General features: G+C 64.5%; 99 protein-coding genes and 1 pseudogene (1 of these 100 running past the window's edge). 59 read left to right on the top strand and 41 right to left on the bottom strand.

Features of this window, described 5'->3' with window-relative positions:
• A protein-coding gene (galE, locus tag JQ587_RS18915) for a UDP-glucose 4-epimerase GalE (protein WP_212301224.1) crosses the window boundary here: on the bottom strand, positions 1 to 625 show its 5' portion. Its footprint begins 389 nt before the window's first position; the window shows 625 of its 1,014 coding nt (coding positions 1-625); the start codon lies at positions 623 to 625; its stop codon lies beyond the left edge, outside the window.
• Between the two features lie 126 nt (positions 626 to 751).
• Between galE and JQ587_RS18910 the strand changes: the two genes are divergently transcribed.
• Complete coding sequence (locus JQ587_RS18910) at positions 752 to 1,789, top strand: glycosyltransferase family 4 protein (protein ID WP_212301223.1); 1,038 nt, start codon at positions 752 to 754, stop codon at positions 1,787 to 1,789.
• Positions 1,790 to 1,972: 183 nt separating this feature from the next.
• Here the strand turns inward: JQ587_RS18910 and JQ587_RS18905 are convergent, their stop codons facing one another.
• Entirely contained in the window at positions 1,973 to 2,503 is a 531-nt protein-coding gene (locus JQ587_RS18905; RefSeq protein ID WP_212426234.1) for a D-glycero-alpha-D-manno-heptose-1,7-bisphosphate 7-phosphatase, read from the bottom strand.
• Positions 2,496 to 3,602, bottom strand: coding sequence for a lipopolysaccharide heptosyltransferase II (waaF, locus tag JQ587_RS18900; RefSeq protein ID WP_212426233.1), 1,107 nt, complete (start codon positions 3,600 to 3,602; stop codon positions 2,496 to 2,498). The genes JQ587_RS18905 and waaF overlap by 8 nt, the downstream gene beginning before the upstream one ends.
• 174 nt (positions 3,603 to 3,776) lie before the next feature.
• On the opposite strand from waaF, the gene rfaD reads away from it, so the two are divergent.
• The 4 genes from rfaD (at position 3,777) to JQ587_RS18880 (ending at position 9,538) form a co-directional block, all read left to right on the top strand.
• On the top strand, positions 3,777 to 4,757 hold the full coding sequence (gene rfaD, locus JQ587_RS18895; protein ID WP_212426232.1) for an ADP-glyceromanno-heptose 6-epimerase: 981 nt from the start codon (positions 3,777 to 3,779) through the stop codon (positions 4,755 to 4,757).
• 12 nt (positions 4,758 to 4,769) lie between these two features.
• On the top strand, positions 4,770 to 6,254 hold the full coding sequence (gene rfaE1, locus JQ587_RS18890; RefSeq protein ID WP_212426231.1) for a D-glycero-beta-D-manno-heptose-7-phosphate kinase: 1,485 nt from the start codon (positions 4,770 to 4,772) through the stop codon (positions 6,252 to 6,254).
• Positions 6,251 to 7,537: an O-antigen ligase family protein gene (locus tag JQ587_RS18885; RefSeq protein ID WP_212301218.1), complete on the top strand. Its 1,287-nt coding sequence runs from the start codon at positions 6,251 to 6,253 to the stop codon at positions 7,535 to 7,537. The genes rfaE1 and JQ587_RS18885 overlap by 4 nt, the downstream gene beginning before the upstream one ends.
• 78 nt (positions 7,538 to 7,615) lie before the next feature.
• Positions 7,616 to 9,538, top strand: coding sequence for an SDR family NAD(P)-dependent oxidoreductase (locus JQ587_RS18880; RefSeq protein WP_212301217.1), 1,923 nt, complete (start codon positions 7,616 to 7,618; stop codon positions 9,536 to 9,538).
• On the opposite strand, the gene JQ587_RS18875 is transcribed toward JQ587_RS18880, so the two are convergent.
• Positions 9,516 to 10,289 (bottom strand): glycosyltransferase family 2 protein, encoded by a 774-nt coding sequence (locus JQ587_RS18875; RefSeq protein WP_212426230.1) that lies wholly within the window; start codon positions 10,287 to 10,289, stop codon positions 9,516 to 9,518. The two genes, JQ587_RS18880 and JQ587_RS18875, sit on opposite strands and share 23 nt — an antisense overlap.
• 99 nt (positions 10,290 to 10,388) lie before the next feature.
• Entirely contained in the window at positions 10,389 to 11,348 is a 960-nt protein-coding gene (locus JQ587_RS18870) for a lysylphosphatidylglycerol synthase transmembrane domain-containing protein (RefSeq protein WP_212301215.1), read from the bottom strand.
• Positions 11,349 to 11,527: 179 nt separating this feature from the next.
• Between JQ587_RS18870 and JQ587_RS18865 the strand changes: the two genes are divergently transcribed.
• The 7 genes from JQ587_RS18865 (at position 11,528) to JQ587_RS37190 (ending at position 19,058) form a co-directional block, all read left to right on the top strand.
• Positions 11,528 to 12,517: an NAD-dependent epimerase gene (locus tag JQ587_RS18865; RefSeq protein ID WP_212426229.1), complete on the top strand. Its 990-nt coding sequence runs from the start codon at positions 11,528 to 11,530 to the stop codon at positions 12,515 to 12,517.
• 7 nt (positions 12,518 to 12,524) lie between these two features.
• Complete coding sequence (locus JQ587_RS18860; protein WP_212426228.1) at positions 12,525 to 13,937, top strand: mannose-1-phosphate guanylyltransferase/mannose-6-phosphate isomerase; 1,413 nt, start codon at positions 12,525 to 12,527, stop codon at positions 13,935 to 13,937.
• Between the two features lie 181 nt (positions 13,938 to 14,118).
• A complete protein-coding gene (locus JQ587_RS18855) occupies positions 14,119 to 15,123 on the top strand; it encodes a Gfo/Idh/MocA family protein (protein ID WP_212301212.1) in 1,005 nt (334 codons plus the stop codon).
• 10 nt (positions 15,124 to 15,133) lie between these two features.
• Positions 15,134 to 16,321: a DegT/DnrJ/EryC1/StrS family aminotransferase gene (locus JQ587_RS18850; protein WP_283815641.1), complete on the top strand. Its 1,188-nt coding sequence runs from the start codon at positions 15,134 to 15,136 to the stop codon at positions 16,319 to 16,321.
• Positions 16,322 to 16,418: 97 nt separating this feature from the next.
• Positions 16,419 to 17,945 (top strand): murein biosynthesis integral membrane protein MurJ, encoded by a 1,527-nt coding sequence (gene murJ, locus JQ587_RS18845; protein WP_212426227.1) that lies wholly within the window; start codon positions 16,419 to 16,421, stop codon positions 17,943 to 17,945.
• Between the two features lie 329 nt (positions 17,946 to 18,274).
• Positions 18,275 to 18,829 carry a hypothetical protein gene (locus JQ587_RS18840; RefSeq protein ID WP_212426226.1) on the top strand — a complete coding sequence of 185 codons (555 nt, stop codon included), beginning with the start codon at positions 18,275 to 18,277 and terminating at the stop codon, positions 18,827 to 18,829.
• A gap of 79 nt (positions 18,830 to 18,908) precedes the next feature.
• On the top strand, positions 18,909 to 19,058 hold the full coding sequence (locus JQ587_RS37190; RefSeq protein ID WP_433995298.1) for a PEPxxWA-CTERM sorting domain-containing protein: 150 nt from the start codon (positions 18,909 to 18,911) through the stop codon (positions 19,056 to 19,058).
• A gap of 46 nt (positions 19,059 to 19,104) precedes the next feature.
• Here the strand turns inward: JQ587_RS37190 and JQ587_RS18830 are convergent, their stop codons facing one another.
• Complete coding sequence (locus tag JQ587_RS18830; RefSeq protein WP_212426224.1) at positions 19,105 to 19,506, bottom strand: GFA family protein; 402 nt, start codon at positions 19,504 to 19,506, stop codon at positions 19,105 to 19,107.
• A 509-nt stretch (positions 19,507 to 20,015) separates the two neighbouring features.
• Between JQ587_RS18830 and JQ587_RS18825 the strand changes: the two genes are divergently transcribed.
• Positions 20,016 to 20,405 carry a DUF1127 domain-containing protein gene (locus tag JQ587_RS18825; RefSeq protein ID WP_212301208.1) on the top strand — a complete coding sequence of 130 codons (390 nt, stop codon included), beginning with the start codon at positions 20,016 to 20,018 and terminating at the stop codon, positions 20,403 to 20,405.
• Positions 20,406 to 20,504: 99 nt separating this feature from the next.
• Here JQ587_RS18825 and JQ587_RS18820 read toward each other — a convergent pair whose 3' ends face one another.
• Positions 20,505 to 21,200, bottom strand: coding sequence for a class I SAM-dependent methyltransferase (locus JQ587_RS18820; protein ID WP_212426223.1), 696 nt, complete (start codon positions 21,198 to 21,200; stop codon positions 20,505 to 20,507).
• A gap of 188 nt (positions 21,201 to 21,388) precedes the next feature.
• Between JQ587_RS18820 and JQ587_RS18815 the strand changes: the two genes are divergently transcribed.
• Both JQ587_RS18815 and JQ587_RS18810 read left to right on the top strand, forming a co-directional pair.
• Positions 21,389 to 22,429, top strand: a complete 1,041-nt coding sequence (locus JQ587_RS18815) for a glycosyltransferase family 2 protein (RefSeq protein ID WP_212301456.1) — start codon at positions 21,389 to 21,391, stop codon at positions 22,427 to 22,429.
• Positions 22,429 to 23,028: a class I SAM-dependent methyltransferase gene (locus JQ587_RS18810; RefSeq protein WP_212301206.1), complete on the top strand. Its 600-nt coding sequence runs from the start codon at positions 22,429 to 22,431 to the stop codon at positions 23,026 to 23,028. Before JQ587_RS18815 ends, JQ587_RS18810 begins: the two co-directional genes overlap by 1 nt.
• 15 nt (positions 23,029 to 23,043) lie before the next feature.
• On the opposite strand, the gene JQ587_RS18805 is transcribed toward JQ587_RS18810, so the two are convergent.
• Positions 23,044 to 24,561: a hypothetical protein gene (locus JQ587_RS18805; protein WP_212426222.1), complete on the bottom strand. Its 1,518-nt coding sequence runs from the start codon at positions 24,559 to 24,561 to the stop codon at positions 23,044 to 23,046.
• Between the two features lie 273 nt (positions 24,562 to 24,834).
• Between JQ587_RS18805 and JQ587_RS18800 the strand changes: the two genes are divergently transcribed.
• The 3 genes from JQ587_RS18800 to JQ587_RS18790 all read left to right on the top strand — a co-directional run bounded on the left by JQ587_RS18800 (position 24,835) and on the right by JQ587_RS18790 (position 29,194).
• A complete protein-coding gene (locus JQ587_RS18800; protein ID WP_212426221.1) occupies positions 24,835 to 27,144 on the top strand; it encodes a xanthine dehydrogenase family protein molybdopterin-binding subunit in 2,310 nt (769 codons plus the stop codon).
• A gap of 97 nt (positions 27,145 to 27,241) precedes the next feature.
• The gene (locus JQ587_RS18795; RefSeq protein WP_212426220.1) at positions 27,242 to 27,691 is read left to right on the top strand and encodes a cytochrome c; all 450 of its coding nucleotides are present in this window, start codon (positions 27,242 to 27,244) and stop codon (positions 27,689 to 27,691) included.
• 219 nt (positions 27,692 to 27,910) lie between these two features.
• The gene (locus JQ587_RS18790; RefSeq protein WP_212426219.1) at positions 27,911 to 29,194 is read left to right on the top strand and encodes a cystathionine gamma-synthase family protein; all 1,284 of its coding nucleotides are present in this window, start codon (positions 27,911 to 27,913) and stop codon (positions 29,192 to 29,194) included.
• 7 nt (positions 29,195 to 29,201) lie between these two features.
• Here JQ587_RS18790 and JQ587_RS18785 read toward each other — a convergent pair whose 3' ends face one another.
• Positions 29,202 to 29,591 carry a VF_A0006 family four-cysteine protein gene (locus tag JQ587_RS18785; protein WP_249154376.1) on the bottom strand — a complete coding sequence of 130 codons (390 nt, stop codon included), beginning with the start codon at positions 29,589 to 29,591 and terminating at the stop codon, positions 29,202 to 29,204.
• Positions 29,592 to 29,681: 90 nt separating this feature from the next.
• On the opposite strand from JQ587_RS18785, the gene JQ587_RS18780 reads away from it, so the two are divergent.
• Complete coding sequence (locus tag JQ587_RS18780) at positions 29,682 to 30,296, top strand: class I SAM-dependent methyltransferase (RefSeq protein ID WP_212301201.1); 615 nt, start codon at positions 29,682 to 29,684, stop codon at positions 30,294 to 30,296.
• Between the two features lie 77 nt (positions 30,297 to 30,373).
• Here JQ587_RS18780 and JQ587_RS18775 read toward each other — a convergent pair whose 3' ends face one another.
• Positions 30,374 to 30,793 (bottom strand): CHRD domain-containing protein, encoded by a 420-nt coding sequence (locus tag JQ587_RS18775; RefSeq protein ID WP_212301200.1) that lies wholly within the window; start codon positions 30,791 to 30,793, stop codon positions 30,374 to 30,376.
• A 153-nt stretch (positions 30,794 to 30,946) separates the two neighbouring features.
• On the opposite strand from JQ587_RS18775, the gene JQ587_RS18770 reads away from it, so the two are divergent.
• Together JQ587_RS18770 and JQ587_RS18765 are read left to right on the top strand one after the other, a co-directional pair.
• A complete protein-coding gene (locus JQ587_RS18770) occupies positions 30,947 to 31,873 on the top strand; it encodes a c-type cytochrome (RefSeq protein ID WP_212426218.1) in 927 nt (308 codons plus the stop codon).
• Between the two features lie 150 nt (positions 31,874 to 32,023).
• The gene (locus JQ587_RS18765) at positions 32,024 to 33,640 is read left to right on the top strand and encodes a nucleotidyltransferase family protein (protein WP_249154375.1); all 1,617 of its coding nucleotides are present in this window, start codon (positions 32,024 to 32,026) and stop codon (positions 33,638 to 33,640) included.
• On the opposite strand, the gene JQ587_RS18760 is transcribed toward JQ587_RS18765, so the two are convergent.
• From JQ587_RS18760 to JQ587_RS18740, 5 genes are all read right to left on the bottom strand, one after another.
• The gene (locus JQ587_RS18760; protein WP_212426217.1) at positions 33,615 to 34,295 is read right to left on the bottom strand and encodes a glycosyltransferase family 2 protein; all 681 of its coding nucleotides are present in this window, start codon (positions 34,293 to 34,295) and stop codon (positions 33,615 to 33,617) included. The two genes, JQ587_RS18765 and JQ587_RS18760, sit on opposite strands and share 26 nt — an antisense overlap.
• A gap of 12 nt (positions 34,296 to 34,307) precedes the next feature.
• Entirely contained in the window at positions 34,308 to 35,312 is a 1,005-nt protein-coding gene (locus tag JQ587_RS18755; RefSeq protein ID WP_212426216.1) for a hypothetical protein, read from the bottom strand.
• Positions 35,309 to 35,737 (bottom strand): PqqD family protein, encoded by a 429-nt coding sequence (locus JQ587_RS18750; protein WP_212301195.1) that lies wholly within the window; start codon positions 35,735 to 35,737, stop codon positions 35,309 to 35,311. Before JQ587_RS18750 ends, JQ587_RS18755 begins: the two co-directional genes overlap by 4 nt.
• Positions 35,738 to 35,826: 89 nt before the next feature.
• Positions 35,827 to 36,072 (bottom strand): Lrp/AsnC ligand binding domain-containing protein, encoded by a 246-nt coding sequence (locus tag JQ587_RS18745; protein WP_018317369.1) that lies wholly within the window; start codon positions 36,070 to 36,072, stop codon positions 35,827 to 35,829.
• A gap of 96 nt (positions 36,073 to 36,168) precedes the next feature.
• Entirely contained in the window at positions 36,169 to 38,148 is a 1,980-nt protein-coding gene (locus JQ587_RS18740) for a PAS domain S-box protein (protein ID WP_249154374.1), read from the bottom strand.
• Positions 38,149 to 38,452: 304 nt separating this feature from the next.
• Here JQ587_RS18740 and thiD point away from each other — a divergent pair, with 304 nt between their 5' ends.
• The 4 genes from thiD to JQ587_RS18720 all read left to right on the top strand — a co-directional run bounded on the left by thiD (position 38,453) and on the right by JQ587_RS18720 (position 42,425).
• Positions 38,453 to 39,253: a bifunctional hydroxymethylpyrimidine kinase/phosphomethylpyrimidine kinase gene (gene thiD, locus JQ587_RS18735; protein ID WP_212426215.1), complete on the top strand. Its 801-nt coding sequence runs from the start codon at positions 38,453 to 38,455 to the stop codon at positions 39,251 to 39,253.
• Between the two features lie 224 nt (positions 39,254 to 39,477).
• Entirely contained in the window at positions 39,478 to 40,290 is an 813-nt protein-coding gene (locus JQ587_RS18730; RefSeq protein ID WP_212301193.1) for a UDP-2,3-diacylglucosamine diphosphatase, read from the top strand.
• A 13-nt stretch (positions 40,291 to 40,303) separates the two neighbouring features.
• Entirely contained in the window at positions 40,304 to 41,377 is a 1,074-nt protein-coding gene (locus tag JQ587_RS18725) for a glycosyltransferase family 4 protein (RefSeq protein ID WP_212426214.1), read from the top strand.
• Between the two features lie 64 nt (positions 41,378 to 41,441).
• Entirely contained in the window at positions 41,442 to 42,425 is a 984-nt protein-coding gene (locus tag JQ587_RS18720) for a threonine/serine dehydratase family protein (protein WP_212301191.1), read from the top strand.
• A 77-nt stretch (positions 42,426 to 42,502) separates the two neighbouring features.
• Here the strand turns inward: JQ587_RS18720 and JQ587_RS18715 are convergent, their stop codons facing one another.
• Positions 42,503 to 44,299 (bottom strand): caspase family protein, encoded by a 1,797-nt coding sequence (locus JQ587_RS18715; protein WP_212426213.1) that lies wholly within the window; start codon positions 44,297 to 44,299, stop codon positions 42,503 to 42,505.
• Positions 44,300 to 44,551: 252 nt separating this feature from the next.
• Between JQ587_RS18715 and JQ587_RS18710 the strand changes: the two genes are divergently transcribed.
• The gene (locus JQ587_RS18710) at positions 44,552 to 45,310 is read left to right on the top strand and encodes an outer membrane protein (protein WP_212426212.1); all 759 of its coding nucleotides are present in this window, start codon (positions 44,552 to 44,554) and stop codon (positions 45,308 to 45,310) included.
• Between the two features lie 18 nt (positions 45,311 to 45,328).
• On the opposite strand, the pseudogene JQ587_RS18705 reads toward JQ587_RS18710, so the two are convergent.
• Positions 45,329 to 45,623: pseudogene (locus tag JQ587_RS18705) on the bottom strand (hypothetical protein).
• A gap of 69 nt (positions 45,624 to 45,692) precedes the next feature.
• Positions 45,693 to 47,084 (bottom strand): hypothetical protein, encoded by a 1,392-nt coding sequence (locus JQ587_RS18700; RefSeq protein WP_212426211.1) that lies wholly within the window; start codon positions 47,082 to 47,084, stop codon positions 45,693 to 45,695.
• Between the two features lie 75 nt (positions 47,085 to 47,159).
• Between JQ587_RS18700 and JQ587_RS18695 the strand changes: the two genes are divergently transcribed.
• Entirely contained in the window at positions 47,160 to 48,356 is a 1,197-nt protein-coding gene (locus JQ587_RS18695) for an MFS transporter (protein ID WP_212426210.1), read from the top strand.
• Here the strand turns inward: JQ587_RS18695 and dgcA are convergent.
• Entirely contained in the window at positions 48,326 to 49,321 is a 996-nt protein-coding gene (gene dgcA / locus JQ587_RS18690) for an N-acetyl-D-Glu racemase DgcA (RefSeq protein WP_212426209.1), read from the bottom strand. The two genes, JQ587_RS18695 and dgcA, sit on opposite strands and share 31 nt — an antisense overlap.
• A 134-nt stretch (positions 49,322 to 49,455) precedes the next feature.
• On the opposite strand from dgcA, the gene JQ587_RS18685 reads away from it, so the two are divergent.
• Genes JQ587_RS18685 through JQ587_RS18675 form a run of 3 tightly spaced genes read left to right on the top strand, consistent with a single transcriptional unit; the run spans position 49,456 to position 52,263 of the window.
• Positions 49,456 to 50,589 carry an MlaE family ABC transporter permease gene (locus tag JQ587_RS18685; RefSeq protein WP_212301184.1) on the top strand — a complete coding sequence of 378 codons (1,134 nt, stop codon included), beginning with the start codon at positions 49,456 to 49,458 and terminating at the stop codon, positions 50,587 to 50,589.
• A gap of 2 nt (positions 50,590 to 50,591) precedes the next feature.
• Positions 50,592 to 51,362 carry an ABC transporter ATP-binding protein gene (locus JQ587_RS18680; RefSeq protein WP_212301183.1) on the top strand — a complete coding sequence of 257 codons (771 nt, stop codon included), beginning with the start codon at positions 50,592 to 50,594 and terminating at the stop codon, positions 51,360 to 51,362.
• Positions 51,363 to 51,378: 16 nt separating this feature from the next.
• On the top strand, positions 51,379 to 52,263 hold the full coding sequence (locus JQ587_RS18675; RefSeq protein ID WP_212301182.1) for an MlaD family protein: 885 nt from the start codon (positions 51,379 to 51,381) through the stop codon (positions 52,261 to 52,263).
• 49 nt (positions 52,264 to 52,312) lie between these two features.
• On the opposite strand, the gene JQ587_RS37185 is transcribed toward JQ587_RS18675, so the two are convergent.
• The 3 genes from JQ587_RS37185 to JQ587_RS18660 are packed head-to-tail and all read right to left on the bottom strand — an operon-like array spanning position 52,313 to position 53,498.
• Positions 52,313 to 52,723, bottom strand: coding sequence for a DUF4279 domain-containing protein (locus tag JQ587_RS37185; RefSeq protein WP_212301181.1), 411 nt, complete (start codon positions 52,721 to 52,723; stop codon positions 52,313 to 52,315).
• Between the two features lie 38 nt (positions 52,724 to 52,761).
• Positions 52,762 to 53,199, bottom strand: coding sequence for a type II toxin-antitoxin system VapC family toxin (locus JQ587_RS18665; protein WP_212301180.1), 438 nt, complete (start codon positions 53,197 to 53,199; stop codon positions 52,762 to 52,764).
• The gene (locus JQ587_RS18660; RefSeq protein WP_249149350.1) at positions 53,196 to 53,498 is read right to left on the bottom strand and encodes a hypothetical protein; all 303 of its coding nucleotides are present in this window, start codon (positions 53,496 to 53,498) and stop codon (positions 53,196 to 53,198) included. Before JQ587_RS18660 ends, JQ587_RS18665 begins: the two co-directional genes overlap by 4 nt.
• 204 nt (positions 53,499 to 53,702) lie before the next feature.
• On the opposite strand from JQ587_RS18660, the gene JQ587_RS18655 reads away from it, so the two are divergent.
• From JQ587_RS18655 to JQ587_RS18640, 4 genes are all read left to right on the top strand, one after another.
• The gene (locus JQ587_RS18655) at positions 53,703 to 53,879 is read left to right on the top strand and encodes a DUF3311 domain-containing protein (RefSeq protein WP_212301179.1); all 177 of its coding nucleotides are present in this window, start codon (positions 53,703 to 53,705) and stop codon (positions 53,877 to 53,879) included.
• Positions 53,869 to 55,359: a monocarboxylate uptake permease MctP gene (mctP, locus tag JQ587_RS18650; protein WP_212301178.1), complete on the top strand. Its 1,491-nt coding sequence runs from the start codon at positions 53,869 to 53,871 to the stop codon at positions 55,357 to 55,359. Before JQ587_RS18655 ends, mctP begins: the two co-directional genes overlap by 11 nt.
• A gap of 198 nt (positions 55,360 to 55,557) precedes the next feature.
• Positions 55,558 to 59,109: a hybrid sensor histidine kinase/response regulator gene (locus JQ587_RS18645; protein WP_212301177.1), complete on the top strand. Its 3,552-nt coding sequence runs from the start codon at positions 55,558 to 55,560 to the stop codon at positions 59,107 to 59,109.
• A 2-nt stretch (positions 59,110 to 59,111) separates the two neighbouring features.
• Complete coding sequence (locus JQ587_RS18640) at positions 59,112 to 59,759, top strand: response regulator (protein ID WP_212301176.1); 648 nt, start codon at positions 59,112 to 59,114, stop codon at positions 59,757 to 59,759.
• 76 nt (positions 59,760 to 59,835) lie between these two features.
• Here the strand turns inward: JQ587_RS18640 and JQ587_RS18635 are convergent, their stop codons facing one another.
• A complete protein-coding gene (locus JQ587_RS18635; protein WP_212426208.1) occupies positions 59,836 to 65,583 on the bottom strand; it encodes an apolipoprotein A-IV repeat region-like domain-containing protein in 5,748 nt (1,915 codons plus the stop codon).
• Positions 65,584 to 65,975: 392 nt separating this feature from the next.
• Between JQ587_RS18635 and JQ587_RS18630 the strand changes: the two genes are divergently transcribed.
• Positions 65,976 to 66,350: an Hpt domain-containing protein gene (locus JQ587_RS18630; RefSeq protein ID WP_212301174.1), complete on the top strand. Its 375-nt coding sequence runs from the start codon at positions 65,976 to 65,978 to the stop codon at positions 66,348 to 66,350.
• Positions 66,351 to 66,460: 110 nt separating this feature from the next.
• A complete protein-coding gene (locus tag JQ587_RS18625) occupies positions 66,461 to 66,781 on the top strand; it encodes a 2Fe-2S iron-sulfur cluster-binding protein (protein WP_007602043.1) in 321 nt (106 codons plus the stop codon).
• A gap of 36 nt (positions 66,782 to 66,817) precedes the next feature.
• Here the strand turns inward: JQ587_RS18625 and JQ587_RS18620 are convergent, their stop codons facing one another.
• Complete coding sequence (locus JQ587_RS18620; RefSeq protein ID WP_212301173.1) at positions 66,818 to 67,285, bottom strand: acyl-CoA thioesterase; 468 nt, start codon at positions 67,283 to 67,285, stop codon at positions 66,818 to 66,820.
• Between the two features lie 172 nt (positions 67,286 to 67,457).
• Between JQ587_RS18620 and JQ587_RS18615 the strand changes: the two genes are divergently transcribed.
• The 3 genes from JQ587_RS18615 to JQ587_RS18605 all read left to right on the top strand — a co-directional run bounded on the left by JQ587_RS18615 (position 67,458) and on the right by JQ587_RS18605 (position 69,897).
• Positions 67,458 to 68,486: an NAD(P)/FAD-dependent oxidoreductase gene (locus tag JQ587_RS18615; protein WP_212301172.1), complete on the top strand. Its 1,029-nt coding sequence runs from the start codon at positions 67,458 to 67,460 to the stop codon at positions 68,484 to 68,486.
• A gap of 106 nt (positions 68,487 to 68,592) precedes the next feature.
• A complete protein-coding gene (locus JQ587_RS18610; protein ID WP_212301171.1) occupies positions 68,593 to 69,177 on the top strand; it encodes a DUF2147 domain-containing protein in 585 nt (194 codons plus the stop codon).
• Between the two features lie 363 nt (positions 69,178 to 69,540).
• Complete coding sequence (locus tag JQ587_RS18605; RefSeq protein ID WP_212301170.1) at positions 69,541 to 69,897, top strand: hypothetical protein; 357 nt, start codon at positions 69,541 to 69,543, stop codon at positions 69,895 to 69,897.
• Between the two features lie 9 nt (positions 69,898 to 69,906).
• Here JQ587_RS18605 and JQ587_RS18600 read toward each other — a convergent pair whose 3' ends face one another.
• Positions 69,907 to 71,298 (bottom strand): helix-turn-helix transcriptional regulator, encoded by a 1,392-nt coding sequence (locus JQ587_RS18600; RefSeq protein WP_212426207.1) that lies wholly within the window; start codon positions 71,296 to 71,298, stop codon positions 69,907 to 69,909.
• Between JQ587_RS18600 and JQ587_RS18595 the strand changes: the two genes are divergently transcribed.
• Together JQ587_RS18595 and JQ587_RS18590 are read left to right on the top strand one after the other, a co-directional pair.
• Positions 71,267 to 72,823, top strand: a complete 1,557-nt coding sequence (locus JQ587_RS18595) for a hypothetical protein (protein WP_212426206.1) — start codon at positions 71,267 to 71,269, stop codon at positions 72,821 to 72,823. The two genes, JQ587_RS18600 and JQ587_RS18595, sit on opposite strands and share 32 nt — an antisense overlap.
• 23 nt (positions 72,824 to 72,846) lie before the next feature.
• On the top strand, positions 72,847 to 73,551 hold the full coding sequence (locus JQ587_RS18590) for an outer membrane protein (protein ID WP_212301167.1): 705 nt from the start codon (positions 72,847 to 72,849) through the stop codon (positions 73,549 to 73,551).
• A gap of 70 nt (positions 73,552 to 73,621) precedes the next feature.
• Here JQ587_RS18590 and JQ587_RS18585 read toward each other — a convergent pair whose 3' ends face one another.
• The 9 genes from JQ587_RS18585 to JQ587_RS18545 all read right to left on the bottom strand — a co-directional run bounded on the left by JQ587_RS18585 (position 73,622) and on the right by JQ587_RS18545 (position 85,644).
• Entirely contained in the window at positions 73,622 to 73,882 is a 261-nt protein-coding gene (locus JQ587_RS18585) for a hypothetical protein (RefSeq protein ID WP_212301166.1), read from the bottom strand.
• 314 nt (positions 73,883 to 74,196) lie between these two features.
• Positions 74,197 to 75,738, bottom strand: a complete 1,542-nt coding sequence (gene garD, locus JQ587_RS18580; RefSeq protein WP_212301165.1) for a galactarate dehydratase — start codon at positions 75,736 to 75,738, stop codon at positions 74,197 to 74,199.
• A gap of 127 nt (positions 75,739 to 75,865) precedes the next feature.
• Positions 75,866 to 77,314, bottom strand: a complete 1,449-nt coding sequence (locus JQ587_RS18575; RefSeq protein ID WP_212301164.1) for an aldehyde dehydrogenase family protein — start codon at positions 77,312 to 77,314, stop codon at positions 75,866 to 75,868.
• Between the two features lie 24 nt (positions 77,315 to 77,338).
• The gene (gene gudD / locus JQ587_RS18570) at positions 77,339 to 78,697 is read right to left on the bottom strand and encodes a glucarate dehydratase (RefSeq protein ID WP_212426205.1); all 1,359 of its coding nucleotides are present in this window, start codon (positions 78,695 to 78,697) and stop codon (positions 77,339 to 77,341) included.
• 26 nt (positions 78,698 to 78,723) lie between these two features.
• Positions 78,724 to 79,668, bottom strand: coding sequence for a 5-dehydro-4-deoxyglucarate dehydratase (gene kdgD, locus JQ587_RS18565; protein ID WP_212426204.1), 945 nt, complete (start codon positions 79,666 to 79,668; stop codon positions 78,724 to 78,726).
• Between the two features lie 127 nt (positions 79,669 to 79,795).
• Positions 79,796 to 80,701, bottom strand: coding sequence for a LysR family transcriptional regulator (locus tag JQ587_RS18560; protein WP_212426203.1), 906 nt, complete (start codon positions 80,699 to 80,701; stop codon positions 79,796 to 79,798).
• A 121-nt stretch (positions 80,702 to 80,822) separates the two neighbouring features.
• Positions 80,823 to 82,175: an MFS transporter gene (locus JQ587_RS18555; protein ID WP_212426202.1), complete on the bottom strand. Its 1,353-nt coding sequence runs from the start codon at positions 82,173 to 82,175 to the stop codon at positions 80,823 to 80,825.
• Between the two features lie 322 nt (positions 82,176 to 82,497).
• Complete coding sequence (locus JQ587_RS18550; protein ID WP_212301159.1) at positions 82,498 to 84,450, bottom strand: SGNH/GDSL hydrolase family protein; 1,953 nt, start codon at positions 84,448 to 84,450, stop codon at positions 82,498 to 82,500.
• A gap of 111 nt (positions 84,451 to 84,561) precedes the next feature.
• Positions 84,562 to 85,644, bottom strand: a complete 1,083-nt coding sequence (locus JQ587_RS18545; protein ID WP_212301158.1) for a lysylphosphatidylglycerol synthase transmembrane domain-containing protein — start codon at positions 85,642 to 85,644, stop codon at positions 84,562 to 84,564.
• Between the two features lie 426 nt (positions 85,645 to 86,070).
• On the opposite strand from JQ587_RS18545, the gene JQ587_RS18540 reads away from it, so the two are divergent.
• From JQ587_RS18540 to JQ587_RS18530, 3 genes are all read left to right on the top strand, one after another.
• A complete protein-coding gene (locus JQ587_RS18540) occupies positions 86,071 to 86,577 on the top strand; it encodes a YciE/YciF ferroxidase family protein (protein WP_212301157.1) in 507 nt (168 codons plus the stop codon).
• Positions 86,578 to 86,716: 139 nt separating this feature from the next.
• On the top strand, positions 86,717 to 88,132 hold the full coding sequence (locus JQ587_RS18535; protein ID WP_212426201.1) for an MFS transporter: 1,416 nt from the start codon (positions 86,717 to 86,719) through the stop codon (positions 88,130 to 88,132).
• 104 nt (positions 88,133 to 88,236) lie between these two features.
• Positions 88,237 to 90,636, top strand: coding sequence for a bifunctional diguanylate cyclase/phosphodiesterase (locus JQ587_RS18530; protein WP_212426200.1), 2,400 nt, complete (start codon positions 88,237 to 88,239; stop codon positions 90,634 to 90,636).
• 4 nt (positions 90,637 to 90,640) lie between these two features.
• On the opposite strand, the gene JQ587_RS18525 is transcribed toward JQ587_RS18530, so the two are convergent.
• Entirely contained in the window at positions 90,641 to 91,075 is a 435-nt protein-coding gene (locus tag JQ587_RS18525; RefSeq protein WP_212426199.1) for a hypothetical protein, read from the bottom strand.
• Positions 91,076 to 91,140: 65 nt separating this feature from the next.
• Here JQ587_RS18525 and JQ587_RS18520 point away from each other — a divergent pair, with 65 nt between their 5' ends.
• The gene (locus JQ587_RS18520) at positions 91,141 to 91,728 is read left to right on the top strand and encodes a hypothetical protein (RefSeq protein WP_212426323.1); all 588 of its coding nucleotides are present in this window, start codon (positions 91,141 to 91,143) and stop codon (positions 91,726 to 91,728) included.
• 65 nt (positions 91,729 to 91,793) lie between these two features.
• Entirely contained in the window at positions 91,794 to 92,393 is a 600-nt protein-coding gene (locus JQ587_RS18515) for a YdcF family protein (RefSeq protein ID WP_212426198.1), read from the top strand.
• A gap of 10 nt (positions 92,394 to 92,403) precedes the next feature.
• Here JQ587_RS18515 and JQ587_RS18510 read toward each other — a convergent pair whose 3' ends face one another.
• Complete coding sequence (locus tag JQ587_RS18510) at positions 92,404 to 93,747, bottom strand: aminotransferase-like domain-containing protein (RefSeq protein ID WP_212426197.1); 1,344 nt, start codon at positions 93,745 to 93,747, stop codon at positions 92,404 to 92,406.
• Between the two features lie 186 nt (positions 93,748 to 93,933).
• On the opposite strand from JQ587_RS18510, the gene JQ587_RS18505 reads away from it, so the two are divergent.
• The 3 genes from JQ587_RS18505 to JQ587_RS37180 all read left to right on the top strand — a co-directional run bounded on the left by JQ587_RS18505 (position 93,934) and on the right by JQ587_RS37180 (position 95,639).
• Positions 93,934 to 94,170 (top strand): DUF1127 domain-containing protein, encoded by a 237-nt coding sequence (locus JQ587_RS18505; protein ID WP_212301151.1) that lies wholly within the window; start codon positions 93,934 to 93,936, stop codon positions 94,168 to 94,170.
• Between the two features lie 376 nt (positions 94,171 to 94,546).
• The gene (locus tag JQ587_RS18500) at positions 94,547 to 95,134 is read left to right on the top strand and encodes a site-specific integrase (protein WP_249154373.1); all 588 of its coding nucleotides are present in this window, start codon (positions 94,547 to 94,549) and stop codon (positions 95,132 to 95,134) included.
• A 283-nt stretch (positions 95,135 to 95,417) separates the two neighbouring features.
• Entirely contained in the window at positions 95,418 to 95,639 is a 222-nt protein-coding gene (locus JQ587_RS37180) for a response regulator transcription factor (RefSeq protein WP_212426196.1), read from the top strand.
• A gap of 1,178 nt (positions 95,640 to 96,817) precedes the next feature.
• On the opposite strand, the gene JQ587_RS18490 is transcribed toward JQ587_RS37180, so the two are convergent.
• The 4 genes from JQ587_RS18490 to JQ587_RS18475 form a co-directional block, all read right to left on the bottom strand.
• Positions 96,818 to 98,011, bottom strand: a complete 1,194-nt coding sequence (locus JQ587_RS18490; protein WP_212426195.1) for an OpgC domain-containing protein — start codon at positions 98,009 to 98,011, stop codon at positions 96,818 to 96,820.
• Positions 98,012 to 98,964: 953 nt separating this feature from the next.
• A complete protein-coding gene (locus tag JQ587_RS18485; RefSeq protein ID WP_212426194.1) occupies positions 98,965 to 99,426 on the bottom strand; it encodes a hypothetical protein in 462 nt (153 codons plus the stop codon).
• Positions 99,427 to 99,440: 14 nt separating this feature from the next.
• The gene (locus tag JQ587_RS18480; protein ID WP_212426193.1) at positions 99,441 to 99,866 is read right to left on the bottom strand and encodes a universal stress protein; all 426 of its coding nucleotides are present in this window, start codon (positions 99,864 to 99,866) and stop codon (positions 99,441 to 99,443) included.
• Between the two features lie 55 nt (positions 99,867 to 99,921).
• Complete coding sequence (locus JQ587_RS18475; RefSeq protein ID WP_212426192.1) at positions 99,922 to 100,458, bottom strand: SixA phosphatase family protein; 537 nt, start codon at positions 100,456 to 100,458, stop codon at positions 99,922 to 99,924.
• Positions 100,459 to 100,654: 196 nt separating this feature from the next.
• Between JQ587_RS18475 and JQ587_RS18470 the strand changes: the two genes are divergently transcribed.
• The 9 genes from JQ587_RS18470 (at position 100,655) to JQ587_RS18430 (ending at position 114,273) form a co-directional block, all read left to right on the top strand.
• On the top strand, positions 100,655 to 102,118 hold the full coding sequence (locus tag JQ587_RS18470) for an NAD(P)/FAD-dependent oxidoreductase (protein WP_212426191.1): 1,464 nt from the start codon (positions 100,655 to 100,657) through the stop codon (positions 102,116 to 102,118).
• 86 nt (positions 102,119 to 102,204) lie between these two features.
• A complete protein-coding gene (msrB, locus tag JQ587_RS18465) occupies positions 102,205 to 102,717 on the top strand; it encodes a peptide-methionine (R)-S-oxide reductase MsrB (RefSeq protein WP_212301144.1) in 513 nt (170 codons plus the stop codon).
• A 191-nt stretch (positions 102,718 to 102,908) separates the two neighbouring features.
• The gene (locus JQ587_RS18460; RefSeq protein ID WP_212301143.1) at positions 102,909 to 105,164 is read left to right on the top strand and encodes a flagellar hook-basal body complex protein; all 2,256 of its coding nucleotides are present in this window, start codon (positions 102,909 to 102,911) and stop codon (positions 105,162 to 105,164) included.
• Positions 105,165 to 105,198: 34 nt separating this feature from the next.
• A complete protein-coding gene (flgK, locus tag JQ587_RS18455) occupies positions 105,199 to 107,079 on the top strand; it encodes a flagellar hook-associated protein FlgK (RefSeq protein WP_212301142.1) in 1,881 nt (626 codons plus the stop codon).
• Between the two features lie 20 nt (positions 107,080 to 107,099).
• On the top strand, positions 107,100 to 109,013 hold the full coding sequence (locus tag JQ587_RS18450) for a flagellar protein (RefSeq protein ID WP_212426190.1): 1,914 nt from the start codon (positions 107,100 to 107,102) through the stop codon (positions 109,011 to 109,013).
• Between the two features lie 75 nt (positions 109,014 to 109,088).
• Entirely contained in the window at positions 109,089 to 109,874 is a 786-nt protein-coding gene (locus JQ587_RS18445; RefSeq protein WP_212301140.1) for a hypothetical protein, read from the top strand.
• Between the two features lie 10 nt (positions 109,875 to 109,884).
• Positions 109,885 to 111,489 carry a hypothetical protein gene (locus JQ587_RS18440; protein ID WP_212426189.1) on the top strand — a complete coding sequence of 535 codons (1,605 nt, stop codon included), beginning with the start codon at positions 109,885 to 109,887 and terminating at the stop codon, positions 111,487 to 111,489.
• A gap of 19 nt (positions 111,490 to 111,508) precedes the next feature.
• Positions 111,509 to 112,780: an ATP-grasp domain-containing protein gene (locus JQ587_RS18435; RefSeq protein ID WP_212426188.1), complete on the top strand. Its 1,272-nt coding sequence runs from the start codon at positions 111,509 to 111,511 to the stop codon at positions 112,778 to 112,780.
• Positions 112,777 to 114,273, top strand: a complete 1,497-nt coding sequence (locus tag JQ587_RS18430) for a pyridoxal phosphate-dependent decarboxylase family protein (protein WP_212426187.1) — start codon at positions 112,777 to 112,779, stop codon at positions 114,271 to 114,273. The genes JQ587_RS18435 and JQ587_RS18430 overlap by 4 nt, the downstream gene beginning before the upstream one ends.
• A gap of 73 nt (positions 114,274 to 114,346) precedes the next feature.
• Here JQ587_RS18430 and flbT read toward each other — a convergent pair whose 3' ends face one another.
• Complete coding sequence (gene flbT, locus JQ587_RS18425) at positions 114,347 to 114,799, bottom strand: flagellar biosynthesis repressor FlbT (protein ID WP_212301136.1); 453 nt, start codon at positions 114,797 to 114,799, stop codon at positions 114,347 to 114,349.
• 320 nt (positions 114,800 to 115,119) lie between these two features.
• Between flbT and JQ587_RS18420 the strand changes: the two genes are divergently transcribed.
• Positions 115,120 to 115,343 (top strand): flagellin N-terminal helical domain-containing protein (locus JQ587_RS18420; protein WP_491524940.1); only part of this gene is annotated, 224 nt, incomplete at its 3' end.

Below are 115,343 nucleotides of genomic sequence, written 5' to 3'. Positions count from 1 at the left end.
CGAACACGTCGATCTTGGCGCGCTGACCGGTCGCGGCTTCCACCGCGATCTTGAGCAGATGCGTGGCACCGACGGTGGCAAGTCCGATACGGGCCTGCGGATCGGCACCCGCAACGTTGAAATAACGCAGCGTCACGTATTGCATGCCGTAGGCGGCGGCGACGTCGTGCAGCATGATCTCGGTCATCAGCTTCGACGAGCCATAGGGCGACAGCGGCCGCGTCGGCGCGTGCTCGGGCACCGGCACCTGGTCCGGATTACCGTAGACGGCGGCGGTCGAGGAGAAGATGAAGCGGTGGATGCCGCGCTTCACTGCGACGTTGAGCAGGTTGCGCGCGGTCATGAAATTGTTGCGGTAATAGCCGAGCGGATCGCGCATCGAATCCGGCACGACCACCGAGCCCGCAAAATGGATGATGCTCTCGATGTTGTGCTGGGCGATCACGCCCTCGAGCAGGTTCTCGTCGCCGGCATCGCCAATGAACAGCGGCACGCCTTCCGGCAGGTATGCCGAGAAACCGGTGGAGAGATCGTCGATCACGACGACGTCCTCGCCGGCTTCCGCCAGCGCCAGGACCGTGTGACTTCCGATATAGCCGGCGCCGCCGGTGACTAGCACAGTCATGATCTCACCCGTCTTCGATCAACGCGGGATGCTAGCGTCTGCGTGGTGAAGAGGGGGTATCGGCAGCCCTGAACTGGTCACTATGCTTAATGTTGCGTATAGGGGGCCTGCTGAATGGAGCGTGAAGTGGCCAATCCCCCCGGCGATCTCGACGTGATCGTGCCAAATCTGCACAGGCGCTATTCCGGGGTCACCGCGACCAACCGGATGGTGGCGCCGCGGCTGGCAAAGCTGTACCGCGCGGCGTGGTTCGGCTCGGACGCGCCGGAGGGGATCGCACGGCTGGGCGTCGCCGATGTCCTAAAGCTGTGGCGTCGCAAGACACCGCTGATCTGGCATGCGCGGCGCAACAACGAGATGATCGCAGGCGTGCTGCTCCGCGCACTCGGTTGGCCGCTCAAGCTGGTGTTCACCTCGGCGGCGCAGCGCCATCACAGCTGGATCACACGCTGGCTGATCCGGCAGATGGACGCGATCATCGCGACATCGGACATCTCGGCTTCGTTCCTGAAAGTGAAGGCAACGGTGATCCCGCATGGCGTCGACACCGACGTCTACGCGCCGCCGATTGATCGCGCGGCGGCCTTCGCGGAAAGCGGCTTGCCGGGCCGTTACGCCATCGGCTGCTTCGGTCGCGTGCGGGCGCAGAAGGGCACCGATGTGTTCGTCGATGCGATGTGCCGGCTGCTACCGCGCTATCCGGATTTCACGGCCGTGATCGTCGGCCAGGTCACGGCCGAGCAGACGCCGTTTGCGAATGATCTGAAGAAGCGTATCGAAGCAGCTGGCCTGCAAGCGCGCATCGTCATCACCGGTGAGCTGCCGATCGAGGAGGTGCAGCGCTGGTATCAGCGGCTGACGATCTATGCCTTCACGTCGCGCAACGAAGGTTTTGGCCTCACCCTGATCGAGGCGATGGCGGCCGGCAGCGCGCTCGTCGCTGCGCGCGCCGGTGCGGCCGGGCTCGTGGTCGAGGATGGCGTGTCCGGTGTGCTGATCCCGACCGGCGACGCGGAGGCGCTGGCGGCGGCGCTCGATCCGATGATGCGCGATGTGGCTGTAGCGACGAAGATGGGCGAGCGCGGTCGCGAGCGCGTGCTTGCAAAGTTCAGTCTTGATGCGGAAGCGGCGCGGATCGGCGAGGTCTATCGGCCGCTGCTCTGAGTGAGAGCTGACCAAATCGCGAAAACAACCCCATGCACAGTAGCCGCGGGCAGCAAAATCAATGGCTTGCCGGCCAGGCATCACGTGAATGCGGATTTTACGAAATTCAGTTGATCCGTCGGGCAAAACACCGCTAGATTGCCACCATCGCGAAGCGTCCAGCGGATGCCAGATCGCAGGCCTCTACACCCGCCTGATCTGCGCCAGCACGTCGCTCACGAAGGCGTCGAGGTCGCCGCCCGGGAAGAGGAAGCCCGGCAGTCCGAGCGCATTGCCAGCCTCGATGTCCCTCGGCTGATCTCCGATCACGAAGCTGCCGTCGAGCTGCACGGGCCAGTGCAGGATGAGATCGCGCAACATGCCGGGCGCGGGCTTGCGCCACTCATGCTCCCCGATGTAGCCGGCGACCGTTCCCTGCGGATGATGCGGACAGAAGCGGATGTCATCGATCCGCGCGCCGTCACGGGCGAGTTCGTTGCGCATCCAGCCGTGCAGCGTGTTCACATCGTTCTCGGTGAAGAGGCCGCGCGCGACGCCGGACTGGTTGGTGAAGACGAACACCCAATAGCCGCTCTCGTTGAGGCGGCGAATAGCATTGGCGACGTTGGGCATCCAGCGGATGCGGTCGCGCGTGCCGATATAGGCATCGTCATGATTGATGACACCGTCGCGATCGAGGAAGGCGGCGGGCTTCGGCGCGCGACTGTCAGACATTGGCAAGTCCCTGCGTCCTCGCAAGCACGTCTCTTGCGATATCGACCACGTCCTGCGCGGCGATGTCCCGCATGCAGCGGTGATCGTTCATCTTGCAGATCGTGCTCTGGCAGGGCTGGCAGGCGAGCACGCTCCTGGTCTGGACCACGGTCGCGGCGAGGCCGTTGAGGGGTGCCCAGAGATAGGGGCTGGTCGGGCCGAAGATGCCCATGGTGGGCGTGCCCAAGGCGGCCGCGATATGCATCAGGCCCGAATCGTTGGAGATCGCAACGCCAGCGGCGGCCATGGCGAGGACGCCGTTGCGAAGATCATTGCCGGTGAGGTCCCGCACCCCAGGGCCGCCAGCGGTCCCGGGGCCGCCAGCGGTCCCCTCGCCACCGGCGGCGACGATCTCCTGGGCGAGGCCTTTTTCGGCGGGGCCGCCGACCACCCAGACCTCCAGCCCGCGCTCGACCAGCAGGCGGGCGGCTTCCGGATAGTAGGTCCAGCGCTTCGACACCCCGACCGAGCCGGGGGCGAGCGCCACGGCGGCACCGGCGCTGAGGTCATTGGCCTGGCGCCAGCGGGCGATCTCGTCTGCCGGCACCCGCAATTGCGGCACCGGCCATTCCGGGGGCAGGGGCGCGCCATCGGGCTGGGCCAGGGCGGCGTTCTTGTCGATGAAGCGGGGCAGCTTCTTCTCGCCCCAGCGCCAGCGGTTGAGCAGGCCGAACCGGAACTCGCCGACGAAGCCGACCCTTTCGGGGATGCCGGCCAGCGCGGGCGCAATGGCCGCCTTCCAGGTCCGGGGCAGCACCAGGGCCGTGCCGTAGTTCCGCTCGCGCAGGAGCCGCGCCAGGCCGAACTGGCGGCCCACGGCAAGGCGGCCGCGGGGCAGGTCCCAGACGATGCCCTGACGCACGCCCGGCATATAATCGACCAGTGGGGCGCAAAGGGATGTGGTCAGGAGATCGACCGGCCGATTCGGCCAGCGCTCCTTCAGGACCCGGACGACGGTGTGATTCCGGACGAAGTCGCCAATCCACATGTAGGGGACGATCAGGATCGGGCGTGTGTCGCTCCGATCTGCGCTTCCGCTAAGTTGCGAATCTAGGTTCATTCGTTATTAGGACCGAGGCCAAGCTGATCTGGCGGTTCGGTTAGCCGCTCCGGGGCGGCAGGTAAAGCCGGGAGAGCGCCAGTCCAAAAGCGTCGGTCCCAAAATGCTTACACTTTGGCAGATGATGCGCTACGGCAGGTATCGGGGCCGCAAAACTCGGGCAGGGTAATTGGAATGTTGCTGGTGACCGGCGGGGCCGGTTTTATCGGATCGAATGTCGTGGCTGCGCTGAATGAGGCCGGCCGCAGCGACGTCGTGGTCTGCGACCTACTGGGCAGCGACGGCAAGTGGCGCAATCTCGCCAAGCGACAGCTTGTGGATATCGTTCCCCCGGCCGAGCTGCCTGACTGGCTGAAGGGCCGCAAGCTCGATGCCGTGATCCATCTCGGAGCGATTTCCGAGACCACCGCGACCGACGGTGATCTCGTGATCGAGACCAATTTCCGTTTCTCGATGCGCCTGCTCGACTGGTGCACGGCGGGCGCAGTGCCGCTAATCTACGCGTCCTCGGCGGCGACCTATGGCGACGGCACGGAAGGCTTCGACGACGACGCCTCGCTGCCGGCGCTGAAGAAGCTGCGGCCGATGAATCTCTACGGCTGGAGCAAGCAGCTGTTCGATCTTGCGGTCGCCGGGCGCGTCGCGAACGGCGACAAGCTGCCGCCGCAATGGGCCGGCCTGAAATTCTTCAACGTGTTCGGCCCGAACGAATACCACAAGGGCGCGATGATGAGCGTGCTGGCGCGCCGGTTCGACGACATCAAGGCGGGCCGCGTCGTGCAGCTGTTCAAGTCGCATCGCGACGGCATCGCCGACGGCGACCAGCGCCGCGATTTCATCTATGTCGACGATGTCGTGCGCGTGATCATGTGGCTGCTTGCGACGCCTGCGGTGTCCGGCCTGTTCAATGTCGGCACCGGCAGGGCGCGCAGCTTCAGGGAGCTGATGCTGGCTGCCTATGCCGCGCTCGGCGCCCGACCCAACATCGAATATGTCGACATGCCCGAGCAGATCCGCGGCAGCTACCAGTATTTCACCGAGAGCAAGGTCGATCGTCTCCACCGTGCCGGCTATAACGGCGGCTTCACGACGCTCGAGGACGCAGTGAAGGCCTATGTCGGGGATTATCTCGACCGGCCCGATCGCTTCCGTTAAGGCCCCATCGCCATGCCGACGCCCATTCTTGATTTCGATGCCCTCGCGCAAGCCATCTCCGGCCGCACGGTGCTCTGCATCGGCGACATCATGCTGGACGAGTTCGTCTATGGCGAGGTGTCGCGGATCTCGCCGGAAGCACCGACCCCCGTGATCGCGGCCCAGCGCAGCGAGATCCATATCGGTGGCGCCGGCAACGTCGCACGCAATATCGCTTCGCTCGGCGCGCGCTGTGTCTTCGTCGGCCTCGTCGGCGAGGACGATGCAGGAGCGCGGCTCAAGACCGCGCTGGCGGACCATGCCGGCATCGAGAGCGCGCTGGTGTGCGATCCATCGCGGCCGACCACGCGAAAGGTTCGTTTTGTTTCCGAGCATTTCTCCACGCATATGCTTCGCGCGGATTGGGAGCAGGCGGTAGCGGCTTCCGATGAGGTCGAGACCAGGCTGATCGAGGCGATCCTGCCGCAGATCGCGCGCGCCGATATCGTGCTGTTGTCCGACTACGCCAAGGGCGTGCTGACCGCACGTGTGATCCGCCACACCATCGATGCGGCGCGAAAAGCTGGCAAGCCCGTGATTGTCGATCCCAAGAGCCTGAATTGGGCGATCTATCGCGGCGCCACGCTGCTGACGCCCAACCGCAAGGAATTTGCGGAAGCCACCCGCAGCCGCGCCGATACGCCGCAGAGCATCGTCGATGCCAGTGAGGACGTGATGCGGCTTGCCGATTGCGAGGCGATCCTGGTCACGCAGGGTGAACACGGCATGACGCTGGTGCCGCGCCAGGGCGAGGCCGTCCACGTTCCCGCTTTCCCGGTGAAGGTGCGCGACGTCTCCGGCGCCGGCGACACCGTCGCTGCCGCGCTCGCGGTTTCGATCGCGGCGGGTGCGGATTGGGACACGGCGCTGCGCATGGCGAGTGCCGCCGCCGCCGTCGCCGTCGGCAAGCAGGGCACGGCCAGCGTGAGTGCCGACGAGCTGCGCCGGAAGATCCTGCCGCATGCCACTCTCGCGGCCGAGGAGAAGGTCGTGAGCGCGCCCGGCGCGCTCGAGGCCCGGCTCGCCGAATGGCGCGGCCAAGGGCTGCGCGTCGGCTTCACCAATGGCTGCTTCGACATCCTGCATCCCGGCCACGTCAAGGTGCTGACCGCGGCGCGCGCCGCCTGCGATCGCCTTGTCGTCGGGCTCAACAGCGACGCCTCGGTGCGGCGGCTGAAGGGCGCAGATCGCCCGGTCCAGGACGAGCGGGCGCGTGCCGAGGTGCTGGCCGCGCTCGAAGCCGTTGATCTCGTCGTCATCTTCGAAGAGGACACGCCGATCGACCTGATCACGCGCATCACGCCGAGCGTGCTGGTGAAGGGCGGCGACTATACCCGCGAGCAGGTGGTCGGCCACGAGGTCGTCGAGGCCGCGGGCGGGGTGGTCGTGCTGGTCGACATTCTCAAGGGTTTCAGCACCACCGCGCTGGTTCACCGCGCGCGCGGAGAAACGAAGTGACGGAGCTCGCGCGCGAGTCGGTGTGGGGAACGGTGAACCGGCGGCTACGCAGTCCGGCGGCATGGTCCGAGACGGTCGACCTGTTTGCCATCCTGACCGCGGCCTCGCTGCCCTGGTCGACCTCGCTCGCGGCGATCTTCAATGTCGCGATGCTGATCTGCATGGTGCCGTTTCTCGACCTCAGGGATTTCCTGGAGTCACTGAAGCGACCGATCTGCGCGCTGCCGATCGCACTGTTCGTGCTCGCGCTGGTCGGCACGCTGTGGTCGGGGGCGCCCTGGGGCGCGCGGCTCTACGCCGTGAACCCGACGACGAAGCTGCTCGTGCTCCCGGTCCTGTTCTATCATTTCGAACGCTCGTCGCGCGGGCACCTCGTGTTTATCGCGTTTCTCGTCTCCTGTGCGCTGCTGTCGGTGATGTCCTGGCTGGTGTTTCTCCATCCAACGCTCTCGCTGAAGCCGGATGAACCCAACTCGCGCGGCATCTTCGTCAAGAACTATATCGACCAGAGCCAGGAGTTCACGCTGTGCGCGGTCGCGCTTGCGTTTCCGATCGTGAAGCTGCTGCAGCAGAAGCGGGTCTGGCTGGCCGCGCTGCTGGGGGCGATCGCGCTCAGCTTCTTCGTCAACATGGCCTTCGTGGTGATCTCGCGCACGGCGCTCGTGACGGTGCCGATCATGCTGGCGGTGTTCGGGCTGCTGCATTTGAAATGGCGCAGCGTCTTGATCATCTTCGCGGCTCTCGCGGTCCTCGCCGTGTTGGCCTGGAACACCTCGTCGAAGCTGCACACGACGATTGAAACGTTCTCAACCCAGTACAAGCTCTACAAGGAGCAGGGCATCCCCACCTCGATCGGACTGCGGCTCGAGTTCTGGCGCAAATCGCTGATTTTCTTCGCTGAGGCGCCGGTGGTTGGCCATGGAACCGGCTCGACGCGCGGCCTGTTCGAGCAGGCGGCGACCGGTGGCGCCTACCAGGCCTCGAGCGAGGTGATCGGCAATCCCCATAACCAGACGCTGAACGTGGCCGTGCAATGGGGCGTTATCGGCATCATCATCCTGTATGCGATGTGGGGGCTGCATCTGCTTTTGTTCCGCGGCGATGCGCTGGCCAACTGGATCGGCTTGCTGGTCGTGGTCCAGAACATATTCACCTCACTGTTCAACTCCCACCTTTTCGACTTTCACGAGGGATGGATGTATGTGCTTGGTGTCGGGGTTGCCGGCGGCATGGTGCTCAATTCACGCCGGGCCGGCCGGAGCGCGGGAGAAGCTCGCAGCTGAGCTCCGGAGCGCTGGCAAGTCCCGGCGAGATGCGCTATCAGCGCTCAGATTGCAATCTTGGGGATATTCGGCCGGCCGATGACGCGTTTTTCGCATCTTACCTTGCGTAATTTCCTGATCGCGCTTCACGACGTGGTGGCGACGGCCGCGGCCCTGTTCGTTGCGTTCTATCTGCGCTTCGAGGGTGGTCCGGATTTCTCGGCCCGCTTGCCGTTGCTGCTGCAGATCCTGCCCTATTTTCTCGCCTTCAGCGTGGTCGTCTTCTTCGTCTTCAATCTGACGACCACGAAGTGGCGCTTCATCTCGCTGCCGGATGCGCTGAACATCATCCGCGCCGCGACGGTGCTCACCGTCGCTCTTCTCGTGCTCGACTACATCTTCGTCGCGCCGAACGTGCACGGAACCTTCTTTCTCGGCAAGATCACCATCGTCCTGTACTGGTTCCTGGAAATCTCCGCGCTGAGCGCGCTGCGGCTGACCTATCGCTATTTCCGCTATACCCGCGTGATGCACCACGTCAGGACCGAGAATGCCGCACCCACGCTCCTGATCGGCCGCGCCGCCGACGCCGAGGTCGTGCTGCGCGGCGTCGAGAGCGGCGCCATCAAGCACCTGCGGCCGGTCGGGGTGCTGTCGCCGTCCCGGGCCGATCTCGGCCAGCTCATCCGCAACGTGCCGGTCGTCGGTGCGATCGACGACATCGAAGACATCATCGGCAGCTTCGCCAAGCGCAACAAGTCGATCGCCCGGGTGGTGATGACGCCTTCCGCCTTCGAGCCGGAATCGCGTCCTGAGTCCGTGCTGATGCGGTCGCGACGGCTTGGTGTGATGGTCAGCCGCCTGCCGTCGCTCGAGCAGGGCGACATGCCGCGGCTCACCACGGTGGCCGTCGAGGACCTGCTGCTGCGCCCGAGCGAGACGATCGACTACGCGCGTCTCGAAACCCTGATCAATGGCAAGAGCGTCATCGTCACCGGCGGTGGCGGCTCGATCGGCTCGGAGATCTGCGAGCGCGTGGTTGCCTTCGGTGCGGCGCGCCTCCTGATCGTCGAGAATTCGGAGCCGGCTCTCTATGCGGTCACCGAGGCGCTTGCCGCGCGCGGTTCCGGTGCCGAGATCGAAGGCCGGATCGCCGATATCCGCGACCGCGAGCGCATCGCGCGCCTGATGGCGGAGTTCAAGCCGGACATCGTGTTTCACGCCGCCGCGCTCAAGCACGTTCCGATCCTGGAGCGGGACTGGAGCGAGGGCGTCAAGACCAACATCTTCGGCTCGATCAACGTGGCCGATGCCGCACTCGCGGCAGGCGCTGAGGCCATGGTGATGATCTCGACCGACAAGGCGATCGAGCCGGTCTCGATGCTCGGTCTGACCAAGCGCTTCGCGGAGATGTATTGCCAGGCGCTCGACCACGACCTCGTCGCGCAGGCCGGCGGCAGCAAACCGGCGATGCGTTTCATCTCGGTCCGGTTCGGCAACGTGCTGGCGTCGAACGGATCGGTGGTGCCGAAGTTCAAGGCCCAGATCGAGGCCGGTGGTCCTGTCACCGTGACGCATCCGGACATGGTCCGGTATTTCATGACCATCCGCGAAGCCTGCGACCTCGTCATCACGGCCGCCACCCACGCGCTCGGCGCCAAGCGGTTCGACGTCTCCGTCTACGTGCTGAACATGGGGCAGCCGGTGAAGATCGTCGATCTGGCGGAGCGGATGATCCGGCTTTCTGGTTTGCAGCCCGGCCACGACATCGACATCGTGTTCAGCGGCATGAGGCCGGGCGAACGGCTGAACGAAATCCTGTTCGCCTCCGAGGAGCCGACTGTCGATATCGGGGTTGCCGGCGTCATGGCGGCGAAACCGAACGAGCCGCCGATGCAGATATTGCGCAAATGGATATCCGCGCTCGAGGTTGCCATCGCGCATGACGATCGCGCCACCATCAGGACCATCCTGAAGGATGCCGTTCCGGAGTTCGGCGTCAACGCGAGCGCTGCGTCTTGAGAGGCGCCGTCGAACGGAGCTGAAAGATCCGCCGGGCAAAGCGCAGGAAGAACGCGGCGTCGATGACCGGCGCGTTCAGGTGCTGCTGGCGCGACCGCAGGCACTCCAGATTGGCGCGCAAGGTCACGCGCCAGCCTCTGGTGCTGATGCCGCCCATCTGAAAATCGGCGATGACGCGCGGAAGGTAGGCGACCCTGTAGTCGTTCAGCGCCAGCGCACGCAGCATATAATCGTAATCGGCGGTCGTGACGTAAGTCAGATCGTAGTCGCCGACCTTCTCGGCGACCTGGCGCCGCATGTAGAAGGTCGGATGCGGCGGAACCCAGCCGAGCTGAAACGAGTAGCGACCATACTGGCCGCCACGCCAGGCCCGCACCAGGGCCTTGGATTGATGATCGGTGACCATGTCGAGGTCGCCATAGACGACGTCGGCCCGTTCCAGCGCCGCCGCGATCGCCGCCAGCGCACCCTCATCGTGGAACGTGTCGTCAGAATTGAGGAAGCCGATCGCGTCGCCCTTGAACAGGTGTAGCCCCTTGTTCATGGCGTCGTAGACGCCCTTGTCGGGCTCGGAGATCACCCGGATCTCGCTGGCGCCGAACGACTCCACGATCTTCAGCGTCGCATCCTTCGAGGCGCCGTCGACGACCAGCATCTCCTTGTCAGGATGCGTCTGTTCCAGGAACGATTCAATGGTGGCGCCGATCGTCGCCTGGGAGTTGTAGCTGGCTGTGATGACGCTGATCTTCATTCCGGACCCGTGGTGCTACGCCGGAGACTATAGGGAACAAGCCCGAAGGTTCATAGATGACGGCCGGTCGCGGCGCTCCTGTTCCGATCTTGTGAACCCTTATTCACGCGCTCCGATCGGCGCGGAGCCCTGCGCGGCCTTCTCCGCGCTGAGGATCCAGACCAGGCCGCCGAATGCGCCCACAATGAACGAGACCGCGCCGAACAGCAGCGAGATGTTGACGCCCTCATTGGCAGCCAGCCCGGCGAAGCCGAAGGCCAGCCCCATGGTCGCTTCACGCACGCCCCAGCCGGCGATCGAGATCGGCATCAGTGTGATCAGCATCACCGGCGGCACCAGCAGGAAGACCTGGGCGAAACTGACCGGCGCTGCGATCGACTGCACCACGCACCAGGCGATGACGACGGCAAGCACGTGGACCAGCAGCGACAGGACCGCGATAACAGGTCCGCGCGTGCGGCTGAAGATGACGCGATTGGCGATCACGGCGCAGGCGTGGATGTGGTGGGTGGCCCACCAGGTCTTCAGCCACGGCCATTTCAGCGCGCCGAAGACCAGGAAGCCGATGCCGCCGGCAAGGGCTGCGAAGTCGACGAGCAGCAGCGCCGAGCGGCCGTTCGGATCGGTGATCAGCGCGTAGCTCCAGGGCAGGCTTGCGACGATGAGGATCGCGAGCGCAACGAGGCCGATCGCGCGATCGACGAAGATCGAATAGGTCGCCGCACGCCATCCGGCGCCCGCGCGTGCCACCAGCCATAGCCGGACGGCATCGCCGCCGATCGCGGACGGCAGGGTCTGGTTGAAGAAGGAGCCGATCACGTTGTAGCGCATGGCGCGGCCGAGCTCGAGCGGCGCACCGCATGCGGCGCTGACCTCGCGCCAGCGCAGCACGCCGACGAAGATTTGCAGGAACGTCACCGCGATCGCCATGCCGATCCAGAACAGGCTGGTCGCGGTGAAGCGCGAGAATAGCTCGGTCAGGTCGACCTTGCGCAGCGCCAGATAGAGCAGCGCCGCGGAGATCAGGATTTTGGCCGTCGACAGCAGGATTCGGCGCATCTCGTCCGCAGGGTTTGCGAAGATTGGAGGCAACCCGACGCGAGGCGCCGAATTCGGCCGCTTTGGTATGGTTTTGGCGCCGATCTTGCAATAGCTGTCATGGGGAGGGCTATTGCGAGCCCCTCGATACCGGCTAAAGAGGCGCCGCAGCGAGGCTTCTGGGATCGCTTGGGAACAGGATGACGGATCAGGCGATTTTGGTCACCGGGGCGGCCGGCTTCATCGGCTTCCATGTCGCCCGGCAGCTCCTGGCCGAAGGCCGGTCCGTGGTCGGGCTCGACAATCTCAACAGCTATTACGATCCAGCGTTGAAACAGGCGCGCCTGGCGCAGCTCGGGAACGGACCCCGCTTCTCCTTCGTGCAGGCCGATCTCGCCGATCGCGAGACGATGGCGGCGCTGTTTGCGCGGCATCGCTTTCCGGAGGTCGTGCATCTCGCCGCCCAGGCCGGCGTGCGCCATTCGATCGAGCATCCGCAGAGTTACGTCGAGTCCAATCTCCAGGGCTTCCTCAACGTGCTCGAGGGTTGCCGCAACAACGGTTGTCGTCATCTCGTCTACGCCTCGTCATCCTCCGTTTATGGCGCCAACACTAAGCTGCCGTTTTCCGTGCAGGACCGGACCGACCATCCCGTGAGCTTCTACGCTGCGACCAAGAAGGCGAACGAGGTGATGGCGCAGTCCTACAGCCATCTCTACCGGCTGCCTGTGACCGCCTTGCGCTTCTTCACCATCTACGGCCCGTGGGGACGGCCTGATATGGCCATGTTTCTGTTTGTAAACGCCATCATGACGGGTCAGCCGATCCGGCTCTTTAACCATGGCAAAATGCGCCGCGACTTCACCTATATTGACGACGTCACCCGTGTAGTATCCAAGCTCATCGATCGGGTGCCTGTGGACAATCCGGCTGCCGCAAATGCGCCGTCTCGAGTCTACAATGTCGGAAACCACCGCCCCGAAGACCTGATGCATGTCGTCGGACTTCTGGAGCGGGAGCTGGGTCGGACGGCGGTCAAAGAATTGCTGCCGATGCAGCCGGGAGACGTGGTGGAAACGTTCGCGGATGTCGAGGATTTGATGCGCGACACCGGCTTTGCACCGTCAACGCCGATCGAGCACGGGGTCCACAATTTTGTCACCTGGTATCGCGACCACTACAAGGTTTGAAATGACGATGGACAAACGCATTATCCCCCTGATCATGTGCGGCGGCGCCGGCACACGGCTGTGGCCAGCCTCGCGCGAGGTGCGCCCGAAGCAGTTCCTGCCGCTGTTCGGTGCGCGCTCGACCTTCCAGGATACGCTGCTGCGTGTTTCAGATGCGTCGCTGTTCGATCGTCCGATCGTCATCACCAACGCGTCCTACCGCTTCATGGTGCTGGAGCAGCTCGTCGAGATCGGCATCGAGGCCGACGTGATCCTCGAGCCGATGCGACGCGACTCCGGTCCTGCGATCGCAGCCGGCGCGGCGTTCGCGCAGAACCGCACCAGCGAGGCGATCGTGCTCGCGCTCGCCGCCGACCACGTCGTGCAGGACAAGGCGGCCTTCGTCGCGGCCTGCCGCGAGGGCCTCACCGCCGCGAGCGGCGGGCGCATCGTCACCTTCGGCGTCAAGCCGGAGCGGCCGGCGACCGAATACGGCTATATCAGCCCGGGCGAGGTGATCTCCGGCGAGGTACACGCGGTCGCGCGCTTCGTCGAGAAGCCGGATGCCGTGAAGGCCGCCGACTACGTCAATTCGGGCTATCTGTGGAACAGCGGCAACTTCATGTTTCCGGCGGCCCTGCTGCTCGACGAATATCGGAGGATCGATGCGGCGAGCGTGGAGGCGGTGTCCGGCGCGGTCGCCAATGCCGGCCGCGATCTCGGCTTCGTGACGCTCGAGCCCGAGGCGTTCGGCGCGGCGAAGGCGATCTCGATCGACTATGCGGTGATGGAAAAGACCTCGCGCGCCGCGGTCGTGCCGGTGTCCTGCGGCTGGTCCGATGTCGGCTCCTGGCTCGCGGTGTGGGAGTTGTCGCCGAAGGATGCGCAGGGCAATGCCGCGCACGGCACGGCCGTGTTCGAAGACTCGCGCAATTGCAACGTCACCACCGACCAGGCGCTGGTCGCGCTCGAGGGCGTCGACGACCTCGTCGTGGTCGCAACTGCGGACGCCGTGCTGGTCTCGCGCCAGAAGGATGCCAACGGACTGAAGCGCCTCGTCACCAAGCTGAAGGCGGTCGCGCCGAAGGTCACCGAGGAGCATCTCAAGGTGCATCGCCCCTGGGGCAGCTATCAGTCGGTCGACAATGGCGAGCGCCATCAGGTCAAGCGCATTGTGGTGAAGCCGGGTGGACGATTGTCACTGCAGAAGCATCACCATCGCGCCGAGCACTGGATCGTGGTCCGTGGTGCGGCCCGCGTCACCGTCAACGAGATCGTGAAGACGGTGCACGAAAACGAGTCGATCTACATCCCGATGGGCGCGGTGCACCGGATGGAAAATCCCGGTAAAATCATGCTGGAACTCATCGAGGTCCAGACCGGCTCCTATCTCGGGGAAGACGACATCATCCGGATTGAAGACGACTATCAAAGGTCGTAACCAGCAAACTCCGAATCACGCGATCCGGGCCGAACGGCACCCCAGTTTGGCGCTAAGGCCCGGGGAACGTGTAACTTTTTGAATCAAATCGTGTCCGGGCAATCAGGCCGGCATTCGCCACAAATGTGGCACCCGTGCTAGAAGCGGCCCGGGGATTTGCGGTGAATCGGGGTTCGATCAGATGAGTTCCAAGGGATCACAACCGGCAAAGGCCGGCCTGCGCGTCGGCGTCATCGGCGCGGGCGTGATGGGCAGCAACCACGCGCGGGTGCTCGCCGGTCTGCCCGGCGTCAGCCTGGTCGGCGTCGTCGATCCTTCGCCGGCGCATCGGACGCGCGCGACCGAGCTCGCCAATTGCGCGAGCTTCGAGACGCTCGACCAGCTCTTCGCCGAGGGCGTCGATGCCGTCACGGTCGCAGCGCCGACCCATCTGCACCATGAGGTCGCGCTCGCCTGCATCGCCAAGAACATCCATGTGCTGGTCGAGAAGCCGATCGCCTCCACGGTGGAAGAGGGCCGTGAGATCGTCGCCGCTGCGCAAAAGGCTGGCGTGACGCTGATGATCGGCCATGTCGAGCGCTTCAATCCGGCCGTTGCCGCCGTCAAGCAGGCCATCGCGGGCGAGGACATTCTCTCCATCGCCATCACGCGCGTCGGCCCGTTCCCGCCGCGCATGTCCAATGTCGGCGTCGTCATCGATCTCGCCGTGCATGACATCGATCTGATCCGCTGGTTCACCGAATCCGACATCGTCGAGGTGCAGCCGCAGCTGTCGAGCGCGGTCGCCGAGCGCGAGGACATCGCGCTCCTGCAGTTCCGCACCGCCAACGGCGTGCTTGCGCACATCAACACCAACTGGCTGACGCCGTTCAAGGCGCGCAGCGTCACGGTCGCGACTCGCGGCAAATACGTGATGGGCGATCTTTTGACGCGCCAGGTCACCGAATGCTTCGGCTTCAAGCCCGATGGCAGCTATTCGATGCGGCATCTGCCGGTCGGCCATGACGAGCCGCTGCGCGCCGAGCTGATCGCGTTTCTCAAGGCCGTGCGCAACGGCGAGACGCCGGCGGTGACCGGAGATGAGGGCGTTGCAAGCCTGGAGATCGCCACGCAGTGCCTCGAGACGCCGTCGCGGCCTGCGGCGACGGCGCCCGCCCGCAAGGGCCCGCGCCGCATCGCCAGCTAATCCTCTCCCCATGTCGACTACGCAAGAAGGCGCCGAGAACCAGGCCATGAACCAGCATCTGCGTTCCGAACCCATTCCCTTCATCGACGTCGCCTCGCAGCGCCGCCGGCTCGGCGCCTCGCTCGATGAGGCCGTCAAGCGCGTGCTCGACCATTGCCAGTTCGTCAACGGCCCCGAGGTCTTCGAGCTCGAGAAGCAGCTCGCGGCCTATAGCGGGGCCAAGCACGTCATCGCCTGCGCCAGCGGCACCGACGCGATCCTGATGGTGATGATGGCGAAGAACGTCGGGCCCGGCGATGCCGTGCTGTGCCCGTCCTTCACCTTCATCGCGACGGCATCGCCGGTGGCGCGGACCGGCGCGACGCCGATCTATGTCGACGTGGACGAGACCACCTTCAACATGAGCCCGGAGTCGCTCAAGCGCGGCATCGCAACCGCACGCAAGGCCGGATTGAAGCCGGTCGCGGTCATTCCGGTCGATCTGTTCGGGCAGCCCGCCGATCACGACGCGATCGCCGAGATCGCCAGGGCCGAAGGCCTGTTCGTGCTCGATGATGCCGCGCAAGGCTTTGGCGCGAGCTACAAGGGCCGCAAGCTCGGCACCTTCGGGCTCGCCACCGCGACCAGCTTCTTCCCCGCAAAGCCGCTCGGCTGTTTCGGTGACGGCGGCGCGATCTTCACCGATGACGACGAGCTCGCGGCGACGCTGCGCAGCATCCGCGTGCACGGGCAGGGCGTCGACAAATACGACAACGTTCGCCTCGGCCTGACCGGCCGGCTCGACACCATGCAGGCCGCGATCCTGATCGAGAAGCTGAAGATTTTTGACGACGAGATCGCCGCCCGCAACAAGGTCGCCGAACGCTATGCGCGCGGGTTGTCCAACGTGGTCACGGTGCCGCGCCTCAGCCCCGGCAACACCTCGGTCTGGGCGCAGTACACGATCCGTCTGCCGGAGGGCACCGACCGCGACGGGTTCGCCGCCGCGCTGAAAGCCCAGGGCGTGCCGACTGCGATTTATTACGGCAAGTCGATGCACCAGCAGACCGCCTACAAGCAGTATCCGGTCGCGGACGGCGGCCTGCCTGGTTGCGAGAGCCTGTCGCAGGACGTCATCAGCCTGCCGATGCACGCCTATTTGACCGAAGCCGACCAGGAGCGGGTAATCGCCGCCGTCCGCGGCGCGCTCGCGGCTTGATCTTGCTCTTCTTCCCTCTCCCGCAAGCGGGAGAGGGGGCAGATCTTCCCCGCGGCTTGCACCTAGACCTAATCTCGCCATGCTCTAAAACAGACGCATGCTCGGACGCATCTTCACGGTTGGTGGTTACACGCTGCTCTCGCGGCTGACGGGATTTGCCCGCGACATCATGCTCGCGGCGATCCTCGGCGCCGGCCCCGTGGCCGACGCCTTTTTCGTGGCGCTGCGGCTGCCCAATCATTTCCGTGCGATCTTTGCCGAGGGCGCCTTCAACGCCGCCTGGGTGCCGGCCTACGCGCACGTTCATGGCGAGCGCGGGGAGGGGGCGGCAAAACTGTTCGCCGACCGCATCTTCACGCTGCTGCTGGCCTCGCAAGTGCTGCTGCTGATCGTCGCCTGGCTGTTCATGCCGCAGGCCATGAGCATCCTGGCGCCGGGCTTTTCCGAGGATGCCGAGCAGCGCAAGCTCGCGATCGAGCTGACCCGGATCACCTTTCCCTATCTGCTCCTGATCACGCTGGTGACGCTCTATGGCGGCATGCTCAACGTGATGCAGCGCTTTGCCAGCGCCGCCGCCGCATCGATCTTCCTCAACGTCGCGATGATGATGACGCTGGCGCTCGCCGCCTGGTTTCCCACCGCCGGCCACGCCGCGGCCTGGGGCGTTCTCATTTCCGGCTTCCTGCAATATTTCCTGCTGGCCGGCGATCTCGCCCGCCATGGCGGCCTGCCGCGCTTTGCGCCGCTCAAGCTCGACGAGGACGTCCGTAGCTTCTTCAAGGCGCTGGGACCGGCGACGCTCGGCTCGATGGGCACGCAGGTCGCGCTGTTCGCCGACACCATCATCGGGACCTTCCTGCCTGCCGGCGCGCTGTCGGCGCTCTATTATGCCGATCGCCTCAACCAATTGCCGATCGGCGTCATCGGCATCGCGATCGGCACGGTGCTGCTGCCGGAGATGTCGCGGCGGATCACGGCCGACGACCACGACGGCGCGATGAAGGCGCAGCGCCGCGCCTTCGATTTTACGCTGCTGTTCTCGGTGCCCTTCGTCGCCGCCTTCCTCACCGTGCCCGACGAGATCATGCGCGCGCTGTTCGCCCGCGGCGCATTCTCGAAGGCCGATGCAGTCGCCGCCGGCGGCACACTTGCGGCCTATGCCATCGGCCTGATCCCCTTCGTGCTGATCCGCAGCGCGGTCGCAACTTTCTACGCGCGCAAGGATACGGCAACGCCGGTGCGGGCTTCGCTGACCGGCATCGCGGTCAACGTCGCGCTGAAGGTTGCCTTGATGGGATCGCTTGCCCAGATCGGCCTCGCGCTCGCGACCGCCGTTGGCGTCTGGACCAATCTCTTGCTGGTGCTGTTCTTCGCCGTGCGGCGCGGCTTTCTCGTACTGGACCGCGCCTGGCTGTTGTCGCTCGCCAAATTCCTGCTGACCGGAATCATCCTCGCTGCCGCGTTCTGGCTGATCGCGCGCGTCAGCGGTACTTCCTTGGGCGCGATGCGCTTCCACGATGAGGTGACGCTGGTGCTATTGGCCGTCGGGGGCACGATCGCCTACGCGCTCGCGATCCTCGTGCTGTTCGGCCGGAGCTGGCTGGTTTCGCTGGTGCGTGGCTAGACGCGCATAAGCTCACGAAGTCCGCTCCGACGAGAGGGGAACCTGGCGCGATCGATGCGATCGTGTCCGGATGGTCACATCTGCCGTCGAAGACAATCTGCAAAAGCAAACGTCGCTCGCGCTCAGCCAGACGGTTGATGCGCTATCTCTAACTCTGCGCCAAGGTCGCCCACCGTGGGGACGAGGTGAAGGTGATGAACGATTTTGCGGTCACGTTGGGCAGTAACTGCTGCCCAGGCCGGGCGCAGTTTCATCCTATCGGATGCGGGTGCGCGGACCGAATGCAATGTCGAAGTCGTTGAAATAACTGCAGAGGAATGGAGCCACTCATGGGTTCGACCGTCAGAATGCGCTTTGCCCTACGTTTCGTTGCACTCGTTGCCCTTGCGTCATGCGCTGTCGTATCGAGCGCCGCCACCGCGGCTGCAGCCACGATCGTCGTGAATGGGCTTACAGAAGGCTATCACTCGAGTTCGCCGAACGGCCCATTCGCACTCGATCCAGGCAGCTTTGCCGGGGCTTCCGCCACGGTGGGACATATCATTACCGGAAATTCGATCGACGGTTACTACGCCGCATTGATGCAGTTCTCGTTGCCGACGCTGCCCGCGGACGCGGTGGTCACGAACTCTACGCTGACATTCAGTGGAATTGGCGGCAACCGGGCGGGAGACATCCTTCTCACCGCCTATGCCACCCAAGGCACGGCATTCGACCCCAACAAGATAAGGGGAGGATCGACGTATGGCGTCATCCATGTCGACGGCCAGACGGTGATGGATCTGACCGACTTGATCGCATACGAGCTCAAGATCCTGCCCGCGGGGAGTACTGCCGGCTTCTCATTCAGCCAGGGCAGAGAATTGCACGTATGTCGGATTTAACGGCAGCTGCTTCGACATCCTCGGAAGCAGCGCTGGGAATGGCTACCCGATACCCACTCTGACGATCAGTTATGACGTTGTGACCACAGCGGTGCCGGAGCCGTCGACATGGGCCATGATGATCGTCGGCTTCGGATTGTTGGGATTTGCAGGCGTCGCGCGCCGGTCTGCTTCGGGTCATGAGCGCCGCCTTACGCCTCGGCCGGTTGATTCCGGTTTGGCTCGATAAGCCGACAACAGGAGTGCGTTTGCAAATCGATGGGCGAAGCGATGTCTCAATCCGAATGGTGGATCGCGATGGCGCGAGGCGGCTCAATCCAGTGATGCCGCTTCGCTTCCCAGCCCGAATGCGTGGGCGGCGGAAAAGTGGGATCTGCAAAGGATCCCACGGCGACGGCGATGTGGCCAGGGAACGCTTCCGCTTCCCAATACACAGTCGATCCGCACACGGGGCAGAACCGAAATGATACTGAACGGCCAGCGTCTGATCGGCGCGTGAACCGGGTTGAGGTGCCGGAGATGGTGGTTCGCTGCTCGGCGAACCACGCTTGACCGCCGAAGACGGCTCCGGTCCGACGCTGACACTCCAGGCAGTGACACATTGAAATTCGTGCTGGCTCACCCTCACAGATGACCTCCAGTTGTCCGCAGTTGCACGCTGCGCGGCGAGTTGTCATGGGCATGCTCCTCTTTCATCGGCAAGTGCTTTCATCGGCAAGTGCGGGCAGTCGCACGTGCGGCGTCGAAGTCGGTCGGAATTGTCGGGGGAGGTGGGGGCTTGCTGCAGCCCTGTGGAGGGGCGATGTCGGCCCCGTCGGCCTCGCAGCATGGACACGAAGAGGCCCGCTGCTGACGCCTAACGGATTGCATCCATTGATGCAAGGGATGATGACGTTCGCTGGCCACGCAGCATGCCCGGTTGGGTTGGCTGTGCGCCACTCGCTCTGAAGGTGCAGCCAGCCTCCGCACATCTCTTGATTTTGCGCGATTCCCGTGCTATCGGTGGCCCATGATGAAATGGTCGCGCAACGTTAACTTCTCGCACATGACCCGCTTCGGCTGGGCCGTGGAAGGAGTCGCGCGCTAGGATTTCGTCGACGACACCTTTTCCACCAGGCCCCGCCGGCATCGGACGGGGCCTTTTGTTTGGCCACGCTCCCTGCCGGCACAACAGCAGGAGCGTACGATGCCACCTCAACAGACGAACATCTCACCCGGGATTGAGGGCGACGCCGCGAGGCGTGGCCTCAATCTCTCCATCGTGTCAGCGAAGAGCGCGGTCGACCAGGCGTTGGCAGCACGCCTCAAGGCGTCCGCTGCAGCGCTGGACAAGGATGCTGCCGGACCCACGGCCGCATCGACGCGAAGCGTCCTGGGCTTGCTCAGGCGCGTTTGGCTCGCGTTTCAGGAACGGTGTCAGCGCCCGAGCTTGCGTGTCAAATTGCAGGACCTGAGCGATAGGGAGCTGATGGATATCGGCCTGACGCGTGGTGAAATCGACTACCTCTCACCTCAGCGAGCGGTCGATACGCTGAGGGATAGCACGATCTATCTCTGGAGCCGCCGTGGGATGTAGTGGATTCACCGCCAGAGGCGGACATGCGTTTTGAGAGCAAGCGGCAGTCGGCACGGCTGCTTGTTCTCGCACGCCGTGGTTCGCCGCGGGATCCCAGCCTCAGGCCTTGCGTGCGGTGGCGACGTATTGCGCCCCCAAGGGCAGCCAGCCGAGCTTGTTCTCGAACGGCCGCAGCCGGGCGAGGGCGCGAGGAAAGAACAGATTGTACTGGATGCGCGATGAAGCCCAGCCCGCGGCTTGCAGCCGCTTGTCCAGATCGCGGGCGAAGATCAGCCTGGCGTTTTCGTCGAACGGACAAGTGTTCACCGCATGGACGGTGAGCGGGTTCAGCGGATTGTGCTCGAAGATGGCAATCAGGCCGCCCGGCCGCGTGACGCGATGCAACTCCCGTAACCACGCCAGGTGCTCGTCGTGCGGGATGTGATGGAACACGCAGGCTGAAAACACCACGTCGAAGCTGCCGGCCTCGACCGGAATCCGGTTGTTCTCGATCAGCACGCAGTTGCCGGATTCGGGGTACCGCTGCCGGCCCAATGCGAGGCTGCGTTCGCTGACATCGGACGAGGTCAGCGCCGCCTCGGGAAAATAGCGGCGGAAATACGGAATCGAATTGCCGATGCCGGAACCGAAATCGCAGATCCGCTTCACGTCGAGGCCAGCGCGATCCACGATCTCCCGGAGCGCCCTGATCTTGTATTCCGCGAAATATTCCGGGCCCTCGCCGGTCACCGCGATGTTCTCGCGATGCTGGTCCTCATAGGCGTCGGCGAAGCGATCGAACTCGGCCTTGTCCATAGGCGATCCAGCTGTCCGGCGTTTGGTGAGGTGGTTGTCGGCTCGAATCATGCATCAGGGGGTCTAAAAATTGATGAACAATTAACCGGAGTCCGCCGAATATTGGCGGCAGGAATCGGACCGATCCAACCCTCTGACAGGCTGGCTGATAGATGGACCTTCAGGACGAGATGCCGCGCCCTGGAAAGATGTTTCTGTCGATCGTTGTGCCCTGCTACAACGAGGAAGAGGGCCTGCGCGAATTCCATCGCCAGATGGTGTCGGCCGCGCGCGCGCTGTGCGGCGCAAAGTTCGAGCTGATCCTGGTCGATGACGGGTCGACCGACAACACCTGGAAGATCATCAACGAGCTTCTGGCGGAGGACCGCAATGTCGTTGCGGTCCGGCTCGCGCGCAATCACGGCCATCAACTGGCGCTCACCGCCGGCCTCTCGACCGTGCGCGGCGATCTCGTGCTTGTCATCGATGCGGACCTGCAGGATCCGCCGGAACTCCTGACGCCGATGTACGAGATGATGGTCCGCGAGGGCGCCGACGTCGTGTACGGCATGCGGCGTAGCCGCGCCGGCGAAACCCGCTTCAAGAAGCAATCGGCGGAAGCGTTCTACCGCCTGCTCGCCAAAGTCACCCGCGTCCAGATTCCCGTCGATACCGGCGATTTTCGCCTGATGAGCCGGCGGATCTCCGACCAGCTCGTGCAGATGCCGGAGCATGACCGCTTCATCCGCGGCATGGTGGCATGGCTCGGCTACAAGCAGGTCGCCTACGAATACGACCGTCATCCGCGCTTTGCCGGCACCACCAAATATCCGCTGATGAAGATGATCGGTTTTGCCGCTGACGCGCTGATCAGCTTTTCGATGGTGCCGCTCCGGATCGCGACCTATGTCGGCGCCCTGTTGACGACCCTGCTGACCTTCGTCGGCATCGCCGCGGTGATCGGCTGGGTGTTCTCCGGCACCGTGCCCGGCTGGACCAGCCTGACGTTGCTGGTCGTCATGATCTCCTCCGTGCAGCTCCTCGTGCTCGGGCTGATGGGCGAATACATCGGCCGAATCTACATCCAGTCGAAGAACCGCCCGCTGTTCCTGATCTCGCATATCCACCGCCGCGGCCGGCTGCCGCATGGTGCGGAAGCGGCGGCCGATCTCGAGCGGGCGCCGTTCAGGACGCTGCTCGCGCAATCCGGACCGGAGGCGCGCGGCCAGGTTCACGACGAGGTGCCCTGATGAAGGCGATCCTCAATCACCCCGTACTCTATCAGGCCTACCAGAACGCCGGCGGATTTTTCGGCGCGCGGGTCAAGGCGATCGCGGATTATCTCACGCTGCGGCCGGGTATGCGGGTGATCGATATCGGCTGCGGTCCCGGCTACATCCTGCGCCATCTGCCCGATGGCATCGACTATACCGGCTTCGACATCGATCCGGCCTATATCGCGTATGCACAGCGCGCGTTCGGTCATCTCGGCACTTTTCATTGCCGCTATTTCGATGCCGCCGCCGCGCGGGAATTTGCCGGCGCCGACGTCGTCATGATGAATGGCGTGCTGCATCACATTGCTGATGCGGATTTGCAGACGACGCTGGCCGATATCAGGGACGTGCTCAAGGCGGACGGCGTGCTGTTCACGCTCGACGGCTGCTACCGCGAGGGGCAGTCGCGCATTGCAAAATGGCTGCTCGACAACGATCGCGGCGAGTTCGTGCGGGATCACGACGGCTACGATCAGGTGCTGCGCGGCGCCTTCGGCAAGGTCAATTTGGCGATCCGCGACGATTATTCGCGCGTGCCCTACACGTTCATCATCGGCGTCTCGCAGAAATAGCGCTGGCTCGAAGGGTTAGTCGTTCCGCCGCAGCACGTCGATTCCGTCGACCGAACGCACCAGCGTATAGGGTTTGAGCAATCGTGACAGCTCGGCGTCGGCGCGTGCCCAATCGCCCCATCCGTCGCGGAGATTGTCGACCAGCACGACATCCGGCGGCGTCTTCCGGAAATCCTCGATCAGCCAGTTGCGCTCCAGCGCCAGATAATCCTTCAGCTTCACATCGGTCGCGGCGTCGACGATAGTCTTCTCGCGCGTCAGCCGCACGAACTCGCGGATCCATAGATTCTCCTGCCGGGACACCCAGGTGCCGCCGATGTCACGCACCAGCGGGTGGCCGATGGCCGCTTCGCCGCTCAGCATCAGGATCCGGGGATGCGGCTTGAGGGGGGCGAGCGCTTCCCTGACGTTGCCGACATAGACGTTGCCGTTGAACCATTGCGCGCCGAACAAAAAGGTCGCAGCCAGGATCAGCGGCGCCGCCAAGCCGAGACGGCGGCGCGGCGGCGCGCCGTTTGCGACCAGCAGCGCGTATCCCATCGCGAGCATGGCGACCGCCACCATCGGATAGGAATGATAGGCCCAGCCGCGCCGCTGCAGGAAAAACGAGATCGCAAATCCGCTCGCGGCAAGAACGGCCGCGAGCAGCAGCGAGTCGGGCGTTCGTCCCCACATCGTTGACAGCGCTGAGAGCATCGCGATCGCAAAGAGCAGCGAGGCCGCATTCAGGAAGATGACGGAGAGCGGCATCGACCACGACAGATAGGTGTCGCGCACCAGCGGATAGGTCACCGTGAAATATTCGGGATAGAGCACGTAGGTGCCGACGCTGACGGTGGCGACCAGCACGCCCGCGATGATGTTTTCCGGCGCAAACAACACGAGCCACGACCGCGCGCGAACGGCGCTCGCCAGGATGCACAACCCCACCGGCACGGCGAAGAACGGCTTGAAGGCGAGCGTGATCCCGGCACCCAGGCCGGCAATCAGGATCGCCCAGAGCGGAACCGAAAGACGATCGCTGCGGAGCGCATATACGGCGAGCGCGGGCAGGAAGGTCAGCGTCGCAATATGTTCGCGCTGGCCGAACACGTGCATCGGCAGGATGGTGACGATGGAAGCGGCCCAGATCGTGAACGGTCCCCAACTTGCGTGAGCCCATGAAGGCGACAGCCGCACGATCCGCGACACCGCATAGAGCGAAGCCGCGGCCAGCAGCAGAAGCTGGGCATCGATGACATGCCGCGGATCGACGCCGAGCAGGCGGCCCAGCGCAACGCCGGGCAGATAGGCAAATGCCGCCATCGGCGGATTGATCTCGATGATGTCGCCATAGAGATGCTGGCCGTCCAGCATGCGCTCGCCGACCACGAGCAGCCAGCTGACGTCGGTATTGAGCGGAACGATCTCCCGCATCAGGATCGCGAGCCCAAACACAGCCCCGATCAGCAGCCAGGGCATCGGGGCCGGCCGTTCGCGGTCATGCGGGCTGACGCGCATCTGGCGAGAAACGTCTCCGATCTCCGAACTCATCTCGAACTCATGGGCCATGCTGCGGGAAACGCCCTACGCTAACCGAGGCGCGTTAACGAGTGACTTTCGGGCAGGCGGTCGTGGTGGCCGAAGACCTCTATGGCAATTTGAGGGCCTGATTGATTGGACGCCGGGCGTGGAAAGCCCGCGCAGGCCCGGCGCTGCATCTTTGCGGTTGGCAGTGACGGATGGCAGATTGCTAAAGTCGTTTGCACTGCCACTTTTTCCACGGCAATATGCCGGCAAAACAACCATAGGACGGGACGAGAAAAAATGGCGGCTCCCATCAAGTTCGGCGTTGGCCAAAGCGTGCTGCGCAAGGAGGATGACGCGCTCATCCGCGGCAAGGGCCGCTATACCGACGATTATGCGCCGCAGGCCGCACTGCGCTGCCTGATGCTGCGTTCGCCGCATGCGCATGCCAAATTCACCATCGATGCCGGCCGCGCCCGCACCCTCCCGGGTGTCGCCCTGATCCTCACCGCCGCCGAGGTTGGGGATCTCGGCAATTTGCCATGCCTGTTCAACCTCGAGACCGATCCGTTCACCGGCCCGCCGTACCCGATCCTCGCCAAGGACGAGGTCCGCCATGTCGGCGATTCCGTCGCCTTCGTCGTCGCCGAGACCATCGACCAGGCCCGCGACGCGATCGAGGCGATCGACGTCAAATGGAGTCCGCTGCCTTCGGTGACCGGCGTCGTCAATGCGGTCAAGAAGGGCGCGCCGCAGGTCTGGCCGGACAAGCCCGGCAACGTGCTGTTCGACGTCTCGATCGGCGACAAGGCGGCGACCGACGCCGCGTTTGCGAAAGCGCATGCTGTCGCCGAGATCTCCATCGTCAATCCGCGCGTGGTCGCGAGCTTCATGGAGACGCGCGCTGCGGTCTGCGAATATGACGCCAAGGCCGATCATCTGACGCTGACGGTCGGCAGCCAGGGCAGCCACCGGCTGCGCGACATCCTCTGCCAGAACGTGCTCAACATTCCGACCGACAAGATGCGGGTGATCTGCCCCGATGTCGGCGGCGGCTTCGGCACGAAGCTGTTTCCCTATCGCGAATACGCCCTGATGGCGGTCGCGGCGCGCAAGCTGAAGAAGGCGGTGAAGTGGTCGGCCGACCGCTCCGAGCATTTCATGGGCGATGCGCAAGGCCGCGACAACGTCACCACTGCGAAGATGGCGCTGGCCGAGGACGGCAAATTCCTCGCGATGGATTGCGACCTGATGGGCGACATGGGCGCCTATCTTTCCACCTTCGGGCCCTACATCCCGCATGGCGGCGCCGGCATGCTGCCGGGCCTCTACGACATCCACGCCTTCCACTGCCGGGTGCGCACGATCTTCACCAACAGCGTGCCGGTCGATGCCTATCGCGGCGCGGGCCGGCCTGAGGCAGCCTATGTCATCGAGCGTCTGGTTGATGCCTGCGCGCGAAAACTCGAGATGACGCCGGATGCGATCCGCCGCAAGAACTTCATCCCGCCGAAGGCGCTGCCCTACAAGACCGCGACCGGCAAGGTCTATGACTCCGGCGATTTCGCCGCGCATCTCAAGCGCGCGATGGAGATCGGCGAGTGGAAGGAGTTTTCCAAGCGCGCCAAGGCGGCCAAGAAGGGGGGCCTGATCCGCGGCATTGGCCTTGCGAGCTATGTCGAGATTTGCGGCGTGATGGGGGAAGAGACCGCCAACGTCAGGCTCGATCCCAATGGTGATGTCACCGTCCTGATCGGCACGCAATCGAGCGGGCAGGGCCACCAGACAGCTTACGCCCAGATCGTTGCCGAGCAGTTCGGCCTGCCACCCGAGCGCGTCCATGTCCACCAGGGCGACACGGCCATGATCGCCACAGGCCTCGGCACCGGCGGCTCGGCTTCGATTCCGACGGGCGGCGTCTGCGTCGAACGGGCCACGGGTGAGCTGGGCAAGAAGCTGAAGGAGATCGCGGCTCAGGCGCTGGAGGCCAGCGCCGGCGACCTCGAGATTTCCGCCGGTGCAATCCGCATCGCGGGCACCGACCGCACGATCTCCTTTGCCGACCTCGCCAAGCGGCCGGGCGCCGACCCGTCGAAGCTGAACGGCAGTGCCACCTTCGCCAGTGCCGACGGCACCTATCCGAACGGCACGCATCTGGCGGAAGTCGAGATCGATCCGGCCACCGGCATCATCAAGATCGTCAACTATGTGATCGTCGACGATTTCGGCAAGACGCTCAATCCGCTTCTGCTGGCCGGCCAGGTGCATGGCGGCGCCATGCAGGGCATCGGCCAGGCGCTGATGGAGCAGGTGGTCTATGGTGCGACCGACGGCCAGCTCATTACCGCCACCTACATGGACTATGCGCTGCCGCGCGCGGCCGATGGTCCCGCCTTCGTGTTCGAGACCAACAATGTTCCCTGCACCACCAATCCACTGGGCGTGAAGGGCGCGGGCGAGGCCGGTGCGATCGGCTCCTGTCCGGCCGTCGTCAACGCCATCGTCGACGGGCTCTGGCGCGAATACAAGATCGACCACATCGACATGCCGGCGACGCCCGAGCGGGTGTGGATCGCGATCAACGAGCATCATCGCCGCCACAGCCTGTGATACGGCCGCTCGGCCCGCGGGAATTAAGTGCCCGCGGCCGGGTTCTATCCTCAATGACCCTCCCCCAAACCGACTCGCGAGCCGGAGAAAAAGACTCATGAAACGAACGTTGATTGTCGCGGGCACCCTTCTTCTGGGTGCGGGCGCCGTGATGGCGCAGCAGGAGGTTGCCGTCCAGCAGGACAATCTGATGCGGTCGCAGGCCAAGAGCCTGTACACCGTCATCTTGAAGATGACGAAGGGCGACATCCCCTACAACCAGAAGGCCGTCGACGAGGCAATCGCCAATCTGCAGGCTGACGTCGCCAAGATCGCCAAGACCTTCGAGGTCAATCCCAAGCAGGATGTGGTCAACGCGACCTATGGCGCGTCGCCGAAAGTCTGGCAAAACAAGGCCGATTTCGAATCAAAAATTCCGCCGGTGCAGAAGGCGATCGCCGACGTCAAGGGCAAGATCACCGATGTGGCGAGCCTGAAGGCCGCCTACACTGCGATCAACGACCGCTGCACCGATTGTCACGAGACGTATCGGTTGAAGCTGAAATAGGGCGGACCAGTTCGTTCCCTTGCAGTCCGGATGGAGCGGCTACGGGACTCATGACCGGCCGCCTGGTCTTGCGCAGCACGTCAGCAAATTCTCCTCCCGCGCCCTGACGCATCGCCGTCAGAACGACTATGTTTGCTTGCGCCGTCGCGCGCGTTGATGCGTCACGACGTCCCGAGTTCCGACGCGCGGCGGCGATCTCAGTCAACAGCGAGACAGGCCATGGCAAAACCGTTCCCGTCGAAGACCCATATCGGCAACCATATGCTGCATCCGGAAACGCTGATGCTGACCTATGGCTATGATCCGCAGCTGTCGGAAGGCGCCATCAAGCCGCCGGTGTTTTTGACCTCGACCTTCGTGTTCAAGACGGCCGAGGACGGGCAGGACTTCTTCGATTTCGTCGCGGGCCGTCGCGAGCCGCCGGAGGGCATGGGCGCGGGCCTCGTCTATTCGCGCTTCAACCATCCCAACAGCGAGATCGTCGAGGACAGGCTCGCGGTTTATGAACGCACCGAGAGCTGCGCGCTGTTCTCGTCCGGCATGGCGGCGATTTCGACGACGATCCTGGCCTTCGTCCGTCCCGGCGACGTCATCCTGCACTCGCAGCCGCTGTATGGCGGCACGGAAACTCTGTTGACGAACACGCTGTCGCGCTTCTCGATCGGCGCGGTCGGCTTTGCCGACGGCGTCGACGAAGCGGTGGTCAATCAGGCCGCGGAGGAGGCCATGCGCAAGGGCCGGGTTTCGATGATCCTGGTCGAGACGCCTGCCAATCCGACCAACGGTCTGGTCGATATCGCGCTGATGCGCCGCGTCGCCGAGACCATCGGCAAGGCCCAGGCCCACACGCCAATCATCGCCTGCGACAACACGCTGCTCGGCCCGGTGTTTCAGCGGCCGATCGAACATGGCGCGGACCTCTCGCTGTACTCGCTGACCAAATATGTCGGCGGCCATTCCGACTTGATCGCGGGCGCGGCGCTCGGCACCAAGGCGGTCATGAAGGGCGTCAAGGCGCTGCGCGGCGCCATCGGCACCCAGCTCGATCCGCATTCCTGCTGGATGATCAACCGTTCGCTCGAGACCCTGAGCCTGCGCATGGAAAAGGCCAACAGCAACGCGCGCCTCGTCGCGGATTTCCTGCGCGACCATGCCAAGGTGGCGAAGGTGCACTATCTCGGCCATCACGCGGAGACATCACCGGCCGGGCGCGTATTCGCGCGGCAATGTCTCGGCGCGGGATCGACATTCTCGTTCGACATCGTCGGCGGCCAGGCGGCGGCGGAGAGATTCCTCAACGCGCTGCAGATCTTCAAGCTCGCGGTCAGCCTCGGCGGAACGGAATCGCTGGCGAGCCTGCCGGCGACGATGACCCATTCCGGCGTCCCCGCCGAGATCCGCCGCAAGATCGGCGTGCTCGACTGTACGATCCGGCTGTCGATCGGCATCGAAAATCCGTCGGACTTGATCGCGGATCTCGAGCACGCGCTGAGCGCGGCCTGAGCGCATTTCAAAGCGGATTGGACGTGCGGCATGCCGACATGATGGCCGCGGCAGCTTCATTGGACTGTGCGCCCGAGAGTTGCCGCACGAGGCAGACATAGTAGCCCTTGCTGGACGCGTTAAGAAGGGAGTCGCCGTTGACCGCAAGCCAGTTGCAGGCCGAACGGATGTATTGGACGGCCAGCGGCGATCGCGTGTCACGGATGGCGGACAGCTCGCATTGAGCCTGTTTTTCCATGTCGGTTTGCGCGGCGGCCGGCGAGGAGGCTGCAACGGCCGCTGCGGCAACGACAACGCCCGCCAGGCCATGCAATGATGTGCGAGCAGGCTTCCGGCAGGTCCCGTGATGCGATAATTTGTCAGAGAAGGCGGGATGGTTCTCGTTGGGAGTGGTCATGTTGCGCCCCTTTGCTCTGGAGGCGATCATAGAGCGTCAGACCGGTGGCACAATGGTGGCTGCCGTTGTGCGGCCAGGATGCCAGCTCGCATGAGCGATCCCTCTGCCAAACTCCGCGCGCGAATCGTCGAGCTGGCGCGGACCCAGGATCCCTACGCGCATGTCTTTGCGGGCAAGGAGTTTCGGCGCGACTATGTGGCCGCGCGCACGATTGCCTGGAGCGCGCTGTTTGGGGACATCCGCCAGACGACCGGCCGGGTGCTCGAGATTGGCTCCAAGGAAGGACGCTCTGCGCTGTTCTGGCTCGAATTCTTCGCCAGTGCCCATCTCACCTGCGTCGATTTGTTCGAGAACGACGATGCCGGGAGGTTCGACCGTAACCTCGCCGCCTATGGGGCGCGGCTGCGCAAGATGGTGAGCACCTCGATCAAGGCGCTGGGCATATTGCGCGAAGAGAATGCGGTATTCGACTTCATCTATGTCGACGGCAGCCATCAGCGCGATGACGTCATGATCGACTGCCTCGGGGCCTGGCGCCTGCTGCGGGCGGGCGGCGTGATGTTGATGGACGATTACACCTGGAAGCCTGACAATCCCGACGCCGAGCGTGTCGCTCCCGCCGTCGACACGTTTCTGGCCTGGCATGAGGACGCCGAGGTGATCCTCAGGAGCCATCAGGTCGCCGTGCGCAAGCGTCCCGCCTGACGGTTCAAGCCCGTCCGGAATCGAAAAGGCCGGACGCTTCGCGCGTCCGGCCTTCGCCGAAAAAGCCGCTTTAGAACTTACTTGGTCACCTGGCCGCGGATTTCGCCGCCCGGGTTGGCCGCGGTGTGAATGTTGACATAGAGCTTGCCGGCCAGAAGATCGGCGGCTTGTGCGTCGGTCAGCGTGGCCGAGCCTTCGGCCGGGCTGTTGGCGGCGCCGGGGATCGGTACCGCGACGCCGGCGTTCTTGCCGGCTTCGGCGGGGCCGTGGAAATGGGCGGCGGTGGCGGGGCCGGAGAGGCCGGAATAGGTCAGCTTCCAGGTGAGCTTCTTGGTGGCAGCGTCATAATCGAGATCGGCCGAGCCCGTGCCGCTGCTGGTCGTGGCGGGGACTTCGGACTTGCCGTCCAGCGTCGCCTTCAGTTTCTCCGCGCTGGCCGGGCCTGCGAATGCGACGGCGGCTCCGAGCGCCAGCGTGGCAAAAAGCGCTTTGTTCATGGGTCTCTCCCTGTTGACGCCTGATTGCTGTCAACTTGCAAACAGTGCGGTTCCGACTTTATTCCCAGATTCCGCTCAAACCATCTAAATTATTCGTGGCTGGAGCGGCTGCGGGATGATCCGTAAATTCGCCGGAGCTCGATGGGATCCTCAATGCTGCGACGAACAATTTATGTCATTTTGATTGCCGCCGTCGCGGCCTTTGCCGTTTACTGGTGGCTGACCGCGCCGACCGCTTTGGCCTTGCCGGCGCCGACGCGCGGGCCCGATCTCGCCAATGGGCAGGAGCTGTTCAATGCGGGCGGCTGCTCCTCCTGCCACGCCGTGCCCAATCAGCCCGATCGCCTGCGGCTCGGCGGCGGCCTGGCGCTTCGCTCGCCGTTCGGCACGTTCTATGCGCCGAACATTTCGCCTGACGCTACCGACGGCATCGGAGGCTGGAGCGAGGCCGATTTCGTCAACGCCGTGATGCGCGGGATTTCGCCCGAAGGCACGCATTACTTTCCGGCATTTCCTTACACCTCCTATCACATCGCCAAAGCAGACGACGTCCGCGATCTCTTCGCCTATCTGAAGACGCTGCCGCCGGTGCCGGGCCGCGTGCGCGACCACGATCTGCCGTTTCCCTTCAACATTCGCCGCAACGTCGGCATCTGGAAATTGCTGTTCATGGATGTCAGGCCGTTCGTGCCGGCGGCAGCGCATCCGGCGCAATGGAACCGCGGCGCCTATCTCGTGAACGGTTTTGGCCATTGCGCCGAATGCCACAGCCCACGCAATGTTCTCGGTGGCGTCATCAGCACGCAGCGTTTCGCCGGCGGCCCCAACCCCGAAGGCGAGGGTTGGGTGCCGAACATCACGCAGAAGGGCATAGGCAGCTGGAGCGAGAAGGATATTGCCGACTTCCTCGAGACCGGCGACATGCCCGAAGGCGACAGCGCGTCAGGCGCGATGCGGCCGGTGATCAAGAACCTTGCGCAATTGAAGCCAGAGGATCGCGCCGCGATGGCCGCCTATCTGAAGTCGCTGCCGCCGGTTGATGGGCCGACGCCGCCCAAGCGCAAGGAAGGTGGCGGCTGAAGCGGGCCCTTTCCAATTGACACGTCGTGATTGCGCCCGCATCGTTGCTGGCCTCGGAATTGGAATGCGTCACGATGGGGCGTGGAATTTTCGTGCTGCTGCGGTTGTTCGTTTCGACGCGTGATTTTGCCGTACCGCGCGAAGCATGCCTTGCGGCTCAACCGTTCGGTTGAGATGGCACCAAAGCTTCCGGCCGCGTTGAAGCCGCGTCACCTCACGCTGTTCAGGGCTGCCCTCGGGCGGGGCCAGAGCGCGATCGACGCCTATCAGAGCTGGCGCGCCTCCGAGCCGCTCGACGCCGCCGATGAGGTCGTCTATCGCACCATGCCGCTGCTCGTGGCCACCGCCGACATGGCTGGCATTGTCGATGCCGACACCAGACGGATGAGGGGTGTCGTCAAGCATGTCTGGCTGTCGAATGCGACGCGGGTGCGCGATGTCGTCGCGGCCTCCGCCGCACTCAGGGCGGCCGGAATCGCCGCGCTGCTGATCAAGGGCGGCGCGCTGTTTGCGCGCGACGAGAGCTACATGGCCAAGCGCATGACCGGAGATTACGATCTCCTGGTCCGGCGCGCGGACGCGCGAGGCGCGATCGAGGTGCTGCGGCGGGCCGATTTCCGCAGCCACGGCATGCGGGTCGAGCTGTTCCAGGAATCCGATTTCGACCGCGACATCCATGCGGTGGCGATGTCGCGGGCGGGCTTGGCCCGGGCCATCGACCTGCACTGGCGCGCGCTGTTCTGGCTCGACGACGAAAGGTTTACCGAGGCGCTGTTCGCAACCGCCGAGACCGGCACATTGCTGACCCACGAGGTGCTGATCCCCGGCGTCGCCGAGCATCTGGCGATCGCTGCGATGCGTCCGGAGCCGGCCGACCAGAACGAGATGGTGTCGCGTGCGCTCGAAGTCGTCCACATGCTCCAAAGCAAAGCCGGCGCGAACGTCGATTGGGATCGCTTTCGCGCGATCGTGACGCGCTACAACGGCAGCCTGTTTGCGGCGCAATTGCTCGACGTCGTCGCGCGCGAGATGCCGGCCGTCGTGCCGGATGGTCTCGTGGAGCAGTTATTGGATTACGGCCCGCCGGGAAAGTCGATCGAGATTTCGATCCGTGCGGTGCCGCGCGCGCAGCGCACGCAATGGCAGCAGTTTGGCGCCGCCTTTTTCGCCGCGCTTCGTGGGCGCTTCAAGGCGCCGTTCCGCTGGTGGGATTGGGCAAGGCTGCCGGGTGCGGCGATCGCGGCGTTCGATACCGCCATCGTGCAGTTTCCCTTTTGGGAGGACGCGATCCTGAAGCGGATCTGGCAGCAGACGGCGAGCGCGGCGTATCCGTCGCGCGGGAGCGGTGTCTGGTTCGGGCAGGGATTTTCCATTCCGGAAAACGAGGGGCGGTGGACCGACCGTCAATTCGCGGTCCTCGAAATGCCCGTCGACGACCAGATGCACGATCCCGTCGTCGTGGACCTGGTGGTGGTGCCGTTCCTGCCGCCTGGCACGGACAATTTTCGTTTCGTCGCCTATGCCGGCGTCGGATCGGTCCAGCAGATGGCGGCGGGCCCTACCGATGCGATGCCGTACAGGATCGCGCTGAAGGCGGGGATCGTCGGCGAGGGCCAGCGCAAGATCGTCATTGCGCTGCGGATGCTCGATTGCCAGCGCCCCTCGGACATCGGCCATTCGATCGATCCTCGTCTGCTCGGGCTGTTCGTGAAACAGGTGTCGATCAACGGCGTGACGATGTTCACTCCGGCCGGCGCCGGACCTTGATGGCCTTGTGCAGCGCCAGCAGCGTCTCGCGGTTCTGAGCGTCGGTATGGGTGCGTCCGCCATTGCCGAGATGCAGCCGTCGGCGCACGACGATGTCGTCGACATGCGCGCTTCTCAGGCCTCTCTGCTTGGCGCGACCGAGCCAGGCGATGAAGAAGGTCGCGGGCAGGCTCTCGTCGAACGGGCCGGCCCGCTCGAGCGCGGCGCGCCGGATCAGCATGCACTGCTTCAATTCGCCCGACATGATCGCGACGGCCGGTTTCAGCCGCTCGCGCTGCGCGTCCGGCACATCAGGACTGACGAATTGCTCGACCTTGCCGAACACGGCGTCGATGTCGCGCCGACGGTCGAGCACCGCCAGTTGCAGTTCGAGCTTGCGCGGCGTCCAGAGGTCGTCGGCATCGCAGAAGCCGATCAGCTCGCCTTGCGCGATTGCGAGCGCCTTGTTGACGGCGACGGCCTGACCGCTGTTGGGCTGGGCGAGCACGGTGATGCAGTCGCCGAATTGGCCGAGGACCTTGGCTGTGCCATCGGTCGAGCCGTCGTCGATGACGATGACTTCATCGGGTGGCGCGGTCTGGCCGAGCACACTCCCGACCGCCTCGGCGATATAGGCCTCGGCATTGCAGGCGGCGATGATGACGGAGACACGCATGATGGCGCGGCCTCAAAGCCGTTGCAGCTGATCGGCGAACGCAGCGGGAATCTTCGCGGGCGTCGTGCCGGTGTCGGCGAAGAACGCCGGCGCGAGGCCTGCGATGCGCGCCACCTTCGCGGCAATTTCGTTCGGCCATCCCGGCAGCTCGTAGGCCGTCGTCGGCAGCAGCGCGCGGAAGGCGTCCGACTGCCGCGCGCGCGTGAATTCGGGGGTTACGGCACCGCGCCGACGCGGGATGAAGAGCGCGCGCAAGCTCCCGCCGCCGATGCGCTCGCCGAGACCGGCGAGGCTCAGCTCGTGGCGCAGCTCGCCGTTGAAATCCGACACAGGCGTGGATTCGCCGATGAAATCCTGGAAGGCATCGACCAGGGCAGGGCGCAGCCGCGCCGAGCAGAACAGCGGCTCGATCTCTCCTGAGGCGCTGTTCACCGCGACGAAGTCGTCGCCCGCATAGCACCAGCCGGCCTTGACGCAGGCCAGCGCCGCTGTGGTCTTGCCGCTGTGACCTTCGCCGGCGAGCAGCGCGAAGCCATCAGTGCTTCCGACAGCCGCGGCGTGGACGGCGCACCAGGGCGTCTCGTGCATGAGGGCGTGGATCAGCGAGATCGCCGGCCGGCTGCGGATCCAGGGCGGTGCCTCGCCCTTCGGCAGCCATGCGATGCCCTGTCGTGCCACGAGGTCAATCGCGTAGAGCACGGGAATGACGGCCGGTTGCCACACCGAATAGATCCCGTCCTCGATCAAGAGGCGCGGCTTCTCGGCGGCGTCGGGCACGAGCGCGGAGAGATCGACATCCTCGGCGGCGATGAAGCGCAAATCGAGGTCGACGGCGTCTGCCGCCTGCTGGATGTAAGCGGGCAGGAACATCCCGGCCAGATCCTGCGTGGCAAAGCCGAGGCGCAGGGAAAAGGGACCGCAACGGGCGCGCGCTTCGATCAGCTCAGGGTGCGCCTTGAATGCTTCCCTGGCGAAGACCTTCGCGATTTTCTGCCGGATGAGATCGCTGGCTTTCATTGGCTCTCGCGCAGCGGCCAGCCTTGCTCGCCGGCATCGTGCACGGGATCCATCAGCAGCAGCTCCCGCAGGTTGTCGAAGCGCTGAAATTCAGGGGCGACGAATGCGCCCGACAGCACCGGCGTCCAAATCTCATTGGGAGTCTCGCTGCGCGAGTCGGCAGTGCCAATCGCAATCAGGCCTTCCGCCAGCATGCTGTCGACGAAGGCTTGCACCTGTTGCGTGATCGACGTCACATCACCGTTCGTCGCGGCAGCCAGGGCGCTTCCGATCTCCTCAACCGTTCGGTTGACCTTGAGGCCGAGCCAGATCTGCGCAGCGCTGCCGTCGAGGTTGTAGTAGACGCCATTCTGATAGTTGGCCAAGACCACTTCACTATCGAATTGCTGGCTGATCAGCAGCGGCACCGTCGTGGTGAGGGCCATGACTTGCAGTACTCACTTCACTTCCAATGGTCGCACGCTAGCACAGGCGCCCGGCTGCGCAACCATGCGACTTGCGCCGATCGCGCCCGCTAGCTCGCACCAAAGGCCTTGAAGGTGATGATGGTGAGCGTGTCCTGGATGCCCGGCAGAACCTGCACCTTCTCGTTGACGAAGTGGCCGATGTCGGTGTCCTTGTCGACGTAGAACTTCACCAGCAAATCGTATTGGCCGGCCGTGGAGTAGATCTCGGAGGCGATCTCGGCTTCGGCAAGCGCGTTGGCCACCGTGTAGGACTGGCCGAGCTTGCATTTGATCTGGACGAAGAAAGGAACCATTGCAGTCACTCCGAAGGCATATCTCGTCGGCCAATAGGCCAAAGCCGGCCGAACTTAGCAAGCGGGCAGGCTGGCCGCCAGATGCCGGTCGGCGCCCTAGGAGGTCACCGTGGCCGCGGCAAATGCGTCCCTGAGCCGCTGGGCGAGCTCGGCCTTGCGATAGGGCTTGGTCAGGACGATCGAATGCGCCTGCGCGCGGCCCTGCTCGACCAGGGTCTCCAGCGCGTAGCCCGAGGTGAACAGCACCGGTAGGCCGGGACGAATCCGTCTGGCCTGATCGGCGAGCTCCCAGCCGCTCATCCCGCCGGGCATGACGATATCGGTGAACAGCATGTCGATGCCGGGGTCGGCGCGCAGCCGCTGCAAGGCCTCATTGCCGTTGACGGCGGCGACGACGCGATAGCCGAGCGCCTCCACCCGGAGGATCACCGAGGAGCGCACGAACGGATCGTCCTCCGCGATCAGGATCGTTTCGTGGCCGCGCGGCGCGGCCTCCTCGCTCTCCAGCACATCGGTCGGCGATTGTCCGCCGCCGGCGCGCGGCAGGTAGATCCGGACCGTCGTCCCCAGGCCCTGTTCGCTGTAGATCGAGACATGGCCGTCGGATTGCTTGGCGAAGCCGTAGACCATGCTCAGCCCGAGCCCGGAACCCTTGCCGACCTCCTTGGTGGTGAAGAACGGCTCGAAGGCGCGGTCGATGACATCGGGCGTCATGCCTTCGCCGTCGTCGGTGACGGAGATCAGCGCGTAGGCGCCGGACGCCACTTCCGGGTGCAGGGCGCGATAGTCCTCGTCGATCGCGGCGAGCTCCGTGCTCAGCGTCAGGTGTCCTCCGGACGGCATGGCGTCCTGCGCATTCAACGCAAGGTTCAGCACGGCGGATTCGAGCTGGGAGCGGTCGGCAAAGGCCTGGATCGTGCCGGGCCCGAAGCTGGTGCTGATTTCGATGTTCTCGCGCAAGGTGCGCTTGAACAGCTTGAGCATGGACACGATCAGCTCGCGGCAATCGATCGTGCGCGGCTGAAGCAGTTGGCGACGGCTGAAGGCAAGCAATCGCTGGGTCAGCTCCGCGCCGCGTTCGCCGGACTGGCAGATGTCGTCGGCAAACTGGCGCAGATCGGGCCGGGCCTTGAGCTGCTCGCTCAGATGCTCGGCGTTGCCGATGATCACGGTCAGGAGGTTGTTGAAGTCGTGCGCGATGCCGCCGGAGAGCTGGCCGACGGTCTCCATCTTCTGTGCCTGCTGGAGCTGCTGCTCGGTCAGCTTACGCGTGGTGAGGTCGTGGATGATGCCGACGTGTATCAGTTCGCCATCCTGCCAGGCCTGGCCCACTGACAGATCCATCGGGAACGTCGAGCCGTCCTTGCGCAGGCCGACGGCTTCTCCGGTTGCGAAACGCCGTGCATGACCCGCGGATGAGGGCCTCTCCTCATTGCACATCAGCATGCCGATGTCGCGATTCATGATCTCGTCGGCGCGATAACCGAACAGTCGTTCGCAGGCGGGGTTGAACAGGAGAATGCGGGCTTGCGCATCGAACAGGATGACGCCGTCGACCGCGGTCTCGACGACGGCGGTGAGGCGTGTCATGCTTTCGCGCATCGCGCGCTGGGCCTCTCCCACCTGTTTGAGCAGCTGCGTGGCGTCGCGGCGCTTGGTCTCCTCCTCCTCGAGCGCAGCCTGGACCTTTTGCAGCTCGAACGGGGAGGGGATGGTCAGGATCTTCGGCAGCAGTGGCCAGAGCGCAGCCGCCGTGAAGATCGAGGCAATCGCGGTCGCCGCTTTGACCAGGCCTTCGATGCCATAAATCGGCACCCAGAGTGTGTAGATCGACAGCACATGCGTCAGGCCGCAGGCCATGATGAAGACCGCGAATGCCCAAAAGACCCAGCCGAATTTGAGGTCACGCCGTTTGGTGACGAGGATCGCGAGCGCAAACGGGATCGAGAAATACGCAGCCGCAATGCAGGCGTCGGCGACGACGTGGAGCCAGATCAGCTCAGGTTCCCACAGCAGGCAGATGCCGTGCGGTGAGAACATCGAGGAGTCCAGGAGACGTTCGAAATAGGCCCACATGATGCAATCCCGAGAAGGTTGCAGGCCGGGGCGGCCCGCAACGTCGCGTCGCCAGTGAATCGACCAACGTTTCCATTATCCGGAGTGCGCGCCAAGGCCGGATGATGCCGAGGTCACTTTTTTGCAGGATGTGCACGCTCACGGGAGGACAAGTGCGGCACCGGGCTCATTTTAGCTGATTCGCTGCTGCGCGATCGAAGGTGGCGCCGACCCGGAGCCCCGGTCGCAGTCCGGGTTGCTGGCACCGAGGGGGCGCGCTAGGAGTAGTGATGGCCATGTCTTTTTCGAGCAAGCGTATCCTGCGATGACCACGCCCGTGGCGCTCACCATCGCCGGCTCCGATTCGAGCGGCGGAGCCGGCATTCAGGCCGACCTGAAGACCTTTGCCGCGCTCGGCGTCTATGGCGCGTCCGCGATCACGGCGCTGACGGCGCAGAATACCAAAGGCGTCACCGGCATTCACGCGGTACCTGCCGCGTTCGTCACCGCGCAGATCGATGCGGTGTTCTCCGATCTCGATGTCGGTGCGGTGAAGATCGGCATGGTGGCGCAAGCCGAGAGCATCGATGCGATCGCCTCGGCGCTGTCGCGCTGGACGCCTCCGCATATCGTGCTCGATCCCGTGATGGTCGCAACCTCCGGCGACCGCCTGCTGGCCGCGGAAGCCGTCGAAGCCTTGCGCACGAAGCTGATGCAACTCGCCTCGGTGGTCACGCCCAATTTACCGGAGGCGGCGGCGTTGCTCGACGAGCCGGTCGCGCAAAGCGAGGCCGAGATCGAACGCCAGGGGCGCCGTCTGCTTGGGCTCGGCTGCCGCGCGGTCCTGATTAAAGGCGGCCACGGTGAGGGCCGTGAGAGCATCGACTATCTCGTCAGCGCCGACAAGACGATCGCGCTTGCCGCGCCGCGCGTCGCCACCCGCAACACCCATGGCACCGGCTGCTCGCTGTCCTCGGCGGTCGCGGCGGGGCTAGCCAAGGGCGAGGATCTGGAGATGGCCGTGCGCAACGCCAAGGCCTGGATCAGCGCGGCGATCGCAGCCGCCGACCGCTTCAGCGTCGGCCATGGCCATGGGCCGATCCACCATTTCCACAAGTTCTACTGACGTGGCTCTGTCGTCCTGACGCACGTCTGGCGGCCCGCCGTTAACCAGCGCGGCCGCGATTGTCCGGCATTTTGCCGAGACCCATTTCTGCGCCCATGTCGCCTGATTGTCGCATGCGGCTGATATGCGCGGGGAGGGCGAGGCAAGGTCCGATTCGTATCCGAGGGTGCCTCAAAGGTTCAATCGTCATCCCCCTGTCACGGGACATTGTTACAGGCTGTCGCATGGGAAGTTACGATGTGAGTGACGAGAGCCCGGAGCGGCGCTTTCGCACGTTGTTCATCTCCGACGTTCATCTCGGAGCCCGCGGCTCGCAAGCCGACCTTTTGCTGGACTTCCTGCGCTACCACGATGCCGACACCATCTATCTCGTCGGCGACATCGTCGATGGCTGGGCGCTGAAGTCGAGCTGGCATTGGCCGCAATCGCATAACGACCTGGTCCAGAAGCTGCTGCGCAAGGCGCGCAAGGGCGCCAAGGTCATCTACGTGCCTGGCAATCACGACGAGTTCCTGCGCAACTATTACGGCACGCATTTCGGCGGCATCGACGTCGTCGAGAACACCGTCCACGCTGGCGTGGACGGCAAGCGTTATCTCGTCATTCACGGCGACATCTTCGACCTCGTGGTGCAGAACGCGCGCTGGCTCGCCCATCTGGGCGACAAGGCCTACGACTTCGCGATCCAGATGAATCGCTTCGTCAACTTCTTCCGCCGCATGTTCAAAGTGCCGTATTGGTCGCTGTCGCAATGGGCCAAGCAGAAGGTCAAGAACGCCGTCAACTATATCGGCGCGTTCGAGCAGGCGCTCGCAGCCGAAGCCCGGCGCCATGACGCCGACGGCGTGATCTGCGGTCACATCCACTACGCCGTGATCCGCGACGAGAACGGCATTCGCTACATGAATTGCGGCGACTGGGTCGAGAGCTGCACCGCGCTGGTCGAGCACGACGACGGCCGTTTCGAGATCATCACCTGGGCGGATCATCTGCAGAAGCCGGCAGAAGTTCCGCAGGTGGCAGCACGAGCTGCCTGACGAGGCCTTCCTGATGCGCATCCTGGTCGCGACCGACGCCTGGCACCCGCAAGTCAACGGTGTGGTTCGGACGCTGACCAAGCTTGCCGACGCAGCCGAGGGGCTTCGCGTCGAAGGTCTTGGCGTCGAAGGTCCTGGCGTCGAGTTCACGTTCCTGACGCCGCAATCGTTCCGGACCTTTGCGATGCCGAGCTATCGCGACGTGCGGCTTGCCATGCCGCGCCCGGCCCGCATCGCAAAACTGATCGCGGAAGCGCGGCCGGACAGCATTCATATCGCGACCGAAGGGCCGATCGGTCTGATGGTCCGCCGCTATTGCCGGCAGCGCAAGCTGCCGTTCACGACCAGCTTCCACACCCGCTTTCCCGAATATGTCCGCGCCCGCGTCCCGGTCCCGGGCTCGCTGATCTGGCGGGCGCTGCGCCGCTTCCACAGCCCGAGCCGCGCCGTGATGGCGGCGACGCCTGCGCTGGCCCGCGAGCTTGGCGAGCGCGGCTTCGACAATGTCGTGCTGTGGCCGCGCGGCGTCGACACGCATCTGTTCCACCCCCGCGCCGTCGATCTCTGCCTGCCGGCTCCGGTGTTCCTCTCGGTCGGCCGCGTCGCGGTGGAGAAGAATCTCGAAGCGTTTCTCGACCTCGATCTGCCCGGCACCAAGGTGATCGTCGGCGACGGTCCGGCGCGCAACGCGCTGGAAGAGGCCTATCCGGACGCGATCTTCTTAGGGGAAAAGCACGGCGAGGAACTGGCCGACATCTACGCGGCGGCCGACGTCTTCGTGTTTCCGAGCAAGACGGACACGTTCGGCCTGGTCCTGCTCGAGGCACTGGCGAGCGGCCTGCCGGTTGCGGCCTTTCCGGTGAAGGGACCACGTGACGTCATCGGCGATGCGCCGGTCGGCGCGCTGGATGAGGACCTGCGCAACGCCTGTTTCGCGGCGCTGGACATTTCGCGGCAGGACTGCGTCGAATTCGCTTCCAACTACACCTGGGAGGCTTCGGCGCGGGCCTTCGTCGACAGCATTTTGGCGGTCGGTGCGGTGCTGCCGGGCGGGAACGGAGCGGAACGGCAGCGCTTCGTCGCTTAGGTGGGTGAAAACCTCGCGCGGAGGTGTCTTGCCCGCACCTCGCGGGCCGCGATAACATCGCGCCATGTCCGAACAGCCCCTTCCGATCGGCCCCGCCGATATCGATGCCGCAGCGCGCGTGCTCGCGCCCTTCGCCGTCCGCACCCCGCTGCTGTCCTTTCCCGTGCTCAACGAGCGCGTCGGCGCAAAGGTCTTCCTGAAGCCGGAGATGCTCCAGCGCACCGGCTCCTTCAAGTTCCGCGGCGCCTTCAACAAGGTGTTCTCGATCCCGCAGGACAAGCGCGCCGGCGGCGTCGTCGCATTCTCCTCCGGCAACCACGCCCAGGGCGTGGCGGCGGCGGCGAAGATCCTCGACATGCAGGCGACCATCGTGATGCCGGCGGACGCACCGCTGTCGAAGCGCGAGCGCACCAAATCCTACGGCGCCGAGGTCGTGCTGTACGATCGCGACCGCGACGACCGCGAGGCGATCTCGCGCGGCATCGCCGAGAAGCGCGGCGCGACATTGGTTCGGCCCTATGACGATCCCTACGTGATCGCGGGCCAGGGCACGGCCGGCCGCGAGATCGCGGAAGACATGGCAATGCTCGGTCTCTCACCCGACATCGTGGTGGCTCCGGCTTCCGGCGGCGGCCTGATCGCGGGCGTCGCCACGGCCGTCAAGGCGCGCTATCCGCAAGCCCAGATCGTGGTGGCCGAGCCCGAGGCGTTCGACGATCACGGCCTGTCGCTGACCGCAGGCCATCGCGAGCCGCATCCGCCGGCGGGCCGCACCATCTGCGACGCGCTGATGGCGCTGATCCCGGGCGAGATGACCTTTGCAATCAACAGCAAGCTGTTGGCGCGCGGCGTGACCGCGTCCGACAAGGAAGTCGGCGCGGCGGTGGCCTTTGCCTATCGCGAGCTGAAGCTCGTGGTCGAGCCGGGCGGCGCCGTCGGTCTGGCGGCACTGCTCGCCGGCCGTCTCGACGTCACTGGGAAGAACGTGGTCATCGTGCTCTCCGGCGGCAACGTCGATGCCGATCTGTTTGCCGAACTGGTGGCCTGAGTTTTTCCGAGTTTCTGACACGAGATAGGGGCAGAGCGTCGCCGCTCTGCCCCTATCTCGTTTTCTGCTTGCCGCGATCAGTGCATGAAGCCGCGGTGATTGCCGCCGCCACCCATGCTCTGCGACTGGTTCATCGACTGGCGGAAATTGTTGCCGCCGCCCGTGCTGATCCGATTGGTCGCGTTGAACTGCGGCCGGTTGCTCTGCACCTGCACCTTGTTCACCGGGTTGTTGTTGAGCTTCACGCCGTTGTTGATGCGGATCGGGTTGGCCTGCGCCTGAACGTTCACCGGCTTGGTATCCACGGTCGTGCCGCCCTTGCCGACAGTCACAGGCATGCTCACGATCTTCCCCGGCGTGCCCGTATTGTTGTTGCCGGTGGTCTGCGTGGTGGTGGTCACCGGCAGCGTCGTGATCTTGCCGGCGCCGCCATTGTTCGTCGTCGTGTTGGTCGGCGCGGGCAGGGTGACGATCTTGCCAGGAGTCTGGGTCTGGGTCTGCGACGGCGTGCCGTTCTGCGGATTGCCCGCCGGCAGGTTGGTGATCTGGCCGCCATTGCCGAGCTTGCCGATGACGTTGCCATCGACCGGCTTCTGCACGACGGGCAGGTTGCCGTTCATCTGCGATCCGCCACCCGCCTGCTGCATCAGCGGCATGTATTTCGGCTGGCCGAGATTGCCGACCTTGAACGTCGGGGCCATGTTCGGCGGAGCCAGGAACTTCGTCGCCTGCATCAAGGGGATCAGCTTCGGCTGCGACTGGAGCTTCAGTGCGACTTGCGCATAGGGGCTGTTGCCGTAGCTGTCGTAGAAGGTCTTGTAGCCGAGCGGCGAGTTCGCGAGCACGGCCTGGTGCCAGGCCTGCGTGATCAGCAGGTTCGACAGCAGCCAGCGGATGTGATCGCACAGCGGGTCGTGCGGATACATCGCGACGAACTCCCGATAGTACTCGGGCCTGCCTTCGGACAGCACGTAGTCATAGGCCTGGCGCGCCGAACGGCTCGGCAGGTTGGAGGCCATCTGCACCACCGGCGCATTCACCGGGGCGCGGTTGGCGGCGACGGTCGTGTCGCCGAAGAAGGTGAAGTCGGAGGTGAGCGAGGAGCTCTCCCACGGCGTCTGGGCGCCGCTGGTGGTCTGATTCACCGCGAGCCGCACGCGCTTGAACAGCTGCTCGATCGGCACGTTGGGCTCGCGCGCCACGTTCAGGAAGGCTTGCGTGTAGGGGCTGTGGCCGCCCGTGCCGTCGAGCGCTTCGGCGCCCGGCGCGGTCGAATAGCCGACGATCGAGCCGTTCGGCGCATCGACGATGGCAAGACCCCGGCCGGCGTCGTTGACGTTGGGGAACGGGTTGTTGCGGCAGGCATCGAGGATGACGATGCGCATCCGGCTCGGGATCGTCTCCAGCGTCGACATCACGTCGACCAGGCGAACCGAGTCGTTGACGAGCTCGGTCTGGTTCGACACTTTCGCATCGACAGGGACGAGGTAATTCTCGCCGGCGAGCTGCACGCCGTGACCGGCGTAATAGACCATCGCCACCGTGTTCGGGCCGCGCGCCGATACCTTGGCCGAGAAATCCTGCACCACGCGCAGCATGTCGTTCTGGCCGAGGTCGGTCGCCGAGATCACCTCGAAGCCGGCCGAGTTGAGGAATTGCGCCATCGACTGCGCGTCATTGTCGGGGTTCGCGAGCTGCGGCGCGTTCTGGTAGTTCGAATTACCGATCACCAGCGCCACCCGCTGTTCCGGGCTTTGCAGCGCGGTGGGGACCGGTTCGACGGGGGCGACTTGTGCGGAAACCGGGCTGCAGGCGAAGCCGAACAGGCTTCCCAGCAGGCCCGCAGTCATCAGAGCGGATTTCAGGCGGAACATGGCGTGCTCCTTTGGCACTCATCTCGATGCGAGATTGGTTGCGAGCAAGCCTGGCCGCGTTCGAGCCCTCCCGTCCGTGATCGCGATCACCATTGTACGGTGCGTGATCTAGATCACGCAGGGTGTCGCTAAGGTGGTGTTGATGCAATTCGGCAACAGACGAGCGAAACTTGCGGTCCCGCGGTGAGGCGGTCTGTCGCACCTCGTGGGATTCATGCCAAATGCGGCACAGCTGATCTTGGGGGACTGGACATGCGTCGCTTGCTTGCTGTCGGGGCCGGACTTTTCGCCATTGTTGCAACAACAGGCGCGGCATCCGCAGCCGATCTCGCGGCGCGGTCCTATACCAAGGCGCCGGTCATCTCCGCAGTGGCCTACGACTGGAGTGGCTTCTACGTCGGCCTCAACGGCGGCGGCGGCTGGGGCCGCGACTGCTATACCATCACCAACGTTGCCGGGGCGCCGGTCGGCCCGGCCTCGGAAGGCTGTCACTCCCCGAGTGGCGGCCTCGTCGGCGGGCAGGTCGGCTATCGCTGGCAGAGCGCGAACTGGGTGTTCGGCCTCGAAGCCCAGGGCGATTGGGCCGATCTGAAAGGCTCGAACTCGAGCCTGACGGCGATCATTCCCTATTCCAACCAGACCAAGGTCGACGCACTCGGGCTGTTCACCGGCCAGGTCGGCTACGCCTGGAACAACGTGCTCTGGTACGTGAAGGGCGGCGCCGCCGTCACCGACAACAAGTACACCTCGTACTTCGATGCCTCGGGCGTCGTGATCTATCGCGCCAGCGAGACCCGCTGGGGCGGCACTGTGGGCACCGGCATCGAATTCGGCTTCGCGCCGAACTGGTCGGCCGCGCTCGAATACGATCACCTCTTCATGGGCACCAACAATGTCGCCTTCCAACCGATCGCCGCCGTGACCCGCAGCGACGACATCAAGCAGAACGTCGATATCGCGACGGTCCGGGTGAACTACCGCTTTGGCGGTCCGGTCATCGCGAAGTACTGATCACGCTGAGCCGCGCGATCAGGGGAAGCTGCGTACGATCTCAATTGGTCCAACGATCGCGGCGTTGAAGGCATCAAGATCCTCGGCCGGGATCCCAATACTCCAGATGCGAGCGGCCGCCGGCCTCCTGCACGTCGTACTTGGCGACGAAACTTCGCTTGACCTCAAAGCGCGTCACGAAGCCCGAGCCGCTTGCCGGTACGTTCCAATCGCGCGCGATCTTGACGGCATAGTCTTCGGTCAGCACCGGATAGAAAATCGGCTGGTCCGGCAGGCGCGGCGGGAACGCGCGGATGCCGGATTGCTGGATCAACTCGAGCTCTTGCGGGCCGATGGGACGCCAGAGTGTGAGGGTGTCTTCGCTAGGGAACACGAGCGCACCTTACGAGAAGAACGCGATCTTCTCGGCCTGGGTCATGCGGCGGATCGGCGCGAGGGCGTCGTTGGCGGCGACGCGGGACTTTTGCACGATGCCGCTGGCGAGGATGGTGGCGCCGAGCGAGGACGCTGACAAGGGCGACGGCATCGGAAGCGTCGCGGCCAGTGCTGCTTCGGATGTCGCCGCAGCCGCCATGGTGGGTGCGGGCTGCTCCATCACTTCGGCGGCGGCTTCCGCGATGGCATCGGTGAGGCGCGCGAGCGATTCCATTGCGATCGGGGCTTCAACCGGCTCCTCCAAGAGGGGCGCGACTGGCGGCGCAACGGATGGCTCGGCTGCGACGGGCTCGGGGATCTCAGCGACAACGGGTTCCACGACTTCAACAGCCGTCGGCTCCGGCATCGACTCCGCAACGGCAGCTTCCATCTCCATGGGGTCGACGATCTCGTCGAACTCCGGATCGGGCGCGGCCATCTCCATCGCGATCCGCGCGAGCACGGCGTCGTCCTCGGCTTCCGCTGCGGCATCGAGCGAGAACTCGTCGGTGATCCCGGCGATGGCTGTGGGATCGGCAAGGCTGTCCTCGGCCGCAGCAAAACTCTCCTCGGCGGCGGCGTGGCTTTCGGCGCTCTCGGGCGCGATCGCGGCGCCCATCGCCGCCTCGGCGACGCCGCTCATGTCGACGGCGGCCTCAGGCTCCGGGTCGGGAGCGATCTCGGGCGGCGTCTCCGTAAAAGCCACGGGGGTGTCGCTCACCATCACCGCGGCCGCTTCGGCAACCGGTGCTTCAGCGACCGGCTGTGCTTCCTGCACGGGCGCCGGAGCAGGACGCGCTGAGCCTTGCGGCGCTGCGCCGCGCTCGACATCGGTCTGCTCGACGCGGTCCTTGAGGAGATCGAAGGCGGCCTTGAGATCGCCGCGCGGGTCGATGGTCGACACCTGGGTGCAGGCTGCTTCGATCGAGGCGAGCTGCGAATCAATCAGGTCGCAGATTCGCCCGTCGGCGCCGATCTCGCGCCAGCGCCAGGAGATCTCCTTGATGATGCGCACGCCGCGCGGAATCGGTGCGAGGCTTGCCTCGATCGCGGCCGGATCGAACGCCTTGGCGGCGGCGCGTTCTGCCTCCTCGACCGCGCGGCGGATCGCGATCAGCGCTTCGGGCAGGCGGTCCTCGACGACGGGTTGCCGCTGTGCCGCAAGGGTTTCTTCGATTTTCGCGACCGCGTCGAGCACCATGCGCGTGTCGGCATTGCGGTTGCGCTTGGCATATTCGCCGAGGAACCAGCGGCCGCGCGCGGTCTCCATGAAGGCTTCGCGGATCGCGTCGTAATCCTGCTCGTTCGGCTCGGCCGCGCGGGCAGACATGGGCGAGAGGGCGAATGCTTCGTTGGCCATGACAATCTCGTCGCGCAAATCAGTGCGCGTTACTGTAACGATCACCACGATATCGACCGAATCGCAATTGGTTTGATGCCACCCGAATCACAAATCCCCACACCAGCATCGGTCAGGCGGCGATTTGCCGTGAGTCTTGCGCTGTTCTATTCGGCCGTGTTTGCGGTGTCGGGCACGCATCTGCCGTTCTTCCCGGTCTGGCTCAAGGCGATCGGCGTCGACGCTTCCTGGATCGGCCTCATCAACGCGCTGCCGTCGCTCACGCGCTTCACCACGCTGCCGCAGATCACGGCCTTTGCCGAAAAGCGACACGCGATTCGCGCCGGCATCATGATCTCGGTGCTGGCCACCGCGATCGGCCTTGCGGCCCTCGGTCTGCAGCAACAGCCCCTGGCGCTGTTCCTGATCTACGCGCTGACCTGCGTGATGTGGACGCCGACGACACCGCTCACCGATGCCTATGCCCTGCGCGGCGTCGCGCATTACGGGCTCGATTACGGACCCTTGCGGCTGTGGGGCTCGGCGGCGTTCGCTGCCGGCTCGCTGGCCTTCGGTTATCTCGTCGACGTCATCGCGGCACGCCACCTGATCTGGATCATCGTCGCGTGGGCGGTGGTTGCGGTCCTCGCCAGCCTGTTGCTGCGGCCGCTCGACGATGTCAGGCGCAAGGCGACGGAGACGGTTGCGGGCAAGGCCTTGTTGCGCGATGGCGGCTTCTGGGCCGTGATCGCTTCGGCGGCGTTGATCCAGGGCAGTCATGCCGCCTATTACATATTCTCCGCCATCAACTGGCAGCTCCAGGGTCTGAGCGGGCTGACCATCGCGGGGCTTTGGACCCTGGGCGTGATCGCCGAGATCGTCGTCTTCGCGCTGTCGCCGCGCTTCTCGCTGCATCCCTCATCGCTGATGGCGATCGGCGGCTTGAGCGCCGTGCTGCGCTGGATCGTCACGGCGCAAGAGCCGCCGCTGGCGCTGCTTGCGATCGCACAACTCAGCCACGGTCTCACCTTCGGGATGACCATCGTCGGCACCATGAATCTGCTGGTGCAGCGCGTGCCGTCGCATCGGGTCGCGCGCGGGCAGGGCTACCTCGCAGCCTGCAGCGGATTGTTGGGGGCCGTGACCTCGATCGCCTCAGGCGCGATCTACGCTCGCATCGGCGACAACCTCTATTACGTCATGGCCGCGATGGCGGCGGCCGGTGCGCTTGTCATCTGGTCGGCGCGGCACCGGCTCAAGGCTCATCCCCAGAGCGAGGCGTCAGGCGGATAGACCAGGCTCTCGTCATAGCGCAGCCCATGATCGCGATCGCGCGCCAGCAGCAAGGGGCCGTCGAGATCGACGAAGCGCGCCTGCGGCGTCACCAGCATCGCGGGCGCCATCGACAGCGAGGTCGCGACCATGCAGCCGATCATGATCTCGAAGCCGAGCGCCTGCGCGGCATCGGCCATGGCCAGTGCCTCGGTGAGGCCGCCGGTCTTGTCGAGCTTGATGTTCACGGCGTCGTAGCGGTCGCGCAGGGGTGCCAGCGAGCCACGATCATGCACGCTCTCGTCGGCGCAGACTGCGAGCGGCCGCTTGATCCGCGCCAATGCGTCGTCCTTGCCGGCCGGCAGCGGCTGCTCGACCAGGGTGACGCCGGCGGCGGCGCAGGCGGCGAGATTTTGCTCCAGATTGACCTCGGTCCAGGACTCGTTGGCGTCTACGATCAGTTCCGACTCGGGCGCCGCCTTGCGCACCGCCGCGATCCGCTGGCCATCGCCATCGCCGCCGAGCTTGATCTTGAGCAGCGGCCGGTGCGCCGCCTTGGCGGTCGCGGCCGCCATGGCGTCCGGTGTCCCTAACGAGATCGTATAGGCGGTGGTCCGCTCGCCGGGCATTGGGCGGTCCAGCAGGTTCCAGGCCCGCAGGCCGGCCGCCTTGGCCTCCAGATCGATCAGAGCGCAATCCAGCGCATTGCGGGCAGCTCCAGGCGGCATGGCGGCCTGGAGAGCCTGCCGTGTCAGCCCGCTCGCCACGGCCGCTTCCATGGCCTGGATCGCAGCCAACGTCGCCGCGGGGGTCTCGCCATAGCGGGGATAGGGCACGCACTCGCCGCGGCCGGTCAGGCCGTTTTGGCTCACTTCGGCCACGACCGTGACGGCCTCGGTCTTGGCGCCCCGGCTGATGGTGAAACGGCCGGCGATGGGAAACCGCTCGATTCGCGCGGCGAGGGCAGGAACTTTGCTGGAAGTCATTTTGAACTCTGGCGAAATCTGAACCTGCTGGTTACCTCTAGCAACTAACATTAACCAGTTGGGGATACCTTTTCCGGGTAAGGGCGTGTGCGCAACTATCTGATTTCCTCCGCCCCGCGACGGGAGCGGACATCTTGAACGGCGATCCCAAGCTGGAACGGATTGCCAAGGGCAATGCGCTGGCTCTGTGCGCGACCGGAACCTGGACCGCGAGCTTCGCGCCGGCCCTGGAGCGCTTGGTGGCCGACGCCGAGAAGCTCGCCGGCAGTTCGCAAAGCATCTTCATCGACGTTTCCGAGGTCGCCAAGCTCGACACTTTTGGCGCCTGGCTGATCGAGCGGCTGCGCCGCAGCCTGACGCAAGGCGCCGTGGAGGCGCAGATCGCGGGGCTGTCGGCGAACTATTCGAGCCTCGTCGACGAAGTACGCCGGGTCCGCGCGACCGCGGTGGTCGAGACCTCCACCATTACCATCTCCGGCATGCTGGAGCAGATCGGCCGCACGGTCGCCGGCATCGGCGGCACCATCGCCGGCCTGATCGACATGCTCGGTGCGGTGCTCGCGGCGGGCGCGCATGTGCTCATCCATCCGCGCTCGTTCCGCTTGACCTCCACCGTGCATCACATGGAGCAGGTCTGCTGGCGCGCGGTGCCGATCATCGTGCTGATCACCTTCCTGATCGGCTGCATCATCGCGCAGCAGGGCATCTTCCACTTCCGCCGGTTCGGCGCCGACATCTTCGTCGTCGACATGCTCGGCGTGCTGGTGCTGCGCGAGATCGGTGTGCTGCTGGTCGCGATCATGGTCGCAGGCCGCTCCGGCAGCGCCTACACTGCCGAGCTCGGCTCGATGAAGATGCGCGAGGAAATCGACGCGTTGCGCACCATGGGCTTCGACCCGATCGAGGTGCTGGTGCTGCCGCGCATGCTGGCGCTGGTGCTGGCGCTGCCGATCCTTGCCTTCCTCGGCGCCATGGCTGCGCTCTATGGCGGTGGGCTGGTCGCCTGGCTTTACGGCGGCGTCGATCCCGAAGCCTTCCTATTGCGCCTGCGCGATGCCATCTCGATCGACCATTTCATCGTCGGCATCGTCAAGGCGCCCGTCATGGCGGCGGTGATCGGCATCGTCGCTTGTGTCGAAGGCCTCGCCGTGCAGGGCAGCGCGGAATCGCTTGGACAGCACACGACTGCGTCGGTGGTGAAGGGCATCTTCTTCGTGATCGTCATGGACGGCGTGTTCGCCATATTCTTCGCCTCGATCGGAATGTGACGATGGCAGGCGACATTCAAAATCCCATCATCCGTGTCCGTGACATCACCGTGCAGTTCGGCGCGACGCGCGTGCTCGACGGCCTCGACCTCGACGTCAAGCGCGGCGAGATCCTCGGCTTCGTCGGTCCCTCCGGCGCGGGCAAGTCAGTGCTGACGCGCACCATCATCGGCCTGGTGCCGAAGGTCGCGGGCTCGATCGAGGTGTTCGGCGTCGATCTGGACTCGTCCAACACGTCGCAGCGCCGCAACGTCGAGCGGCGCTGGGGTGTGCTGTTCCAGCAGGGCGCGCTGTTTTCCTCGCTCACGGTGCGGCAGAACATCCAGTTTCCGATGCGCGAATATCTTCGCGTGTCGCAGCGGCTGATGGACGAGATCACCATGGCCAAGCTCGCGATGGTCGGCCTGAAGCCCGAGGTGGCCGAACGTTTCCCCTCGGAACTTTCCGGCGGCATGATCAAGCGCGTCGCGCTGGCCCGTGCATTGTCGCTCGATCCGGACCTCGTGTTCCTGGACGAGCCGACCTCGGGCCTCGATCCGATCGGCGCCGGCGACTTCGACGAGCTGGTCAGGACGCTGCAGCGTACTTTGGGGCTGACGGTTTTCATGGTAACTCACGACCTCGACAGCCTTTACACAGCTTGCGACCGCATCGCCGTTTTAGGGAACGGTAAGATCATTGCGGCAGGGTCGATCGCCGACATGCAGGCCTCGCAGCATCCCTGGCTGAGGCAATATTTCCATGGCAAGCGCGCCCGCGCGGTGATGAGTTGAGTAGCCGGAGCACCTGATGGAAACGCGGGCGAACTACGTATTGATCGGATCCTTCACGTTGGCGGTGATCGCGGCTGCGATCGGCTTCGTGCTGTGGTTCCAGTCGCTGCATACCACCAAGCAGCGCAGCCCCTTGCGCGTCGTGTTCGAAGGCCCGGCGGCGGGCCTGCGCAACGGCGGCAGCGTCAATTTCAACGGTATCCGGGTGGGTGAGGTGGTCTCGGTGAAGCTCGACAATCCGCGGCGGGTTGTCGCACTCGCCATGGTCGAGAACAACGCCCCGATCCGCAAGGACACCCTGGTCGGCCTCGAATTCCAGGGCCTGACCGGCGTCGCCGCGATCTCGCTCAAGGGTGGCGAGGAGGCCGCACCTCCGCCGCCGCTCGACGAGGACGGCATTCCGACGCTGATGGCCGATCCGAACAAGCTTCAGGACGTCACCGAGGCGATCCGCGGCACGCTGCAGAACATCAACAAGATCGTCGCCGACAATCAGGAGTCGGTGAAGAACTCGCTGAAGAATCTGGAGACCTTCACCAACTCGCTCGCGCGCAACTCCGAGAAGATCGATGGCGTGATGGCCAAGGTCGACGGCGTGATGCTCAAGGCCGACAGCCTCATGCTCGGCCTCAACTCGCTCGCCGGCGGCAAGGACGGCGGCGAGCTGTTCCTGACGGTCAAGTCGATCCGCGAACTCGCCGAGGATTTCGACAAGCGCTCCGGCGCGCTGATGACCGATGGCCGCCGCACCCTCGGCGACATCAGCCGCGCCGTGAACAACTTCGATCGCAATCCGACCCGCGTTCTGTTCGGCGCCAGCAACAGCGCGCCGGCAGCGGCCGCGCCGCAGCCGGCCGAGGCGCCGAAGCCGGCACCGGCCGCGAGCGGCAGGCGGCAGTAGCGCGTATCGATTAAGCGGATCACGCCGACGCTGGCGCGGTTGCCGCCTACTAGTCGGGGATATAGATGTTCAAATCGATTGCGATCTGAAGCTCAGCCATTTCGCCGAGAAGCTGACGATCAAGGCTTTCGCCAGTATGTTTGTCGCAGAACCAGCCAACGAAGAAACTAACTCTGCCGCCTGTAGATGTCAGCTTTCGTAGAGTGCGCCGGTGTGGCTTGAGTCGGGCCAAGGCGGCCTGCATTTGCCTAGCGAATCCTTCGCGCCGACTTTCGCCGAAATCGATCGAGCAATAGGATTCTGTGCGAACGCCGCCAATCCTTGTCCCCCTCGGAGTCTTCCGCTTTTCGCCCGCTTTCCAGAGGAGTTCGGGTTTGAGGCCAAGAGCTTTGCAAACCAAAAAAAGGTCGCGCGTAGGGTGCCTTATTTGCAGAGATAGCTTCGTACGCTGATGTTTCATTGGTCCAGGGGGCACTTGGCGTGATGGTGATGTCGGCGCTAGTCCACCTTACGATTGCGCAGCGGATTCACGAATTTCAGCCCCGCGAAATCTTTCTCGTTGTCGGTCGCAACAATGCAGCCATTGGCTTCGGCCACGGCGGCGATGATCATATCGAGGGCGCTACGGGGCCTTCCGATTGTTGTACCACGCGCCATAAGGCGCGCCCAAATCAGACTCGCTTGCTCGTCAAAAGCCAGCACGCGCCCCGCGAAAAGCAATGGTGGTCCTTCGGGGCCGGCAAACCAGGTCTCCAATGCGCTCCGCTTTTTCCCCGCCGGCTTTTCCAGAATGCCTCGCCGGATCTCGCCGATCGTCAAGGCTGAGACGAACAGATCATCATCGTTCTGTTCGGCTAGCCACGCCAAGAGCACCGGCGACGGGCTCGGCTTCGTGACATTGCTAATAATATTGGTGTCGAGGACGTACCTTGTCACAGGTCAACCTTGCGACCCGTTACGCGCGCGCGCTTGACTTCGAGATCGGTCCCGACAAGCGGCGAGCGTCGCAGCGCGGCAAGGATACCACCCTTCTTGGGAGGTTCCGTTGCTATTGTTTGATGCAGCGTAGAGCGTAGTCGTTCGGCGTTGGTACCATCTTCGGCGAGCTGCTTGGCGAGGGACCGGATCAATTCGCGGTCGGTATCGAGCCCGAGCACCTCGAATCGCGCCATGCCGCGCTTAGTCAGGCGGGCCCGGTAATTTCGAAGTGCTCTTTTTTGGGCTGTGTCGGCCAAGGGCGCTCTCCATGCTCAATTTCTGGAAATATAGCCAGAAATAGGTCGGACTGCAAACTGATCCGTCGCAGGCGACGATACGAAAGTATGGGGGTCTGGCCGAGCCAAGGTAGGGGGCGGGCCGGCGGGCGATGTCAGCTATATCGCGCTCAAGGTGCGCCTCACGAAAAGCGCGCCGACTTCACTCACAGGGGAGGCGAGAGCGTGATACGTCTGTTGCTGTTGTTGCCGTTCATCGGCCTGATGATCGTGCCGTTCTACAATATCCGGGAGCCGCATCTGTTCGGCTTTCCGTTCTTCTACTGGTATCAGCTCGCCTGGGTGCCGCTGACCTCGCTGCTCACCTACATCGTCTACAGGAGCGCACGCCGTGCTGACTAATGTCGATAGCGCGGCGTTCGCCGTATTCCTCGCTTTGTTCACCCTCGTCACCGGCATGGGCTTCGTCGCCTCGCGCTGGCGCAAGCCGGAGACGCTCGCCCATCTCGACGAGTGGGGCCTGGGTGGCCGCAAGTTCGGGACCTGGATCACCTGGTTCCTGGTTGGCGGCGACTTCTACACCGCTTACACCGTGATCGCCGTGCCTGCGCTGGTTTACGCGGTCGGCGCCTACGGATTCTTCGCGCTGCCCTACACCATCATCGTCTATCCCTTCGTGTTCGCGGTGATGCCGGTGTTGTGGAAGGTGGCCAAGGAGCGCGGCTATGTCACCGCGGGCGACGTGGTGCGGGGTGCCTATGGTTCGCGTGGGCTCGAGCTTGCCGTCGCGGCAACCGGCGTGCTGGCGACGATGCCCTACATTGCGCTTCAGCTGATCGGCATGGAGGTGGCGATCAAGGCGCTCGGGCTGAGCGGCGAGGTGCCGCTCGTTCTCGCCTTCCTGGTGCTGGCGCTCTACACCTATTCGTCGGGCCTGCGCGCCCCGGCGCTGATCGCCTTCGTCAAGGACATCATGATCTACATCGTGGTGATCGCGGCGATCGCGATCGTGCCGTCCAAGCTCGGCGGTTACGGCGCGATCTTCACGGCGGCGGATGCAGCGTTTGCGGCGAAGGGCTCGGGCGGCATCCTGCTGTCACCGGCGCAGATCGTGCCCTACGCTTCGCTGGCGCTGGGCTCGGCGCTCGCCGCCTTCATGTATCCGCACACGCTGACCGGCATCTTCGCGTCCTCAGGTGGCAACACCATTCGCAAGAATGCGATGCTGCTGCCGGCCTACACGCTGCTGCTCGGCCTGTTGGCGCTGCTCGGCTATATGGGCCATGCAGCGGGGCTCAAGCTCGCGAGCAACAACGATGTCGTGCCAGAGCTGTTCAAGACGCTGTTTCCGAGCTGGTTCGCAGGCTTTGCGTTCGCGGCGATCGCGATCGGAGCGCTGGTGCCGGCAGCCGTCATGAGCATCGGGGCCGCCAATCTGTTCACCCGCAACTTCTGGAAGGTGTGGGTCGATCCGAAGGTGACGCCGGCAGGCGAGGCCAAGGTCGCCAAGATCACCTCCATGCTGGTGAAGGTCGGCGCGCTGCTCGCCATCCTGCTGATGCCGACGCAGTTCGCGCTCGACCTGCAGCTGCTCGGGGGCCTCTGGATCCTGCAGACGCTGCCCGCCCTGGTGTTCGGCCTCTACCTGAACTGGTTCTCGAGCACGGCGCTGCTGGCCGGCTGGGCCGTCGGCCTTGCGGGCGGATCGTGGCTGGCCTGGTCGGATGGGCTGAAGCCGTTGCACGGTATCGACTTCGGCGCCGGCAAGGTTGCAATCTACACCGGCTTGCTGGCGCTCGCGCTCAACATCGTGGTCGCCGTTGTGGTCAACCTCGTGCTCAAGGGCCTGCCGCAGGCCCGCCTGTCGCGCGAGGCGGCCTGACGTCAAGCATCGATCGGCGGCCGGACATCTGGCCGCCGATCCCGAACTTGCCTTCCGCGCGATCGAAAGCTCTAGATTCTTGTTCTGACGCGTTTTCTTTACGCGAACCGGTCTCCACTTCGCTGGAAAACGCTCTACTATTCGCCCGCGTTCCGGACTGGTTGATGGGCGGGCGGATCGATCTCGAGTGAGGATGTCTTGCAGGCGTGGTTCGTTCTCGCGGTCGCAGCCGGCTATGTGACCATGCTGTTCCTGATTGCCTGGTGGGGCGATCGGCGGAGCGTGGATGGACCGCTGGTCTCGCCGAAATCCTGGGCGGCGGCGGTCAGCTACTGCCTGACGCTGGCGGTCTACAACACCTCGTGGAGCTTCTACGGATCGGTCGGCCGCGCCGCCACGAGCGGGCTGGACTTCGCCACGATCTATATCGGCCCGACGCTGGTGCTGCTGTTCGGCCAGCCGCTGCTGTCCAAGGTGATCGCGATCGCGAAAGCCCAGAACGTCACCTCGATCGCCGATTTCATCGCCGCGCGCTATGGCAAGAGCCAGGTGCTTGCGGCCTTCGTCACGCTGGCCTCGCTGCTTGGCGTGCTTCCCTATATCGCGCTTCAGCTCAAGGCCGTCGGCAAGAGTTTTGACTATCTGATCCTTCAGCCTGAGCGCGCCGGCGGCGAGGCATTGCGGTTCTGGCAGGACTCGGCATTCGGCGTCGCCGCGTCGATGGCGCTGTTTGCGATCGTATTCGGCGTCCGCCATGTCCACGCCAGCGAGCATCATCGCGGCTTGATGCTGGCGATCGCCTTCGAGAGCGTGGTCAAGCTGGTCGCATTCCTGATCGTGGCGCTGTTCGTGCTGTTCGGCCTGTCCGGCGGTCCGGCCACTCTGCTGTCGCAGTTTCATTCGGATCCGCAATTGGCCGGGATCCTGACCTTCGACCCCACGCAGCCGGTCTGGCCCTCGACGATCATCATCTCGGCGATCGCTTTCCTGTGCCTGCCGCAGGCGTTCCATGTCGCGGTCGTCGAGAACGAGAGCCCCGGTCACACGCGCGCCGCGGCGTGGCTCTACCCGACCTATCTTGCGCTGTTCAGCCTGCTGATCCTGCCGATCGCGGCCGCCGGACTTTCGAGGTTCGGTGCGATGATGGACCCCGACACCTACGTCATCTCGCTGCCGATTGCGGCCAATGCGGGGACCATCAGCCTGATCGCCTTCCTGGGCGGGCTGTCGGCCGCCACCGGCATGGTGATCATGACCTCGGTCGCGCTGAGCACCATGCTCTGCAACGACGTCATCATGCCGCTGCTGCTACGTTCGCGCTTTTTCGGTCTGCGTGCGCATAGCCGGCCGGTGACCTCGGTGCTGATGACGGTGCGCAGGCTCTCGATCCTCGGCATCCTGCTGCTGGCCTATCTGATGCACCGCCTGGTCAACCAGGCCTATCCGCTCACCGTGATCGGCCTGTTGTCGTTCGTCGCAGTCGCGCAATTCGGACCGGCGTTCGTCGGAGGCCTGTTCTGGCAGCGCGCCAACAAGATCGGCGCCTCGGTCGGGATCGCGGCCGGATTCTTCATCTGGGCCTATACGCTGCTGCTGCCTTCGGCCGCACCGCTATGGCCGGCCTTCGAGGAGATCGTTCGCCACGGCCCGTGGCAGCTCGCTCTCCTCAAGCCAAACGCGCTGTTCGGGCTCGAAGGACTCGATCCGATCTCGCATGCGACGCTGTGGAGCCTTGGCGCCAACCTCGTCTGCTTCCTCGCGCTCTCGGTGCTGGGACGGCAAACCACCGTCGAGCGCAATCAGGCTGCGGCATTTGCCGATGGCGTCGTCCGCGACACCGTGCCGAAACTATCCTCTCGCGTGGTCGTCCGGCTCGACGATCTCCGCGCGCTTGCCCGGCGCTTTGTCGGCGCGGAGCGCGGGGAGGCGGCCTTCGACGGCTATCTTGCAGCGCGCATGTCGGGCACCGGGCCGCGCCTCGACCCATCGGGCCTGGTCGATCTCGACTCGATCCGCTTCACCGAAAATCTTCTCGCCGGCGCGATCGGCGCAGCGTCGGCGCGCGTGGTGATCGCGTCGTCGCTGGAAGGGCACTCGCTGTCGCGGCGGGCGGCGATGGCGATGCTGGACGAGGCTTCGGAAGCCCTGCGCTTCAATCGCAGCCTGCTGCAAAGCACGCTCGAGAGCGTGCCGCAGGGCATCTGCGCTTTTGATGCCGATTTCAACATCACGGCATGGAACGGGCGGTTCATCGCGCTGCTCGACCTGCCGCCGGATTTCGTACGCGTCGGCCTTCCGCTCGCGGAGCTCATTGCTTTCAACGTCGAGCGCGGCGAATACGCCGCGTCCGAATTCGCGGCGCTCCTGGTCAATCGCGATGTCGCGGCCCAAAGCTGGCCCTATCTGTATGAGCGTAAGCGGCCCGACGGCACGGTGCTCGAGATCGTCTACGATCGCGTCGCCGAAGGCGGCTATGTCTCGACCTACACCGACGTGACCGAGCGTCACCGCGCCGCGGAAGCCTTGCGGCGCGCCAACGAGGATCTGGAGCTGCGTGTCCGCGAGCGGACCGAGGCGCTCGAGCAGGCGAAGGCGGAGGCCGAGCAGGCCAATCTCGGCAAGACCCGCTTCCTGGCGGCAGCGAGCCACGATCTGCTGCAACCGCTGAACGCGGCGCGCTTGTTCCTGTCGGCGCTCGACGAGAGCTTGCATGCGTTGCCGCAAGCCGGCGCGGCGGAGAAGGAGCGGACCCTGGCGGGGAGCGCCATCACCGCTCTGCGCTCGACCGAGCATGTGCTCGACAGACTGCTCGATATCTCCTCCTATGATGCCGGCGCGGTTCGTGCCGAGCCGTTCGATTTTCCGATTGCGGATCTTCTCGTGCAGTTGAACGTGGAATTCTCCGCGATGGCGCGTGAGCGGGGGCTTGTGCTCCGCGTCGTCGATTGCCGGCTCCCGGTGCACAGCGACCCGCATCTGTTGCGCCGCATTCTGCAGAACCTGCTGTCGAATGCACTCCGCTACACGCCCAAGGGACGCATTCTGCTCGGCTGCCGGCGGCGCGGAGGCGATCTGCGGATCGAGGTTCGGGATACCGGTATCGGCATCGCCGAGGCAGACCAGAAGCGGATCTTCGAGGAGTTCCAGCGCCTGGCGCCCGGATCGGAGAAGGGGCTGGGTCTCGGGCTCGCGATCGTCGATCGCGTCTCGCGGCTGCTGGGGCATCCCGTCGATGTCCGTTCGCGCCCGGGACACGGCTCATGCTTTGCCGTCACGGTGCCGCTCGCGCATGGACGCGGAATGCCGCTCCAGCGCAAGGCGGCGGTAGCGGCTCCGGCCGCGACTGAGCAGCCCCTGACGATCCTGTGCCTGGACAATGATGCGACGATCCTGGACGGCCTGACGGCGCTGCTCGGCACCTGGGGCCATCGCGTGCTGGCAGCAACGGAGGCCGCCAGCGCGATGGCTGTGGCTGCGGCGGACCCGCCCGACGTCGTGCTGCTCGACTACCATCTCGATGGGGAAGGCACCGGCTTGGACTTTCTCGACGATCTCAGGCAGAAGTCGGGACGCAGCGTCCGCGCGCTCGTCGTGACCGGAGATCGCAGCGAGGCGGTACGCACGGAGGCGCGGGCGCGCGGTTGCGAGGTCCTGTCGAAGCCGGTCAAGCCGGCAGCGCTGCGGCGTTTCCTCGGCGGCGAAGCCTTGACCCGGCAGTACGGGACGAAACAGGGAGCCTCTTCGGCGTAACCATGCGCATCCTTATCGGCGACGATCATCCGCTGGTGCAGGCCGCCTTGCGCAGTGCGCTGTCGAGCGTGCTGCCCGATCTCGACATCGTCGCCTGTCAGTCCCTCGACGAGGCCGTGAGCGTGCTCTCGGCCCAGTCGGACGAGATCGACTTGATCCTGTGGGACCTGACGATGCCGGGCATCCAGGGGTTTGCCGCGCTGTTCATTCTGTCGGCGCAATTCCCGACGGTGCCGGTTGCGATCATCTCGGCGCGGCAGGACGCCGCCACGATCCGCCGCGCCATCGCCTATGGCGCATCCGGCTACATCCCGAAATCGCTCAGCCTGCCCGAGATGGCGGATGCGATCACCAAGATCCTCGCCGGCGAGATCTGGATGCCGCCCAATGTCGGCGGCCGCGGCTCGATCCAGAGTGCCGATGTCGAGCTCGCCGCACGCATGGCCTCGCTGTCGGCGCAGCAGCTGCGCATTCTCGCGATGATCGTCGAGGGCAAGCTCAACAAGCAGATCGCGGGTGAACTCGACATCGCCGAGCAGACCGTGAAGGGGCATGTCTCGACCATCCTGCGCAAGCTCGGCGTCGGCTCACGCACCCAGGCCGCCGTCCTGGCCGAGCGGCTGTCGTTCGGACAGCCCGGCGGGACCTGAAGTCGCACCGTCAAAAACAAAGCGGAGGCCGTGAGGCCTCCGCTTTCATTTGCAGTCGCTATTCGCGAGCTCTGTCTTATCCCAGCCGTCCCGCCGCATGAGCGAGCAGGGTGTAGACCAGACCCGTCTCCGAGGTCAGGTGGCTGCGCAGCTCCTGCGGGCCGCGGCCGTCGCGGGCGACTTCGTCGAGCAGGCGCTCGAACTCGCCGATGTAACGGTCGACCGTGCCCTTGAAGTTGCGGTCGGCGCGATACTTGCGGGCGACCTCGTCGAAGGCCTTCTGGCCGGCGGGCGTGTATAGGCGCTTGGTGAAGGCCTTGTTCTCGCCGCGCTGGTAGCGGTCCCACATCTCGGAAGCGAGGTTGCGGTCCATCAGCCGGCCGATGTCGAGCGAGAGCGATTCCAGCGGATTGCTGCCGGCCTGCGGGGTCTGTGGCTGCGGAGCGGGTGCCGCCTGGCGGCCGCGCGGGGCCTCACGTCCGGCCGGAGCAGCCTGGTTGGCGTCGGTGCGGTTCAACAGATCCGACAGCCAGCCGTCACGGCCCTGGTCGTTGCCGCCGGGTGCGACTGGCGGAGCCTCGGTGCGGCGCGAGGAGGCGGGCATGCCGAGGTCCGGCGGCGGCAGCGTCGAGGCGCTGCCGGTGTCGCGCATGCGGGTCTCGGTGCCACGACTGCCCGCGGTCGCCATCATCGGCTCTTCCTGGCGCTGGACGGCGACAGAAGCGCGGCCCGTCGTGGTGACGTCGAGGCCGCGGCCGTGCTGGGCCACGATGCGGTTGAGCTCGGCGAGCGCCTCGATCTGGTCGACGATCACCTTGCGCATTTGCGCGGTGCTTTCGGCGGCCTCCTGCGGCATCTCGAGCACGCCGCGGCGCAGCTCGTTGCGGGTGGCCTCGAGCTCGTTGTGCATCTCGAACGCCATCTGCTTCATGCTGGAGACGAGGTTACCGAACTTCTCAGTCGATTGCTTGAACATCGCATCCGCCTCGTCGGTCGTCTGGCGGTAGATGTCGTGCATGGCCTCGATGGTCTGACGGTGCTCCTCTTCGGAGGCCGACCGCACCGCCTCGAACTGGCGGGTGATGGCGGCAGAACCTGCGCCGGCGGTCTCCGCGACCACGCGAGCGATGTCGCGGGCACGCTCTTCGGCCGCAGCGAGCGACTCATCGAGCAACCCGGTGAAGCGCGACAGGCGCTGGTCGAGATCGGCGGTGCGCAGATCGATGGTGGTGACGAGCGATTCCAGCGCCGCCTTGCGTTCGGCAAGCGAGGCGGTGGTGTTCTTGTTGCTCTGCTCGACCACCTGTGCGGCATCGACCAGCGCCTTGCCGTGCGCATCGAACTGGGTCGACAGCTCGCCGAGATCCTGCAGCGCCTTCGTGGTCTTGGAATTGAACACGTTGAGCTGGTCTTCCAGGTTCTGCGTCGCAGCGCCGTTGCGCGAGGTGACATCGTTCATCGCCGAGACGAAGTCGGCGACGCGCGTCACCAGCGCCCGCTCGAGCGAGTTGAGGTTGTCGTGCGCACCGGTCAGCACCTCCTGGAGGAGGATGTTGCCTTCGCGCAGGCGCTCGAACAGGGCGACCGTGTCGGTGCGCAGGATCTTGCTGGTTTCCTGCATCTCGGTGACGGCCGCGATCGAGACCTGACGAGACTGGTCGATCGCCGCGCGCGAGGCCTGCTCGAGGTCCTTGAGCGATCTGCCGACTGCGCTGGTCGCGACCTCGCTCGCCGCGTTGATGGTGCGGGCGACCTCGTTCCCGTTGCCCATCATGGTCTGCGAGAAGGCCGTGCCGCGCGTCTCGATCGACTTCAGCGCGTCGGAGGTGACGCGGTCGATGTCGAGCGTGAGCTGGCTGGTCTTCGAGCCGATCGCATCCACGAGCGAGCCGCGCTTGGCGTCGATCATGTTTGAGAGGCGGTCGGCCTGCTGCTGCACGTAGGTGACGATCTCGTCGGTCTTGCCGGTCATGGCCTGCCCGAAGCTCGAGCTGGCGGCGAGCACCGAACGCTCGACATCGGCGGAGCTCGACTTGACCCGCGAGCTCGCCTCGTTGGAGGCGGAGATCAGCGCGTTCTGGGCGTTGAGCGCGCTGGTCTGGATGTCGTTGGTCGCGTTCGACGTGGCCGTGCTCAGCGCGCGCTCGATCTCGGTCGAGATCGTGCGGATCTGGCTCGCGGCGTCCGCCGAGGTGGAGGTCAGCGAGGTCTGGGCCTCGCGGGCGCTGTTGAGGATGGTCGAGGCGGTGTCGGCGCCGACCGCGGTCAGCGTGCGCTCGATGTCCGTCGTCAGCGACTTGATCTGGCTCGCCGCATCGGTCGACGCGGTGATCAACGTGCCCTGCGCCTCGCGCACGCCGCTGGTGAGCGCCTCGATGGTGGCGCCGCCGGCGGTCGCCAGCGCGCGCTGCATCTCGGCTGCGAGCGAACGGACCTGGCCGGTCTGCTCGGCCGAAACCGCGAGCAGGGTGCTCTGGGCGTCGCGGGCACTCGCCGTGATCGTCTCGGCGGTGGTCTGCCCGACCTGCGACAGCGAGCGATGCACTTCGGCCGCGAGCGACTTGACCTGGCTCGCCGCATCCGAGGACGCGTTGACCAGTGTGCTCTGGGCCTCGCGCGCGCCGGTCATGATGGTCTCGGCCGTCGAGGTGCCCGCCATCGAGAGCGAACGCTGCACGTCGGAGGACAGCGCCTTGATCTGGTTGGCGGTCTCGGTCGAGGCCGCGATCAGCGTGCCCTGCGCATCCCGGGCGCCGGCGGTGATCGATTCCGCCGTGGAGGTGCCGGCCAGCGACAGCGAGCGCTGAACGTCGGCGGTGAGCGTCTTGACGTGGTTGGCTGCGTCCGAAGAGGCGGTCACGAGCGTGGTCTGCACCTCGCGGGCGCCGGCCAGGATCGAGGCCGCGGTGGCCGAGCCGGCTGCGGACAGCGTGCGCTCGACGTCGGCCGCGAGCCCCTTGATCTGATTGGAAGCATCGCCTGAGGCCGCGACCAGGGACGACTGCGCCTCGCGGGCGCTGGTCAGGATCGAGTTCGCAGCACCGGTGCCGACCGCAGTCAGCGCACGCTCGACCTCGGAGGAGGTCATCTTGAGCTGGGCGTTGACATCGGAGGCAGTCGTCTTGAGCTGAGCGTTGACGTCCGAGGAAACCGTCATCAGCGACTGCTGCGCCGTGCGCGCACCGGTCTGGATCGTCTCGCTGGTGTTGACCACGAGGTTGGTCAGCGAGCGCTCGGCGTCCTCGACATGCGAGCGGATCGCGGTCGAGATCATCTCGGCGCGCGACATCATGTCCTCGCTGGCCTGGCGGCCGCTGCTCTCGATGCGGCCAGCGACGGCCTCGACACGGGAGCCGAGCAGGTCTTCGAACTGAGCCACGCGGACATCGATGTCGTTGGCCACCGATCCGACCTTGGTCTCGAGCGTCTGGTGGATGTCCTGGAAGCGCGCCGTGACCGTGTCGGTCAGGAGCATGCTGCGACCGTCGATCAGTTCGCCGACGCTGGTGATACGGCGGTCGACCGCCTCGATCGCCTGCGCCGTGCCGTCCGTGAGCGTCGAGGTCAGGAGGGTGAGGCGGGTGTCGATCGACTGCACGGCCTGCGAGGCGCCGTTGGTCAGCGCACTTGTCAGATAGGTCAGGCGGGAGTCGATGGATTCGAGCGCCTGCGTCGCACCGCCGGTCAGGGTGGTGGTGAGGTGGGTCAGGCGGGTATCGATCGACTGGATCGTCTGCGAGGCGCCGTCGGTCAGCGTCATCGTCAGGTTGGTCAGGCGGGAGTCGACGGATTCGAGCGCCTGCGCCGCGCCGCCGGTGAGCGTCGTCGTGAGGTGCGTCAACCGCGTATCGATCGACTGGATAGCCTGCGCTGCACCATCGGTCAGCGTCGTGCTGAGCGCATTGAGGCGCCCGTCGATGGTCTCGGTGACGGATTTCGCACGGGCGTCGAACGACTGCTCGAGCGCGCCGACGCGGCCGCCGAGCTGCTCGTCGAAGGTCTTGATGTGGCCCTCGATCGTGCCATCGAGGCTGGCGATCTTGCCGTTCAACGAGGCGTCGAAGTGGGAAACGCGTTCGCCGATCGTGGTCTCGAACTGCAGCAGGCGCTGGTCAAGAATGGCCGTGATCTCGCCGCCGTTGGAGGTGAAGCGAGTGTCGAAATTGTCGACATAGGTTTTCAGCGACTCATGGATATCGTGGGTTCGCTGGCCCATGCGCTCGACGATCTCACCGCCGAAGGTCTTCACGGTGCGGTCGAACTCGGAGATGTGGCGTGTGATCAGGGCACCCAGCGTGCCGGAATCGCGGGCGAATTTCTCGACCAGCTCGGAACCCTGGTTCTTCACCAGCTCGTCGAACGCGCTCATCTGCAGCGACAGCGAGTCGTGCGCGGTCTCGGTCTGGCTGACGACCTTGGCGACGAGGGTGTTGACGGTGGCGTCGAGCGCTTCGCTGGCCTTGTCGCCGGAGGTCATGATCTGGCCAGCGAGGCGGTTGCCGGCGTCGTCGATCTTGGCAGAGAGGTCGTTGGAGCGCAGCTCGAGCTCGAGCAGCAGCGAGTCCGACGAGTTCTTCAGGCTATCGTGCACCTGCTCGGTGCGCTCGGAGATGCCGTCGACGATCGCGGCGGAACGCTGCTCGAACTCGCCGGTGATGCGGTCGATGCGTTCATTCAGCATCTCGTGGACGCGGTCGGCGAGATCGACGAACTCGTCGTGGACGTGGCCGGTCTTGAAGTTGAGGCTGGTGGTCAGCCGCTCGCTGGCGTCGAGCACCGCGCGGGTGGTCTCGGCGCTGGCCTCCTCGAGGCGGTCGAGCAGATCGCCACCGCGCTCGCCGAGCGCCAGGATCATGTTGTCGCCGGCATGGCTCAGTGCGCCCGTGATGTGGGCGCCACGCTCTTCCAACGCGCCGGTGATGGATTTCGCGACCTCGTCGACGCGCGAGGCGATCGCGTCCGAGATCAGCGCGATGTCGTGGCGAAGGTCGATCTGCACGCCGGAAATGGCGCTGCGGACCTGCTCGGCCTGGCCGACCAGGTTGTCGCGCTGATGTGCGATGTCCTGGAGCAGGGCACGGATGCGGACTTCGTTGTCGGAATAGGCGCGCTCCAGCGCTGCGACCTCGTTGGCGACCAGCGTCTCGAGCTCGCCTGCGCGCGCGATCGCGCGCTCGATGCCATCGCCCATCGCCGCAACCTCGCGACGGATGGCCTGGCCGACGGTGACCATGGAATCGGACGCCGAGCCTTCCGGCTCGGAGAAGCGGATCGCGACCTGTGCCATCGCCTGCGCGACCTGGCTCATCTGCTGGCCGCGCCAGACCAGGCTGGCGAGGAAGTAGAACAGCATGATGGGCGCGAAGAACATCGTGGCGAGGCCGGCGATGGCCAGCACGCCGCCGCTCTCGCCCATGGCGGCCCGGATCGAAGGCAGGAAACCGACCGTCAGCGCGGCGCAGGCTGCAAGCCAGACGACGGTGAAGATGGTCGCGCCCGTATAGATGTTGCGGGCAGGGCGGCCGGTCTGCAGCGCCTGAAGCAATTGCCCGATGGTGGCGCGGTCGTCGTTGGCGGCGCGGCGCGACGAACGTGGTTCCTCGATCGGATCGAACACGGCGCGCTCGTTGGCGGCTGGGCGCGGCTCGAACCCGGGCTCGTCGAACACGGGAGGTGCCGGCGGCGCGACCGGGGGCGCCGTTTCGTTGCGCATCGATGCGTTGCGGCTGGTATCGGCCGCCGTATCGCTGATGTTGAGGGCTTCCTGGATCGCAGAAAGCGCAACTTCTGTGGGGTCTTTGACCTTCTTGGGAGTATTGGCCATGTTCAGTCCGAGCCCTCGTTACTTGTACGCGTCCCCCCGCGAGCCCTGCGCGCTACGCAAGCCCACAGTCCGGATCATGCCGCTTGCGCGGATCTCCGAGCCATCCCCACCCGGACGGCTTGTCCGCCAATTTCCGCAACATCCTATTGGCAGAGCGTCGCGAATGAAATGCCCGCGATTAAGACAATCTTAATCATCGTTAACAGGATCGCGCCCTAACACCTTAGGCCCAAATGAAATTCTCCACCGGACTCGGCCGATTGCGGCAACTTTTCGTCAATAATCGGGCGGATTTGCGTAAAGAGACCCGAACACTTCGTTAACCATTTCCATGCTTCGGTGGAAGGAACCGCCGGACCGGCGGACCATCGCGCGATGCCGGGGCCTGCGCCATGACACCTGAACTGCAACGGATGGACTGGATGCCCTCGCCCCCGCTTGCGCCCATCGACAGCCCGCTCGACCTTGACCACCTCTCCCGCATGACGCTCGGCGATGCCGAGCTGGAGCAGGAAGTGCTTGCGATGTTTGCCGAGCAGGCGGTCCGGCTGCTGGCGGCCATGACGGCGCGGCCCGCCGAGACCGGTGCCCTCGCGCACAAGCTCAAGGGCTCGGCGCGTGGAATCGGCGCCTTCGCGGTCGCGGATGCCGCTGCCAGCCTGGAGACTGCGATCCGGATCGGGCATAACCAGCCCCACGCTTTTGCAGCGCTGAAAGAGGCGGTCGCCGAGGCTCGCGCCGCCATTGCGGTGATTCTCAAGCACTAGGCCGGCGCCCACAGATGCGGGTGGACTGCGCACTAGCGCTGCCCTGACCGACCCGTTATAGGACAGCCCGGACCCTCCTTTTTCCCCAGATCGCGGCAGCACGAGCACCCATGGCCAAAATTCACTTTGTCGACCACAAGGGCGAAACCCGCACGGTGGATGTCGAGAACGGCGCGACCGTGATGGAAGCCGCCATCCGCAACAGCATTCCCGGCATCGAGGCCGAGTGCGGCGGGGCCTGCGCCTGCGCGACCTGCCATGTCTATGTCGACGAAGCCTGGCGCGAGAAGGTCGGCAGCCCGACGCCGATGGAAGAAGACATGCTCGACTTCGGCTTCGACGTGCGCCCGAACTCGCGCCTGTCCTGCCAGATCAAGGTGAGCGATGATCTCGACGGGCTTGTGGTCGCGACGCCGGAACGTCAGGCCTGATCCTCAAGGCCTGGTCTTCCAGGCGTGATCTCTTTGCTATGTGCTCGGCGGCGCGACCTCGATCCCGCGCTTGTGCCAGGGCTTGAATTTTTCGACCACCTCTGCAGTCAGCGGGGCCGGCCGGCGCGTCGCCTCGTCGAGCAAGACACCGACTGACCTCGCCGATGCGATGCATTTCCCGTTCGAGAACACGACCTGCTCGAAGGTCACGGACGTGCGCCCGAGCTTCACGACGCCGAGGCCGAACTCGATCGTGTTCGGCCAGTGCAGCTCCGCGCGGAAATGGATGTCGAGCCGCACCATGATCCACGCGAGGCCCGGCGGCGTCAGCCCATATTCCGGGCTCTTCATCAGAGTGACGCGTCCCGTCTCGAAATAGGTGGCGTAGACCGCGTTGTTGACGTGCTGGTTCGGGTCGAGATCACCGAAGCGGACGTTGTCGCCGAGGCGAAAGGGGAAGTCCTCCAGGCGCGGCGTCGTATCGAGGCGGCTTGGTGCGTTCACCGATTGATCTCCGTCATATCCAACCTCGTTACAGCTCAGTTATTTTGACCCGGCAAGTGGGCGCGGCTGCGGGGCGCTCCTGCTTTTATGCCTTCCCTGATCCATCCCCGTTGGCTAGACAGGCAGGGTCACCTCTGCCCGCCGGGCGCCGTCCAACCGATAAAGAGACGACATGAGCGATGTGATCAAAACCGATGTGCTGATTATTGGCGCTGGCCCTTGCGGTCTGTTCGCCGCCTTCGAGCTTGGCCTTCTCGACATGAAGGCGCATTTCGTCGACATCCTCGACAAGGTCGGCGGTCAGTGCGCCGAGCTCTATCCGGAAAAGCCGATCTACGACATTCCCGGCATCCCGCAGGTGTCGGGGCAGGGCCTCACCGAGGCGCTGATGGAGCAGATCAAGCCGTTTCACCCGACCTTCCATCTCGGCGAGATGGTCGAGACCGTGGAGAAGATCGGCGATCCCGCCTTCCGCTGCACCACCGATGCCGGCAAGGTGTTCGAATGCAAGGTCGTGGTGATCGCGGCCGGAGGCGGCTCGTTCCAGCCCAAGCGTCCGCCGGTGCCGGGGATCGAAGCCTATGAAGGCACCTCGGTGCACTACGCCGTGCGCAAGATGGAGACGTTCCGCGACAAGAACGTGCTGATCGTCGGCGGCGGCGATTCCGCACTCGACTGGACGCTCAATCTGCATCCGCTCGCCAAGCGCATCACGCTGTTGCACCGTCGCGACGATTTTCGTGCCGCGCCCCACAGCGTCGAGCAGATGCGCGCGCTGGTCGCCGACGGCAAGATGGATCTGCGGCTCGGCCAGGTCACCGCGCTCTCCGGCGCCGACGGCCAGCTGACCGGTGCCACCGTCAAGGGCAACGACAACAATGTCGGCGAAATTGTCTGCGACACCATGCTGCCGTTCTTCGGACTGACCATGAAGCTCGGTCCGGTTGCGAACTGGGGCATTGCACTGGAAAACAATCTGGTGCCGGTCGAGACATCAGCGTTCGAGACCAACATATCAGGTATCTTCGCCATCGGCGACATCAACACCTATCCCGGCAAGATCAAGCTGATCCTGTGCGGCTTCCATGAGGGCGCACTGATGTCGCAAAAAGCCCATCGTTACGTCTATCCGGAGAAGCGGCTCGTGTTCCAGTACACGACGTCATCCTCCAGCCTGCAAAAGAAACTGGGTGTCAACTGACCACGGCGCCACTAGCTCCGACATCCCATGTTTCTGGTGCTGGAACCGTTCGCGAAATCGCCGTAGTCTGCGGCCATTGCAGTGGTGGCTTAGCAAGGTGATCATAATGCGGAATCTCTTTTGCAGCTTCCGGCTGCTCCCGTTCCTGGCGCTCGTGCTGACGCTCGGCTCGGCTGCGGCGCAAGCGCAGCAGCCGACCGCTGCGGGCCTCTGGCAGAAGGTTGAGGATGGCAAGCCGGTGGGCTGGTTCCTCTTCATCGACCACAACGGCATCTTCGAAGGCGTCATCGCCAAGACCTTCCCGCGTCCCGGCGATGATCCAAACGAGGTCTGCGCGAAGTGCACGGACGATCGCAAAAATCAGCCGGTGCTCGGGCTCTCCTTCATCCGCGACATGAAGCGTGACGGGTTGAAGTACGAGGGCGGCAACGTGGTCAATCCGCGCGACGGCAACATCTGGAAAGCCAAGATGAGTGTGAGCCCGGACGGGCAGGTCCTGACCATGCGCGGCTTCCTCGGCATTTCCCTGTTCGGCAAGGACGAGACCTGGCAACGCCTGCCGGATTCCAGCATGGCCGAAGTCGATCCCGCGATCATCGCCAAATATCTCCCCGCGCAAGCGGCCGCGCCGAAGGCAGCGCCCGCGGCCAAGAAGGGCGGCGCAATGATGGCGCCGGCAGCGAAGAAGTAGGCAGCACTGCTGAGCCGTCACGGCTTCTGCCACACGCGCCGCTGTCACTCCCCGCAAGGGCGGGGAATTTTGTAAGCAATATTTCTTCTTACTCCTGCATCACCTCTGGAACGCTTTGTTGCTCTCGTCATTTCGATGACGTGGATGGCTGTTGCGTGGCCTGTCCTGCCCGACGACGCATTCGTCGAAAGGCGAATGCCGGCAACGCCTGCGCCAGTAGTTGCCCGGAATGCGCATTGGCGCCGGATTTGCGTAGCATTCGGCAAAGCTGCTGGAGGAGCGAGTCGTTGCTTTCGCGCCATTTCAGGGCGTGAGGGCCCCTCCTTGTTCCTCATGGCACCGATTTGATTTCGTGAGACAACGATGAGATTTGCAGGGCCATGTGCAGCAATATTGCTGGGGCTGACGCTGCCGTTGGCGACATCGGCGCTGGCGCGTGATGACGGGCGCTATGCCAACTCGCCGCTCAAACCCTGGTTCGAGAGCCTGCACAGCGAGTACGGGCAGTGCTGCTCGGACGCCGACGGCTACATCGTCGCCGATGTCGACTGGGAATCCGACAAAGGACACTACCGCGTGCATCTCGACCAGGAGTGGGTCGTCGTTCCCGACGGAGCTGTCATCACCGAGCCGAACAAGATCGGTCGCACCATGGTGTGGAAGCACTACATCGACGGCCACCCGCGTGTGCGGTGCTTCATGCCGGGCAGCATGACGTAAGGCGCGAAATCAGCGCAGGCGCAAGGCCGCATGCCGGATGTCCGACGGCGTGGCGTTATAGGCGCGTCGGAACGTGCGGTTGAAATAGGAAAGCTCGCTGAAACCGCACTCGAATGCGATTGCGCTGATCGTCAGCGTTGCAAAATCCGGATCGCGCAGCATTTGCAAGGCACGTTCGAGCCGGCGGGCGAGGACGAACTCGGAGAAGGTCGTGCCGTCACGCTCGAACAGCTTCTGGACGTAGCGCGGTGTCACGCCGTGCCGCAAGGCAATCGTCGCGGCAGAGAGCTCGCCGTCGCCGGCGCGCTCGCGGATCTCCGCCTTGATCGATTGGAGCCGTGCGGCGGCAACGCCGCGTCGCTGCGCCTCGTGCGCCACTTCGGCGGTGGCGCCGATCGCAAGTGCCGCGAGATCCACGATATGGTTTGCAGCGGACTTTGCCGGTAGTGCTTCGAGCGGGCCGTTCTCGTGCAAGGTCTGCACATAACGGATCAGCAGTCGCAACGCGCTGTTCTCGGCAGGGATTTGCCGCGCATAGGCAGCACCGAGATCCGGGACGAGCGCCGAGACTTCCGGTCGCGGCAGCACGATGGTGATGAAGCTGCCAAAGCTGTGCATCGTGCTCACCGAGGGATCGGTCCCCGATATGACCGAGGCAGCGCCGGGCCGGCAGATGATTTCACGGCCGAGCTGTCGCGTGGTGGCGGCTCCGCTCATCAGCATCGACAACCCGAAGCGGTCCCTCGCGCGGGCAAGATGTTGTCGCGTGGAGTGATAGTGCGCGGGCGATCGCGATCCCGAGACCAGCCCGACGCCGGGCAGTCCCTGGAAGGTCACGCTGGCATGGAACGGCTCATCGCCGATCGGATCGATGTCGACGTTGGCGATGTTGCGCCCGTAGAGCTCGCGCCACATTGCGAGGCGCTGGCGAGCCGGAAATGCGTCAGTCGATGCTTGAGCGGGAGAGAAGAGCGACGGAGGTGTAATCATGCTGCATGGTCGTGATCCACCGTCCGGCAGTTCGATGGCTTGGCCGTTGATAGCGCATTCCGGCGAGATTTCAATCGCATTGGTCCGGTGTGGCCGCGATACATCGCCTGCCGGCAAAGCGTCCGGCGAGTTCGCGTTAGTCCCATCCGGTTCTTTCCAGTCCGAGCGCAGCCCGGCCTCGCGCGGATAGGTGTTCGCTCTCGCGCCGGTCTTGGCGCGACCGAAGATGATTCCTGGAGGAGTTGGAATGAAGTTGGGGCTCGGGATTCGACAGGTGCTGCTCACGACGACGGCGGTCGTCGCGTTGGCCGCTTGTGGCGGCACATCCGTCTTGGCCGGAGATACCGAGGCTCTACTTTCGCTGCTTGCCAGCAAGGGCGTGATCTCGTCCAGCGAAGCCCGTGCGGTCACGTCAGTGCCGCCGGCCGAGCAGGGCGATCGTCTGGTCGCGATTCTGCGCAAGAAGGGGGTGCTTGCCGACGGTGACATGCAGGCGCTGAAATTGAAGTCGCGGCCGGCGAGCGTGGCCACGACGGACGCCCGTCCAGCCCCGGCGTCCGTCGTGGTGCCCCCGGCGGCCGCGTCTGCCGGCCCCTTGCCGATGCCGCGCAAGGCGGCTTCCGTCGAGATCGGCGGCTTCGAGATTGCGCCAGTCGGCTATCTTGCGCTGACGGGCGTGAGCCGAAACACCAATACCGGGAATGCGACGACGACCAATTTTGGCGCGATCCCGTTCTCCAATACCGTCCAGGGCCAGATGACCGAGACGCGCTTGTCGGCGCAGAATTCGGTGCTCGGCCTGCGCGCGCACGGCAACATCAGGGGCGTCGATCTCACCGGCTATTTCGAAGGCGACTTCAACGGCAACGATCCCGCCAACGCCTACGTCAATTCGAACAGCCACACCTTTCGCATGCGTCTCGCCTATGCCGACGTGAAGGCTGGCCAGTTCGAGACGAGCTTTGGCCAGACCTATAGCTGGTTGACGCCGAACCGCCATGGCATGGGCCCCGACCCCTCCGACATTTTCCTGACGAACAACATCGACCAGAGCTTCCAGGTCGGTTTGCCCTGGGCGCGCCAGGCGGCTGCGCATTTCGCCTGGCATGCGACGCCGAATTTCACCGTCGGCGCCGGCATCGAAAACCCGCAGCAATATGTCGGTACCGGCGAGGTGACGTATCCGTTCGCCTTCAATGCGCAACTCGCCTCGCAGTTCGACACAGGATCGGTCCCCGGCACGCCGAACCGGATGCCTGACGTGGTCGCCAAAGCCGCCTACGACAGCGACGTGTGGTCCGGGACACGGCTGCACCTCGAGGCAGCCGGCATGTGGCGGCATTTCCGCTCCACCGATTTGCCCCAGGTCATCGGGGCCAACTTCGTCTGGCATGATGCGAATGGCTGGGCGACGACGGTTGGGGCGAACCTCGAATTCTTCAACACGTTCACCCTCGTCGGCAATGCGTTCTGGAGCGACGGCGGCGGCCGCTATCTCGGAGCACTCGGGCCCGATGTCGTGCCTAGGGTGACTGGCAGTGCGGGCGCGTATGACATCGCGCTCTCGACGGTTCGCTCGCACGGCTATCTTGCCGGCTTTGAGTGGCGCGTGCTCCAGCCGACGATCCTGGCGGCCTATTACGGTCAGGCGTTCTTCGACAGCAACTACGCGCTGGATCCGACCAATCCGGTTCCGAACCGGTATGCCGGCTTCGGCTATCCGAATTCGTCGAACGCGGCGAACAAGCAGATCGAGCAGTGGACGGTCGACCTCAAGCATACGTTCTGGGCCGACCCACAATACGGCGCCATCGCGGGCCTCGCACAATACTCATATCTGCGGCGTGAACCTTGGTTCGTGGCCGCTGGCGCGCCGCCTGATGCGCACACGCACCTGTTTTTCACCGAGCTGCGCTATCAGCTCCCCGGCAATTGAGCGACACGCGAAGGATGAGACCAATGATCAAGCATGCAATTGCCCTCGCTTCGCTGTTGGGGCTTGTCGCAGGCCAGGCCTTGGCGGCGGATCTTGCGGCGGTGCCCTATGCGCAGGTGACGAGCGCAGCTCCATGGACCGGATTCCATCTCGGCGTTGCCGGCGGCTGGGGGCGCGGAATCTCGCGCCAGGATCAGACCGGCACCACGTTCGGCGTAGGTGATTCCGGGGATTTCCCCCAGACCGGATGGATCGCCGGCGCGACGGTCGGTTACGACTGGCAGTTCGGCATGTTCACCGTCGGTGTCGAGGGGGACCTCTCTGCCGCCGATATCGACGGCAATACTTCGAATGGCGGCTGCGCCGGCCCCGTTCCCTGCCGGACGAAGATCACCTGGCTCCATACCGGCCGCGGCCGCGTGGGTGTCGCGTTCGGCCAATTCATGCCCTACATCACCGGCGGCGTCGCATTCGCCGGGCTCAAGGCCACGAACTTCAACACAGAGAATTCCCAGCCGAACGGTATGTGGGGCGGGGTCATCGGCGGCGGACTGGAATGGATGTTCTTGCCGCAATGGTCGGCAAAGGCGGAGTATCTCTTCATCCCTTCGTTCGGGACGGCGACACCGAGCGACATGTTCGGCAAGCTGACCGAACGCAATGTCAGCCTGGCGCGGTTCGGCGTGAACTACCATTTCGGGGATACGCCCGTGACGGCGCGATATTGATCAGCGAGCACGTACGAACGAATGCCGGAAGCAGGGCTCTGCTTCCGGCATTTATCTTGACCGAGTGATGTCAGTGCTCGGAGCTCGCGCTGGCGAGCCGCTTCACGCGCGGCGACAGCACCGACATCTGCGCAGGCGAGGCCGGCATGCCGGCGACGATCATCGCGGGCGCCGTCGATTGCTGCTCGACGCCGGTGGCACCGAGCACCTGCACCTGCACCGCCGAAACCGGAAACGACTTCACTTCGTAAGAGGGGAGCTCGCCAGCAAATGCACCGGCCGTGCCTGAAATCAATGCGCCGGCGACGGCAATCATCGAGAGAATACGCATTTCAAAATCTCCGTTGAAGATATCAATCGGAGGTTTGGTCGCGGCACTGCCGTGACAGGTTCGCTTGTGTGCGAACATTCGGCTCGCAACTGGGGAATATTTGGTTGCGTGACGCGACCGCGATGAAACGACGAGGAAACTTCTCGAGCCTTTGTTTCAGGACGGTTTCACCTGATGGTCGCGATACGCCGCCGAGCGTGCCTCAAGCGCCGAGCCCGGACTTTCGTGCCACCGCATCCGCGCGCCGCGGCAGATCCGGATTGAGGATCGGCGAGCACCCCCCGGCATCGCGCATGAAGACGATCTGGCTGGCCTCACGTCACCGGCGCGGGATTGAACAGCGTGAGGTCGTTGTGGATGCCCCAGCGATCCGACCACGGCTTGGTGCGGCCGGAGGCGACGTCGAGGATCAGGCGGAACAGATCCCAGCCGGTTTCCTCGATGGTCTTGGCGCCGGTGGCGATGCCGCCTGCGTCGAAATCGATCAAATCCTTCCAGCGACGGGCCAGCTCGGTGCGGGTCGCGACCTTGATCACGGGAGCTGCCGCAAGGCCGTAGGGCGTGCCGCGGCCGGTGGTGAACACCTGTAGGGTCATGCCGGAGGCCAGCTGGAGCGTACCGCAGATGAAGTCGCTCGCCGGCGTTGCCGCGAACAGCATGCCCTTTTGCGTCGCCTTCTCGCCGGGCGAGAGCACGCCGGTGATGGCTGATGAGCCGGACTTGACGATTGAGCCGAGAGACTTCTCGACGATATTGGCGAGGCCGCCCTTCTTGTTGCCCGGCGTGGTGTTGGCGCTGCGATCAGCACCGCCGCGAGCCAGATAAGAATCGTACCAGGCCATCTCGCGCACGAGCGCGCGGCCGACATCCTCGTTGATGGCGCGGCGGGTGAGCAGCTGGATCGCGTCGCGCACTTCCGTGACTTCGGAGAACATCACGGTGGCGCCGGCGCGCACCAGCAGGTCGGCGGCGAAGCCGACGGCCGGGTTGGCGGTGACGCCCGAAAAGGCATCGCTGCCGCCGCATTGCAGGCCGATGACGAGATCGGAGGCCGGGCAGGTCTCGCGGGTACGCTGGTTGAGCACCTTCAGCCGCGCCTCGGCCTGGGTCATGATCGCATCGACGATCGCGCCAAAGCCGTCGAAGGCTTCGTCCTGCATGCGTACGATGGCGTCGCTGACGCCTTCCGGCACCAGCCGCTCAGGCGCGAGCTTTTCGCAGCCGAGGCCGACGACGAGGATCTCGCCGCCGAAATTCGGGTTGAGTGCGAGATTCTGCAGCGTGCGGATCGGCACGACGGCGTCGGGCGCTGTGATGGCGACGCCGCAACCATAGGCGTGCGTGAGGGGAACGACGTCGTCGACGTTCGGGTATTTCGGCAGCAGCTCGGTGCGAATGCGCTTCACCGCATATTCCATCGTCCCCTTGACGCATTGTACGGAGGAGGAGATGCCGAGGATGTTCTTGGTGCCGACCGATCCGTCTGGATTGCGATAGCCTTCGAAGCTGAAGCCTTCGAGCGGCGGCAGCGGTGCGGGCACGGCGGTGGAGATTTCGAGCTTGTCGAGGGCAGGGGCCTCCGGCATGCGGATGCGCGCCTCGTCGACCCATTCGCCGGCCAGGATCGGCGAGAGCGCGTAGCCGATCACCTCGCCATAACGCACGATCGGCTCATTTTGCGCGATGTCGACCAGCGCCGTCTTGTGCCCTTGTGGCACGAAGGCGCGCAGCGTCAGTCCGCAGGCAAAGCGGGAGCCAGCCGGAAGCCCGAAATCATTGACCACGATCGCGACATTGTCGCGCGCGTTGAGCTTGATGTAGCGGGGCTGTTCTTTCGCTGCGACGTCCTGGTCCATGGGAGGACTCCGGGGATTTGTAGGGTGGGGTAGCGCAGCGTAACCCACCAATGTCTCTGTCCGCGGAAGCAGAAGAGGTGGGTTACGCTGCGCTAACCCACCCTACGATGCCTACGATATCGGCCTATCAACCCGGATAGGTATAGGCCGTCTTCACGGTCGTGTAGAACTCGCGCGCATAGGAGCCCTGCTCGCGGGCGCCGTAGCTCGAGCCCTTCCGGCCGCCGAACGGAACGTGATAATCGACGCCGGCGGTCGGCAGATTGACCATCACCATGCCGGACTCGCTGTTGCGCTTGTAGTGCGAGGCGTATTTCAGGCTGGTGGTGCAGATGCCGGAGGCGAGGCCGAACTCGGTGTCGTTCGAGATCGCCAGCGCTTCCTCGTAGTTCTTGGCGCGGATGACGGCGGCAACGGGTCCGAAGATCTCCTCACGCGCGATGCGCATGTTATTGTTGGCCTCGGTGAACAGCGCCGGCTGGAGGTAGTGGCCGGGCGTCTCGCGCTTCAGCAACTCGCCGCCGAAGGCGAGCTTGGCACCCTCGTCCTGACCGATCTTGATGTAGCGCAGGTCCTGGTCGAGCTGGCTCTGGTCGACCACGGGGCCGATATGCACGCCGGCCTTGAGCGCGTCGTCCACCGACAGGCCGTTCAAGCGTTCGGCCACCGCCGCGACGAAGCGGTCATGGATGCCTTCGGTGACGATCAGGCGGGACGAGGCGGTGCAGCGCTGACCGGTCGAGAAATAGGCGCCGTTGACGGCGACCTCGACGGCGGTCTTGAGGTCCGCATCGTCCAGCACGACCAGCGGGTTCTTGCCGCCCATCTCGAGCTGGAACTTCTTCATCGGGTTCGACAGCACGCAGGCCTGCGCGATCTTGCGGCCGGTTTGCACCGAACCAGTGAAGGAGATCGCGGCGACATCCGGGTGATCGAGTAGCGTCTGGCCGACCACCGAGCCGGAGCCGACCACGAGGTTGAACACGCCAGCCGGAATGCCGGAACGGGTGATGATTTCGGACAGCGCATGCCCCGAGCCCGGCACAAGCTCGGCCGGCTTGAACACCACCGTGTTGCCGTAGCAGAGGGCAGGCGCGATCTTCCAGGCCGGGATCGCGATCGGGAAATTCCAGGGCGTGATCATGCCGACGACGCCGACCGGCTCGCGGGTGAGCTCGACGTCAAGGCCAGGACGCACCGAGGCGCCCTTCTCGCCGATCAGCCGCAGCGCTTCGCCGGCAAAGAACGCAAAGATCTGGCCGGCACGAGCAACCTCGCCGATACCTTCGGGCAGGGTCTTGCCTTCCTCGCGGGCGAGCAGACGGCCGAGCTCTTCCTTGCGGGCGAGGATCTCAGTGGAGATCTTGTTCAGCGCGTCGTAGCGCACCTGCGGCGTCGACTGCGCCCAGGCGGGGAAGGCGGCCTTGGCGGCGGCAATGGCCTTCTCGGTCTGCGCCTTGTCGGCCTTGGCGTATTCACCGACGAGATCGTTGGTGTTGGAGGGGTTGATGTTCTTGGTGACGCCGGAGCCGTCGACCCATTCGCCGCCGATGAAGTTCTTCAGGATCGCAGTCATCTCATTCCTCCAGGGGAAGTGTTCTCAACGCACGAGGCAAGGACGCTTGTCGTCGAAGGTCCAGCCGGGGATCAGGTCCTGCATGGCTGTAGCGTCATCGCGGGCGCCAAGTCCATGCTTCTTGTACAGCTCATGCGCGGCCTCGATGGCCGCACGGTCGATCTCGATGCCGAGGCCCGGACGATCCGGGACCGCGATCTTGCCGCCCTTGATCTGGAGCGGCTCCCTGGTGAGCGCCTGGCCGTCCTGCCAGATCCAGTGGGTGTCGATCGCGGTGACCTTGCCGGGGGCCGCGGCGCCGACATGGGTGAACATCGCGAGCGAAATGTCAAAGTGGTTGTTGGAGTGCGAGCCCCAGGTCAGTCCGTTGTCACGGCAGGTCTGGGCCACACGCACCGAGCCTTGCAGGGTCCAGAAATGGGGATCGGCCAGCGGAATGTCGACCGCACCGAGGCGCAGCGCATGGGAGAGCTGCCGCCAGTCGGTGGCGATCATGTTGGTTGCGGTCGGCAGGCCCGTGGCTCGGCGGAACTCGGCCATGATCTCGCGGCCGGAGAAGCCAGCCTCGGCGCCGCAGGGGTCCTCGGCATAGGCGAGGATGCCGTGCATGTCCTTGCAGAGGCTGATGGCCTCGTCGAGCGACCAGGCGCCGTTCGGGTCGAGTGTGACGCGCGCGCTCGGAAAGCGCTTGGCGATCGCGGTGACGGCCTCGATCTCCTGCTCGCCGCGGAGCACGCCGCCCTTGAGCTTGAAGTCGGCGAAGCCGTAATGATCGTGGGTGGCTTCCGCGAGCCGCACCACCGTCTCCGGCGTCATCGCTTCCTGATGGCGGAGGTTGAACCAGTCCGGCTTGCCGGTCTCGCCGCTGACATAGTCGAGCTTCGATTTGCGACGATCGCCGACGAAGAAGAGATAGCCAAGCGTCTCGACGCTCTTGCGCTGCTGGCCTTCGCCGAGCAGCGCCGCGACCGGCAGATTGAGATGCTGGCCGAGCAGGTCGAGCAGGGCGGATTCGATTGCGGTGACCGCGTGGATCATCACGCGCAGGTCGAAGGTCTGCTTGCCGCGGCCGCCGGCGTCGCGGTCGGCGAAGGTGGTGCGAACGTCCGCGAGGATGTTGTTCATCGCGCCGACCGTTTTGCCGATCACGAGGTCGCGGGCGTCCTGCAACGTCTGCCAAATCTTTTGCCCGCCCGGCACCTCGCCGACGCCGGTGTGACCGGCATTGTCGGTGAGGATGACGATGTTGCGGGTGAAGAACGGCGCGTGCGCGCCGCTCAAATTGAGGAGCATGCTGTCGCGGCCCGCGACCGGGATCACCTGCATCGCCGTGACGACCGGTGCGCCAGCGACTGGCGCGCCGGAGATATCAGCCTGGGCCATCGCATGCTCCTCCCTGTTGTCTTGCTTTATTCTGCCGCCTGTTGTGTCGATCCTGCGGCGGGCAGATTCTTCACCAGCGCGGTCAGTTCCGCAATCTCCTGCTCGGTGAGATCGGTCAGCGGCGGGCGGACCGGTCCGGAATCGCGGCCGATCACCTTCATGCCGGCCTTGATGATCGAGACCGCATAGCCCTTCTTGCGGTTGCGGATCGCAATCAGCGGCAGGATGAAATCCTTCAGGCCGGCGTGGATCGTCGCATGGTCGCGCTTGCGCACGGCGGCGTAGAAATTGGTGGCGAATTCCGGGACGAAGTTGAACACGGCCGAAGAGTAGGTCGTCACGCCCATGTCGAGATAGGGCAGTGCAAAGGTCTCGGCGGTCGGCAGGCCGCCGACATAGGTGAGGCGGTCGCCGAGCTTGGTGTAGACGCGGGTCATCAGCTCGATGTCACCGATGCCGTCCTTGTAGCCGACGAGGTTCGGGCAGCGCTCGGCGAGGCGGGCGAGCGTGTCGGGCTGGAGGATGGCGTTGTCGCGGTTGTAAACGATGACGCCGATCTTCACGGCGGCGCAGACGGCCTCGACGTGGGCGGCAAGGCCTTCCTGCTCGGAATGGGTGAGGTAGGGCGGCAGCAGCAGTAGGCCGTCCGCGCCCGCCTTTTCTGCGCCGATTGCGATCTCGCGGGCGATTGCGGTGCCATAGCCGGTGCCGGCGAGCACGGGCACGCGGCCCTTGGTCTCGTCGACGGCAGCCTTGACCACCTTCGGAACCTCGGTCGGGGTCAGCGAGAAGAACTCGCCGGTGCCACCGGCGGCGAACAGGCCGGCGACGTCATAGCCGCACAGCCAATCCATGTTGGCGCGGTAGGTCGCCTCGTCGAAGGAGTAATCCGCCTTGAACGGCGTAACGGGGAAGGACAGGAGGCCGGATCCAATCTTCTGGGCCATTTCCTGCGGGGTCATCTTGCTCATGGGCGCTGCTCCCTGCTCTCGTGTTTGTCGGGGACGCAACGCGGTCGCGCGTCCATGCGCCGTTGTTTAGGCAACCGTTCGATGCGCGTCCAAGCCAAAGCCTATATCGACCGATGCGGATTGAGCATCAATCTTCGATCACCTCGGCCGAGGACAATTCGCTGGCGATTTTCACCAGGGCGGACAGCAACGGATTCTCGTCGTCCCGGCGCCACACCATGAAGAGTTCGACGGGAACCCGCGTGCGCAGCTTCAGGGGACGCAGGCGGACGTCGGAGATTTTCAGGCCGGCAGCCGCAGCCGGCACGATGGCGAGGCCAAGGCCCGCGCGGACCATCGCAAGAATCGAGTGGATCTGGCTGAGGTGCTGGACATAGCGCGGCAGGATGTCGGCGCGGGTGAACAATGCCACCAGGAGGTCATGGAAGTAGCGGCTCTCGTAGGGCGAATACATCACGAAGGGCTGGTCGTCGAAGTCCTTGATTGTGATGCTGTCGGCATTCGCGAGCGGATGCTTTTTCGGGATCGCGGCGAGCAGGGGCTCGGCGACGACGCGGCGGCTGGTCAGCTCCGGCCGTGCGATCGGCGGCCGCAGCAGGCCGGCATCGATCTGGCCCGAGGTCAGCGCCTCGAACTGGTCGCCGGAGACCATTTCTTTTAGCGAGAAGTCGACCTCCGGCAACTTGGCGCGGCAGGCCGCGACCAGCTCGGGCAGGAAGCCGTAGGCCGCCGCAGCCGTAAAGCCGATCTTCAGCGAGCCGGTCTTGCCAAGCGCGATGCGGCGGGCCACTTGCGAGGCGCTCTCCGCGAGCTTGAGGATGCGCCGGGCCTCGGGGAGGAAGCTGCGCCCGGCCGGGGTCAGGCGCACAGAGCGGCTGGTGCGCTCCAGCAACGGCGCGTCGATGATGTGCTCGAGCACCTGGATCTGCCGGGATAGCGGCGGCTGAGTCATGTTCAGTCGCGCGGCGGCGCGGCCGAAATGCAGTTCCTCCGCCACCGTGACGAAACAGCGGAGCTGGTTGAGGTCGAACATCGATACATGCCTTAGATGGATAAGGCGTTTCCCCGGCACTTCTAGCATCGATCTCTCCCAAAACAAAGACGGCGGCCGTGAAGCCGCCGTTGAGTTGCCTGGTCAGCTCCGACAGGAGCCCTCAGGAGGAACGTTTGAGCGCCACGCGCTCGATCTTGCCGACCACCACCAGATAGGCGAACGCCGCCACCAATGCGTTGATGCCGACGAACACCAACGCGCCGTTGAAGGAGCCCGTCGCGGCCACGATGTAGCCGATCACGATCGGCGTGGTGATCGAGGAAAGGTTACCGAAGGAATTGAACAGGCCGCCGGAGACGCCGCCGGCTTCCTTGGGCGAGGTGTCGGAGACGACCGCCCAGCCGAGCGCGCCGATGCCCTTGCCGAAGAAGGCGAGCGCCATGAAGCCGACCACCAGCGCCTGGCCATCGACATAGTTGCAGGCGATGATCGACATCGACAGCAGCATGCCGCCGACGATCGGGATTTTGCGCGCCATGGTGAGCGAGCCGGTCTTGCGCAGGATGGCATCGGAAATGACGCCGCCCAGCACACCACCGATGAAGCCGCAGAGCGCTGGCAGCGTCGCGACGAAGCCGGCTTGCAGGATCGAGAGGCCTCGTTCCTTGACCAGGTACACCGGGAACCAGGTCAGGAAGAAATAGGTCAGCGTGTTGATGCAGTACTGGCCGAGATAGACGCCGAGCATCATGCGGTTGGAGAGCAACTGGCGGATGTGGTCCCACTTCGGGCCCGAATCCGGCGCGCGTTCGTCCTTCAGATCGTTCTTGGGCGCGTCGAGATCGACCAGCGCGCCGCCGTCCTTGATGTAGTCGAACTCGGCCTCGTTGATCGAGGGGTGCTCCTTCGGCCCGTAGACGGTCTTGATCCAGACGAGGCCCATGATGATTCCGAGCCCGCCCATCACGAAGAACACGTAGCGCCAGCCGTAATCATGGGCGATCCAGCCCATCAGGGGCGCGAAGATCACCGTGGCGAAATACTGTCCCGAATTGAAGAAGGCCGATGCCGTGCCGCGCTCATTGCCGGGAAACCAGGCCGCGACGATGCGAGCGTTGGCGGGGAAGGACGGTGCCTCCGCGACGCCGACCAGCAGGCGGAGCGCGAACAGCACGGTAACCGCGGCGCCGGCGCTGAAGAAGCCGACCCAGCCCTGCATCACCGTGAACAGCGACCAGACGATGATGCTGAACGCATAGACGAGGCGCGAGCCGTAACGGTCGAGCAGCCAGCCGCCCGGCACCTGGGCCACGACATAGGACCAGCCGAAGGCCGAGAAGATCCAGCCCATTGCGACGGGGTCGAGATGGAGTTCCTTGGAGAGCGCGGGGCCGGCGATCGACAGCGTGGCGCGATCGGCATAATTGACGGTGGTGACCAGGAACAGCATGGTCACGATGAACAGCCTGACGCGAGACCTCCTCGCGTCCGTTGCGGACACCACTGCGCTCATGGGCGCCTCCTTAGAACTCGAATGTTTCCTCAAGGCGACTCCTAGAGGCGCACGCGGGAAAGTGTCCAAGTTCAAGGCAGTATCGATTGATGCCGTTTTTGAATTGATGGAACGGCAGGTCGTTGGAACGGATTGTGAGGTGACGAGAAAATGCGAGCATTGTTGATGCGCGAGGTTATGCCGCGCACTCCGCTGTCATTCCCCGCGAAGGCGGGGAATCCAGCACGCCGCGGCCTCGCGATTCAATCACTGCCGTCACGGCGTACCGGATCGCCCGATCAAGTCGGGCGATGACACCGACCGTGTGGAAGCCGCGTCCTCACTACTGCCGCACGCCCGGCAGGAGCGGCGCCAGGAGTCCGCGGGTAACGCCCGGCGGCACCGCATCGAGGCCGAGCACTGCGCTCGCGGCGGGCAGCGTCGCATCCGCCATCGCGGCGTGGCCTTCGGCGCTCGGATGCACGGCGCCGCCATAGACGGCCGAGAGCACGCCCCAGGTCGCGTCGTGGATGTCGGTCGGCTGGCTCGCCGCCGGCAGGCCTTGCGGATAGGTCATCGCCGCGAAATAGCTGTCATTGGCATCGCGGATCCAGCGTGCGCGCGGCAGGTACGCGCGATATTCCGAGGCGCCGCGGCCGCACAGCATCGGTTGGCTCGCCCCGCTCACGATATCGGGATTGAAGCTCTGGCCGTTCTCGGCAAAGCAGGTGCGATCGAATTCCGGATCATTGCCGGAATGAGCGCAGAAGCCGTGATCGGCGAAAGCCGCCTGATGCGTGTCGACGAAGGTCATGCGGTCAGCCTCGGGATCGCGGCACAGCGCGCCGTGCGTGCAGGTCGCGAGCCCTTTCAGCTGCGGCAGGAACTCGGTGTCGACGAAGGTCGAGACGCGGGCGAGGCGCTGCGGATCGGCGTTGAAGGCGGGATGGACGTCGAAGCCGGCGCGGCCGCCGCGGCAGGGCACGCCGCCGTCGGCCAGCGCCGGATTGGCGTAGGAGACGTAGACCACGTGCGAGAGGTCGCCGCCGACCAGCGGCTTCAGCGCCTCGCGCAGCTTGACGAAATTCTGCGGCAGCTCGCGCTGGAGCGCATCGCGGGATTCGTCGACGCTCGCCATCACGCCGGAGCGCCGGAACAGTGCGCGTTCGGTCGCGGTTTCGACGATGACGTCGGCGACGAGGCCGGAGAAGTAGACGTCGTTGGCCCCGATCGAGAGCAGCACGAGATCGAGGTTGCGGTCCGGCTGGCGCTTCTTTGCCGCGGCGACCGCTTCGCGCAGCTCGGCGACCTGTGCGTTCACGCTGGTGTTGCAGACGCCGGATTTGCCGGGCGGGCATTCGCGGGCGCGCTGCGAACCGAGCAACCCGTCGCTGATGCTGGCGCCGGTGCAGGCGAGCGGCAGATAGGTGACGGCGATATGGGTGTAGCGCACCGCGAGCGCGAGTGCGGTGCGAGCCTGGTAGCTGTAGAGTGAACGGTGGCAGGGTGAATTGAACCAGAGCGCGCCGTAACGCTGCCAGTTGGCGAGCGTATCCGGCGCCTCGCAGGCGCGGCCACCCTTGAAGCCGGCGCGGCTCGGCCGGTAATACTGTCCGCCGGAGGTGCCGAGATAGGAGCGGAAGCAAAAGCCCTCGTCCGATAGCGCCAGCGGTCTGTCCGGATTGCCTTCGCCGGAGGCGATGCTATCGCCAAGGCCGGCGACGAAGATGTCGCGGACCTGGATCTCGGTTTGAACGCGCTGGCCCGGATCGGAGCCGGAGGAGACGTCGACGCTCGCTACCGTCTGCTTGCCGTAGCGGACCCGCAGATTGATGGGCTCGGCGCAGTCGAAGGTCGAGGTCTGCGGTCCGTCGCCGTCGTCGAACGACCATGCGCAGGTGGCGCCGACCGGCACTGCGCCGGTCAGGCGCACGGTGATGGGGTGGTCGATCGGGGTGATGTAGTTCTCTTTGACGTTGTCGCGCGTGCAGGGCTGGTTGACCCGGCCCTGGAGGTCGATACAGAGCCGGTTGACCATGTTGCGGGCCCAGCCGCGGCCCTCGCTCTGGAGCTCCAGCGACTGCTCGGCGGCGAGGATGCTGCGGTTACGCGCATTCTCGACATGCAGCTGGAAGTCGCGCTCCTCGCGGAACAGGCGAAAGCGGTTGCGGACTTCCCAGTTGATTTGCATCGCGCCGGCATCCTGCGCGGCGGCGGGCTGAAGCGGCAAGACGGTGAGGAGCCCGGCCAGCAGCAGGGCGCCCGCGAGAAATCGGTGAAGGGAAACGGCGATCATGGCCCGCGTCTTCAACGGCAAAGTTGAGGCGGAAATAAGAGGGCATCGCGCCATTGCCTGCAACCTTCGTTTGCCGCTTTTGCGGGCTGCAGGCGTGGTCGCTGGCCGGCCTCAACGTTTGTTGGCTTGGCGCAGTGACCGCTCGTGCTCAATCGCAGTCACCTGCCTGGGCAGGTTGGCCTGCGCGCAGGCTTCCGCCAGCCGCCGCCGCTCCTGCCACGGACGGACCACGTTCATCCAGAGCTCGCGGGTCCCCATGATGGAGATGGCGAGGCCGAACGGGATCACGAAATAGAGGATGCGAAAGACGAGCAGGGTCGCCAGCAGCTGCTCGCGGCCGAATTCTGGCAGCGCGACCAGCATGGCGGCGTCGAACACGCCAATCGAGCCGGGGGCGTGGCTGGCGAAACCCAATAGGGTCGCCAGGATGAACACCACCGCAAGCGACAGGAAATCCATCGGCGGATCGGCTGGTATCAGCAGGTACATCGCGAAGGCGCAGAAGCCGAGATCGACCACTCCGATCAGGATCTGCACCAGCGTCAGCGGCGCCGACGGCAGCACCACCTTCCAGCCCTTCTGGCCGAGCTCGCGGCGCTTCTCTCCCATGCTGAGCCAGACCAGATAGGCGGCAATGGAGGCGAGGCCGCCGAATGCGATCAACCGGTTAATCGACGACGGCAGCTGGTCCATATAGGAGGCCGCATCCGGATGGATCGCCATGCCGATCGACAGCACGAAGATGTTACCGAGCCAGAAAGTGAGCCCGGAGAGGAAGCAGATCTTGGCGACGTCGATCGCGTTCAGCCCATAATCCGAGTAGATCCGGAAGCGAATCGCTCCCCCGGTGAAGACCGTGGCGCCGATGTTGTGGCCGATCGAATAGGATGTGAAGCTCGAGAGCGCCGCGATGCGATAGGGCACGTGCTTCTTGCCGATCGTTCGCAGTGCAAAAAAATCGTAGAAGGTCAGTGTACAGAACGCGAAGAACACGCAAACCGCGGCAAGCCCGATATGCCCGCGGGGAATCTCGGTTAACGCGGTCAGAATGACGCCGGTATCGATGCCCTTGAGGGTTCGCAGCAGCGTGGTAACCGCGAAGGCGATGATCATCACACTCGCAGCAACACCCAGCCGTCGCCAGCCGATCCATCTCTTGAAGCCGCGTTTTAGCGCGGGCAGCAGTCCGTGCATTCATCCTCCCGGCGGGGGCAAGACCAACCCGATCGGGCCATGGGCCGGTCGGGTGCGATCGTTGTCAAAAATAGGCGTCGATCGCTAGGCATCTTCTAGATCATTAAGGCAAAAACAGCGACTTGTGCAGCCCTTGACAAGAACAGGTTCTGGGCCGGACCGGCCGTTTTGTCATACGTGGTTCACATGACACGCGCGTTAAGCATGTGAGTCGAGGGTTCAGCCCGGATCGCGCGTCCCAAGATTGACATGGTCTCAAATCTTGGCGCGGCAAGCCTTGTTCCGGCGCAAACCACATGAGGCTTTTTTGGAACGACGGTGCTGCGCGCAGGTTAGCGCCCCATCAGCAATCGAACACGGCGAAACGACAGGCTTTTCGTACAAGCCGGTACTGCTGTGTTCCCGAAACCTCCGAGGACCGGAACGATGGGACTGTTCACGAAAGACATCAAGACTATGAACGACCTGTTTGTGCATCAGCTACAGGACATCTATTACGCAGAGCAGCAGCTGACCAAGGCGCTGCCGAAAATGGCAGATAAGGCGACCGATCCGCAGCTGAAGCAGGGCTTTTTGACGCACCTTGAAGAAACCAAGCAGCACGTCGCGCGGCTCGAGGAGGTTTTCAAGATGCACGGCGCCAAGGTGAAGGCGGTCGACTGCCCGGCGATCGACGGCATCATCGAGGAGGCCGAGGAAACTGCAGGCGAGGTCGCGGACAAGGCGGTGCTCGATGCGGCGCTGATCAACGCGGCGCAGGCCGCCGAGCATTACGAGATCGTCCGCTACGGTAGCCTGATTGCCTGGGCCAAGCAGCTCGGCCGCAGCGACTGCGCCGCCGTGCTCGCCAAGACGCTTGAGGAAGAGAAAGCGACGGACAAGAAGCTGACGACGCTTGCCGAGAGCAAGGTGAACTTGCGAGCGGCGAGCTAGGTCAGGCTGATATCAAGGAGCGCCGCGCGGCCATCCCGCGCGGCGCTCTCATATCGGATATCCATCATTCGGCCATTGTCGAAGCATGAGGTGGGCCGACGGCGTATATGTCGTGTGCGGCTGCAATCGAGGTGGCAACATGCGCGCCAATACCATCAGATACGAAACCTTCGAGGCGAACGGTTCCTCACGCATCGGATCGCGCCTCGCAACCTCGCTGACGCTGACCGCGATGAGCCTCGGCTACGGCGTGGTGCAGCTCGACGTCACCATCGTCAACACCGCGCTCGACACCATGGGCCGGACTCTCGGTGGTGGCGTTGCCGAGCTGCAATGGGTGGTGAGCGCATACACCATCGCCTTCGCCGCCTTCATCCTGACGGCCGGGGCGCTCGGCGACCGTATCGGCGCCAAGCGCATCTTCATGGCGGGATTTGCGATCTTCACGGCGGCTTCGCTGGCCTGTGCGCTGTCTCCCAATGCTACCGTGCTGATCGGCGCGCGGCTGGTGCAGGGGCTCGCGGCGGCGATCCTGGTGCCGAATTCCCTGGCGCTGCTGAACCACGCTTATGCCGACGATCGCGCGCGTGGCCGCGCCGTCGCCGTCTGGGCCGCAGGCGCGAGCCTGGCGCTGACCGCCGGTCCCTTTGTCGGCGGTGCGTTGATCACGCTGGTGGGCTGGCGCGCGATCTTCCTGGTCAACCTTCCGATCGGCCTCGCCGGCCTTTGGTTGAGTTGGCGCCATGCCAGCGAGACCACACGAGCACGCTCGCGAGAGATCGATCTGCCCGGCCAGCTTGCCGCGATCGGCGCGCTGGGGTTGCTCGCCGGCGCGATCATCGAAGCCGGCGCGGTCGGATGGAACCATCCAGCGGTGATCGCGGCATTTGCGGCCTCGGCCGTCCTCGCGGCGCTGTTCGTCTGGCGCGAGAGCCGCACGGCGCAGCCGATGCTGCCGCTATCTCTGTTTAGCCACCGGCTGTTTACCTTGACCACGATCGTCGGCCTTCTCGTCAATATCGCGATCTACGGCCTGATCTTTGTGCTGAGCCTCTACTTCCAGCGGATCAACGGATTATCGGCGTGGTGGACCGGGCTTGCCTTCGTGCCGATGATGGGGGCGGTATTGCCGGTCAATCTGCTGGCCCCGCGACTTGCCGAGCGTATCGGACCGTGCCCGACCATTGCGGCCGGCGCTTGTATCTCGGCGTTCGGCTGTCTCGGCTTGGTCCGGATCGAGGCCGGGACCAGCTATTGGGCCATCTTTGCCCAGATGATCGCCATCAGTGGCGGACTTGGCCTGCTGGTGCCGCCGCTGACCTCGACCTTGCTTGGCAGTGTCGAGAAGGCGCGCTCAGGGGTCGCTGCGGGTGTCCTCAATGCAACGCGGCAGACGGGCAGTGTCCTTGGCGTCGCGCTGTTCGGCTCGCTGATCGCTTCCGACCGTACCTTCATGACCGGCCTTCACCAGGCACTCATCATATCGGCAGCCGTCCTGCTGATCGCGGCTGCCGTGATCGGCCTAGGTGCGAGAGCGACAACGCGTGCAATGTGAGCAGCTGCACACATTCTCTGTTCACCATTCCGGGAGCCAGCGCATAGCCAGTTACCGACTGTCCATCTCTGCCGGCTCTAGTGCGATTGGAAGAGGGGCCGGCGATGTATCAAGTTCTGTTTTGTCTCACGGAGCAGCATGACTGGCGCCTGGTCGCACTCGGCGGCGCCGTATGCCTGCTGGCGAGCGCTGCGGCAATCAGCCTGTTTCACCGCGCGCGAGCAGCGCTCGGCGGTGCCCGCCTGGTGTGGATCACGCTGGATGCCATCGTGGCCGGCTCCGGCATCTGGGCAACCCATTTCATTGCGATGCAGGCCTACGGGCCGGGGGCTGGTGGCGCCTACAATATCCCGGTAACGATCCTGTCGCTGATCTTTGCGATCGCGGTCACCTTCATCGGTCTCAGCATTTCGGTTTCGACGAGGCGCGGAGCTCTGGTCGCGCTTGGTGGGGCTGTTGTTGGCGGCGGTGTGGCTGCGATGCATTACACTGGCATGATGGCGTTCGAGATTCCGGCCCATGTCGGTTGGACCACTGCAACCGTGGCGGTATCGATCTTGCTTGGAATCGTCTTTGGATCTTGCGCCCTGTTCGTCGCAGGACGAGGCGATAGTCTGTCCAATGCCCTTGCCGCGACGATCCTGCTGACGGTCGCCATCGTCTCACACCATTTCACTGCGATGGGCGCACTGGAGTTGACTCCCGATCCTTCGCTCGCAATCAGCGGGCTGTCGATCCCACCAGCCTCGATGTCCTTTCTCACCGCCAGCGCCGCGGCGGCGATCATCGCAATCGCGCTGGTCGCGGCGCTGCTCGACCGCCGCGCCAAGGGTGAACTGGGGCGTCAGCAGATCGTGCTGGACACCGCGCTGGAGAACATGTCGCAGGGGCTGTGCATGTTCGATGCAGAGGGAAAAATCATCCTGTTCAACGAACGCTATGCGGCCATGCTCCGTCGCACCGACATGCCGCTCAACGGCCGCCTGCTGGTCGACGTGCTCAGGGAGGAGCAGGCCAGGGGCCAGTGGAAGGGCGATGCGGACGAATTCTTCGCGCGTCTCGTGGCCGACGCCCGCGAAGGCCGCACCACGACCGACGTCGTGACCAGGTTCGACCGTTCGATCCGCGTCGTCAATCAACCGATGGACGGCGGCGGCTGGGTCGCGACCTTCGAGGACATCACCGAGTGGCTGGAGGCGCAGGCCAAGATCTCGCACATGGCGCGCCATGACGCGCTGACAAATTTGCCGAACCGCGTGCTGTTTCACGAGCAGCTGGAACAGGGATTGCGCCGTGCAGGGGCGAACGACCAGCTCGCGGTGCTCTGTCTCGACCTTGACCATTTCAAGGACATCAACGACTCGCTCGGTCATCCCATCGGCGATGCGCTGCTGAAGGAAGTCGGCCGCAGGCTGAAGACCACTGTCGGCGAGCACGACACCGTGGCCCGCCTCGGCGGCGACGAGTTCGCCGTGGTCCAGATCGGCCGCTCGGAGGAGGCTGCCGCGCGGGCGCTCGCCGGCCGTCTCGTCGAGGTGATCTCCGCGCCTTACGAGATCGACGACCATCAGATCGTGATCGGCGTCTCGATCGGCATCTCGCTGTCGCCGCAGGATGGCAGCAATCCCGACGAGCTGTTGAAGAACGCCGACCTGGCGCTGTACCGCGCCAAGGCCGATGGTCGCGGCACCTATCGTTTCTTCGAGACCGGCATGGATGCGCGCGCGCAGGCGCGGCGCCTCTTGGAAATGGATCTGCGGGCGGCACTCCAGCGCAATGAGTTTCAGCCGTACTATCAACCGATCCGCGACGTCGTCAGCGATCGCGTCGTCGCCTTCGAGGCGCTGCTGCGCTGGAATCACCCGCAGCGCGGCCTGATCGCGCCCCTCAACTTTATTCCGCTTGCCGAGGAGACCGGACTCATCGTCCAGCTTGGCGAGCTCGTGCTGCAGAGCGCTTGCATGGATGCCGCGACGTGGCCGAACGATATCGGCGTCGCCGTCAACCTCTCGCCGGTACAGTTCAAGAATCCAAACCTGATCGCATCCGTGACCGAGGCGCTGGAGAAATCGGGCCTCGCGGCGCGCCGCCTCGAGCTCGAGATCACCGAATCCGTGCTGCTGCAGAACAGCGAGGCGACGCTAACCACGCTGCACGACCTGCGCGCGATGGGCGTGCGGATCTCGCTCGACGATTTCGGCACAGGCTATTCGTCGCTGAGCTATCTGCGCAGCTTCCCGTTCGACAAGATCAAGATCGACCGTTCCTTCGTGTCCGAGCTCGCCACGCGCGAGGATTCGGTGGCGATCATCCGCGCCGTGACCGGTCTTGGCCGCAGCCTCGGCATCGTCACCACGGCGGAGGGCGTCGAGAACGACGCGCAGCTCGAGTTGCTAAGGCGCGAGGGCTGCACGCAGGCGCAGGGCTATCTGTTCAGCCAGCCGCGGCCGGCCTCCGATGTCGCGATGATGCTTGACCGGCCGCGGCTGCGCGCTTCGGCCTGATCGGCTAGGCGCGGCGCAGCGCGAAATGCGCGCCGCAAAATGCCATCACGGCGCCGAGACACAGCGCTGCGAGACCCGCGAGCACGCCGGAAATGGTCGGGATCGGGCTCGGCGCCGAGGCCGCCTGTCCGGCGCCCGCGAGCAGGAGCACGCCGAGCGCGATCAGGAATTGCCGCATCCTTTGCGGGATCTGGCCGGAGACGGCGCTTTGCATCAACGTCGCGGTGAAATAGCCGCCGGAGAATCCGACGGTTGCGATCAGCCACCAGGCGATCGCCGCGCCGGTCGGCATGAACTCATGCGCGTCGGCGCGCCAGAGACCGCCGAGGTCGAGCCCGTAGCGCGCGCCGAGCATGTGCACCGCGAGTGCGAGCAGCACGCCCGCGATCATGGCAGCCCCGAGAATCAGGTGGCGCGGAAAATAGATCGTCTCAGCCATGTCTCGCTTGTAGGATGGGGGAGGGCGATTGCGCAAGCATATCGCAGACGGGATTGATGATCGAGATGCAGGTTTCGGATGCGCAAGGCGCCCCGGTCACGAGCTATGCCTACAAGGCGTCGCTGATCGGCTCGGCGCATCGCTTTGAGCTGACCGAGGCGGGATTGTCCTGGCACATCGCCGGTCGCTCCGGCGTCTGGCGCTATGACGACATCAGTGCTGTCAGGCTGTCGTTCCGCCCGGTCTCGATGCAGCAGCACCGCTTTCGCGCCGATGTCAGCCGCGCCAGTGGCGGCCGCATCGCGATCCTGTCGACGAGCTGGCAGACCGCCGCGCTGATGGCGCCGCAGGACAGCGGCTTTCGCGATTTTCTCGTCGAGCTGCATGCGCGGATGGCGAAGGCCGGTAGCCGCGCCGAGCTGACCGCCGGCCTCGGCCGCAAGACCTATGCGGCGGTGCTGGCGTTCCTGGCGCTGCTGGCCGTGGCGATGGCGGGACTGTTGATTCGCGCGCTGATGATTGGCGAATTCGCCGGCGTGTTGTTCATCCTCGGCTTTGCCGTGCTGTTCGCCTGGCAGGTCGGCGGCTTCGTCCGGCGCAACCAGCCGCGCAGCTACAGTTTCGACCAACTGCCTCGGTCCTTGCTGCCGTAGCGCTTGCAACCGGACGCAATCAAACGTGACTTCGCAGCCGCGCACGGGTCGCGCATCTTGCTCCGATGACAGTCACGGACCGCAGCACGCGCCTGCCGACGGCGGACGAGATCGCCGAGATCAATCGCACCCATCTGATCGATACGCCGCTTTGGCCGGCCGACCTGCTGTTTCTGTTCGGCACCCGCGAGGACGTTGTCCTCCGCGCCGAGACCGCCGCGCATCTGTGGCGCGAGGGTCTTTTCCGCTGGTCGATTGTCAGCGGCGGCGTGACGCCGGGCTCGGAGCAATCCGAGTGCATGATCATCAAGGCGGCAATGGTCGCCGCGGGCATTCCGGCAGATCGAATCCTCGAGGAGCATCGCGCGATGAACACCGGCGAGAACGTGATCCTCTCGCTGCCTGTGATCGATGCGGCGCTGGGACTGCACAACATCCGCAGCGTGATCTGCCTTGGCAACACCTGGACCGCGCGACGCTATCCGATGACGCTGCATCGGCATTGGCCCGAGGTGACCAAGCTGCTGCTCACCGTCGACAGTTTTGCGACGCCGCGCGCGCTTTGGTACACCGACCCGGAATTTCGTCGTCGTGTGCTGCACGAATGGGACAAGATCGAACCCTACAAGGCGAGGGGGTTCATCGCCGAATGGCCGGTGCGCTGACGGCCAGGGATTACTCCGTCGAGTCGAAATCCTCCTCCTTGGTGCCGAGCAGCGATACGATCGTGCGCAGGCCGGAATCGAGCTGTTCGAACGAAGGTGGAGCGAGCGCGAGCCGCACCGCATTCGGGGCATGGCCATGCGCGACCGCGAAGGTCGAGGACGGCGTCAGCGCGATGCCGCGCCGGGCGGCTGCGGCAACGAAGGTCTGCGAGCGCCAGTGCGGCGGCAGTGTCAGCCAGAGATGATAGGAGCGCGGATCGGCCGAGAGCTGGTGACCGGCGAGCAGGCGTGCCGCGGTCTGCTGGCGCCGCCCGGCGTCGATGCGCTTCAGCCGCGTCAACTCGGCGACAGTGCCGTCGGCCATCAATCGCTGTCCGGATGCGAGCGCGTGGCCCGAGGCGATCCAGCCGCCGGTGCGGACTGCGCTCATCACGCTCTCGCGCAAATGAGGCGGCGCGACGAGGATGCCGAGCGCAAGACCCGGCGCGACCTTCTTGGAGAGGCTGTCGAGCACGATGCAGCGATCCGGCCCGAGTGCCGCGAGCGGCGTGTCGTCGGCGAGGAAGCCGTAGACCGCGTCCTCGATGATGGTGAGATCAAGCTTCTCGGCAACGCGCATGATGTCGGCGCGTCGCGTCGCGTTCATGGTGACGCCGAGCGGATTCTGGATGATGGGCTGGAGATACAGCGCCGACAGATGCGCTTCGCGATGCGCCTTCTGGATCGCGTCGGGCCGCGCGCCATATTCGTCCATCGGGATCGGCACCAGCGTGATGCCGAGCCGCGCGGCGATGCTCTTGACGTAAGGATAGGTGAGGGCCTCGACGCCGCAGCGGCCGCCGGTCGGCACGAGCGCAGCGAGCGCGGCCGCGAGCGATTGCTTGCCGTTGGCGGTGAAGACGATCTGCTCGGCCTGTGGCGCAAAATCCTTGCGCGCGAGATAGGCCGCGGCGGCGTTGCGCGCGCTCTTGGTGCCGGTGCTGGTCGAGACGCGCAGCGCGGATTCGAGCGCATCGACGCGTTCGAGCCCGGCAAGACTCTTGGCGATCATCGCCCATTGCTGCGGCAGCAGCGGATAATTGACCTCGAAATCGATGCGCGCGTCGCGCGGCTCGGCGATGCTCTCGACCTCGCGCCTGATGTCGCCGGAAATGAAAGTGCCGCGGCCGACTTCGCCGACCACGAGGCCGCGGCGCAAAAGCTCCGTATAAACACGGCTCGCGGTCGAGACCGCAATGCCGCGGTCATAGGCAAAATTCCGTTGCGGCGGCAGCCGGTCGCCGGGCCTTAACGTGCCTTTAGAGATATCTGCGGCAATGGCATCCGCAAGCTTCACGTACTCGAACTTGGACATTATTGCACCGAGAGCAATGTTTTCCTTGCTCCGAGCAATGTACTGGAGCATTTAAGTTCCATCAAGTTCCGCGATTGAGCCGAGGTGAGCGAGAGCAATCCGATGGCAAATGAGGTGCAGGCGCTGCCAGCGTTTGCGCCAACGGCACCTGCTTCGCCGTGCGGGACGTAAGGCCGGAGAAGAAACATGACCACGATCTCGCAAACTGCCGGGCGGAGTTTACGCCCATCCTCGTCGAGCGGATTTTTTGCCACGCTCGTCAACGCCGCCTATGCCCTGTTCGACCGCCTGGAGCGCCGCACCGCCGTCAAGACGCTGAACGAGCTCGACGACCGCGCCTTGCGCGATATCGGGATCACGCGCAGCCAGATCGAGGACGCCGTCTACGGGCAGTTCAAGGCCGAACTGACACGGTATCTGTGAGCTTGCTCGCCTGTGTCCCGGACGCGCTGTTGCGCGGAGCCGGGACCCAGGAGACTACACGGTGCGCTGATACATGGGCCCCGGCTCTGCAGCGCACGGCTGAAGACTCTGGATTGCTTCGTCGCAACAGCTTCGCGCAATGACTGAGCAAACAGACACACCTTTTCCCTCTCGCGGCTCATATCGCCCGAGCTTTGCCCGTCGCCTCACCCTCATCTAAAAGGGCGCAGGGAAGACCGGGTGCCGGCTGGCGCCCGCGGTCCGCTGTGCGAAGGTTGCGCTACAAGAGGCTGCACAGCGGCATACAGGTGAAGCCGGAGACATCCCGGCCTCCCCTGGGGAAAACTAAAATGCTTATGGAATTGTAGAGGGCCGCATGGCCGCTTATGCGCTTGACGACAAGCTCGGATTATTGACTGAAACATTGGCCGTGACCGGAGCGCGACCGAGCCGAGCTGTTCGTTTGCGCGTCGCCGATCTCGATGCTCATCCGATCCGGCCGAAACTTTCTATGCCGAAATCAGCCAAAGGCGGTGGCCGCAATCGTGCCAAGAAAAAGCATGAACGGTACAGCGTTCCGATTACTGCGCCGCTCGCGGCCAAACTGAAAGAGGTGGCCAAGGGTCGCGCCGACGACGCCCCGCTGCTCGTCCGGCGCGATGGAAGTCAATGGGACGACAATCCCGGCCAGCGCTACGATCGTCAGATCGACAAGGTGGTGATCGCCATCGGCCGTGATCCGGCTGAAGTCACGGCCTATGCTTTGCGACATTCGAGCATCGTGCGTGCGCTCTTGCTCAACGTTCCGATCAGGCTGGTCGCATCACTTCACAATACGAGCGTTGCGATGATCGAGCGCACCTATTCGAAGTACATCACCGAACGCAGCGACGAAATTTCGCGCAGGGCACTATTGCAACATGAGCCGTGTGTCGGTGACAACATCGTTGCGCTCGCGAGTTAACGAAATTTGCTCATTCGGAAGTCACGACCGAAACGCTCCGTGACGCGCGGCTGCCGATCGCCCCCGATTATCCAATGCTTTTTTCGTCTTAACAATCAAGACGTTCATCGGGAACGCTGCCTTCTTTGGTGCATGCAATTTTGACGCCGCCAAGCGCATATACTCCGCGTCCCCTTTGCTTCGGCGCGATGCAGGACCAGCCGCTCCTTGAGTTGGCTTAGTTGGTATCTTCGTTTGTTCAGCGTACGCTGACTTCATCTTTGGCCATCGATGGCAGGCCGACATGACTGATGTGCTGCTCAGTCCCCGTGAGAAGCAATTTTTGAGGCGGTTAGCGGCTGGGAAAACGGATGCCGAGATTGCAAGCCACCTTAGTGGCAAGGCAAAACAGGTCGCGGGGCAGCGAACTCGGCTGCTCGCAAAGTTGGGCATCAGTTCGTCCGCAGAGATCGCAGACGCAGCCGAGCGGCTTGCGAGTTGGGGAACGTATCGCGGGGTTACCTGATGACTTCCCGGCGGGCTACCCATCGACCCGTTGATCAAATCAATCCCGATCACTTGTAGGACTTGCATCCTTGGATAGCGCTGCGCAGTCTCGCTGTCGGTCCCCAAATTTGCCTCCAATCGCCCTGGGATCGGCGGCGGGATGCGCGCGCCGAATGCAACGGCGCGGACGCCACGCCAAAGTTAATTAAGGATGGTATCTGGCGCTCAGGGTGACGTTTCGTAGATGGCTCGACGACATGCACAATTCGCGCATCCGCGACCATCGCTGTTGCACGGCAAGCTATTTCAAAATTGACGTCACGTCCGACTTATCAAATTGATCTGCGTGCAACGATGCATCTTCCAACCAGTCGTCTCTGTACATTCCAATTTGCTTGGTCTTTTTTTGAGTATGCCGCTTTGAGCATGCGGTAGGAATTTGCCCTCGGAGTTACTCCAGTGCAGCATCGGCTTTTTCGTTGCTCCCGTCATCGGGCGCAGACAGGTCGTTTCGCAGGCGCAGCATCACTCACTTCAAATTGGCGCAGCGCACCTTGATCTAGCTCAAGCAAGCGAACTTCGGAGCCAACCACGTTGGCTGTCGTGAAGTTTCAAACCTCTTGGAGACAGCAATGAAGCACTCACGTTCCGCCCTCGTGCTGACCGCCCTTCTCTCGACGCTGCTGACAACAACAACTTATGCGGCATCGAAGCATCAGCCATCGATAAGCGAAGCCCACTACAACGCGATGGAAAAGTGCGTCTCCCAAACACTCGAGGCGTTGCCCGGAACCCCGTCACAGGGAAACGGCCTCTCGGAACGGCGGAGGGCCATGTACATGGAATGCGCAAGAAAGGCCGGCTTCAGGCCTTGAAATTCTTTGAAATCGAGAATTTTCTGCGACAATCTGACAATTCTCGACGATTCAATGCGGAGGCCCGTCAGAAGATGGCCGTCCGTCCCACTTTTTGGGTGAGCACTGGTTCAAAATTCATAAAGTTTGGGGATTTGCGGCGACTAGGCCGTGAGCCGCAAATCTTCCTTTAGTCACGGTAGTCACCCGGCTGAACGATGATCCGCCGTAGCTCCGCCGCTACACCGTCCAGTACCGCGCAGCGCGCAGAAATTAGCTTGAAAGGCTGCCGTCGCGCGTACCCCCCCCTTTACCTGCCCCTCCCAAAGTAACTTGGCCTCGACTACGGAGGCTGATCGGTTTCAGCGTTTCCGACTGGCGCGTAGTTCTCTGGGGCCGCGAATAGGGTCGGAAGGCTACGATACCAAGTCGCGAGCCATGCTGTGCCCACCAACAGGGAGATGCCTACGATGCTGACGAGCATCTGGGCGAAGACGCCACCACTGACCTGCACAAGGATCCAGTGAGCAGCAAAGGAAAGGAAGACGCCAAAGCAGAACACAGGAAGCGAGCGCTGACCACACAGGATCAGCGGACGCAGTCGTCTGGAGCCGAGCCACGGCGTATCCTGTGGGAGGAAGTGCAGCAACACGATCAGCGCGGCCACGAAATGGGTGAGACGCAAGGGATCAAGGTTGGACTTGTCGATTGGATAAATCGCGCGACGTAGAGCCTCTGGTACAAATCGCTCCAAGCTGGGCACATGCCATGTCATGACGATCAGGAACGAGAAGGCGAGCCACGCCCCCGCGATAATGGTGATCGGGCGAGAGAGCGCCGTTGACCTTATCCTCGGCCCACCGCCAAGGCCGCACCAGACGCCAAATACAAACAAGAACTGCCATGCGAACGGGTTGAAATACCATTTGCCTCCCGGGAACGAGGGCAAATTCCAATCGAAATATCGGGCAGCAAAATAGAGGATTGCAGAGCCGAGCAAGGTCAAGTTCGGTCGGCGCAGCAGGCACCACAATAGTGCTGGCGCGGCGAGAACCAGCACGATGTACAGAGGAAGGACATCGAGGTTGACCGGCTTATATTTGAGCATGAGTGCCTGCCCGATCATGATGTCGGGACGGTCTAGAAATTGCGCCACGTTGAACGCGTCCTTGTACATTGGGTTGTCAAAGCGGGCCGCGGTCCGGGCGATCTGGGCGACAAAAAATAGAAACAGAAAGATGTGCGCGACATAAAGCTGCGACGCTCGCGTCCAAAGCCGCTTCGCTGCGGCCAAAAGCTGTCCGTTCTGAACGGCTGGTCCGTAAGCAAATCCGATCGAATAGCCGGAAATGTAGACGAAGAATTCCGCTGCGTCGCTGAAGCCGTAGTTGCGAGGCGTGAACCAGTTGAGGAAGTTATTCGGGATATGGTCGAGGAAGATTATCCACTGCCCGATGCCACGCAGGAAATCGAGCCGCAGGTCGCGTTTGGGCGGCTGCAAGACAGGGATGTTGCGAGGCTCCGTACTTGCATCCATGCCTGACCCTCCGAAGAACAGTTCAGGATACAAACTGCGGTTTCAGGCAATGGACGCAGTTGATCCATCTCAAGACGGCAAAGCAGTCCGACCGCAGGCATCGTTTCTACGTCTCTCAGAGAACCCAGCGGCGACTGGCCAAGACTTAGGGCTAGCGGTTGCTGGAGCGTGTCACGTCACCTCATCGACTGAATGAGACGTGTCGGCAAACCCCGCCAGAGACGCCCAAGCGGGCGTTTGAGCCATCCCCCGTCAGTTCATGCCCCACCCCGCGAACGCACCAGCGCACGTCCCTGCGACGAGAGGCGAGCGAAATGCAAGCACTGCGACGGGCCCAGACAGGATGCACGTAATGCCAGCATCGAGGGGAACATCGCAGATATGCACAACTGAGGAGCCCGTTAGCGGATCGCGACACAAATGGGGCTACAAAAATTGCATCATATTGATATATCGTGAATTTTTGCGGGTGAACTCTTCCTGCGCAGTGGCTTTACGGTTTATGCAGCGCTCTCCCCGGGGAGCGATGCACTATTGCCCCCGTCGTCTCGCAGATGACTGATGTGTGAGCCCGGTTGAACCACACGCATCACCACGAGCCTTGGCGCACAGACTCCGGGCGCCAGGACCACACGATTTTGCCGTACGCGGGTCACAACCGTCGTGTGGGCGACGGCCTCGCTCACGATTGCCCGCCCTGCAAAATCCTTCGCCCGATGTGACCCACGCCCACCGCAGTCCGGCCCGCGTTCGTGACGATCGCGATACGCCCCTCTTCCTTGGGCCGGGTTGCGCAACTCATGCGTCATTTCCGAATTTCGGCAAAGTGGAATATCTTCGGTGGCGGGTATTGCCCCAGGACTAGCGTGTTTTGTCCGCTGGGCAACGCAAGGTGTTGGGCCTTGTCGCCCGAATGGAGCGAAGCGCAATCCGGGCCACCAACTGAGGTCGGATCAAGCCAACGCGACCTGGCCCCACACACCGCCATAGGCTCGATCGTCCTCGGAACTCTCAGACTTGCGGCGAGGCCGCACCGGAGCGCCGCGCTGGCGCCGATGCCGGACATCGAAACGCTGCATCCGCGCAACGACGTCGCCGCCGAGCGATGCGATGCGGGCAGCCGCCTGTTTGACGACGAACAGGATCGTCGTGATGCGGCTCAGCACGCCGAGCAGGAACAGCACCGAGAAGATGTCGATATAGGCAAGGAAATCGCCGATCAGCATCAGCTCCGGCGGAATCGGGATGCTGTGATAGTAGGCGCCTATCAGGATAACGACGGGAATGAAGGCGATGACCTTCCGTACCGTCAGCCTGTCCAGCAGCGCGGCCAGCTGGACGACCAGCACGTCCCACAGCGCATCGCCGATCGCGAGCGGGACCTCGTAGGTCCATCTCCGCCACCATTGCTTCACGTCATTGCTCCGAGTTAGTGCCGCACGACCAGAACCGAACACTTCGCATAGCGCACCACGTGTCCGGCATTCGAGCCGAGAAAGTAGGTGCGCATCGCGGGCCGGTGCGAGGTCATGACGATCAGATCGGCCTTCATGTGCGCGGCTTCTTCGAGGATCTCGTGATAGATGCCGCCCTGCCGCACCACGCCGGAGATGTGGGCGGCGTCGATCCCGGATTCACGGGCGACGATGGCGAGTGCCTCTTCAGAGGTTTGTCGCTGCTGGTCGTCGAAATCGGCCGGCACGTATTCGGCCAGCATCACCGGCGTCATCGGCAGTACGTTGAGCAGCCGGATCGATCCGCTCCAGTTCTGCGACAGCGTTGCAGCGGTTTCAATCGCAGGCTTCGCCAGATCGGTGTCGGCGAGGTCGATGGGCACGAGAATGGACTTGAACATCTGCGCCTCCTATTGACCAAGCTGGATCAACCGGTCGAGACAGCGCCCGCGCGTCTCACCCCAGTCGAAGCAACTTGGGGCTGACGAACAGCACCAGTTTGCCGCGGCGGTAGGCCACGTCACCCCAATCCTTGACCTCAAAGTCCAGGATCGCAAGCCCCGCCGTGGGTAGATTGTCAGCGAGCGCCTTGGCGCTGGCCGGATCGCCGCTGCCCATCAGCATCAAGCCGGCCTCGTGCATGCCGGGATTGTGCCCGACCAACAACAGCTGCTTGGGGTTGGCCGGTATCGTTGCAGTGCGAATGGTTTCGAGAATCTGCGCGGGATCGGCGCCGTAGAGTTCCGGCAGGATCTCGACCTGCGGCGCTGCGACGCGGTCCTTCATCGCCTGCCAGGCGATGTCCCAGGTCTGCCGGGCACGGACGGCGTGCGACACCAGCACGGCCTCGGGGGCAGGCGCATGGGTGGCGATCCAGTCGCCCATCTCCGCGGCGTCCCGCTGGCCGCGCGCGTCGAGCCGGCGGTCCTGGTCGCGGCCGCTCGGCGCGTCGGTCTCGGTCTTGGCGTGACGCAGCAGCATCAAACGGCGCATGGCATTCTCGAATCGTTCCACGTCTAGAATAATCTACAGGCGGGCGTTGAGGGACAAGGTCACAAGCGCCCGATGGGTCCTTTAAAGCGCGATGAGATCAGGACAAAGCGTCATCACGCTTTAAATTGTTGTTTTGAGCATGATCTTTTCGGAAAACCGCTGCACACTTTTCCGGATCATGCTCTAAGAAAACGACATGAGCGAGACTTTCACAAGCGTGTCCCAGGACGAAGCCGGCTTTCGTGAACGTACGCGGCTGTCGTTCGACCTCGACGCCGATATCTGCGTGATAGGAGCCGGATTGGCGGGACTCTCCATTGCGCTGGAGGCGGCCCGGCTCGGGGCCAGCGTCGCGGTGCTCGAGGGGCGCCATATCGGCTGGAATGCCTCGGGCAACCAACTCGGTACGGTGACGCCGGGTTTTGCGCTGCCGCTCACCGAACTGATCGAGCGCATCGGTTTCGAGGACGCCCGTGAATTGTGGACGCTCTCGAAGGAGGGCGCCGAGTTCGTCCGCGCCAACGCGACCGAAGAGAATATGCCGGGCATAGGCCTCACCGGTGGCGTGCTGGAGGTCTCCAATGTCGATGCCGGCGACCGGCTGATCAGCCGGCTCCAGATGCTGAACGAGGATTTCGATACCGAGGCCGAAGGCTGGCAGGTTGATCGGGTGCGCGAGGCGCTCAAGACTGATCGTTACTTCCACGGCGTCTATTATCCCAAAGCATTCCAGGTTGATGGCCGCAAATATGTGCATGGCCTTGCGGCGCTGGCGCGGCGCGCGGGCGCCCGCATCTTCGAGGATACGCCGGTCGTCAGCATCGATCATTCCGGCATCCGCAAGCGCATCGTGACGCCCTCGGCACGGCTGCGCGCCTCCCACATCGTGCTCGCCGGCAACATCCATCTCGGCGCACCCTTGCGGCGCCTGTCGGAGACGCTGCTGCCGGTCTGGAGATACGCAGGGATCACAGCGCCGCTTGGCGAGCGCCTGCACGAGATCATCAGCTTCAAGGGATCAGTGATGGATTCCGATGGCGTCGATCATTTCCGCATCGTCGACGGCGACCGCCTGATGTGGGAGAGCCCGGAGACCACCTGGGCGGCGCGGCCGCAGCGCTTTGCAGGTAGCATCAAGCGGCGGATCCGGTCGATCTTCCCTGAGCTTGGCAATGTCGAGATCTCCGAGACGTTCGGCGGAGCCACCGGCCAAACCGTGCACGGCATGCCGCAGATCGGCCAGTTGCGCAAAGGCCTGTGGGTGGCGAGCGGCCTCGGCCGCCAGGGCATGAACACCTCCGCCATGGCCGGACAGCTGATCGCGCGCAGCATCCTGTGGGGTGACGAGCGCTGGAAGCTGTTCTCGCCGTTTGAGCTGGTCTGGGCGGGCGGCACCACTGGACGCGTCGCGGGCCAATTGGTCGGCATCTGGGCCAGGGCGAGTTCCGCTGCCGCGGGGTCACTCGCGCGCTATCGCGAGCGGGTGCGGATGAAGGACAGGGAGCGCGAGGCGCGGCTGGCCGAGGCCAACCGGGCCGCCGGCACCGGTCCGCGTCATCAGCCGCCCGGGGTTCGGCCGCGGGTGGCCCCGGCGCGGCCGCAGCCGGCTGTGACGGAGGAGGCGGAACCCGCCTCCCATGAGCAGGGCGTCCCGCATTAAGCGGGAAGAAAAACGTCGCCTGGAAGTGTAACATTAGCCGTTAGAGCCCGTATCTCAGGGCGTGGTCCCCGCGCACGGAGAATGAGATGTTTGACCGCCGCATCCTGCTATCGACTGTCGCCGGCCTGTTTGGCCTTTCGGCCTTCCGCTGGCTGAGAGCAACGCCGGCCCAGGCTGGAGAGAAAGCCGCGCAAAAGTTCGAGATCGAGAAGACCGATGCGGAGTGGCGGGCCCAGCTCACCCCGCAGCAATATGAGATTCTCCGCAAGGAAGGCACCGAGCGGCCGGGCTCCAGCCCGCTGCTGAAGGAGCACCGCAAGGGCGTCTTCGCCTGCGCCGGCTGCGACCTGCCGCTGTTCGCCTCCGAGACCAAGTTCGAGAGCGGCACGGGTTGGCCGAGCTTCTACCAGCCGATCGAGGGCAATGTCGGCAAGACCGAGGACCGCACCTTCGGCATGGTGCGCACCGAGGTGCATTGCCGGCGCTGCGGCGGCCATCTCGGTCACGTCTTCGATGACGGTCCGAAGCCGACCGGATTGCGCTACTGCATCGACGGTTTCGGGCTGGTGTTCCACCCGGCGACGCCGTCGGCGACCTAAGGCGCCATTTGACGTGTTTTCCCGGCAATTGTTGCCGGTCCGGCAATTATGCCCCGGTCGTCCGACCGGGGCATCTCCATTTAAGTCATTGATTTCATGAAAATACCCGCATTGGCATAGGCCTTGCGACGTCTCCTCCGACTGCGGCCACGGGTCTGCCGGCCGCCGAGATCGGATTTGGAGACAAAGTTATGGGTATCTTCGATGCAATGAACACCTCGGTGGGTGGCCTGCAGGCGCAGTCCTACGCGCTTCAGAACATCTCGGGCAACATCGCGAACTCGTCCACCACCGGTTACAAGGGCATCGGGACCAGCTTCGAGGATCTCATCCCGGACGCGTCCGTGCCGAGCAAGCAGGTCGCCGGCGGCGTCACTGCGCACGCACAGGCAACAATCACCACCCAGGGCACGATCTCGTCCTCCAGCGTCGCCACCAACATGGCGATCACCGGCGACGGCTTCTTCTCGGTGCAGAAGGCGAGCGGCGTCGTCGACAACGTGCCGGTGTTCGACGGCGTCTCCTATTACACCCGCCGCGGCGACTTCCAGGTCAACGCCAACGGCAACCTCGTCAACGGCGCCGGCTATTACCTGATGGGCGTCGCGGTTGACCCGAAGACCGGCAATCCGACCGGCAGCGTGCCGACCGTGCTGCAATTCCAGAACAACTTCGTCCCGGCGCAGGCGACGACCTCGATCCAATATGCAGCGAACCTGCCGTCCCAGCCGAATACGGTGGCAAGTTCGACGGCAGTCAGCGGCACGCTACTCGCAGCCGGCGGCCTCAACCCGTCCGATTTCGCATCCAATCCGCTGATCATTGGCACGCCGCCCCCGCCCTATGTCAGTGCAGGGGTCTCCGGCGCGGCGGCCACGGGCAATCTGCGCTCGGCCTATACGGCGACAACCGCAACGGGCTCGGTGGCGCTGCTGGACAGCTCTTCAGCCGCGGTCACCAGCGGCACGTCGCTTGATTCCGGCACGAGCCCGCATCTGAACAACACGCTGCTGACCAGCCTCGCTGGCACGCAGATGATTGTCGGCACCCAGACGATCAAGTTTGACGCCACCGTTTCCGGCACCTCGACAGCCAGCAACGTGACCACGATCGGTCTGCTGGGCGGCACCACCTCAAAGATGTCCGACATCCTGAATGCGATCGTGACAGGCGCCGGCGGCGCGCCCGCTGCCGCGTCGATGACATCCAGCGGCAACATCCAGATCACAACCAACACCACGAGCGATATCACGGTTTCCGGCGCAGCGGCTGGCCTGCTCGGCATCAGCAGTGTGACGCGCGGCGGCAACGTGCTGTCGACACCGGCGATCACCGGCTCGACCGTGTTGGGCGGCTCTGCGACGGCTGGCGGTGCGGAAGTCCTCTCATCGGGCTTCGCCGTCAACAATACCATCACTGTGAACGGTCAGACGCTGACCTTCATGGCTTCGGGTGCGTCCGGCGCGAACCAGATCAACATCACCGATGACATCACGACGCTGCTTGGCAAGATCGACGGTCTGAGCGGCGCGACTGGTTCTTCGATCTCCAACGGCGTGATCACACTGCAAACCGGTATTGCCAACCCCACGCTGACGGTGACCAGCAGCAACAGCAGCGCGTTTGCCGCGCTGGGCTTCACGTCAACCGTCACCAAGGCGCGCGGCGGCGGCGGCACCTCCGGTACGGGCACCGTGATCGGCAACGACATTGCCACCTTCACCAAGGAATCGATCAGCGGCGGCGCGGTGACCGCCTACAATGCGGCCGGCACCCCGGTGAACCTGCAATTGCGCTGGGCCAAGACCGACAGCGCGTCGCTGGGCACGGGTCATACCGACACCTGGAATTTGTTCTACCAGACCGATCCGAATGCGACCGGCACGACGGTCGGCTGGGTGAACGCGGGGCAGTCCTTCACCTTTGCCGCAGACGGCTCGCTTTCCTCGCCGGCCGGCTCGGGCATCACCCTCAGCAACGTCACCGTCAGCGGGCAATCGCTCGGCTCGGTCGCTCTCAACATCTCCTCGGGCGGCCTGACGCAATACGCGAGCACCAGCGGCGCGGTGACCATCAACACGATCACGCAGAACGGCTACGCCGCCGGTCAGCTCCGTTCGGTCGCCGTCAGCAACAACGGTCTGGTGGTCGGCACCTTCTCCAACGGCCAGAACCTCGACCTCGCGCAGGTGACGCTGTCGCACTTCAACGGCACCAACTATCTCAAGGCGATGGACGGCGGCGCCTATGCAGTGACCGACCAGTCGGGTCCTGCGATCGCCGGTGCCTCGGGCACCATCAGCGGTTCGTCGCTGGAGGGATCCAACACCGACATCGCCGACGAGTTCACCAAGCTGATCGTGACCCAGCAGGCCTACTCGGCCAACACCAAGGTCATCACGACGGCGAACTCGATGGTCCAGGACCTCCTCAACGTGTTGCGCTGATTGGCGCGTAACGTAACCAAAGGCGGCAAGTAAGATGGGTTTGAGTTCAGCCCTTGCCAGTGCGATGAGCGGTCTGCGGGCCAACCAGGCCGCGCTCTCGATCGTCTCCTCGAACGTCGCAAACTCGCAGACGCCGGGTTACGTCGCCCAGACGCCGAACCAGATCGAAGTCACCACCGGTGATTTCGGCTCGACGGCGAAGACGACCGGCGTCAGCCGCGATATCGACAGCTACGTGCAGAACCAGCTGCGCACCGAGACCGGCGGCAGCGGCTATGCCGACCAGATGGCCAACATTCTGAAGCAGCTTCAGAGTGTCTATGGCACGCCCGGCAACAGCGGCACGCTCGAAACCGCGCTGAACAATTTCACCTCTTCGCTCCAGGCGCTCTCGACCAGCGCGGGCTCGTCGTCGGCGCAGACGGTTGCGCTCGGTGCGGCGCAGGCGCTGGCGACGCAGCTCAACGTCACCACCAAGGGCATCCAGTCGCTGCGCTCCAATGTCGAGCAGGATCTCGGCACCTCGTCGCAAGCCGCCAACGCGGCGCTGAACCAGATCGCCGACATCAACACCAAGCTCCAGGGCTTGGCACCGACCGATCCGTCCGCGGCGACGCTGATGGACCAGCGCGACCAGGCCATCAACTCGCTGTCCAAATATGTCGATGTCCGCGTCACCACCGACGGGTCGAACCAGGCCAACATCTACACCACCACCGGCATCCAGCTGGTCGGCGCGGGGCTCGCCTCGCAATTCTCCTTCACGTCAGCCGGGACGCTGGGGGCGACGTCGCTCTACAACGTCGATCCGGCCAAGTCCGGGGTCGGTGCGCTCACCATCAAGCTGCCGAACGGCTCGTCGATCGACGTCGCCGGCAACAACGTTGTCTCCTCCGGCCAGATCGCAGCCGATCTCAAGCTGCGCGACCAGACGCTGGTACAGGCGCAGAACCAGGTCGACCAGCTCGCCGCGACGATGTCGAGCGCGCTGTCGGACAAGACCACGGCGGGCACCGCTGTCTCCGGCCCGCCCGCCGGCTTCGACATCGATCTTGCCGGCGCGCAGCCGGGCAATACCGTCAACATCACCTATACCGACTCCACCAACACGCAGCGCCAGGTCACGCTGGTGAACGTGACCGATCCCGCGGCGCTGCCGCTGCCGAACGCCACCAACGCCAATCCGATGCAGGTCGGCGTCAATTTTTCCGGCGGCATGGGCGCGATTGCCTCCGCGCTCAACACCGCGCTGTCGGGTTCGCACCTGACGTTCTCCGCCGCCCCGTCGCCGGCGACCGCAACGACGCTGCGCGTCACCGACGACAACAGCGGCCTCGCCAAGATCACTTCGGCGTCGAGCACCAAGACGGTCTCGTCGCTGACCTCGGGCGGTCCGCAGCTGCCGCTGTTCACCGACGGCGGCCAGGCGCTCTATACCGGCGCGATCACGGCATCGGGCTCGCAGATGACCGGCCTTGCCGGCCGCATCGCCGTGAACACGCAGCTCAGCACCGATCCGACCAGGTTGTCGGTTTACAGCACGTCGCCGGTGACGCCCGCCGGCGACACCACGCGCTCGGACTATCTCTACTCGCAGCTCACCACGGCTGTGTATTCCTATTCACCGCAGACCGGTCTCGGTTCGGCGAGCCAGCCGTTCACCGGCAGCGTCTCGAACTATCTCCAGCAGTTCCTGAGCGTGCAGGCCAACGCCTCGACCCAGGCGACCCAGCTGCAGCAGGGCCAGAGCGTCGTGGTCTCGACGCTGCAGGCCAAGTTCAACTCGACCTCCAGCGTCAATCTGGACTCGGAGATGTCGAACCTGATCCAGCTCCAGAATGCCTACGCCGCCAACGCCCATGTCATGTCGGTGGTGCAGAGCATGATGAATACATTGATCCAGGCTCAAGGGTAATCAGTACAGGGCTCTGAAACATGTCGATCAGCAGCATCAACTACGGCTCGTCAGTCCTCGGCGCGCAGATCCGTAACATCAACCAGCAGCTCACCGACCTGTCGACGCAGCTCTCGACCGGCAAGCTGTCGCAGAACTATTCCGGCATGGGAACCAACGAAGGCTTTGCGATCGCCTCGCGCGCGCAGCTTTCGAACATCGCCGCCTATACCGACACGATCACCAACGTCAACGTCAACATCAACCTCGCCAATACCGCGCTGCAGTCCCTGACGACGATCCGCAGTACAGTGCAGACGGGCTCGGCCACCACGGCGCAGGATCTCAACGTCAACGGCCAGACGGTGGCGCAGAACACCGCCGCCGCGCAGTTCGGCTCGATGGTCGGCGTGCTCAACACGCAGTCGGGCAACCGCTATCTGTTCTCAGGGACCGCGTTCAACACGCAGTCGGTCGCCAACGCCGGCGACATCATCAACGGCACCACGACGCAGGCGGGCCTGAAGACCGTCATGGCGGAGCGTCAGGCCGCCGATCTCGGCGCCAACGGCATGGGGCGGCTGGTGCAGTCGACGCTGCCGTCAGGCGCGATCCAGGTGCAGGAGGATTCGGCGACGTCGCCGTTCGGGCTCAAGATCGCGGCCGTCTCCTCGACGCTGACGGGCGCGACCATCACCGGTCCGAGCGGTTCACCGGTGTCGTTCTCGGTCAATCTCAACGGCGTCAATCCGAACAACGGCGACAAGCTCAGCGTGCAGTTCACGCTGCCTGACGGTTCGACCGAGCAGATCGATCTGACGGCGTCCAGCGCGACGCCGACGCCGGTCGGCAGCTTTGCGATCGATCCCGGCAATCCCAATATCATTCCGGCGGTTCCCCCGAACCCGGCCATCACATCGGCGAACCTCAACACCGCGCTGAACACCGCGATCAAGAAGCTCGCCGGTACCTCGCTGATAGCGGCGTCCGCGGTCGAGGCCGGCGATAATTTCTTCAATACGGACAGCTCGGCGATCGGCGCTGCCAAGACCAGTCAGGCGTCCACGCCGATCGGCGGAACCACCGCGCTGTCAGGCACCTCGCCCTCGGACTCGATTGCGCCCGGCTTCTCGCCGGGCGATACCATCACCGTTAACGGCACGACGCTGAGCTTCGTAGCCTCGGGCGCGACCGGTAACCAGCTCAACGTCACCGACAGTATCCAGACCCTGATGAGCAAGATCGACGCCATCACGGGCACCTCGAAGCCGTCGACCATCCATGGCGGCTCGATCACGATCAATACCGACGACGCCGCAAGCCTGAACATTTCGGGCGGGACTGCAGGCGCCACCGCCGCGCTCGGCGCGCTCGGCTTCGCCTCTACGCCGATTACGGCCACGCAGCCGCCGCTGCGCGTCGACACCAGCAGCTCGCCGGCAAGCTCGGCGACGAGCCTGGTGAACGGCACGGCCACGACCGTGAAATGGTACACCGGCAATGACGGGCCGGGCTCGGCGCGCTCGACCGCGGTGGCGCGGGTGGATGACTCCGTTACGGTGCAATACGGCGCGCAGGCCGACGAGGACGCGATCCGCAAGCAGTTGCAGGCGATCGCCGTATTCGGCACGTTCTCGACCTCGCCGACCGGGCAGTATGCGGGCGGGCAGGTTGCGGCGCTGAGCCTGCGCACGACGCAGGCGCTGACGCCGCAGCCCGGGCAGCAGAAGATCGAGGACATCCAGACCGACATCGCGATGGCGCAGAACACGATGAAGGATGCGACCACGCGCCAGACCCAGGCCAAGGCGCAGCTCCAGACCATCGTCGACCAGGCGGAGTCGGCATCGCCCGACCAGGTCGCCAGCGAAATCCTCTCGCTCCAGAACGCGCTGCAGGCGTCCTACCAGACTACCGCCAATCTCGCGCAGCTCTCGCTGGTCAAGTTCCTGTAAGGACGCATTAAGGCGTCGTTAACCATGCCTCTTTACCTCTTGGTGAGGATTTGAGCGGGGCACGCGGAGCCGTCGATGTCGGACAAGATGCAATTGGTGGTGGCGACGCCTTGCTTCGGCGGGCAGGTGTCGAGCATTTACGCGAGCTCCATCTTCGCGCTCCAGCGCGCGGTGCACGGCATGTCCAACCTCGGGCTGAAGGTGCTGTTGCGGGACGGCGATGCGCTGATCACGCGCGCCCGGGCCAATCTGGTCGCGATGTTCCTGGATGATCCCGATGCGACGCATTTCCTGTTCATCGATGCCGACATCGGCTTCAAGCCGGAGCAGGTGTTCCGGCTGATCGAGTGCGGCGCCGACGTTGTCGCCGGCTGCTATCCGATCAAGCGGGTGAACTGGGACAAGGCGACGCGCGCGATCAAGGCGGGGCGGACCGATGTGACGGCGGCTTCGCTCGACTACGTGCTAGAGATCGAGGATCCCGATCGCATCGTGGTGGTCAACGGCTTCACCCGCGTGCGCTATGCCGGCACCGGCTTCCTGATGATCCGCCGCCAGGCGCTGGAGGCGATGTGCCGCCATCCGGACTATGCCAATCTGCAGTTCTTCCGCGAGCATTCGCATGACTCGCTCGTCACGAGCCCGAACCGCTTCGCCTTGTTCGAATGCATGATCGATCCCGCAACCGGGACCTATCTCTCCGAAGACTTCGCCTTCTGCAAGCGCTGGACTGATATCGGCGGCGAGATCTGGGCCGATATCCAGAGCTCGCTCGACCATGTCGGCCCGTCGGTCTTCCACGGCGACATTGCCTCGCAATTCGCAGCCGTGCCCGCGGCTGCGGCAGCTGACGCGGCGTGAGCCAGTCGGGATGAGCATCGGCGCATCCCGTCTGTCGGACATCGAGCGAGCGTCCGAAGGGGGGGCGCGCTATCGCCTGCGCGATCTCTTAACGCCGTTGGATACGCTGCTGGCCTCCGGCGGAGATCAGCGCCTCGCGCTCGACCCGAAAGAACGCGTCAACGCCTATGGCTGCGCGCCGTCGCCCGAGCCAGAGATCTGGAATTTCGCCTCCTCGACCGCATCGACGATCTCGCAAGCCGCCTATGACCGCGCTGCGCTGGCGCGCGAGGAGCTGGTCCACAAATCGCTGTTCGATGAGGTCGAGATCGCCTTCGACCGGCGCTGCGAGGACATGCGCGATGAGCTGCGCGGTCACTTCCTGCTGCCGTCGCGCGTCGAAATCGTGTTCTCGCCCTCGGGTACGGACTCCCAGCTTCATGCCTTGTTCCTGGCCCGCGCCGTACTCGGCGTACCGCCGGTGACGATCGTGGTCGGCGCCGACCAGACCGGCAGCGGTACGGTGCAGTCGGCGCGCGGGCACCATTTCAGCTCGATGACGGCGAGCGGCATTGCCGTGCGCAAGGACGCCGCGATCGCGGGCCTCGCCGGTGACAGTCTCGCGGTGCCTCTGCTGGACGCCACATCCGGCCTTGGGATGCGTACTGACGCAGATGCGGCGGTCATGCGCGCAATCGAGGACAGCCTCGCGCAAGGCCGGCGCGTTCTGTTGCACATCATGGATTCGTCAAAGCTCGGCTGGCGCGCGCCGAGTGCCGCCTGTCTCGATGAGATCGCGCGGCGCTGGCCGCGCAAGGTTCAGGTCGTCGTCGATGCCTGCCAGGCGCGGCTCGGCCGCCGGCGGCTGCGCTCGTATCTCGATCGCGGCTACATGGTGCTGATGACGGGTTCGAAGTTCTTCGGCGGGCCTGCCTTCAGCGGCGCGCTGCTGGTTCCGAAGGGTCTGTCGCGGGCGCTCGACCGGATCGAAGGGATCGCACCGGGCTTCTTCGACTATGCCGGCCGCTGCGATTGGCCGATGGCGTGGACGGCGCTGCGCTCGCGTTTCGAGCGCCGGCCGAATTTCGGTCAATGGCTGCGCTGGGAAGCCGCGTTGGCCGAAATCGGCGGCTACTACGCCGTGCCCGGCGCGTTCCGCGCCAGGGCGCTTGCCGAGCTTGCATCGGGCATCGACAGCATGATCACATTGTCGCCGTCGCTGCGTGCCGTACCGGCGCCCGTCGACGCTACTGATGCCGATGATGAAGAATTTGTGCGGCCTTCGATCTTTCCGTTCACGCTGCTGCGCAACGGCGAGCCAGTGTCCGTCGCCGACACCAGCGCTGTGCACCGCGCGCTTGCGCGCGACATGAACGATGCCATCGTTGGCGGTGCCGCGGACCGGCAGGTTGCCGCGCAGCGCTGTCTCGTCGGCCAACCGGTCCGGCTGATGCCGCCGGACGGTGCGCCGCAAGCCGTATTGCGGCTGTGCGTCGGCGCGCGGCTCGTCACCGACGCCTGGTCGGTCGACAGCGTGCAAGCGCAAGCTAATATGCAGCACGTCCTCGATCGCATCGCCCATGTCCTGGTGAAGATCGAGCTGTTGGTTGACCGTACCGCCGCCGCGCCAGCGTAGCCCGTATTCGAGGTGTGAGATGTTGCATCCGCTTGCCGCGCCGAATTATGCCGACCGTATCGGCTTTGCGCAGTTGACGCGCCAGGCGTTCGAAGGCGTCGATCTGCAGCCGTTGCGCGATCAGCTCTTGGCGCGGATTGCGAATGGAACGGCGCAAGCGGGCGAGGGGCTGGATCTGTCGTTGATTGCCCAGCTAATGGGCGAGAAGGAAGCCGGGCTCGTGATTCAGTCCGAGGTGCTCTCCTTCCATCAACTGTTTCGCACACCCGCCACAGGACCAAAGCCTGGCTTGTGCGTGCTTGCACTTGCGGCCGACATCGACATGGGCGGCAACACGCCGATCGAATTCCTGCTCGAGGGCTCCGACATCGAGCTCCTGACACTCTATGTGACCAAGGACAAAGGTCTGCCGGAAACGCTGCCCGAGCACGACGTTGCCATCGTGGTCGCATCCGATTCCGAGGAATGCCGCGAAGCGCTCGCGTTGATCGAAAAGGCCGCGCCGCGCTGGCCGCGGCGGCTTCTCAATCGCCCCGAGCTGATCGGCAATCTCGATCGCGACAAATTGTTCCGATTGTTGGCCGGTATCCCCGGCCTCGACATTCCCGTGACCGCTCACGCGACGCGCGCGCAATTGTCGGCTCTCGCGGAAGGACGGATTGCCTGCGCCGAGATCACGGGCGAACTGCATTTTCCGATGATCGCGCGGCCACGCGGTACGCATGCCGGTGTCGGACTTGCGAAACTCGACGATGCTCCCGCGCTCGCGGCCTATCTCGCCGAACGCCAGGAGCAGGATTTTTTCGTCGCGCGTTTCGTCGACTACGCGAGCCCGGACGGACTCTATCGCAAGATCCGGCTCACCATGGTCGACGGCAAGCCGTATGCCTGCCACATGGCGATCGCCGATCGCTGGGACATCTGGTATCTCAACGCCTACATGGCGTTCAGCGAAGAGAAGCGCGCTGAAGAAGCTGTTTTCATGCAGGACTTCGATCGTGCCTTTGCCGCGCGCCACAGACACGCGCTCGACGAAATGAGCCGGCGCGTCGGTCTCGATTATTTCATCGTCGATTGCGCCGAGAACCAGAATGGCGATCTTCTGGTGTTCGAGGCGGACAACACCGCAGTCGTGCACAACATGGATTCGCCGGTCGTGTTTCCATACAAGCCGCCGCAGATGCGCAAGATCTTTGCCGCGTTCACCGCGATGCTATCACGGCATGCCAAGACGACTGACAAGACGACTGACAAGACGGCCGACAAGGCGGGCGTGGGGAGTGCAGCATGAATGAGATCGTCCGTAATACGCAGACCTCCGCCACGAACGGATCGCTCGATCCGCAGGACTGGAGCGAGTTTCGTACGCTTGCCCATCGCATGCTGGACGAGGCGATCGACGGCATCGCTAATGTTCGCGGGCGTCCGGTGTGGCAGCCGATCCCCGATGAGGTTCGCGCGGCGGTTCGAACCGGCGTGCCGCGCGAGGCAGCCGATCTCGCCGAGATCTATCGTGAATTTTCCGAGCATATTGCGCCTTACGCGACCGGCAATGTTCATCCCGGCTTCATGGGCTGGGTGCATGGCGGTGGCACAGCGGTCGGCATGATCGCAGAGATGCTTGCGGCGGGTCTCAATGCCAATCTCGGCGGACGTGATCACATGCCGATCGAGGTCGAGCGCCAGATCGTCGAGTGGATGCGCGGCCTGTTCGGCTTTCCACAGGGCGCAAGCGGCATCTTCGTCACCGGCACGTCGATGGCCAATCTGATGGCGGTGCTGGTGGCGCGTACGAGCGCGCTCGGCGCGTTGGCGCGTCAACACGGTATCGGCAACGACGGCACGCTGCTTACGGCCTACGCGTCGAAAGCCGCGCACGGCTGCATCTCCCGCGCGATGGACATCGCCGGGTTCGGCACCGACGCACTGCGCAAGATCGATGTCGATTCCGGTCATCGCATCGACGTCGCCGCGCTGCGAGCGCAGATTGCGATCGATCGCGAGGTCGGCTTCAGGCCGTTCCTCGTCACAGCGTCTGCCGGTACCGTCGACATTGGTGCAATCGATCATCTCAAGGCAATCGCCGATTTGTGCCGCGAGGAGGGGATCTGGTTTCACGTTGACGGCGCCTTCGGCGCGCTCGCGATCCTCTCGCCCGAGCTTGCGCCGCTGCTCGACGGCATTGAGCTTGCGGATTCGATCGCGCTCGACTTTCACAAGTGGGGGCAGGTACCTTATGACGCCGGGTTCCTGCTGGTGCGCGACGGCGAACGCCATCGGCAGGCCTTTGCGCAGCCGGCGGCCTATCTGAGCCGCGAGGCGAGGGGGCTTGCAGCCGGCGCCGTATGGCCATGCGATCTCGGTCCGGATCTGTCGCGCGGTTTCCGCGCGCTGAAGACGTGGTTCACGCTGAAGACATTCGGCACCGATCGGCTGGGGGCGGTTATCGCGCGGAGCTGCGCGCTGGCAAAATACCTGGAGACGCGCGTGCTCGCCGAGCCGCGGCTCGAGCTGCTCGCGCCGGTCAATCTCAACATCGTCTGCTTCCGCTATCGCGCCGGCGATGCGGTGAATCGGGAAGTTGTCGCCGATGTCCAGGAGTCCGGCATCGCCGCGCCGTCGGGTACGACGCTGGATGGCAAGTTCGCGATCCGCGCCGCGATCGTCAATCATCGCACCGCGGAGACGGACATCGACGCGCTGGTGTCGGCGGTGATCAAGTTCGGTGCGAAGCGAACCGGCGGAGTGATCGAGGTCGAGGCGCCGCCGCTCGCGACGCAGTGATCGTCATCGGCTGAAACAACGACGGCCCCGGAGATGATCCGGGGCCGTCGTCGTTCAGGCGAAAGCGCTTCGATCAGGCCGCGGTGCTGACGTCGGTCTTGCCCGGCTCAGTCTTGGCATCATTCTTGGGATGAGTGGACTCGAACTGCTCACGCAGCTTGTCCTCGTAGGCAATCAGCTTGCGGGCGTCCTTCAGGGCCCGGTAGAGATCGCCGCTCATGATGTTGTTGTTGATGCTTTCGATGATCGGCCAGGCGCTGGGCACGGCAGTGATGATGTCGCGCACCAGGTTGAAATAGGTGCCGTGCTGGCTCTGCGGATCCGGCGAGATGTACATCAACTGGACGGCCAGATAGACGAGCTTGGCCGGCGTATCGGCGGTCTCGGGCGTGAGGATGTCGCGCTCACGCAGGATCGGCACGTTGTCGCCGTCGATCAGAAGGCGGGCGCGCTGGTCGGTGTTGGTGATGACGCAGTTCCCGACAATGATGCGTTCGTGCGGCCTGAGCTCGACCTTGAGGGCCATTTTGCCTGTTCTCCATCAACGCTTTCGTAACCGAGCGTGAGTTGTGGCGGATCAGGGCGCAATACTCCCTCAACATTAGTTAACGAGTTCTAAATCCAGGCCCCCGCCAGAGAAAAACTCAATCATTTCAATCTCGAAGTTGCCCGGCGGGGCATCACCGCCGCTGCGTCGCTGAGCCGAATCACGCTGCGACTCAGCGAAAGCGCCGGTTTCATTTCATGCTTCGTTAGATTCTCGGAGCCACGGTCCGCCGGTCGCTGGGTCAATCAAGATCCCAGGACGCGTAACAGTAGCGTCGTTTACCAGAAAGGTAACACCCAATGTCCGGTATCGTTCTCTCCGCGTCGGTTCGTCAGAACCTCCTCTCCCTCCAGTCCACCGCTGATCTTCTCGCCACCACGCAGAACCGTCTGTCGACCGGCAAGAGCGTCAACTCGGCCCTGGACAATCCGACCAACTTCTTCACGGCCCAGTCGCTCGACAACCGCGCCAGCGACATCAACAACCTGCTCGACAACATCGGCAACGGCGTTCAGGTGCTGCA

This window comes from Bradyrhizobium manausense (assembly GCF_018130615.1).
Classification (GTDB): domain Bacteria; phylum Pseudomonadota; class Alphaproteobacteria; order Rhizobiales; family Xanthobacteraceae; genus Bradyrhizobium; species Bradyrhizobium manausense_A.
This window is presented reverse-complemented; position numbering and strand designations above follow the sequence as displayed.

Coding starts and splice junctions, on each gene's coding strand:
- JQ587_RS18905 (WP_212426234.1), bottom strand. CDS start 2,503: ATGTCTGACAGTCGCGCGCCGAAGCCCGCCGCCTTCCTCGATCGCGAC.
- waaF (WP_212426233.1), bottom strand. CDS start 3,602: ATGAACCTAGATTCGCAACTTAGCGGAAGCGCAGATCGGAGCGACACA.
- rfaD (WP_212426232.1), top strand. CDS start 3,777: ATGTTGCTGGTGACCGGCGGGGCCGGTTTTATCGGATCGAATGTCGTG.
- rfaE1 (WP_212426231.1), top strand. CDS start 4,770: ATGCCGACGCCCATTCTTGATTTCGATGCCCTCGCGCAAGCCATCTCC.
- JQ587_RS18880 (WP_212301217.1), top strand. CDS start 7,616: ATGACGCGTTTTTCGCATCTTACCTTGCGTAATTTCCTGATCGCGCTT.
- JQ587_RS18875 (WP_212426230.1), bottom strand. CDS start 10,289: ATGAAGATCAGCGTCATCACAGCCAGCTACAACTCCCAGGCGACGATC.
- JQ587_RS18870 (WP_212301215.1), bottom strand. CDS start 11,348: ATGCGCCGAATCCTGCTGTCGACGGCCAAAATCCTGATCTCCGCGGCG.
- JQ587_RS18865 (WP_212426229.1), top strand. CDS start 11,528: ATGACGGATCAGGCGATTTTGGTCACCGGGGCGGCCGGCTTCATCGGC.
- JQ587_RS18860 (WP_212426228.1), top strand. CDS start 12,525: ATGGACAAACGCATTATCCCCCTGATCATGTGCGGCGGCGCCGGCACA.
- JQ587_RS18855 (WP_212301212.1), top strand. CDS start 14,119: ATGAGTTCCAAGGGATCACAACCGGCAAAGGCCGGCCTGCGCGTCGGC.
- JQ587_RS18850 (WP_283815641.1), top strand. CDS start 15,134: ATGTCGACTACGCAAGAAGGCGCCGAGAACCAGGCCATGAACCAGCAT.
- murJ (WP_212426227.1), top strand. CDS start 16,419: ATGCTCGGACGCATCTTCACGGTTGGTGGTTACACGCTGCTCTCGCGG.
- JQ587_RS18840 (WP_212426226.1), top strand. CDS start 18,275: ATGGGTTCGACCGTCAGAATGCGCTTTGCCCTACGTTTCGTTGCACTC.
- JQ587_RS18830 (WP_212426224.1), bottom strand. CDS start 19,506: ATGACAACTCGCCGCGCAGCGTGCAACTGCGGACAACTGGAGGTCATC.
- JQ587_RS18825 (WP_212301208.1), top strand. CDS start 20,016: ATGCCACCTCAACAGACGAACATCTCACCCGGGATTGAGGGCGACGCC.
- JQ587_RS18820 (WP_212426223.1), bottom strand. CDS start 21,200: ATGGACAAGGCCGAGTTCGATCGCTTCGCCGACGCCTATGAGGACCAG.
- JQ587_RS18815 (WP_212301456.1), top strand. CDS start 21,389: ATGTTTCTGTCGATCGTTGTGCCCTGCTACAACGAGGAAGAGGGCCTG.
- JQ587_RS18810 (WP_212301206.1), top strand. CDS start 22,429: ATGAAGGCGATCCTCAATCACCCCGTACTCTATCAGGCCTACCAGAAC.
- JQ587_RS18805 (WP_212426222.1), bottom strand. CDS start 24,561: ATGAGTTCGGAGATCGGAGACGTTTCTCGCCAGATGCGCGTCAGCCCG.
- JQ587_RS18800 (WP_212426221.1), top strand. CDS start 24,835: ATGGCGGCTCCCATCAAGTTCGGCGTTGGCCAAAGCGTGCTGCGCAAG.
- JQ587_RS18795 (WP_212426220.1), top strand. CDS start 27,242: ATGAAACGAACGTTGATTGTCGCGGGCACCCTTCTTCTGGGTGCGGGC.
- JQ587_RS18790 (WP_212426219.1), top strand. CDS start 27,911: ATGGCAAAACCGTTCCCGTCGAAGACCCATATCGGCAACCATATGCTG.
- JQ587_RS18785 (WP_249154376.1), bottom strand. CDS start 29,591: ATGACCACTCCCAACGAGAACCATCCCGCCTTCTCTGACAAATTATCG.
- JQ587_RS18780 (WP_212301201.1), top strand. CDS start 29,682: ATGAGCGATCCCTCTGCCAAACTCCGCGCGCGAATCGTCGAGCTGGCG.
- JQ587_RS18775 (WP_212301200.1), bottom strand. CDS start 30,793: ATGAACAAAGCGCTTTTTGCCACGCTGGCGCTCGGAGCCGCCGTCGCA.
- JQ587_RS18770 (WP_212426218.1), top strand. CDS start 30,947: ATGCTGCGACGAACAATTTATGTCATTTTGATTGCCGCCGTCGCGGCC.
- JQ587_RS18760 (WP_212426217.1), bottom strand. CDS start 34,295: ATGCGTGTCTCCGTCATCATCGCCGCCTGCAATGCCGAGGCCTATATC.
- JQ587_RS18755 (WP_212426216.1), bottom strand. CDS start 35,312: ATGAAAGCCAGCGATCTCATCCGGCAGAAAATCGCGAAGGTCTTCGCC.
- JQ587_RS18750 (WP_212301195.1), bottom strand. CDS start 35,737: ATGGCCCTCACCACGACGGTGCCGCTGCTGATCAGCCAGCAATTCGAT.
- JQ587_RS18745 (WP_018317369.1), bottom strand. CDS start 36,072: ATGGTTCCTTTCTTCGTCCAGATCAAATGCAAGCTCGGCCAGTCCTAC.
- JQ587_RS18740 (WP_249154374.1), bottom strand. CDS start 38,148: ATGTGGGCCTATTTCGAACGTCTCCTGGACTCCTCGATGTTCTCACCG.
- thiD (WP_212426215.1), top strand. CDS start 38,453: ATGACCACGCCCGTGGCGCTCACCATCGCCGGCTCCGATTCGAGCGGC.
- JQ587_RS18730 (WP_212301193.1), top strand. CDS start 39,478: ATGGGAAGTTACGATGTGAGTGACGAGAGCCCGGAGCGGCGCTTTCGC.
- JQ587_RS18725 (WP_212426214.1), top strand. CDS start 40,304: ATGCGCATCCTGGTCGCGACCGACGCCTGGCACCCGCAAGTCAACGGT.
- JQ587_RS18720 (WP_212301191.1), top strand. CDS start 41,442: ATGTCCGAACAGCCCCTTCCGATCGGCCCCGCCGATATCGATGCCGCA.
- JQ587_RS18715 (WP_212426213.1), bottom strand. CDS start 44,299: ATGTTCCGCCTGAAATCCGCTCTGATGACTGCGGGCCTGCTGGGAAGC.
- JQ587_RS18710 (WP_212426212.1), top strand. CDS start 44,552: ATGCGTCGCTTGCTTGCTGTCGGGGCCGGACTTTTCGCCATTGTTGCA.
- JQ587_RS18700 (WP_212426211.1), bottom strand. CDS start 47,084: ATGGCCAACGAAGCATTCGCCCTCTCGCCCATGTCTGCCCGCGCGGCC.
- JQ587_RS18695 (WP_212426210.1), top strand. CDS start 47,160: ATGCCACCCGAATCACAAATCCCCACACCAGCATCGGTCAGGCGGCGA.
- dgcA (WP_212426209.1), bottom strand. CDS start 49,321: ATGACTTCCAGCAAAGTTCCTGCCCTCGCCGCGCGAATCGAGCGGTTT.
- JQ587_RS18680 (WP_212301183.1), top strand. CDS start 50,592: ATGGCAGGCGACATTCAAAATCCCATCATCCGTGTCCGTGACATCACC.
- JQ587_RS18675 (WP_212301182.1), top strand. CDS start 51,379: ATGGAAACGCGGGCGAACTACGTATTGATCGGATCCTTCACGTTGGCG.
- JQ587_RS37185 (WP_212301181.1), bottom strand. CDS start 52,723: ATGAAACATCAGCGTACGAAGCTATCTCTGCAAATAAGGCACCCTACG.
- JQ587_RS18640 (WP_212301176.1), top strand. CDS start 59,112: ATGCGCATCCTTATCGGCGACGATCATCCGCTGGTGCAGGCCGCCTTG.
- JQ587_RS18635 (WP_212426208.1), bottom strand. CDS start 65,583: ATGGCCAATACTCCCAAGAAGGTCAAAGACCCCACAGAAGTTGCGCTT.
- JQ587_RS18630 (WP_212301174.1), top strand. CDS start 65,976: ATGACACCTGAACTGCAACGGATGGACTGGATGCCCTCGCCCCCGCTT.
- JQ587_RS18625 (WP_007602043.1), top strand. CDS start 66,461: ATGGCCAAAATTCACTTTGTCGACCACAAGGGCGAAACCCGCACGGTG.
- JQ587_RS18615 (WP_212301172.1), top strand. CDS start 67,458: ATGAGCGATGTGATCAAAACCGATGTGCTGATTATTGGCGCTGGCCCT.
- JQ587_RS18610 (WP_212301171.1), top strand. CDS start 68,593: ATGCGGAATCTCTTTTGCAGCTTCCGGCTGCTCCCGTTCCTGGCGCTC.
- JQ587_RS18605 (WP_212301170.1), top strand. CDS start 69,541: ATGAGATTTGCAGGGCCATGTGCAGCAATATTGCTGGGGCTGACGCTG.
- JQ587_RS18590 (WP_212301167.1), top strand. CDS start 72,847: ATGATCAAGCATGCAATTGCCCTCGCTTCGCTGTTGGGGCTTGTCGCA.
- JQ587_RS18585 (WP_212301166.1), bottom strand. CDS start 73,882: ATGCGTATTCTCTCGATGATTGCCGTCGCCGGCGCATTGATTTCAGGC.
- garD (WP_212301165.1), bottom strand. CDS start 75,738: ATGGACCAGGACGTCGCAGCGAAAGAACAGCCCCGCTACATCAAGCTC.
- JQ587_RS18575 (WP_212301164.1), bottom strand. CDS start 77,314: ATGACTGCGATCCTGAAGAACTTCATCGGCGGCGAATGGGTCGACGGC.
- gudD (WP_212426205.1), bottom strand. CDS start 78,697: ATGGCCCAGGCTGATATCTCCGGCGCGCCAGTCGCTGGCGCACCGGTC.
- kdgD (WP_212426204.1), bottom strand. CDS start 79,668: ATGAGCAAGATGACCCCGCAGGAAATGGCCCAGAAGATTGGATCCGGC.
- JQ587_RS18560 (WP_212426203.1), bottom strand. CDS start 80,701: ATGTTCGACCTCAACCAGCTCCGCTGTTTCGTCACGGTGGCGGAGGAA.
- JQ587_RS18555 (WP_212426202.1), bottom strand. CDS start 82,175: ATGAGCGCAGTGGTGTCCGCAACGGACGCGAGGAGGTCTCGCGTCAGG.
- JQ587_RS18550 (WP_212301159.1), bottom strand. CDS start 84,450: ATGATCGCCGTTTCCCTTCACCGATTTCTCGCGGGCGCCCTGCTGCTG.
- JQ587_RS18545 (WP_212301158.1), bottom strand. CDS start 85,644: ATGCACGGACTGCTGCCCGCGCTAAAACGCGGCTTCAAGAGATGGATC.
- JQ587_RS18540 (WP_212301157.1), top strand. CDS start 86,071: ATGGGACTGTTCACGAAAGACATCAAGACTATGAACGACCTGTTTGTG.
- JQ587_RS18535 (WP_212426201.1), top strand. CDS start 86,717: ATGCGCGCCAATACCATCAGATACGAAACCTTCGAGGCGAACGGTTCC.
- JQ587_RS18530 (WP_212426200.1), top strand. CDS start 88,237: ATGTATCAAGTTCTGTTTTGTCTCACGGAGCAGCATGACTGGCGCCTG.
- JQ587_RS18525 (WP_212426199.1), bottom strand. CDS start 91,075: ATGGCTGAGACGATCTATTTTCCGCGCCACCTGATTCTCGGGGCTGCC.
- JQ587_RS18520 (WP_212426323.1), top strand. CDS start 91,141: ATGCAGGTTTCGGATGCGCAAGGCGCCCCGGTCACGAGCTATGCCTAC.
- JQ587_RS18515 (WP_212426198.1), top strand. CDS start 91,794: ATGACAGTCACGGACCGCAGCACGCGCCTGCCGACGGCGGACGAGATC.
- JQ587_RS18510 (WP_212426197.1), bottom strand. CDS start 93,747: ATGTCCAAGTTCGAGTACGTGAAGCTTGCGGATGCCATTGCCGCAGAT.
- JQ587_RS18505 (WP_212301151.1), top strand. CDS start 93,934: ATGACCACGATCTCGCAAACTGCCGGGCGGAGTTTACGCCCATCCTCG.
- JQ587_RS18500 (WP_249154373.1), top strand. CDS start 94,547: ATGGCCGCTTATGCGCTTGACGACAAGCTCGGATTATTGACTGAAACA.
- JQ587_RS37180 (WP_212426196.1), top strand. CDS start 95,418: ATGACTGATGTGCTGCTCAGTCCCCGTGAGAAGCAATTTTTGAGGCGG.
- JQ587_RS18490 (WP_212426195.1), bottom strand. CDS start 98,011: ATGGATGCAAGTACGGAGCCTCGCAACATCCCTGTCTTGCAGCCGCCC.
- JQ587_RS18480 (WP_212426193.1), bottom strand. CDS start 99,866: ATGTTCAAGTCCATTCTCGTGCCCATCGACCTCGCCGACACCGATCTG.
- JQ587_RS18475 (WP_212426192.1), bottom strand. CDS start 100,458: ATGCGCCGTTTGATGCTGCTGCGTCACGCCAAGACCGAGACCGACGCG.
- JQ587_RS18470 (WP_212426191.1), top strand. CDS start 100,655: ATGAGCGAGACTTTCACAAGCGTGTCCCAGGACGAAGCCGGCTTTCGT.
- msrB (WP_212301144.1), top strand. CDS start 102,205: ATGTTTGACCGCCGCATCCTGCTATCGACTGTCGCCGGCCTGTTTGGC.
- JQ587_RS18460 (WP_212301143.1), top strand. CDS start 102,909: ATGGGTATCTTCGATGCAATGAACACCTCGGTGGGTGGCCTGCAGGCG.
- flgK (WP_212301142.1), top strand. CDS start 105,199: ATGGGTTTGAGTTCAGCCCTTGCCAGTGCGATGAGCGGTCTGCGGGCC.
- JQ587_RS18450 (WP_212426190.1), top strand. CDS start 107,100: ATGTCGATCAGCAGCATCAACTACGGCTCGTCAGTCCTCGGCGCGCAG.
- JQ587_RS18445 (WP_212301140.1), top strand. CDS start 109,089: ATGTCGGACAAGATGCAATTGGTGGTGGCGACGCCTTGCTTCGGCGGG.
- JQ587_RS18440 (WP_212426189.1), top strand. CDS start 109,885: ATGAGCATCGGCGCATCCCGTCTGTCGGACATCGAGCGAGCGTCCGAA.
- JQ587_RS18435 (WP_212426188.1), top strand. CDS start 111,509: ATGTTGCATCCGCTTGCCGCGCCGAATTATGCCGACCGTATCGGCTTT.
- JQ587_RS18430 (WP_212426187.1), top strand. CDS start 112,777: ATGAATGAGATCGTCCGTAATACGCAGACCTCCGCCACGAACGGATCG.
- flbT (WP_212301136.1), bottom strand. CDS start 114,799: ATGGCCCTCAAGGTCGAGCTCAGGCCGCACGAACGCATCATTGTCGGG.